Origin of the sequence: Paenibacillus sp. FSL H8-0537 (genome assembly GCF_038051995.1) — a bacterium.
In the GTDB taxonomy this organism is placed as follows: Bacteria; Bacillota; Bacilli; order Paenibacillales; family Paenibacillaceae; genus Pristimantibacillus.
Genome location: NZ_CP150290.1, coordinates 4522623 through 4637965, shown reverse-complemented (window position 1 = coordinate 4637965; position 115343 = coordinate 4522623). Strand labels below are relative to the sequence as shown.

The 115343-nt window shown below is 49.2% G+C and carries 110 protein-coding genes, 1 other RNA gene, 1 pseudogene and 1 other annotated feature (2 of these 113 cut by a window edge); of the genes and pseudogenes, 80 read left to right on the top strand and 32 right to left on the bottom strand.

Annotated features, from left to right (window positions below; genetic code table 11):
* The 3 genes in view from MHB80_RS19550 to MHB80_RS19540 are tightly spaced (at most 18 nt apart) and all read right to left on the bottom strand, a layout consistent with a single transcriptional unit that may run on beyond the window.
* Nucleotides 1–789: the 5' portion of a CotH kinase family protein gene (locus MHB80_RS19550; RefSeq protein WP_341278532.1), read on the bottom strand. 882 nt of this gene lie to the left of the window's left edge; only the first 789 of its 1671 coding nucleotides appear in the window; the start codon lies at nt 787–789; its stop codon lies off the left edge, out of view.
* Between the two features lie 18 nt (nt 790–807).
* Nucleotides 808–1536: a DUF4956 domain-containing protein gene (locus MHB80_RS19545; RefSeq protein WP_341278531.1), complete on the bottom strand. Its 729-nt coding sequence runs from the start codon at nt 1534–1536 to the stop codon at nt 808–810.
* A 3-nt stretch (nt 1537–1539) separates the two neighbouring features.
* On the bottom strand, nt 1540–2253 hold the full coding sequence (locus MHB80_RS19540) for a polyphosphate polymerase domain-containing protein (protein WP_341278530.1): 714 nt from the start codon (nt 2251–2253) through the stop codon (nt 1540–1542).
* Nucleotides 2254–2486: 233 nt separating this feature from the next.
* On the opposite strand from MHB80_RS19540, the gene MHB80_RS19535 reads away from it, so the two are divergent.
* Entirely contained in the window at nt 2487–3752 is a 1266-nt protein-coding gene (locus MHB80_RS19535; protein ID WP_341278529.1) for a metallophosphoesterase family protein, read from the top strand.
* A gap of 70 nt (nt 3753–3822) precedes the next feature.
* On the opposite strand, the gene MHB80_RS19530 is transcribed toward MHB80_RS19535, so the two are convergent.
* Nucleotides 3823–5325 carry an ATP-binding protein gene (locus MHB80_RS19530; RefSeq protein WP_341278528.1) on the bottom strand — a complete coding sequence of 501 codons (1503 nt, stop codon included), beginning with the start codon at nt 5323–5325 and terminating at the stop codon, nt 3823–3825.
* Complete coding sequence (locus MHB80_RS19525; protein WP_341278527.1) at nt 5322–6005, bottom strand: response regulator transcription factor; 684 nt, start codon at nt 6003–6005, stop codon at nt 5322–5324. The genes MHB80_RS19530 and MHB80_RS19525 overlap by 4 nt, the downstream gene beginning before the upstream one ends.
* A 180-nt stretch (nt 6006–6185) precedes the next feature.
* On the opposite strand from MHB80_RS19525, the gene MHB80_RS19520 reads away from it, so the two are divergent.
* Nucleotides 6186–8525, top strand: coding sequence for a glycosyltransferase family 39 protein (locus MHB80_RS19520; protein ID WP_341278526.1), 2340 nt, complete (start codon nt 6186–6188; stop codon nt 8523–8525).
* Between the two features lie 121 nt (nt 8526–8646).
* On the opposite strand, the gene MHB80_RS19515 is transcribed toward MHB80_RS19520, so the two are convergent.
* Complete coding sequence (locus tag MHB80_RS19515; RefSeq protein ID WP_341278525.1) at nt 8647–9510, bottom strand: VOC family protein; 864 nt, start codon at nt 9508–9510, stop codon at nt 8647–8649.
* A gap of 279 nt (nt 9511–9789) precedes the next feature.
* Here MHB80_RS19515 and MHB80_RS19510 point away from each other — a divergent pair, with 279 nt between their 5' ends.
* Nucleotides 9790–9954, top strand: a complete 165-nt coding sequence (locus MHB80_RS19510) for a hypothetical protein (RefSeq protein ID WP_341278524.1) — start codon at nt 9790–9792, stop codon at nt 9952–9954.
* A 273-nt stretch (nt 9955–10227) separates the two neighbouring features.
* Here the strand turns inward: MHB80_RS19510 and MHB80_RS19505 are convergent, their stop codons facing one another.
* On the bottom strand, nt 10228–11004 hold the full coding sequence (locus MHB80_RS19505; protein WP_341278523.1) for a Cof-type HAD-IIB family hydrolase: 777 nt from the start codon (nt 11002–11004) through the stop codon (nt 10228–10230).
* Between the two features lie 235 nt (nt 11005–11239).
* Between MHB80_RS19505 and MHB80_RS19500 the strand changes: the two genes are divergently transcribed.
* Nucleotides 11240–12169 (top strand): manganese-dependent inorganic pyrophosphatase, encoded by a 930-nt coding sequence (locus MHB80_RS19500; RefSeq protein ID WP_341278522.1) that lies wholly within the window; start codon nt 11240–11242, stop codon nt 12167–12169.
* Between the two features lie 204 nt (nt 12170–12373).
* Here the strand turns inward: MHB80_RS19500 and MHB80_RS19495 are convergent, their stop codons facing one another.
* A complete protein-coding gene (locus tag MHB80_RS19495; RefSeq protein WP_341278521.1) occupies nt 12374–12853 on the bottom strand; it encodes a C40 family peptidase in 480 nt (159 codons plus the stop codon).
* 971 nt (nt 12854–13824) lie between these two features.
* Here MHB80_RS19495 and MHB80_RS19490 point away from each other — a divergent pair.
* The 5 genes from MHB80_RS19490 to MHB80_RS19470 all read left to right on the top strand — a co-directional run bounded on the left by MHB80_RS19490 (nt 13825) and on the right by MHB80_RS19470 (nt 20028).
* A complete protein-coding gene (locus tag MHB80_RS19490) occupies nt 13825–14349 on the top strand; it encodes a MarR family transcriptional regulator (RefSeq protein WP_341278520.1) in 525 nt (174 codons plus the stop codon).
* Nucleotides 14343–16070, top strand: coding sequence for an ABC transporter ATP-binding protein (locus tag MHB80_RS19485; protein WP_341278519.1), 1728 nt, complete (start codon nt 14343–14345; stop codon nt 16068–16070). The genes MHB80_RS19490 and MHB80_RS19485 overlap by 7 nt, the downstream gene beginning before the upstream one ends.
* Entirely contained in the window at nt 16067–17950 is a 1884-nt protein-coding gene (locus tag MHB80_RS19480; RefSeq protein WP_341278518.1) for an ABC transporter ATP-binding protein, read from the top strand. Before MHB80_RS19485 ends, MHB80_RS19480 begins: the two co-directional genes overlap by 4 nt.
* 254 nt (nt 17951–18204) lie before the next feature.
* A complete protein-coding gene (locus MHB80_RS19475; RefSeq protein WP_341278517.1) occupies nt 18205–19695 on the top strand; it encodes an alpha-N-arabinofuranosidase in 1491 nt (496 codons plus the stop codon).
* Between the two features lie 36 nt (nt 19696–19731).
* Entirely contained in the window at nt 19732–20028 is a 297-nt protein-coding gene (locus MHB80_RS19470; RefSeq protein WP_341278516.1) for a hypothetical protein, read from the top strand.
* A gap of 331 nt (nt 20029–20359) precedes the next feature.
* Here MHB80_RS19470 and MHB80_RS19465 read toward each other — a convergent pair whose 3' ends face one another.
* The gene (locus MHB80_RS19465; protein WP_341278515.1) at nt 20360–22414 is read right to left on the bottom strand and encodes a beta-galactosidase; all 2055 of its coding nucleotides are present in this window, start codon (nt 22412–22414) and stop codon (nt 20360–20362) included.
* 145 nt (nt 22415–22559) lie between these two features.
* Here MHB80_RS19465 and MHB80_RS19460 point away from each other — a divergent pair, with 145 nt between their 5' ends.
* The 10 genes from MHB80_RS19460 to MHB80_RS19415 all read left to right on the top strand — a co-directional run bounded on the left by MHB80_RS19460 (nt 22560) and on the right by MHB80_RS19415 (nt 31630).
* Nucleotides 22560–23399, top strand: a complete 840-nt coding sequence (locus MHB80_RS19460; RefSeq protein WP_341278514.1) for an AraC family transcriptional regulator — start codon at nt 22560–22562, stop codon at nt 23397–23399.
* A 123-nt stretch (nt 23400–23522) separates the two neighbouring features.
* Nucleotides 23523–24632 carry an endospore germination permease gene (locus tag MHB80_RS19455; protein WP_341278513.1) on the top strand — a complete coding sequence of 370 codons (1110 nt, stop codon included), beginning with the start codon at nt 23523–23525 and terminating at the stop codon, nt 24630–24632.
* Between the two features lie 96 nt (nt 24633–24728).
* Entirely contained in the window at nt 24729–25862 is a 1134-nt protein-coding gene (locus MHB80_RS19450) for an endospore germination permease (protein ID WP_341278512.1), read from the top strand.
* A 77-nt stretch (nt 25863–25939) separates the two neighbouring features.
* On the top strand, nt 25940–27439 hold the full coding sequence (locus MHB80_RS19445; RefSeq protein ID WP_341278511.1) for a spore germination protein: 1500 nt from the start codon (nt 25940–25942) through the stop codon (nt 27437–27439).
* Between the two features lie 11 nt (nt 27440–27450).
* The gene (locus MHB80_RS19440; RefSeq protein WP_341278510.1) at nt 27451–28671 is read left to right on the top strand and encodes a Ger(x)C family spore germination protein; all 1221 of its coding nucleotides are present in this window, start codon (nt 27451–27453) and stop codon (nt 28669–28671) included.
* 10 nt (nt 28672–28681) lie between these two features.
* Nucleotides 28682–28909 carry a hypothetical protein gene (locus MHB80_RS19435; RefSeq protein WP_341278509.1) on the top strand — a complete coding sequence of 76 codons (228 nt, stop codon included), beginning with the start codon at nt 28682–28684 and terminating at the stop codon, nt 28907–28909.
* Between the two features lie 17 nt (nt 28910–28926).
* Nucleotides 28927–30027: an endospore germination permease gene (locus tag MHB80_RS19430; protein ID WP_341278508.1), complete on the top strand. Its 1101-nt coding sequence runs from the start codon at nt 28927–28929 to the stop codon at nt 30025–30027.
* 138 nt (nt 30028–30165) lie between these two features.
* Nucleotides 30166–30564, top strand: coding sequence for a phage holin family protein (locus MHB80_RS19425; protein WP_341278507.1), 399 nt, complete (start codon nt 30166–30168; stop codon nt 30562–30564).
* A gap of 88 nt (nt 30565–30652) precedes the next feature.
* Nucleotides 30653–31048 (top strand): hypothetical protein, encoded by a 396-nt coding sequence (locus MHB80_RS19420; protein WP_341278506.1) that lies wholly within the window; start codon nt 30653–30655, stop codon nt 31046–31048.
* A gap of 192 nt (nt 31049–31240) precedes the next feature.
* The gene (locus MHB80_RS19415; RefSeq protein WP_341278505.1) at nt 31241–31630 is read left to right on the top strand and encodes a cytochrome C oxidase subunit II; all 390 of its coding nucleotides are present in this window, start codon (nt 31241–31243) and stop codon (nt 31628–31630) included.
* A 197-nt stretch (nt 31631–31827) separates the two neighbouring features.
* On the opposite strand, the gene MHB80_RS19410 is transcribed toward MHB80_RS19415, so the two are convergent.
* Nucleotides 31828–32085 (bottom strand): hypothetical protein, encoded by a 258-nt coding sequence (locus tag MHB80_RS19410; protein ID WP_046230008.1) that lies wholly within the window; start codon nt 32083–32085, stop codon nt 31828–31830.
* Between the two features lie 111 nt (nt 32086–32196).
* Here MHB80_RS19410 and MHB80_RS19405 point away from each other — a divergent pair, with 111 nt between their 5' ends.
* The 7 genes from MHB80_RS19405 (at nt 32197) to MHB80_RS19375 (ending at nt 36769) form a co-directional block, all read left to right on the top strand.
* Complete coding sequence (locus MHB80_RS19405; protein ID WP_056029594.1) at nt 32197–32484, top strand: Dabb family protein; 288 nt, start codon at nt 32197–32199, stop codon at nt 32482–32484.
* Nucleotides 32485–32714: 230 nt separating this feature from the next.
* Complete coding sequence (locus tag MHB80_RS19400; protein ID WP_341278504.1) at nt 32715–33155, top strand: HepT-like ribonuclease domain-containing protein; 441 nt, start codon at nt 32715–32717, stop codon at nt 33153–33155.
* 72 nt (nt 33156–33227) lie between these two features.
* Complete coding sequence (locus tag MHB80_RS19395; RefSeq protein WP_341278503.1) at nt 33228–33899, top strand: metalloregulator ArsR/SmtB family transcription factor; 672 nt, start codon at nt 33228–33230, stop codon at nt 33897–33899.
* A gap of 84 nt (nt 33900–33983) precedes the next feature.
* Complete coding sequence (locus MHB80_RS19390) at nt 33984–34508, top strand: DUF948 domain-containing protein (RefSeq protein ID WP_341278502.1); 525 nt, start codon at nt 33984–33986, stop codon at nt 34506–34508.
* Nucleotides 34501–35073 (top strand): YtxH domain-containing protein, encoded by a 573-nt coding sequence (locus tag MHB80_RS19385; protein WP_341278501.1) that lies wholly within the window; start codon nt 34501–34503, stop codon nt 35071–35073. The genes MHB80_RS19390 and MHB80_RS19385 overlap by 8 nt, the downstream gene beginning before the upstream one ends.
* 376 nt (nt 35074–35449) lie before the next feature.
* On the top strand, nt 35450–36259 hold the full coding sequence (gene racE / locus MHB80_RS19380; RefSeq protein WP_341278500.1) for a glutamate racemase: 810 nt from the start codon (nt 35450–35452) through the stop codon (nt 36257–36259).
* Nucleotides 36260–36529: 270 nt separating this feature from the next.
* Nucleotides 36530–36769: a hypothetical protein gene (locus MHB80_RS19375; protein ID WP_341278499.1), complete on the top strand. Its 240-nt coding sequence runs from the start codon at nt 36530–36532 to the stop codon at nt 36767–36769.
* A 132-nt stretch (nt 36770–36901) separates the two neighbouring features.
* Here MHB80_RS19375 and MHB80_RS19370 read toward each other — a convergent pair.
* A pseudogene (locus MHB80_RS19370) lies at nt 36902–37323 on the bottom strand (transposase); the annotation flags it as partial.
* Between the two features lie 199 nt (nt 37324–37522).
* On the opposite strand from MHB80_RS19370, the gene MHB80_RS19365 reads away from it, so the two are divergent.
* From MHB80_RS19365 to MHB80_RS19345, 5 genes are all read left to right on the top strand, one after another.
* Nucleotides 37523–38497: a M14 family metallocarboxypeptidase gene (locus MHB80_RS19365; protein ID WP_341278498.1), complete on the top strand. Its 975-nt coding sequence runs from the start codon at nt 37523–37525 to the stop codon at nt 38495–38497.
* Nucleotides 38498–38695: 198 nt separating this feature from the next.
* Nucleotides 38696–38932, top strand: coding sequence for a hypothetical protein (locus tag MHB80_RS19360; RefSeq protein ID WP_341278497.1), 237 nt, complete (start codon nt 38696–38698; stop codon nt 38930–38932).
* Nucleotides 38933–38982: 50 nt separating this feature from the next.
* On the top strand, nt 38983–39285 hold the full coding sequence (locus tag MHB80_RS19355; protein ID WP_341283032.1) for an iron-sulfur cluster assembly accessory protein: 303 nt from the start codon (nt 38983–38985) through the stop codon (nt 39283–39285).
* Nucleotides 39286–39329: 44 nt separating this feature from the next.
* Nucleotides 39330–39554: a DUF1450 domain-containing protein gene (locus MHB80_RS19350; protein ID WP_341278496.1), complete on the top strand. Its 225-nt coding sequence runs from the start codon at nt 39330–39332 to the stop codon at nt 39552–39554.
* 120 nt (nt 39555–39674) lie between these two features.
* Nucleotides 39675–41117, top strand: a complete 1443-nt coding sequence (locus tag MHB80_RS19345) for a S16 family serine protease (RefSeq protein ID WP_341278495.1) — start codon at nt 39675–39677, stop codon at nt 41115–41117.
* A 110-nt stretch (nt 41118–41227) separates the two neighbouring features.
* On the opposite strand, the gene MHB80_RS19340 is transcribed toward MHB80_RS19345, so the two are convergent.
* Together MHB80_RS19340 and MHB80_RS19335 are read right to left on the bottom strand one after the other, a co-directional pair.
* On the bottom strand, nt 41228–43306 hold the full coding sequence (locus MHB80_RS19340) for an LTA synthase family protein (RefSeq protein ID WP_341278494.1): 2079 nt from the start codon (nt 43304–43306) through the stop codon (nt 41228–41230).
* Nucleotides 43307–43372: 66 nt separating this feature from the next.
* Nucleotides 43373–44539 (bottom strand): class I SAM-dependent RNA methyltransferase, encoded by a 1167-nt coding sequence (locus MHB80_RS19335; RefSeq protein ID WP_341278493.1) that lies wholly within the window; start codon nt 44537–44539, stop codon nt 43373–43375.
* A 115-nt stretch (nt 44540–44654) separates the two neighbouring features.
* Here MHB80_RS19335 and MHB80_RS19330 point away from each other — a divergent pair, with 115 nt between their 5' ends.
* From MHB80_RS19330 to MHB80_RS19310, 5 genes are all read left to right on the top strand, one after another.
* Nucleotides 44655–45287, top strand: coding sequence for an O-methyltransferase (locus MHB80_RS19330; RefSeq protein ID WP_341278492.1), 633 nt, complete (start codon nt 44655–44657; stop codon nt 45285–45287).
* Nucleotides 45288–45717: 430 nt separating this feature from the next.
* Entirely contained in the window at nt 45718–47490 is a 1773-nt protein-coding gene (locus MHB80_RS19325) for an ABC-F family ATP-binding cassette domain-containing protein (protein ID WP_341278491.1), read from the top strand.
* A 163-nt stretch (nt 47491–47653) separates the two neighbouring features.
* Complete coding sequence (locus MHB80_RS19320) at nt 47654–48553, top strand: DMT family transporter (RefSeq protein ID WP_341278490.1); 900 nt, start codon at nt 47654–47656, stop codon at nt 48551–48553.
* Between the two features lie 102 nt (nt 48554–48655).
* Nucleotides 48656–49438, top strand: a complete 783-nt coding sequence (locus tag MHB80_RS19315; protein ID WP_341278489.1) for an MOSC N-terminal beta barrel domain-containing protein — start codon at nt 48656–48658, stop codon at nt 49436–49438.
* A 1173-nt stretch (nt 49439–50611) separates the two neighbouring features.
* A complete protein-coding gene (locus MHB80_RS19310; protein ID WP_341278488.1) occupies nt 50612–51280 on the top strand; it encodes a hypothetical protein in 669 nt (222 codons plus the stop codon).
* A gap of 133 nt (nt 51281–51413) precedes the next feature.
* On the opposite strand, the gene MHB80_RS19305 is transcribed toward MHB80_RS19310, so the two are convergent.
* Both MHB80_RS19305 and MHB80_RS19300 read right to left on the bottom strand, forming a co-directional pair.
* Complete coding sequence (locus tag MHB80_RS19305; RefSeq protein ID WP_341278487.1) at nt 51414–51701, bottom strand: hypothetical protein; 288 nt, start codon at nt 51699–51701, stop codon at nt 51414–51416.
* Between the two features lie 413 nt (nt 51702–52114).
* Entirely contained in the window at nt 52115–53326 is a 1212-nt protein-coding gene (locus MHB80_RS19300; RefSeq protein ID WP_341278486.1) for an MFS transporter, read from the bottom strand.
* A 221-nt stretch (nt 53327–53547) separates the two neighbouring features.
* Here MHB80_RS19300 and hemE point away from each other — a divergent pair, with 221 nt between their 5' ends.
* The 6 genes from hemE (at nt 53548) to MHB80_RS19270 (ending at nt 60215) form a co-directional block, all read left to right on the top strand.
* Nucleotides 53548–54624: a uroporphyrinogen decarboxylase gene (gene hemE, locus MHB80_RS19295; protein ID WP_341278485.1), complete on the top strand. Its 1077-nt coding sequence runs from the start codon at nt 53548–53550 to the stop codon at nt 54622–54624.
* Nucleotides 54611–55552, top strand: a complete 942-nt coding sequence (hemH, locus tag MHB80_RS19290; protein WP_341278484.1) for a ferrochelatase — start codon at nt 54611–54613, stop codon at nt 55550–55552. The genes hemE and hemH overlap by 14 nt, the downstream gene beginning before the upstream one ends.
* Before the next feature lie 26 nt (nt 55553–55578).
* Nucleotides 55579–57066, top strand: a complete 1488-nt coding sequence (hemG, locus tag MHB80_RS19285) for a protoporphyrinogen oxidase (protein WP_341278483.1) — start codon at nt 55579–55581, stop codon at nt 57064–57066.
* 70 nt (nt 57067–57136) lie between these two features.
* On the top strand, nt 57137–58525 hold the full coding sequence (locus MHB80_RS19280) for a CapA family protein (RefSeq protein ID WP_341278482.1): 1389 nt from the start codon (nt 57137–57139) through the stop codon (nt 58523–58525).
* A 20-nt stretch (nt 58526–58545) separates the two neighbouring features.
* Complete coding sequence (locus tag MHB80_RS19275; protein WP_341278481.1) at nt 58546–59322, top strand: glycerophosphodiester phosphodiesterase family protein; 777 nt, start codon at nt 58546–58548, stop codon at nt 59320–59322.
* The gene (locus MHB80_RS19270) at nt 59316–60215 is read left to right on the top strand and encodes a DUF92 domain-containing protein (protein ID WP_341278480.1); all 900 of its coding nucleotides are present in this window, start codon (nt 59316–59318) and stop codon (nt 60213–60215) included. The genes MHB80_RS19275 and MHB80_RS19270 overlap by 7 nt, the downstream gene beginning before the upstream one ends.
* Before the next feature lie 122 nt (nt 60216–60337).
* On the opposite strand, the gene pepF is transcribed toward MHB80_RS19270, so the two are convergent.
* The 3 genes from pepF to MHB80_RS19255 form a co-directional block, all read right to left on the bottom strand.
* Nucleotides 60338–62128 (bottom strand): oligoendopeptidase F, encoded by a 1791-nt coding sequence (pepF, locus tag MHB80_RS19265; RefSeq protein WP_341278479.1) that lies wholly within the window; start codon nt 62126–62128, stop codon nt 60338–60340.
* Between the two features lie 277 nt (nt 62129–62405).
* Nucleotides 62406–62588: a hypothetical protein gene (locus tag MHB80_RS19260; protein ID WP_099519659.1), complete on the bottom strand. Its 183-nt coding sequence runs from the start codon at nt 62586–62588 to the stop codon at nt 62406–62408.
* A gap of 78 nt (nt 62589–62666) precedes the next feature.
* Nucleotides 62667–62900 carry a hypothetical protein gene (locus tag MHB80_RS19255; protein WP_341278478.1) on the bottom strand — a complete coding sequence of 78 codons (234 nt, stop codon included), beginning with the start codon at nt 62898–62900 and terminating at the stop codon, nt 62667–62669.
* Between the two features lie 199 nt (nt 62901–63099).
* Here MHB80_RS19255 and MHB80_RS19250 point away from each other — a divergent pair, with 199 nt between their 5' ends.
* The 4 genes from MHB80_RS19250 (at nt 63100) to MHB80_RS19235 (ending at nt 66638) form a co-directional block, all read left to right on the top strand.
* Complete coding sequence (locus MHB80_RS19250; protein WP_341278477.1) at nt 63100–63801, top strand: methyltransferase domain-containing protein; 702 nt, start codon at nt 63100–63102, stop codon at nt 63799–63801.
* Nucleotides 63802–63883: 82 nt separating this feature from the next.
* The gene (locus MHB80_RS19245) at nt 63884–64081 is read left to right on the top strand and encodes a cold shock domain-containing protein (RefSeq protein ID WP_046229980.1); all 198 of its coding nucleotides are present in this window, start codon (nt 63884–63886) and stop codon (nt 64079–64081) included.
* A gap of 166 nt (nt 64082–64247) precedes the next feature.
* Nucleotides 64248–65804 (top strand): hypothetical protein, encoded by a 1557-nt coding sequence (locus MHB80_RS19240; RefSeq protein ID WP_341278476.1) that lies wholly within the window; start codon nt 64248–64250, stop codon nt 65802–65804.
* Nucleotides 65805–65921: 117 nt separating this feature from the next.
* Nucleotides 65922–66638, top strand: coding sequence for a YebC/PmpR family DNA-binding transcriptional regulator (locus MHB80_RS19235; RefSeq protein ID WP_341278475.1), 717 nt, complete (start codon nt 65922–65924; stop codon nt 66636–66638).
* A 131-nt stretch (nt 66639–66769) separates the two neighbouring features.
* On the opposite strand, the gene MHB80_RS19230 is transcribed toward MHB80_RS19235, so the two are convergent.
* Complete coding sequence (locus tag MHB80_RS19230) at nt 66770–67948, bottom strand: MFS transporter (RefSeq protein ID WP_341278474.1); 1179 nt, start codon at nt 67946–67948, stop codon at nt 66770–66772.
* Nucleotides 67949–68208: 260 nt separating this feature from the next.
* Between MHB80_RS19230 and MHB80_RS19225 the strand changes: the two genes are divergently transcribed.
* Together MHB80_RS19225 and pfkA are read left to right on the top strand one after the other, a co-directional pair.
* The gene (locus MHB80_RS19225) at nt 68209–69237 is read left to right on the top strand and encodes a tetraprenyl-beta-curcumene synthase family protein (RefSeq protein ID WP_341283031.1); all 1029 of its coding nucleotides are present in this window, start codon (nt 68209–68211) and stop codon (nt 69235–69237) included.
* Nucleotides 69238–69268: 31 nt separating this feature from the next.
* On the top strand, nt 69269–70237 hold the full coding sequence (gene pfkA / locus MHB80_RS19220; RefSeq protein ID WP_341278473.1) for a 6-phosphofructokinase: 969 nt from the start codon (nt 69269–69271) through the stop codon (nt 70235–70237).
* A 242-nt stretch (nt 70238–70479) separates the two neighbouring features.
* On the opposite strand, the gene MHB80_RS19215 is transcribed toward pfkA, so the two are convergent.
* On the bottom strand, nt 70480–71667 hold the full coding sequence (locus MHB80_RS19215) for a putative glycoside hydrolase (protein ID WP_341278472.1): 1188 nt from the start codon (nt 71665–71667) through the stop codon (nt 70480–70482).
* 209 nt (nt 71668–71876) lie between these two features.
* On the bottom strand, nt 71877–72071 hold the full coding sequence (locus tag MHB80_RS19210) for a hypothetical protein (protein WP_046229973.1): 195 nt from the start codon (nt 72069–72071) through the stop codon (nt 71877–71879).
* 272 nt (nt 72072–72343) lie between these two features.
* On the opposite strand from MHB80_RS19210, the gene MHB80_RS19205 reads away from it, so the two are divergent.
* The 4 genes from MHB80_RS19205 to MHB80_RS19190 all read left to right on the top strand — a co-directional run bounded on the left by MHB80_RS19205 (nt 72344) and on the right by MHB80_RS19190 (nt 75666).
* Nucleotides 72344–73945: a DEAD/DEAH box helicase gene (locus MHB80_RS19205; RefSeq protein ID WP_341278471.1), complete on the top strand. Its 1602-nt coding sequence runs from the start codon at nt 72344–72346 to the stop codon at nt 73943–73945.
* Nucleotides 73946–74140: 195 nt separating this feature from the next.
* Nucleotides 74141–74929 (top strand): DUF624 domain-containing protein, encoded by a 789-nt coding sequence (locus tag MHB80_RS19200; protein ID WP_341278470.1) that lies wholly within the window; start codon nt 74141–74143, stop codon nt 74927–74929.
* Between the two features lie 45 nt (nt 74930–74974).
* Nucleotides 74975–75159: non-coding RNA, 6S RNA (gene ssrS, locus MHB80_RS19195), on the top strand.
* Nucleotides 75160–75270: 111 nt separating this feature from the next.
* Complete coding sequence (locus tag MHB80_RS19190) at nt 75271–75666, top strand: DUF1499 domain-containing protein (protein ID WP_341278469.1); 396 nt, start codon at nt 75271–75273, stop codon at nt 75664–75666.
* A gap of 70 nt (nt 75667–75736) precedes the next feature.
* Here the strand turns inward: MHB80_RS19190 and tpx are convergent, their stop codons facing one another.
* A complete protein-coding gene (gene tpx / locus MHB80_RS19185; RefSeq protein WP_341278468.1) occupies nt 75737–76255 on the bottom strand; it encodes a thiol peroxidase in 519 nt (172 codons plus the stop codon).
* 94 nt (nt 76256–76349) lie between these two features.
* Here tpx and MHB80_RS19180 point away from each other — a divergent pair, with 94 nt between their 5' ends.
* Both MHB80_RS19180 and MHB80_RS19175 read left to right on the top strand, forming a co-directional pair.
* On the top strand, nt 76350–77006 hold the full coding sequence (locus tag MHB80_RS19180) for a rhomboid family intramembrane serine protease (protein ID WP_341278467.1): 657 nt from the start codon (nt 76350–76352) through the stop codon (nt 77004–77006).
* A gap of 25 nt (nt 77007–77031) precedes the next feature.
* Nucleotides 77032–77934 carry a LysR family transcriptional regulator gene (locus MHB80_RS19175; protein WP_341278466.1) on the top strand — a complete coding sequence of 301 codons (903 nt, stop codon included), beginning with the start codon at nt 77032–77034 and terminating at the stop codon, nt 77932–77934.
* Nucleotides 77935–78096: 162 nt separating this feature from the next.
* On the opposite strand, the gene MHB80_RS19170 is transcribed toward MHB80_RS19175, so the two are convergent.
* Together MHB80_RS19170 and MHB80_RS19165 are read right to left on the bottom strand one after the other, a co-directional pair.
* A complete protein-coding gene (locus tag MHB80_RS19170; protein ID WP_341278465.1) occupies nt 78097–78780 on the bottom strand; it encodes a zinc metallopeptidase in 684 nt (227 codons plus the stop codon).
* A gap of 65 nt (nt 78781–78845) precedes the next feature.
* Nucleotides 78846–79286 carry a MerR family transcriptional regulator gene (locus MHB80_RS19165; RefSeq protein ID WP_341283030.1) on the bottom strand — a complete coding sequence of 147 codons (441 nt, stop codon included), beginning with the start codon at nt 79284–79286 and terminating at the stop codon, nt 78846–78848.
* Between the two features lie 354 nt (nt 79287–79640).
* On the opposite strand from MHB80_RS19165, the gene MHB80_RS19160 reads away from it, so the two are divergent.
* From MHB80_RS19160 to MHB80_RS19150, 3 genes are read left to right on the top strand one after another with little or no spacing between them, the layout of a single operon-like run.
* On the top strand, nt 79641–81011 hold the full coding sequence (locus MHB80_RS19160; RefSeq protein ID WP_341278464.1) for an ammonium transporter: 1371 nt from the start codon (nt 79641–79643) through the stop codon (nt 81009–81011).
* 34 nt (nt 81012–81045) lie between these two features.
* Nucleotides 81046–82113, top strand: coding sequence for a DUF294 nucleotidyltransferase-like domain-containing protein (locus tag MHB80_RS19155; protein WP_341278463.1), 1068 nt, complete (start codon nt 81046–81048; stop codon nt 82111–82113).
* A 17-nt stretch (nt 82114–82130) separates the two neighbouring features.
* Nucleotides 82131–82865: a 3'-5' exonuclease gene (locus MHB80_RS19150; protein ID WP_341278462.1), complete on the top strand. Its 735-nt coding sequence runs from the start codon at nt 82131–82133 to the stop codon at nt 82863–82865.
* Here MHB80_RS19150 and MHB80_RS19145 read toward each other — a convergent pair.
* The gene (locus MHB80_RS19145) at nt 82852–83280 is read right to left on the bottom strand and encodes a M67 family metallopeptidase (RefSeq protein WP_341278461.1); all 429 of its coding nucleotides are present in this window, start codon (nt 83278–83280) and stop codon (nt 82852–82854) included. The two genes, MHB80_RS19150 and MHB80_RS19145, sit on opposite strands and share 14 nt — an antisense overlap.
* 196 nt (nt 83281–83476) lie before the next feature.
* Here MHB80_RS19145 and MHB80_RS19140 point away from each other — a divergent pair, with 196 nt between their 5' ends.
* Together MHB80_RS19140 and MHB80_RS19135 are read left to right on the top strand one after the other, a co-directional pair.
* Complete coding sequence (locus tag MHB80_RS19140; RefSeq protein WP_341278460.1) at nt 83477–84007, top strand: TlpA disulfide reductase family protein; 531 nt, start codon at nt 83477–83479, stop codon at nt 84005–84007.
* 25 nt (nt 84008–84032) lie between these two features.
* On the top strand, nt 84033–84944 hold the full coding sequence (locus MHB80_RS19135) for a DMT family transporter (RefSeq protein WP_341278459.1): 912 nt from the start codon (nt 84033–84035) through the stop codon (nt 84942–84944).
* 244 nt (nt 84945–85188) lie between these two features.
* Here the strand turns inward: MHB80_RS19135 and cimA are convergent, their stop codons facing one another.
* Nucleotides 85189–86802 carry a citramalate synthase gene (cimA, locus tag MHB80_RS19130; protein WP_341278458.1) on the bottom strand — a complete coding sequence of 538 codons (1614 nt, stop codon included), beginning with the start codon at nt 86800–86802 and terminating at the stop codon, nt 85189–85191.
* Nucleotides 86803–87081: 279 nt separating this feature from the next.
* Here cimA and MHB80_RS19125 point away from each other — a divergent pair, with 279 nt between their 5' ends.
* The 3 genes from MHB80_RS19125 (at nt 87082) to MHB80_RS19115 (ending at nt 90402) form a co-directional block, all read left to right on the top strand.
* Nucleotides 87082–88350: a DNA polymerase IV gene (locus MHB80_RS19125; RefSeq protein WP_341278457.1), complete on the top strand. Its 1269-nt coding sequence runs from the start codon at nt 87082–87084 to the stop codon at nt 88348–88350.
* 131 nt (nt 88351–88481) lie between these two features.
* Nucleotides 88482–88715 (top strand): ferredoxin, encoded by a 234-nt coding sequence (locus MHB80_RS19120; protein WP_341278456.1) that lies wholly within the window; start codon nt 88482–88484, stop codon nt 88713–88715.
* A 271-nt stretch (nt 88716–88986) separates the two neighbouring features.
* The gene (locus MHB80_RS19115) at nt 88987–90402 is read left to right on the top strand and encodes a L,D-transpeptidase family protein (protein WP_341278455.1); all 1416 of its coding nucleotides are present in this window, start codon (nt 88987–88989) and stop codon (nt 90400–90402) included.
* Here MHB80_RS19115 and MHB80_RS19110 read toward each other — a convergent pair whose 3' ends face one another.
* Nucleotides 90403–90543, bottom strand: coding sequence for a hypothetical protein (locus MHB80_RS19110; RefSeq protein ID WP_177217906.1), 141 nt, complete (start codon nt 90541–90543; stop codon nt 90403–90405).
* Nucleotides 90544–90702: 159 nt separating this feature from the next.
* Between MHB80_RS19110 and MHB80_RS19105 the strand changes: the two genes are divergently transcribed.
* The 4 genes from MHB80_RS19105 to MHB80_RS19090 all read left to right on the top strand — a co-directional run bounded on the left by MHB80_RS19105 (nt 90703) and on the right by MHB80_RS19090 (nt 93778).
* Entirely contained in the window at nt 90703–91800 is a 1098-nt protein-coding gene (locus tag MHB80_RS19105) for a quinone-dependent dihydroorotate dehydrogenase (protein ID WP_341278454.1), read from the top strand.
* Between the two features lie 18 nt (nt 91801–91818).
* Nucleotides 91819–92622, top strand: a complete 804-nt coding sequence (locus MHB80_RS19100) for a GTP pyrophosphokinase family protein (RefSeq protein ID WP_341278453.1) — start codon at nt 91819–91821, stop codon at nt 92620–92622.
* 86 nt (nt 92623–92708) lie between these two features.
* A complete protein-coding gene (locus MHB80_RS19095) occupies nt 92709–93464 on the top strand; it encodes a pseudouridine synthase (protein WP_341278452.1) in 756 nt (251 codons plus the stop codon).
* A gap of 101 nt (nt 93465–93565) precedes the next feature.
* Nucleotides 93566–93778, top strand: coding sequence for a hypothetical protein (locus MHB80_RS19090; protein WP_341278451.1), 213 nt, complete (start codon nt 93566–93568; stop codon nt 93776–93778).
* A gap of 95 nt (nt 93779–93873) precedes the next feature.
* Here MHB80_RS19090 and MHB80_RS19085 read toward each other — a convergent pair whose 3' ends face one another.
* Nucleotides 93874–93966: a sporulation protein YjcZ gene (locus tag MHB80_RS19085; protein ID WP_081418580.1), complete on the bottom strand. Its 93-nt coding sequence runs from the start codon at nt 93964–93966 to the stop codon at nt 93874–93876.
* A gap of 264 nt (nt 93967–94230) precedes the next feature.
* Nucleotides 94231–96060, bottom strand: a complete 1830-nt coding sequence (locus tag MHB80_RS19080) for a DEAD/DEAH box helicase (RefSeq protein ID WP_341278450.1) — start codon at nt 96058–96060, stop codon at nt 94231–94233.
* Nucleotides 96061–96443: 383 nt separating this feature from the next.
* On the opposite strand from MHB80_RS19080, the gene MHB80_RS19075 reads away from it, so the two are divergent.
* The 4 genes from MHB80_RS19075 to MHB80_RS19060 all read left to right on the top strand — a co-directional run bounded on the left by MHB80_RS19075 (nt 96444) and on the right by MHB80_RS19060 (nt 98866).
* Nucleotides 96444–96644 (top strand): YwbE family protein, encoded by a 201-nt coding sequence (locus tag MHB80_RS19075; RefSeq protein ID WP_046229949.1) that lies wholly within the window; start codon nt 96444–96446, stop codon nt 96642–96644.
* Between the two features lie 12 nt (nt 96645–96656).
* Nucleotides 96657–96959: a hypothetical protein gene (locus tag MHB80_RS19070; protein WP_341278449.1), complete on the top strand. Its 303-nt coding sequence runs from the start codon at nt 96657–96659 to the stop codon at nt 96957–96959.
* Between the two features lie 179 nt (nt 96960–97138).
* The gene (locus tag MHB80_RS19065) at nt 97139–98395 is read left to right on the top strand and encodes a GNAT family N-acetyltransferase (RefSeq protein ID WP_341278448.1); all 1257 of its coding nucleotides are present in this window, start codon (nt 97139–97141) and stop codon (nt 98393–98395) included.
* Nucleotides 98396–98422: 27 nt separating this feature from the next.
* Nucleotides 98423–98866 carry a VanZ family protein gene (locus MHB80_RS19060; protein ID WP_341278447.1) on the top strand — a complete coding sequence of 148 codons (444 nt, stop codon included), beginning with the start codon at nt 98423–98425 and terminating at the stop codon, nt 98864–98866.
* A 50-nt stretch (nt 98867–98916) separates the two neighbouring features.
* Here MHB80_RS19060 and MHB80_RS19055 read toward each other — a convergent pair whose 3' ends face one another.
* Complete coding sequence (locus MHB80_RS19055; protein ID WP_341283029.1) at nt 98917–99912, bottom strand: lipoate--protein ligase; 996 nt, start codon at nt 99910–99912, stop codon at nt 98917–98919.
* A gap of 274 nt (nt 99913–100186) precedes the next feature.
* Nucleotides 100187–100402, top strand: a binding site (T-box leader).
* A gap of 80 nt (nt 100403–100482) precedes the next feature.
* Here MHB80_RS19055 and leuS point away from each other — a divergent pair.
* Entirely contained in the window at nt 100483–102921 is a 2439-nt protein-coding gene (leuS, locus tag MHB80_RS19050; protein WP_341278446.1) for a leucine--tRNA ligase, read from the top strand.
* 46 nt (nt 102922–102967) lie between these two features.
* Here the strand turns inward: leuS and comER are convergent, their stop codons facing one another.
* A complete protein-coding gene (gene comER, locus MHB80_RS19045) occupies nt 102968–103807 on the bottom strand; it encodes a late competence protein ComER (RefSeq protein ID WP_341278445.1) in 840 nt (279 codons plus the stop codon).
* Nucleotides 103808–104038: 231 nt separating this feature from the next.
* Between comER and MHB80_RS19040 the strand changes: the two genes are divergently transcribed.
* The 7 genes from MHB80_RS19040 (at nt 104039) to holA (ending at nt 113108) form a co-directional block, all read left to right on the top strand.
* On the top strand, nt 104039–104833 hold the full coding sequence (locus MHB80_RS19040; RefSeq protein ID WP_341278444.1) for a ComEA family DNA-binding protein: 795 nt from the start codon (nt 104039–104041) through the stop codon (nt 104831–104833).
* A 118-nt stretch (nt 104834–104951) separates the two neighbouring features.
* Complete coding sequence (locus MHB80_RS19035; RefSeq protein WP_341278443.1) at nt 104952–105482, top strand: dCMP deaminase family protein; 531 nt, start codon at nt 104952–104954, stop codon at nt 105480–105482.
* A 541-nt stretch (nt 105483–106023) separates the two neighbouring features.
* Entirely contained in the window at nt 106024–108735 is a 2712-nt protein-coding gene (locus MHB80_RS19030) for a ComEC/Rec2 family competence protein (RefSeq protein WP_341278442.1), read from the top strand.
* Nucleotides 108736–109674: 939 nt separating this feature from the next.
* The gene (locus tag MHB80_RS19025; RefSeq protein ID WP_341278441.1) at nt 109675–110049 is read left to right on the top strand and encodes a hypothetical protein; all 375 of its coding nucleotides are present in this window, start codon (nt 109675–109677) and stop codon (nt 110047–110049) included.
* A gap of 202 nt (nt 110050–110251) precedes the next feature.
* On the top strand, nt 110252–110800 hold the full coding sequence (locus tag MHB80_RS19020) for a sigma-70 family RNA polymerase sigma factor (protein ID WP_056029404.1): 549 nt from the start codon (nt 110252–110254) through the stop codon (nt 110798–110800).
* Nucleotides 110797–111840: a zf-HC2 domain-containing protein gene (locus MHB80_RS19015; protein ID WP_341278440.1), complete on the top strand. Its 1044-nt coding sequence runs from the start codon at nt 110797–110799 to the stop codon at nt 111838–111840. The genes MHB80_RS19020 and MHB80_RS19015 overlap by 4 nt, the downstream gene beginning before the upstream one ends.
* Nucleotides 111841–112070: 230 nt before the next feature.
* Nucleotides 112071–113108: a DNA polymerase III subunit delta gene (gene holA, locus MHB80_RS19010; protein WP_341278439.1), complete on the top strand. Its 1038-nt coding sequence runs from the start codon at nt 112071–112073 to the stop codon at nt 113106–113108.
* Nucleotides 113109–113192: 84 nt separating this feature from the next.
* On the opposite strand, the gene rpsT is transcribed toward holA, so the two are convergent.
* Nucleotides 113193–113465 carry a 30S ribosomal protein S20 gene (rpsT, locus tag MHB80_RS19005; RefSeq protein WP_341278438.1) on the bottom strand — a complete coding sequence of 91 codons (273 nt, stop codon included), beginning with the start codon at nt 113463–113465 and terminating at the stop codon, nt 113193–113195.
* A gap of 182 nt (nt 113466–113647) precedes the next feature.
* On the opposite strand from rpsT, the gene gpr reads away from it, so the two are divergent.
* Together gpr and MHB80_RS18995 are read left to right on the top strand one after the other, a co-directional pair.
* Nucleotides 113648–114649 carry a GPR endopeptidase gene (gpr, locus tag MHB80_RS19000; RefSeq protein WP_341278437.1) on the top strand — a complete coding sequence of 334 codons (1002 nt, stop codon included), beginning with the start codon at nt 113648–113650 and terminating at the stop codon, nt 114647–114649.
* A gap of 200 nt (nt 114650–114849) precedes the next feature.
* Nucleotides 114850–115343 carry the 5' end (the start) of a stage II sporulation protein P gene (locus MHB80_RS18995; protein WP_341278436.1) on the top strand. Its footprint extends 733 nt past the window's final position, so only the first 494 of its 1227 coding nucleotides appear in the window; the start codon lies at nt 114850–114852; its stop codon lies off the right edge, out of view.

Sequence of the window (115343 nt, the reverse complement as noted above, 5' to 3'; positions counted from 1 at the left end):
CTTCAGCACTTCCTGTACATCCAAAACGCTGTCATAGTCCGTTCCATTATTTAATTCATCGAGCATTTTCATCAAAATATCATCATTGGACGAAGCCGATTTACGATCAAGCCCCGTATATGATTTTAACGTACCCAGCCAGTTCAGCTCGCTGCCGGTTCCGCCGTTTGCCTTATAAAGCGCACCGTAGCTGTTGCCAAAGTTACGCTCCAAATATTCCTCGCCAATTTGCTCAACGGCTAAGTAAAAGCCCCAAAACTCGCCATTTACATACACATTCACATAGGAATATTTAGGGGTTGGCAAGCCCATCGCTTCAGCAAGCTCATAGGTAAGGAACTCACGCAAATAGGAGGCGTCGCTGTAATTGTTGTTTAGATTGATTTTGCTAACGCCTTCAATCGTCTGATTAACATATTCGTCGAATGAGAGCTTTAAGCTGTAGCGGTCCGAATCTTTATTATTGACGACGCTGATCAAGCTTAGATTGCCCTTCGTGCGTAAGCCGACATTATTGAAAACTTGGCCGTTGTAATCGACGGTCGCTTCCTTAAATTCCTCGGAGCTGGCATTGTCCAGCATATTTTGAAAATCATCTTTGTCCACTGTAATTTTTACGTCAATAACCTTGTCCTTGGGAAATACCGTCTCATCCAGCGTCTGCTCCCCATCAGAAACAACACTTGCTTCCGTTGTAGTAGAGCCTGTACCATTGGTACAGGCTGTAAGGGTGAGAAGCAGAAGGAGGAAGCACAGACTTAGAAGCAAGGTTGAAGCTTTTGCCTTCATGCCGGAAACCTCCTTATATTAAGATACATAATCCCCGCTGTAGCTGATCAAGACGGCATTTTTGACACCTTCAAGCTCGGAAAGCTGGTTAACAAACGCGCCTTCCTGATCACGCAGCCTAATTTCGATCGTCATTTCCACATTGCCGCGCGTAACGGTTTTTTGCTTCACATTGTAACGCTTGACGAGCTTGTTTAGACGGCCGTGAATTTCCTTCTCAGTCGTTTCATTGTCACAGTTGACGACAAGCAGGTACGGCTGCTCAACCGAGCCGCCTTTGACGAAGAAGAAGAGCACGAGACCGACAATGACAGAGCCTATAGCAGCGAGCGTATAGAAGCCTGCACCCGAGACGATACCGGCAACGGCTGCCCAGAACAGGAAGATCAGGTCGGTTGGATCTTTAATTGGCGTTCTAAAGCGGACGATGGATAATGCGCCGACCATACCGAGCGAGAGCACCAGATTGGAGTTGATCGCTATAATGACCATAGCTGTAACCATCGTCATGCCGATGAGCGAGACGTTGAAGCTTTTGGAATAAAGCACGCCGCTGAATATTCGTTTGTACAGCGTATAAATGAAGAAACCAATCAGAAAAGCTACGCCCATTGTAATGAGTATTTTTGAAATGCTAATATCGGAGGTAAAGTTGCTCATCACCGAGTTTTTAATAATATCGGAAAAAGAGGTTGCCGTTTCCGCTGCTTCTGTCGTTGCTGCTGCTGCCGTAGTCGTTGTCTCCATTGTTTAAAAATCCTCCCAAGTGTTGAATTTAAGATATTTGCGGCAAATTACGTATTTGGATGCCGAGGTGCGGTTCAGCCCTTCGAGCTGAAGCGCGATTTTTATAGAGGCCGGAATGTATTCATCGAATTTCACTTCAAGAATCATCCGGTTATCTTCCAGGGCAATGACGGGATCAAGATTCGGGTCAAAAATGTCCAGCGCATGCAGGCCTGTTCGCAAATCTTTGTCGAATGTAATCCGCACATTGCCATTTTCGTAAACGTAAGGCTCGCGCACATAATCCACGATCACCTTCGGACGAAGCAGCCGGTACTTCATCTCATTGTAAATTTCCATAAGCAGCGGCTTATCGGGCCGATTGAACACCTCGTAGTCGCCAGCCATCATCTGGTCATACATAGCGCGCGTAAGTGGCTCCTTGACTTTGGCAATGTAATCCTTGAATTTGATTTTTTTCTCAAAATGGATGACCTTGTCCTGCGTATTGTAAATGCGAATCCGATATTTGCTTCGATCACGTATGCCGCCAAGCTTCTCATGCAGCGCTTTATTGTTCACATCGTCGAAATACAAGCTTCGAATGTGGTATTCGCCTGTATCGCCGACATTTGCGTCCTGCTGCATCATATTTTTGAGCCGCTGCCGAATAATGAAATATTGATGCTGGTTGATAATAAATTTCAGCTCATGCCGGAACTTCAAATTTTGCTGCATATTACTCCCTCCTTCTCTCTATCAATCGTTTAGCTGTCATCATGTCTTGGCTAAGCTGTTTGTAAAGCAATTGTAAATTCAGATACTGATGTGTTAATGAGTGCCCGCTGAAAGATTGCTGAATGTCAGCTGAAAGATTGCTGAATGCCAGGTGAAACGTTTGACGCGCCTTGTGCGGGAGCGTTATCGTAAAAGGCAGCATGGGTACGAACTTCATGGGGAAGGAGATTGTGATGAAAAAGGAATGGATATGGATGATTGCCCTTTGCCTCTTGCTCCTGCTCGTTGTTGCAGGAATAGAGTGGCTGAAATCAGATGGGAACACAGATAAGGCTGCTGGTAAGCCTTATGCGGTCGTTACGACCTTTAAGGAGGATGCGGCAACGAGCCGCGCATTCACTTGGTTCACTGATAATCCGCAGTCAGGAACGGTGGTGGAATGGATGGAAGGAATGGATGCGGGAATGTTGTCTGGCGAGGGCGAGGGGATACAGGTCAGTCGTATCGAGGGGAAGACAACAACGCTGAATACGGGCAATGGCGTAATAAGAGGGGTGCATAAGCTGGAGCTGACGGGGCTGTCGCCTGGCACAGCCTATACGTACCGTGTGGGCGATGGCAGCGAGAATGGCTGGAGTGAAGCGTTCCATTTTATGACGGAGGCGCAGGATGCAGATCATTTCACTTTTATTAATGTGACGGATTCGCAAGGCATAACGGAGCAGGATTTCGAGCTGTGGGGAAATACGCTGGATCAGGCGTTTAAGACCTTCCCTGGTGCGCAGTTTATTGTGCATAACGGCGATTTGACGGAAAATCCGGATGATGAAATCGCATGGCAAAACTTTTTTGGCAAGGCGCAGCAGTGGGTAACACGCTTTCCGTTAATGCCAGTTACAGGAAATCACGACGAGGTTGATGGCAACGCGGATGAATTTGTATCCCATTTCAATTTGCCAGAGAGTGGGGCGGACGGCTCGATCGCTGGAACGACGTATTCGTACGACTATGGCCCGGCGCACTTCATCATGCTGAACACGGAATCAAACAAAAAGGAGCAGACGAAGTGGCTGGAACAGGATTTGGCAGCTACAGATAAACGCTGGATTATCGTATCGGTGCATCGTGGTCCTTATGCCGGTAATCAATACGAGAAAATCGATGATTGGGTTAAGCTGTTTGACAAATATGGAGTTGATCTCGTGCTTCAGGGGCACAATCATGAATATGCAAGATCATATCCACTGAAGGATGGAAAGGTGACAGGGGATGGAGAGGGTGTCATCAGCACTTCAAGCGGCACCGTCTATGTCGTGACTAACGCGGCGGGGCAGAAGTTTAATGAGAAGAAAGAGGATCAATTTTATCATAAGGTTCATTTTCAAAATCATAAGCAACTGTTTGCCGGCATTACCATCGAAGGAGATAAGCTGACATACGAGGCTTATGATGTGGAAGGCAACAAGCTGGATACGTTCGTGCTGCAAAGTGAAAAATAAAACAGGGTGTCCCGGAGGCCAGTTCATGGCTGTGTGGGGCACCCTGTTTGCATATGCGCTCTTAAGCAAGCTAAGCATCCTCTAACGGCAGCTTGACGGTGAAAGTACTTCCCTCGCCGACAATGCTGGCCGCCTCAATCGTGCCGCCGTGCGCCTCAACGATGGACTGCGTTATCGATAGTCCAAGGCCTGCTCCGCCGCTCAAGCGGGTGCGTGAAAATTCACTGCGATAAAAACGCTCAAACAAATGGGGGAGATGCTCCGGCTTAATGCCCGTTCCATTATCGGTAATGGAGATGGCGGCATAGGCTCCGGCTTTAGCGAGCTTTAGCGATATTTTTCCCAGATCGGCATCGGTATGCTGGACAGCATTTGAAAATAAATTAAGCATCACCTGTTTTAGCTGATCGGGATTGCAGCGTCCGCATATGCTTACAGAAGCATCAATTCGCACCTCTCGCTCTCCGCCCAAAATATGCAGCTGCGGCTCCAACTCATGAATGAGTTTGCCAATGCTCGTATCCACTTTAACGAGCTCCGGCGCCTGATCAAGCTTGGCTAGCAGCAGCAAATCCTCGACGAGCTTGTTGATACGCGTCGATTCCAGCTTCATGCTCGTTAAGGCGTGGTGCAGCTGTTCAGGATTTGTAGCGGCACCGCGCAGCAGCACCTCCAGAAACCCATGGATAGAAGTGAGTGGTGTCCGCAGCTCATGCGAAGCGTCGGCAACAAAGCGCCGCATCCGCTCCGTCGTTTGCCGCTCCGTCTCGAAGGAGCTTTCCAGCCGGCCGAGCATGCCGTTGAATGCTTCCGAGAGCAGATCGATTTCCTGCTGACCTTGCGATATAGGAAGCCGTTCTGTGAGATTGACGGCATCGGTGCGCTGGGCTGCTTTCACGATACGCGACAGAGGTGAAAGCGTCTTGCGCAGTATCGGCAAATACAGTGATAGGCCTCCTGCCAAGGCAAGAATAGACAGCCCAGCGAAAATCGCGAGCTGATACGCAAGTACCGTTTGCAGCAAGTCCGTGTCGTTGCCCGCTTGAAAGAGTCCGTCAGGAGAATCTGGCGGTCCAGCCAGCCGAAAGACGACAAGCTGCTGTGCCCCTTCGCTGTTGCTGAGCAGCCGATAGCTGACCTCGCGATGTTTTTTCAAATCATTTAAAATTTTCATATATTCTTCTTGGCTCAGCTCTGGAGTCCAAGTTTCACTGCTAATCGTCAGTACCGTCCGTTTTCCTGTATTGCTAACATAGGCAAGAGATAACCTTGGCTGAGTAATGATAGGCATATTGCTTGGGTCCTCCGGCGATGCTGCATCACCTTTATAGGGTGATTTTTTTTGGTAAGCGCGTATGTTGTCCATATACCACAGGGGAGGCATCGCCTGTATTTGCGCTTCCAATGCCTCAGCGCGATTATTATAAATAAAATCCTTCATAAAAACGTATTGCAGCGTTCCAATTAACAGAAGCAGCCCTGCCAGTACGAACAGCGAGCGGCTGAGCAGTTGGTAGCGAAGCGATTCGGGCTTTAAGAGACGAAGCAGCAGCGGAGCTTTTCGGCCCATCATGGAAAATCCATGCGATAGCCAGAGCCGCGTAGTGTACGAATAAGTCTGTGCTCTTTGTCCTGCAGCTTCTCACGCAGCGAACGGATGTACACCTCCACAATGTTTTCCTCGCCGCGAAAATGATAACCCCATACTTTGTCCAAAATAAGCGCCTTGCTCAGTACAATGCCGTTATTCATCACAATATATTTCAGCAGCTCATATTCGGTAGGCGAAAGCTCCAGCATTTTATCCATGTAGGACAGCTCCTTGCGCAGATCGTCGATGCAAAACGGACCGTATACAACTTCCCCGAGCAAATTCGGAAACTGATTGCGAAGCCTCGCCTGAATGCGGGCAAGCAATTCCTCAAAGCTGAACGGCTTTATGATATAATCGTCAGCGCCAATGTTCAGCCCCTTCACGCGATCCTGCGTTTCGTCCTTGGCAGTCAGCATAATAATGGCGATATTATCGCCCGTTGCCTTAAGTGCCTGGCATACTTCAAAGCCATTCATGCCCGGCATCATCACATCCAAAATGACAACATGCGGTTTGAAGTCGCTAGCGACTATGATCGCTTCCTCGCCATTGCTGGCTGTCCTAATATCCGCGCCTTCATTCAGCAAGCCAAGCTCCAAAAACTGCACAATATGCGGCTCGTCATCAACAAGCAGCAGCTTAATTCCTTTAACCGACATTTTATCATCTCCAGTTTTGCAAACGCATGCTTCTTTCATTATTATCTGTTTCGCTGAAAGTTTCATCTGATTTTTATGGTTTTAAGCAAATTTTCAGCTTTGCTTCATTCGGGTTTCAGGGAAAAGGCGCACAATCTCACATAGTGAAGCAAGAGACGGAAGTGAAAGGGCGGCTGAACGATGGCACCAATAAAAAAACAGCGATTAGATGCAATATTAATGATAGGTATCCTCGTTTCGGCATTTTTGAATGGATTTTTAATTTGGACAGATGACCATGTCAATACGTATTACACGACTGCGGTCGCCAGCATGCTGCAAAGCTTCCACAATTTTTTCTTTGCAACGGTCGATTCTGGCGGCTTCGTAACCGTTGACAAGCCGCCGGTAACGTTCTGGATACAGACGGCTTTTGCCTATGTGCTGGGCCTGCATGGCTGGAGCGTGATTTTGCCCCAAGCGTTAGCGGGTATGGGCTCGACGATTTTGCTGTATGTGCTGCTCAAACCGTCCTTTGGACTTGCGGCGGCGCGCATTGGAGCTGCGGCGATGGCAACGATGCCGGTTGCGGTTGCAGTGAGCCGGACGAATAATATCGACAGCATGCTCGTGTTTACGCTGCTGCTTGCGGTTTGGCTGTTATTTCGCGGAACGAAGCAGGGCAAGGCGCTTTGGCTGATTGGCGCTTTTGCCGTCATAGGCGTCAGCTTTAATATGAAAATGATGGAGGCCTACATGGTGCTTCCGGCGTTTTATTTATTTGCTTTAATGGCGTGGAAGGGCAAGTGGTTTAAGAAAATCAGCCTGCTGGCAGGAGCGACCGCTATTATGCTGGTTGTTTCCTTGTCCTGGGCGGTGACAGTTGATTCTATATCGACAGATAATCGGCCCTATGTGGGCAGCAGCCAGACAAACTCCGTGTTGGAGCTGGCATTCGGATATAACGGGCTTTCAAGGCTGACCGGAAATCGCGGAGGCAGTACCGGCTCGATGATGGGGCCGCAGCAGCTTCCAGCGATTGGAAACACAGCCTTTGCCCAGACGAATGTGGTCAATAGCTGGTTCAGCGGCGATGTGCCAGGCGGCAACCGCAGCATTGCAGCTGTAGAGCAGGATGGGCAGGGGCTGGATGGTGATGCTGGCGGCCATCGCGATGGAAACAGTCAGGGCGCGGACCGCAATAATGGCGGAGGAGCCGGAGGAGGCGCTGGAGCTGGTGGCTTTAACGGTTGGCCTGGCATCGGTATGGACGGCATGAGCACTCGCGGCGGCTTTGTAGGCGGTGGATCAGGCGGCATGTTTGGAACAGGTACGGCAGGGCCGCTTCGATTGTTCCAAGCGGAGCTGTCGGGTCAAGCGAGTTGGTTCCTGCCTTTTGTATTTGTCGCCTGCGTGGGCATGCTGGCGAGCATTCGCAGACGCAACTTGACGATGAAGCATAAGGAAACGTTATTTTGGCTGGCGTGGCTGCTGCCGGTTATGGCGTTTTTCAGCGTCGCCGGCTTTTTCCATCCCTATTATTTAATTATGATGGGACCTCCAATTGCCGCGCTGCTTGGAGCAGGCTGGGGTGAGCTGTGGGGCCAATATCGCAGCAGAGCTGGCTGGCCAGGCTGGCTGCTGCCACTCGGAATTGCCACAACAGCTGGGTTTGAATGGTATATTATGCAGCCATTTGACGCTACAATTGGCAGCGGGTGGTCGCTTGCCGTGCTAATTGGCGGATTGGCAGCAAGCCTGCTGCTTATTGCATGGCGGCTAAAGAAGCAGAAGCAAGCGAAGTCATTTATCCGAAATAGCAGTAAAGGTAGTGAAGGCATAGAAGGCTATGAAGCAGAGGCGAATGCTGGTGCAGATACCGAGCCGTATGGGCAAGGTGGATATTTGAAAGCCGGCGCTTGCGTTCAAAACGGAGTACATGTGGTGAGCCGCCGCAAAGTCTGGCAGCAGCCTGCCGTGAATCTGATTGCGCTGCTCGGGCTGCTTGTTCTTTTCATTGGTCCAGCTTACTGGGCGGCGACACCTATCGTATACGGCCAGAGCAGCCAGCTGCCAGAGGCAGGACCTGATCAGACGAATGCCTCTTCTCGCGATGAGCCGCTTAATGAAGCAGCGCTTGTTTTTTTGAAGGCGCACCATACAGGCGAGAAGTACCTGTTTGCGACGAACAGCTATTCGACCGCAGCGCCATATATCATTGATTCCGGTGAAAATGTGATTATACTCGGCGGTTATTCCGGTTCCGATCCCGTCCTGTCGGTAGACCGGCTGAAGGCGCTCGTGGCCGCTGGGGAGCTGAAATATTTCCTTGTTTCACAAGGGGGCCGTGGAGGCGGCAATAATAATGAGCTGACGAAGTGGATTACTTCGTATGGTCAGCAGGTCGCAGCCAGCGAATGGCTAACGACAAGTGGAAACAGCAATGCGGAAGACAGCAGCTACCGAGGCATCGGCGGAGGCGGCAGCAATATAACTATATATGAGGTGACGCCGCAAGCTGCGTTGTTGAGCGGCAGCTAAAAAGTGCGGTTCTTTAATGGAACTGGAGCAAATCTTTCAGTAAAAAATGCATAAAAGCCGCGCAAAACCACATGCCAGTGGTTTTGCGCGGCTTTTGCTGTAGCTGCTGCTTGCTGGTTTATTATTTTGCTACTGCAAGCTCAATCCGAATGCTGGAAGGATCGGTTGCAAAAATAACGCCATCTGACTCGTCAAGAGCTGCTCCCGCCTCACGCAGCCTGCTTATGGCTGTATCCCTTTCCGCAAGATTCGGATAGATGATGGTGAAGTAGTCCAGCCCGGTACTGCTGGCGGCAGGTGCAGGAGCGCCAATGCCAGCCCAAATGTTAAGCCCGATATGATGGTGATAGCCTCCAGCTGAGACGAACAATGCTTTGAAATCGGTGTAGTCGCCTACGATATCAAAGCCAAGCAGCCCATTGTAAAAGGCGCGGGCAGCCGGAATGCCATTAATATGAAGATGAATATGGCCGATTATTGTGCCAGCCGGCAGCAGTGTGGCGGCAGCCGGATCAGCAGCGGCAAGGAGGCCGTCCCAATCGATGGGATTGCTCGCCATAATGTAATCGCCGTTCTCTTCTTTTTTCCACTCCGAGCGCGGCCTGTCCGCATAAATTTCAATGCCATTGTTGTCAGGGTCTGTAATATACAGCGCTTCACTGACCAGATGATCGGCTTGGCCGATGTGAATGCCGGAGGCGATTAATCTGGCAAGTGCGGCGCCAAGCGCCTCGCGATTAGGCAGCAGCAGAGCGTAGTGGTATAGGCCGGTCGTTGTTCTGCGCTCAGAGACGATGGCATTCGGAATTTCCTCCAGCTCAATGAGTACATTGACGCCATCAGCCGTAAGGCTGGCTGTACTGCCTTGGCGCTCCAATACCTGCAAGCCAACGACCTCCTGATAAAATGGCAGCGAACGCTCCATATCGCTAATGTTAAGCTTTACTTTTCCGAGTACGGTATCGGTATTTATACTGTAGGTCATTTATAATTCCTCCTGTGCTAAGTTGATTACTATTTGTAACTAACTATATTTTATGAACTAACTTTTGTCAAGTTTAAAATCCAGCTTGCAGCTTATTGACAAATATGACGTATTCGTGACTAATTGTTGGTTAACTGTGGTTCTTATGTCATATATATGTTAGAGTATTGATAAGAGCTCTTGAATAAAGAGGGCTTAATAATTAAGAGGAGGAAGTAAGCATGGCAACATGGCTTGGCTTAGAGCTTCATAAAACGCATACGGGAGGCGAAGTTTATTATGAACCTTAGTGGTGGAGATCAGAGAAGAACACGTTCCAGCGATCCTTTTTTGTACTTGTTTTTTAAATGGATTTCTTTAACCTCATCGGCGGTTATTGTGCTGCTGTCCTTGTGGTGGCTCATTCAATTTTTGTTTCAAAGCACCGTCGTAGAAGAGCAATAAGTGGGACAAAGGCCAGTACGTTTTGCCAGGCTGACCTGCGTGAGCATGTCTAACATTAGGAAAGTAATTGGCTGAACGTAAACGGCGGCTAATTTCAAATATATGAAAAGAGGTACAGCTAACGCTTCGAACCGTTAGCTGTACCTCTTTATTTTTTAAAATATAGGAAAGTATAGCATGACGCGATACCTTCACTATCTTTCTCGGAATGAAACGCGCCGCGCTGCCAAAGGACAGAGAGACGTTTCACCTTGTTGAGATCGTTATGGAGTACTACTTCAACAAGCCGGCGTGACGCAAGCCACCCCGAATGCCATTTTCACTAACATGGGTCGTTACGTAATCGGCGAATGGCAGCAGCTCCGGATGGGAGTTGCCCATGGCAATGCCCAGTCCAACGATTTCGAGCATTTCCTTGTCATTAAGTCCGTCACCGAAGGCAAGTGCTTCCTCCGCCGTCAGTCCCAAATGCTTCAGCAGCGCGGCAATGCCAAGCGCCTTGGAGCCATCATTCGTAAGCACGTCCATTGCAAACGGGTGCCAGCGAATATAGCGCAAGCCCGGGATGACGTCTGTATAAAGATGCTCGTCCTGCGGCTCACAGTGCAGGAAGATTTGATAAATGTCTGCTTTTTCCCAAAAGCTTGGATCAAAGCCCGGCTGTGCCACGCGCAGCGACGTTACGGAGTCGAACACCTGCGGATGCGCCTTCGCATTGGAGAAAAACGCGTCATGGCCTTCAAAGACGAGCGAATGGTTATGAAGTCCGGCATGCTCAACAAGCGCCTTGACATCTGTGCGCGGAATAGGATTATGGTATACGGGAATACCGTTGTAAACGACATAAGCTCCGTTAAGGCTGACGAAGGAGTTGATCGCAAGCTTCTCGGCAATATCCTTGAAAAAATAAGGCGCGCGTCCCGTCGCAATGACAGCCTCGACGCCCTGCTCCTGAATTTCACGAATCGCATCAATCGTATCTTGGGGAATTTGTTTATCTTCATCTAATAATGTGCCATCAATATCAAAAAAAGCAATTTTATAACTCATTTTTGTAGGTCTCCTGTTCTATCTGGATGATGTAGTTACTTGGAAGCCGAATGTTCTATACCCCTTATACCATTCGCTTCCGCCTTTAAGCAAGCTTATTTGAGAATTGTTTGCAAAAATCTCTGTAAGGGCATAGGAGTATACTTCATTATATTATATAATCAAATGTGGGAAAAACTTATTGGGAAATGCGGGCAGCCGCAATCCCAAATACAAGAACTAAGGAGACAGTAAAATGGCAAAAACATTTATTTTCGGGCATAAAAATCCGGATACGGATACAATCTGTTCTGCGATCGCATATGCTGATTTGAAGGCTAAGCTGGGCTTTGAGGTTGAAGCCGTTCGTCTGGGTGAAGTTAGTGGTGAAACGCAATACGCGCTGACCCATTTCAAAGTAGAAGCTCCTCGTCTTGTAGAAACGGTAGCTAATGAAGTAGAGACGGTTATTCTCGTTGACCACAATGAGCGTCAGCAAAGCGCGGCAGATATCGATCAGGTTCGCGTGCTGGAAGTTATTGACCACCACCGTATTGCGAATTTTGAGACAAGCCACCCACTATACTATCGCGCTGAGCCTGTAGGCTGCACAGCTACGATTTTGAATAAATTGTATAAAGAAAACGGCGTAGCTATTGAGCCGCAAATTGCGGGTCTGATGCTGTCCGCTATCATTTCCGATTCCTTGCTGTTCAAATCGCCAACCTGCACAGAGCAGGATGTAGCGGCTGCTAAGGAGCTTGCAGCTATTGCGGGCGTTGATACAGAAGCATACGGCCTGGAAATGCTGAAAGCAGGAGCAGACGTACGCGATAAATCGATTGCTCAGCTGCTTTCGCTTGATGCGAAAGAATTCCAAATGGGCGGCAGCAAAGTAGAAATCGCGCAAGTAAACGCGGTTGACACCAACGATGTACTGGTTCGCCAAGCGGATCTAGAAACAGCGATTAACGCTATCGTTTCAGAAAAAGGCTTGGATCTGTTCCTGTTCGTCGTAACGGACATTTTGAACAGCGATTCCGTAGCGCTTGCTATCGGCAGCGCAGCAGGCGCAGTTGAGAAAGCCTATAATGTCAAGCTGGCTGACAACAAAGCTGTTCTGAAGGGCGTAGTGTCCCGCAAATCGCAAATTGTCCCTGTATTGACAGATACGCTTAGCAAATAAGTGTGAATGAAAGGACGCCGTCCACTTCATCAGGCTGGTGCTGGAGAAGAGGGCGGCATTTTTTTATTTGGAGGAGCACTGGAAATACAATCATAAGCAAAAACGTCCTGAACGGGTTGGCGTTCGGGACGTTTTTATATTTAAGGGTATGATTGCAGAGCTTAATAGATACGGTGTAAAACGTTGGAAGCCTCCGCTTTGTTTTTACAATACGCGGCGTGCTGTCACGTAGCGCTTGTGCCAGTAGGATTCGCCAAGGCTGCTGATCGTTACGCCTGTGCTAGTAGCGCTGTGCAAGATTTTGTTATTGCCCGCATAAATAGCTACATGGCTAATGCCTCTGCCGCTTGTATTAAAGAAGACAAGATCGCCAACGCTAAGGTTTTCCTTCGTTACTTTGGTTCCAATGGAAGCTTGGGAGGATGAGCTGCGTGGCAGGGAAACACCCATGGCATCGAATATGTATTGTGTAAAGGAAGAGCAGTCAAAAGCGTATGTAATGCCTGCTGGGGCTCCATATTTATAGGGGGTTCCAATAAACTCCTTGCCGGAGTCAATTAATTGTAGGGAAGTTTCAGTTGCGGCATGCGCCTGGTTGCCGGAAGCGAAGGTGAAGGCTGTCAAACCAATACTTGCGCATAAGCTCAATTTGATGACGGAGCGAAAAAAGTTTCTCTTAATCATTATGGTGTGATTCCTTTCGTTGTACGATTCGTTTTTGGCTAAAAACACTATACCACACCAAAAAATGAGCCTTTTCTCATGATGAGAGCGCAAATGGAGGGGAATTCGTGTTGTTTGGTGTTTATGAGAAGTTAATGAGAATTTATTCATTTATGTTTGAAACGTAAATGGGGGTGATAGGGGCGCTGCGCTGCGTGAAGGGGTAGGGGCTCGATCGCCATTAGCACCCCGATTTCTATGCATTGATTTCCACCCTATAGGTAGAAATCAGGGCGCTAAAAGCGAACGCTCCGCTTCTCACTCCCCACCCCTTCACTCCTCTCCACTTCCCCACCCCCCACTTAAAATTTCAAACCCTAAACCGAATGGCAAAGATGAGAAAAACCGAGAGCCAAGAACCACAAACCACAAACCACAAACCACAAGCCAAAAGCAATCTTTCTCCTCCAGAGAATGCTTCCCCTTTTTCAACTTGGCGGACACAGAAACAGCTATTTCAATCGAATGACGGGTTATGGCACAGGCTGCGGACTCAGGAGCCGCTAAAACGTTCCCCCCACCCATTTTGACGGGGTTTTGATAGCGATAACGGATCTCGTGTCCTCTTAGAGCCTGAAATCGGATGAAAGGCCAGAATAGCGGAACCTCAGTCCTTCAAACACGGAGAGAGTGTCCGAGCTATGGAGTTTCAGCTACAATCGCAGTCTGCCGTTCATCAGCCTTGAATCGTTAGATGAGATTGCTCCCGAATTAGTGCTAAACAAGCAGCAGTAGCAGAGCACCCCAGCTCTGGATTGTTTACATACTTAAAAACCTTGGAAGTGGGTTATTGACAGCCGTTTGATTAGCGCTTTATAATTAGGTTGCCTATTATTTTAGTTATAAGATAATTATAGGGAAAATAATTAACAGGAAAATAATTGGTAGCCTACATGAAAGGCAAAGAGATATAAATGAAAGGAGGACTCTCATTGGAACATAACCAGAATGACACAAGCAAAGAAAGCAAGGCAACGGAACATAGCGAGCAAATTACGAATGAATTGATTCGTGTGTTTCGCAGCTTTCATCGGCTCAATTGGCGGCAGAAGCCTAATCCGGACGGCAAGTTTAGCGAGATGCAGGTGCTGATGTGCATTAAGCGGGGATCTATGAAGACGCAGGACAAGCCGGGGATGAAAATTTCGGTCATCAGTCGTTTGCTGCGTGTCACCTCTCCCACCGTCACCCAACTGGTCAACGGCATGGAAGCGAATGGACTCGTGCAGAGAAACGCTGATCCTGATGATCGGCGTGCTGTTCGCATCTCGCTGACAGAGGAAGGGGAACGCATCGCGGAGAAGGTCATTGCCGATTTTATGAATCGAATGGCAGGACTGGCGCAATACTTGGGAGAGCGGGATTCGCATGAGCTGATTCGGATTTTATCCAAAGCCTTTGAGTATTTTGATGAGCTGAATGAGTCTGAACAAACGGGAGATGAACAGCAATGTTAAAGTTATTTCGCTTTTTAAAGCCGTTTCGCTGGCTCATAGCCGCGGTGCTTGTGCTTGTTTTTATTCAGTCGTTGTCTGATTTATATCTCCCCACGCTAATGGCGGACATCGTAGATGATGGTGTAGCTAAAGGAGACACTCCGCTTATTTGGAAAATCGGTTCCTTTATGCTGCTCATAGCGGCGGTAGGGGGCATCAGCTCTATCGGCGCCAGCTATTTTTCGGCAAAAGCCTCAGCGAGCTTCGGGCGCCTCGTGCGGGAGAAGGTATTTGGGCATGTGCAAAACTTCTCGCTGCAGGAGTTTGACAAAATCGGCACGGCCTCGCTCATTACGCGGACGACGAATGATATTACGCAGGTACAGCAAGTATTGATGATGATTTTGCGCATGATGGTGATGGCGCCGATGATGTGCATCGGGGGCATTATTATGGCCGTTTCGAAGGATGCGAAGCTGTCGCTTGTGCTTGTTGTCGCACTGCCTGTTCTCGCTGGCACGATTTTGCTCGTCGTCCGCAAAGGGATTCCACTGTTTAAAATGATGCAGGTTCGGATCGATAAGCTGAACTTGGTGCTGCGCGAAGGACTGACAGGCATTCGGGTTATTCGCTCATTCGATCGGACCCATTATGAAAATAAGAAATTTGATGCTGCCAACAGCGATCTGACCGAAACAGCGATTAAAGTGAACAAAATTATGGCCGTGATGATGCCGCTTATGATGCTCGTCATGAATTTATCTACAGTGGCGATTATTGCCATCGGTGGACTGCGCATCGAGAATGGCGATATGGAAGTCGGCTCATTAATGGCTTTTATCCAATATGCGATGCAAATTATGTTCTCGCTTCTAATGTTATCGATGATGCTCGTTATGGTTCCGCGTGCGTCGGCATCGGCGGTGCGTATTAATGAAGTGCTGGACATGGTGCCTGATATTGCTGACAGCGCCAGCGTTAAGAACACAGGCTCGCGTAAGGGTTATATCGAGTTTCGTGATGTGACGTTCAGCTATCCTGGAGCCGAGCAGCCCGCTTTATCGAATATTTCGTTCAAGGCGGCGCCTGGCGAGGTGACGGCTATTATTGGAGGAACGGGATCAGGGAAGTCAACGCTCGTTAATTTGATCCCGCGTTTTTATGATACGGCGGGAGGCAGCATTATTATTGATGATGTGGATATAACAGAGCTATCTCAGGAAACGCTGCGTGAAAAAATCGGCTTTGTCCCGCAAAAAGCCGTATTGTTCACAGGCACGATCGCCGAAAATATCCGCTATGGCAAAGAAAATGCAACCGATGAGGAAATGGAGCACGCGGCAGAGGTGGCGCAGGCAGCAGAGTTCATTGGCACGATGAAGGAAGGGTTTGGCGCAAACGTATCTCAGGGAGGCAGCAACCTTTCCGGCGGGCAAAAGCAGCGGCTGTCCATTGCCAGGGCGCTTGTGCGTCAGCCAGAAATTTATGTGTTCGACGACAGCTTCTCGGCGCTCGACTTTAAGACGGATGCGAAGCTGCGTGCCGCCTTGCGTGAGGAAACGGTAGATTCGACGGTGCTGCTCGTTGCTCAGCGGGTAAGTACAGTGCTTGATGCCGATCGCATCATTGTGCTTGATGAAGGCCAGCTAGCTGGAATCGGGACGCATCAGGAGCTTATGGAGTCTTGTGATGTGTATCGGGAAATCGTATATTCACAGCTTTCGGAGGAGGAAATCGCATGAGTGAGCAAAAGCAGAATTCCCCGCAAAGGCCGAAAGGGATCGGCATGGGCCCGCCCGGAATGGGCATGATGATGCCTCCTCAGAAGGCGAAGGATTTTAAGGGGACCTTAAAAAGGCTGGCTGCCTACTTGAAGCCGCATCGCACGAAGCTTGCGCTTGTGCTGCTGACCGCGATTTTAAGTACCGTATTCAGCATCGTCACCCCGAAAATGATGGGGCATGCGACAACGAAGCTGTACGAGGGTGTAATAGCAATAGCCCAAGGCGTGCCAGGTGCACGTATTGATTTTGATGCCATTAACACGATTCTGCTGACGCTAGTCGTGCTGTATTTGATCAGCGCCGCATTTGGCTTCATTCAGCAGTATTTAATGGCTGGCGTCGCCCAGAAAACCGTCTACGACCTGCGCAAGGATGTAAATAATAAATTTGCGCGCTTGCCGCTGAAGTTTTTCGATTCGCGCTCCAATGGCGAGGTGCTGAGCCGGGTCGTCAACGATGTGGACAATATTAGCAATACGCTTCAGCAAAGCTTGACGCAGCTCATCACGTCATTCATTACCCTAGTCGGCGTCATCGTTATGATGCTGACCATCAGCCCACTTCTAACGCTGATCGTTTTCTTAACGATTCCAGCGAGCCTACTTGCAACGAAGGCGATCGCCACGCGTTCGCAGAAATATTTTGCCGGTCAGCAGGCGGAGCTCGGACGCTTGAACGGACATGTCGAGGAAATGTACACGGGGCACAAAATCATCAAAGCATTCGGCCATGAGCGCAAATCGCTGGATGAATTTAATGAAATGAATGAAAAGCTGTATGATTCCGGCTGGCGCGCACAATTTGTGTCGGGCATCATTATGCCGATTATGAGCTTCATTAGTAATATTGGCTATGTGCTTGTATGCGTCATCGGTGGTTTGCTAGTTACGAGAAATGCGATAAAAATCGGTGATATTTTGGCATTTATCCAATACACAAGACAGTTCACAATGCCGATTACGCAGCTTGCCAATATTGCGAATATTATTCAATCTACAATCGCCTCCGCAGAGCGGGTATTCGAGCTGCTTGATGAAGAGGATGAGGTGCCCGAGGCGAAAAATGCCAAGGCAATTAGCAAGCCGACCGGCGCCGTTCGCTTCGAGCAGGTGGATTTCGGCTACAAATCGGATGAGCCGCTCATTAGCGGGATGAATATTGATGTTAAGCCAGGCCAGACCGTCGCCATAGTCGGTCCGACCGGAGCGGGCAAGACGACGATGATTAATTTGCTGATGCGCTTCTATGAACTGAATGGCGGCCGCATAACGATTGACGGCGAGGACATTACAGCGCTTCAGCGCAGAAGCTTGCGCCGGGTGTTCGGCATGGTGCTGCAGGATACGTGGCTGTTCAATGGCAGCATTCGAGAAAACATCGCTTATGGGCGTGAGGATGCTACGGAGGAAGAGGTCTATCAAGCGGCAAGGGCGGCGCATGCCGATCATTTCATTCGGACGCTTCCAGAAGGCTATGACACGATCCTGAACGAGGAAGCGTCGAATATTTCTCAAGGGCAGAAGCAGCTGCTGACCATAGCCCGGGCAATTTTAGCAGATCCATCGATTCTAATCCTTGATGAAGCGACGAGCAGCGTCGATACGCGTACGGAAATTATTATCCAGCGGGCGATGGGCGAGCTGATGAAAAATCGCACCAGCTTTGTCATTGCCCACCGCCTGTCGACGATTCGCGGCGCTGATCTGATTTTGGTCATGAACAACGGCTCTATTATTGAGCAAGGTAGACATGAGGAGCTGCTGGAGCAGGGCGGATTTTATGCCGATCTGTATAACAGCCAGTTCACGGGCAAGCGCATAACCAGCGAAGTTGTATAAGGTTTGAAGCAGAAAGCTTCTCTATCCGAGTGAGGATGGAGAAGCTTTTTTTTGGTGTCACGCTGCAGTCCGAATAGTAGGGTAGACGACATATTTAGGTTTGTAGCGAGCAATGAAAGTAAGCGTTTACGTTTATCCGATTTATTTTTCAAAAGAGGGTTGATAATTGTGGTTGGATTGTTTATGATGAATCTAAATTAATGTTATCAATAAATGATTTATATTTTTATTAATCCATTTGGGAGGCTATAACGATGAGCAATCAAATTACAATTAACGCAGACATTGCTAAAGGTACAATTAACCGCAACATTTATGGACATTTCTCCGAGCATTTGGGGCGCTGTATTTATGAAGGCTTCTGGGTTGGCGAGGATTCGGTTATTCCAAACACGAAAGGCATTCGCAACGATGTTGTGGAAGCGCTCAAAAAATTGAATATTCCGGTGCTGCGCTGGCCGGGCGGCTGTTTTGCCGATGAATATCATTGGAAGGACGGCATTGGCCCAAGCGAAGAGCGCAAGCGCATGATCAATACCCATTGGGGCGGCGTAGTTGAAAATAACCATTTTGGCACACATGAGTTTTTGCTGCTTTGCGAACAGCTCGGCTGCGAGCCTTATATTTCCGGCAATGTAGGCAGCGGAACGGTGCAGGAGATGTCTGAGTGGGTTGAATATATGACCTTCGATGGCGTATCGCCGATGGCGGAGCTGCGTGAGAAAAACGGCCGCGAGAAGCCGTGGAAGCTGAAATATTTTGGCGTCGGCAATGAAAACTGGGGCTGCGGCGGCAATATGCGTCCGGAATATTATGCAGATTTGTACCGCCGTTACCAGACTTACGTTCGCAATTATGGCGACAATGAAATTTACCGCATTGCCTGCGGCCCGAACGTCGACGATTACAAGTGGATGGAAGTGCTGATGCGGGAAGCTGCGGGCAAAATGGACGGCATCAGCCTCCACTACTACACCGTTCCGAAGGATTGGCAGGACAAGGGAGCAGCTACTGGCTTCCCAGAGGACGAGTGGGCTCTTACGCTTAGAAAAGCGCTGTGGATGGAGGAGCTTATTACGAAGCATTCGGCGATTATGGATCAATATGATCCAGAGAAGCGCGTTGGCTTGATCGTCGATGAGTGGGGCACATGGTTCAATACAGAGCCGGGAACAAACCCAGGTTTCCTGTACCAGCAAAATTCGATTCGCGATGCGCTCGTAGCCGGCCTTACGCTGCATATTTTCCACGATCATTGCGACCGTGTACAAATGGCAAACATTGCGCAAATCGTCAACGTGCTGCAATCGGTTATTTTGACAGAAGGGGAAAAAATGCTGCTGACGCCAACCTATCATATTTTTGATATGTTTAAGGTGCATCAGGATGCAGAACTTCTGGACACGCATACGACTAGCGCCCGTTACGAGCATGGCGACGAGTTGCTGCCGCAAATTTCTGTATCGGCTTCCAAAGCGGCAGATGGCAAAATCCACATCAGCTTGTGTAATCTGGATCATAGTGCCGAAGCGGATGTATCCATTGCGCTGCGCGGTTTGACGCAAGGCTTGAAAACAATTAAAGGTACGGTGCTGTCGGGCGCGGCCATTGACTCGCATAATACGTTTGAGCAGCCAAATGCAGTAGAGCCAGCCGCTTTCACAAGCTTTACATGGGATGGCGCACAGGTATCGGCTAAGCTTCCAGCGATGTCGGTTACGGTGCTTGAGCTGATCGAGCAATAATAAAGTTAGAATTAGAATGAAATGGAGGCGGACGGCATGAAGCCAGGCATGGACAGGAGTGCGAGAAACTGCAAAGGCTGTGATGACAGCTATACCGTCACAGAAGCGCAGATCCAGCGAATTTTGGCTGCGCCGATGTTTCAGTCGTCCGAACGCTGCGTGGATGATGAAGTGTACGCAGCGCGCCTTCGGGAATGCGGCAGCTGTCCAAAACTCATGAGCGGGACAACCTGCATCGTTTGCGGATGTATTGTGCAAATCTCCGCTAAATATAAGGAAAAAAGCTGTCCGAATCCAAATGATGTCAGGTGGCGCTCTGTTGCAAGCCATTAACCATTGACACCATTGACAGCAGCTGTTTATGTTAGCATAATGACAGAGCTTGCCGGGAGGAATAAGCAGATGAAGGCGCCATTATTCAGAGATCCAATCTTTGACGGAGCGGCGGATCCGGTCGTAATTTATAATCGCGAGTAGCAGGAATGGTGGATTATTTATACGAATCGCCGTGCTACGGTGGAAGGTCCAGGCTTTGCATGGGTGCATGGCACGGAAAATTAGGCAGAAATAACAGCACCCCGAATCCTCCTCAGCTGATGAGGCGGATTTGGGGTGCTGTTTGCTTTCGGTTATATTTTTTGAACGCAGCCTAGCCTAAGGTCATTTAGGTCAATATAAGCACGCCATAAGGCTCCAGCATGACTGCCCCTTGAAGCGTATCGCCGCTTATAAGGTCGGTGCGCGGCTCGCTGAGAGTAAGCTCGGCAGCCTCTTCCGCATAGTTGAGGAGGAAGTAGAGCGGCCCGGCCTCGCCCTCGCGAATAGTCAGCTCCACCTGCTCTGGCAGGGAAAGCCAATTGGCAACAGGCGATGACAAGCCAAGCAGGCCAATCATATTACGAGCCGCTGCCTCATTGAATACAGCTCCGTAATACCAAGCTGAGCCTGCCCCAACGGCATTGCGCGTAACAGCGGGCTTGCCTGCATAATAATCGGAGGCATATTCGCCAATGATTTCGACGGTATCGCTTTCGACTGCGAGTACATCATTGAACAGATCCGCCGTAGTTGCTTCACCGCCTCCTTGCTTCCACTCGATCATTGCCGGCTTGCGCGTACCTTTAATTTGCGTAAACTCCTCGACGGAAATGCCGACAAGGCTTGCAGCGGCGCCAGGGAATGGTCGCATGTAGCAGTGACCGCGCTCATCCTTGTAGCCCGTGCGGCAGCCGAATATAATAGTGCCGCCGCTCTCGGCATATTGCTCCAGCAAAGCAGCTGTTTCATCCCGCATAATGGCCGGGTGCGGATAGACGAGCACGCGGTAGCGCTGCAGGTCAGCAAGCGTTGTGCCGCTTCGCATGTAAAGAACATCACTTGGAATATGCTGGTGCTGCAGCGCCTTGAACCATTCCTTGCTGCTTTTCCAGGAGAAAGGGCCGTGCCAAATATCGTATTCGCCATCCCACTCATTGTCATAATCGCGTACGAGGGCAACCTCCGCCCGGTTGCGCGTACCGACAATGTGCGGACCGGCCTTGGCAAGCTCAGCACCGATTTGCGCTGCTTCACGAAGGCGGCGGTTCGGTCCATTATGGTAGTCATTCAGGCCATGCCAATAGATTTCATTGCCGAAGGCTGCCGTGCGCCAGCGGAAATAAACGACCATATCTGCGCCATGGGCAATGGATTGGTACGTCCACAAGCGCATTTGACCCGGCTTCGGCGAAGGCATATCCATGCGGTTCACCCAGCCGCCTGGTCCAGCCTGCTGCTCCATAATGCAGAAATTCGGCGAAATGGAGCGGGTTGTAGACAGCGTCAGGCTCCAGCCGCGATCGAGCAGCGGGTTTTCTTCATTTTTGTCAAAGTTAATGGTGGAAAACTGCGGGTAGGAATCGTAGCTGAAAAAGTCCAGCAGTTCGTCCGTCATCCGGTGGCTGTCGAGATGGCCGAACAAGCCGTTCGTCGTTACCCATTGCTTGGGAGCTGCCTCGCGCAGCACCTTGGCCTGCACCTCGGCGTAAGAAATGGTGCTGTCGGATATAAACCGCTTCTCATCCAGCGCTTGATGCGGATTCGGCTGTCTTGGCGCCGCAGTTGGACGCGGAAGAAAGACTTGCTCCCAAGCGGAATACGTCTGATTCCAAAAGACCGCGCCCCAAGCCTCATTCAGCTTATCCAGCGTAATGTATTTGCGCTGCAGCCATTCACGAAAAGCCAGATGATCCGCTTCCGAATAAAATTCAGAAATTTCACAATTGAATTCATTGTCGATTTGCCAGCCAACAACTGCCGGATGATCACAATAATGCTCCGCCATTTGACGAGCAATGCGGGCGCTCAGCTCCCGATATTTGGGACTGTTATAGTTGGTGTGGCGGCGCAGCCCATGCTGAAGCGTTACCCCATCAAAGGTTACGTTAAGCACCTCGGGATACTTAAAAGTCAGCCATGCGGGCGGCGTTGCTGTAGGGGTGCCGATAATGACCTTCAGACCATGCTTATGGGCCAGGTCAATAACCTTGTCGAACAGATCGAACTGGAAGACACCTTCCTCGGGCTCGAACACCGACCAGGCAAATTCGGCTATCCGAATGATCGACAGCCCCATTTCCTTCATTCGGCGAAGATCATCATCCCACAGCTCCTCCGGCCATTGCTCGGGGTAATAGCAGACGCCAAGGGCAAACTCATTTATTGGATTTACGTGTGTCATAAGGGGGATACCTCCATCGAAATAATAATAAATTGCTATCTATCGGTTATTTTATTATTGTAGAATCAGTATTTCAGTGCGTATATACTATTATGTTGTGATCGATATGAAAATATTGCGATCTTTAGCGGAAAGGAGCTAATCCATGCGTTCCTACTATCAATTGCCCGAGCCAGCTGCTCCACATTATGTCTGCTATCCGGATGCAGTTGGCCGATATAATGATTTTCCCCAGCATAACGAGCAGCGGGCGGCAGGGGTTATAGCTGCCTATAATTTGCATGTGATCTGCTCTGGAAGCGGATTTGTTATGAAGGAGGGCCAGCGTATTGCTCTGAAAGCAGGGGATGGCTTTCTGTATCCGCGAGGGGCGTTCCAGCATTATGGAACCGATCCCGGGCAGCCATGGGATGTGCGCTGGATTCATTTTATGGTGCCGATGGAGCTGTTGCTGCTGCGGGCAGCGGATACTTCCAGCGTGTGGATGTTTGCTGTATCGGAAGCCTCGCTTGCGCGTTTTATCGAGATTACAGAGGAGATGTACGAGTTGTGTGGCAGCTTCGAGACGCGGCATGAGCCGCGGATGTCAGCGCTTCTATATGAGCTGCTGGCGGAGCTTGCCCATAATTCAGAGCGCCTGGAGCACGATGCGCTGCCGCTTATTACCAAAAATGCGATCCGTGAAGCAGCAGATCTTATACGCGGCACGAGTGGACAAGCGTGGACGCTGCCGGAGATGGCAGCGCTGTGCGGCTACAGCCCCTATTATTTTTTACGGCTATTTCGGCAGGTAATGGGGCGTACGCCGCAGCAATATTTGACCAGCTGCCGTATTGCCGCCGCCAAAAGCCTGCTAGTTGCGACTAGGCTTCCGGTCAGCGAAATTGCCAGCCGAACGGGGTTTTCGCAATCCAGCTATTTCATTCGCGTTTTTCGCAAAGCCGAAAATGCCTCCCCGAAAGCATACCGTGAAATGTACAGCTAGCCTCCCAAGCTGAGCTTGCCCAGCTTGGCTTCCCCCGTGCATGCTGGATAATTATTCATTCCTGTGGACAAAATGGATAACGGCAGCAAGTCAACATTTTAAGCGCAAAGCGGGTGAAGCAGCATGCAGCAGGGACAGCCATCGATAAACGCCAGACAGCTAGCTATTCTCGTTATTTATTTTATTATGGGCGATATGCAGTTGTTTTTACCTTCTCTTACGGCCGAATTCGCAGAAGAAGCAGCCTGGATATCCGGGTTAATAGGTCTGCCCATCGGGCTTGGCATGGCTTGGTTTATATATAGCCTAAGCAAATACTTCCCCAATATGACACTCATTGAAATCAATAATCAGGCTTTTGGCAAATTAGCCGGAAGCCTTGTTTCGCTGCTGTTTCTGGCGATGATGTTCAACACCTCGATTATCCAAATTCGGGAAATCGGTGATTTTGTCTCCACACAAATATTGATCGAGACGCCGATTATTATGATCTGCCTCCTGATGATTTTTCCATTAGCGATCGCGATACATGGGGGGATTCTAGCCATCGGCAGAGTGGGTGAAACCATATTCCCCCTATTTGTAGCGGTATTTGTATTGCTGCTGCTGCTGCTTCTGCCGAGTTTGACTGCCACTGAACTTTTGCCTATCTGGGGTGCGGGCGCTGCCGGCATCATGAAGGGCTCCTTCTTTTTTGTTGGCTTTCCTTTTTGCGAGCTGTTCGCTTTTTTGATGATTTTTCCGAATGTTGCTCAAAGCAAATATCTTGCCCGTGACTATATGCTTGGGGTTTTAATAGGTGGGCTGGCGATATGGATTATGGTGCTGCTGTGCTTGCTCGTGCTCGGTACTTACATTACCCAACATTCCTTCTATTCCCCGTACATCATGTCGAAAAAAATCAACATCGGCAACTTCGTTCAGCGGATGGAGGCGATTTTTGCCATCAGCTTCATCATTACCGCCTATTTTCGCAGTTTGATCTACGGCTATGCCTTCGTTCTTGGCGTTTCTAGGCTGTTCAAGCTTAGAGATTTTCGAATATTGACGGTCCCCTTCGCTTTTATGGCGTTAGGTTATTCTTATATGGCGACGCCGGGGATTGTGTTTCTTAACACGCTTGCCGTACCTTGGGTGCTCTGGATTTTGACATATTCACCGGGATTGCTGCTGCTCGGGTGGGGATTTGCTAAACTACGTGGCAAGCTGCCGAAGAAGGAGACGGCAGAATAGCCAATCGCTGCCGTAATTCCAATTATGGATAATTCAACATTTTGCTGGACAAAATGGATTACGGTTATATTTCAAACGCAAAGCGGGTGATAGGAAGTGCAGCAGCAACGACAAACGATTAGCGCGAGGCAGCTAGCCATCCTCGTTATATTATTCGTTATCGGCGATATGCAGCTATATTTGCCTCCATTAACAGCTGCTTTTGCAAAACAATCAGCCTGGATGTCGGGAGTTATTGGTATTCCGTTTGGGGTTGGAGCTGCTTGGTTTATTTTCAGCTTCAGTAAACGTTTCCCAGGGAAAACATTAATTGATATCAATAATCAGGCATTTGGAAAAATAGCAGGTGGACTTCTATCCCTCGTGTTTCTCGTGATGATGTTTAATCAATCGATTACCCAGGTTCGGGAAATCGCAGATTTTGTATCGACGCAAATGATGACGGAGACACCACAGCTAGTTATTTGCCTGCTGCTGGTTTTGCCGATTACTCTTGCCATCCGCGGTGGGATCACGACGATTGGTCGGCTGGGCGAGGTGATTTTTCCGCTCTTTTCCGTTTTGTTTATTTTGCTTATCATTTTGCTTATCCCGAAAATAGATCTTACGCAACTGCTGCCGATTGAGGTGACGGGGTTATCGGGCGTCGTGAAAGGGGCGCTTTTTTTTATAGTGTTTCCTTTTTGCGAAATGTTCGCATTTTTGATGATTTTCGAGAGTGTGGAGGAAAGCGAGCACGCTGCCCGTGATTATTTGCTGGCTGCTCTAGCTGCAGGTATAGCCATTTGGAGCGTTATCGTGCTGTGTATATGCGTTCTAGGGGTATACACTACGGAACATACTATATATTCGCCCTATGTGATGGCTAAAAAAATCAATATCGGCGACTTTGTGCAGCGACTGGAAGCGGTGCTGGCGATTGACTATATCATTTCCGCTTATTTTCGATCCATCATATTTGGCTATACTTTTATACGGGGGCTGCAGCAGCTATTTAAGCTTCAGGACCATCGGTTTATAATGCGTCCATTTGGGTTTCTTATTGTTGGCTATGCGTATTTTTTGGCACCGGGCGTCGTTGCTTTTGTACAATTCGATGTGGTGTGGCTGTTCTGGGTATTTAGCTACTCGCCGGGGCTGCTGCTGCTAAGTTATATAGCTGCCCGGTTGAGACAGGGCTGGAGCAAGAAGGGGGAGGACTGGCGTGAAGCAGGAGAAACAGGCGATTAGTAACACCCAATTACATAATTAGCAGTCCGGTTGCACAATATATACAATTATGTGCATCTTTGAGAGGTGGTTTGTAGATGAACGCTTCTGTGGATAAGCGGCTGGACCTTAAATTATTGAACAATCTCGCGTTCATCAGAGTCAGCCTAGGCAATAGCCAGGATCTCGTGATTAAAGAATTGAATAATGGCAATGGCCTGCAGGCGGCGCTTGTTTATATGGATGGCTTAACGGATTCCACGATCATTAACCATTTGATCCTGGATTATTTTATGTCTGAGGAGCAAACGGCGAGCCATAAGAGCGGAAATAGGCTGTTATATTTGAAAAATGCGGTGCTCGCGGTCGGTGAAACCGTTACGATCAATGAATGGGACCCATTGTTTTATCAACTGCTGTCCGGTTGGGCCATTCTGTTATTGGCAGATAGTTCAGAAGCCATATGTATAGCAGCCGAGGGCTGGAAGGATCGCAATGTCAGTGAGCCTACCTCCCAGGTTGTCGTTAGGGGCCCAATGGAAGCTTTTACTGAAAATATTGGTACCAATAGAGCGCTCATTCGGCGCAAGATTAAGGACCCGCAGCTTTGGACAGAAGGCATGGACATTGGCAAGATTACGAAAACCGCTATATCGGTTATGTATCTGCGCAATGTAGCGGATGAGAAGATCGTGCAGGAAGTGAGAAAGCGGCTCGGTGAAATCAATATCGACGGTATTCTGGAGAGCGGCTATATTGAGGAGCTGATTCAGGATACCGCATGGACACCCTTTGCTACGATTTACAATACGGAACGGCCAGATACAATTGCTGCTGGTCTGCTTGAAGGCCGAGTTGCGATTTTGGTAGATGGTACGCCCTTTGTGCTGCTGGTGCCAGCGCTGTTTATTCAATTTTTTCAATCGGCGGAAGATTATTATCAGCGGGCGGATATCAGCACCTTGCTGAGGATGCTGCGGTTTGTTGCTTTTATGATCACGCTGCTTGCTCCATCGCTTTATATCGCCATAACGACCTTTCATCAAGAAATGCTTCCAACAAGCCTGCTTATTAATTTGGCGGCTCAGCGTGAGGGCGTGCCATTTCCGGCTTTTATTGAAGCGCTTGCGATGGAGCTCACCTTCGAAATATTGCGGGAAGCTGGCGTGCGAATGCCGAAAACCGTTGGACAAGCAGTTTCGATCGTCGGAACGCTCGTTATTGGGCAGGCCGCTGTAGACGCAGGCATCGTCTCGGCGGCGATGGTTATTATCGTGTCCATTACGGCGATATCAAGCTTTGTCATTCCGGCTACGAGCATGTCCATATCGGTACGGATGATTCGATTCGTCTTAATGGGGCTTGCCGCATCCTTTGGTTTGTTTGGTATTTTGCTGGGCTATATTTTGCTCGTCCTGCATTTGAATAGTCTGCAATCGTTTGGCATTCCCTATATGCAGTCGTTCTCCCCATTCGTATGGAGCAATCAGAAGGATACGCTGTTCCGGCTGCCCTGGACGAAAATGCGCACCCGCGCTGTGGCAAGCGCAGAGAAAAATTTGGTTCGGCAAAGACCAAGTAGCAAATCGAAAATTTAGGAGGATAAAGCATGAGCAGATTTACCAGGCGAGCAGGCAAGCTGCTCTTGCTAGTGCTGATAGGGTCGCTTGCCGCTTCTGTGGTCAGCGGCTGCTGGAATCGGCGGGAGCTGGATACGCTTGGCATTCAGCTGGGAACAGCCATTGACAAGGTTGGCAATCAATACCGCGTATCGGTGCAGGTTGTTATTCCTAGCGAGCTGTCGGCCAAGGCAGGCGGGGGAGGGCGCTCGCCGGTAGCCATGTATGAGGCGACTGCTCCAACCGTATTTGAAGCGTTCCGCAAATTGACGGAAACCAGCTCGCGAAAAATATATTCCGCGCATATCCGTGTGCTGATTATTGGGGAATCGCTGGCGAGGGAGGGTATTGCCAACGTACTTGATCTGCTGTCACGAAATCCGGAAGCCCGGACGGATTTTTACTTAATGATTGCGCATAAGGCGCCGGCCAATCAAATTTTGAGAATTTTGACGTCGCTGGAGAAAATCCCGGCGGAAAATTTATTTTACGCGCTGGATACGTCTGCCAAGACGTGGGCTCCTACGACAACGGTTACGATAGAACGTTTGATTGAACAGCTAGTAACAGACGGTATTAGCCCGGTGCTAACCGGTGTACAGCTGGAAGGCAATGCCCGTGAAGGGGAAAATATTTCAAATATCCAGCAGGCAGATTCGCGAACGCGTACCCGAATTACGGGGCTTGCTGTTTTTCATTCTGACAAGCTTGTCGGCTGGCTTAGTGAAGTTCACAGCAAAGGCTACAATTATATAATGAATAACGTGACAAGCACGGTAGGCCATCAGAAATGTCCGGATGGAGGCTATATTGTCATGGAGGTTATACGCAATAAAACAAAGCTTACACCAAAGGTCGTTGACGGGAAGCCAGTCATTAAGGTGAAGATGAAGCAGGTCGCATCGGTGGCCGATGTGGAATGCAAAATCGATTTAACGAAACCGGAAACGATTGAAATGCTTGAAAAAAACGGGGAGAAAAGGCTGCAAGAGTTTATTCAGGGAGTAGTTGAGCATGTACAGAAAACGTATAATACCGACATATTTGGCTTTGGCAATACGTTTCATGAATACATGCCCGCGCAGTGGGAAAAGTGGAAGGACGATTGGGATGAGCTTTTTCCGCAGGTCAAGCTGGAATTTGATATTGAGGTTCAGGTTCCAAAGATTGGCACGACAAATGATGCGTTTCAAAACTATATGAAGAAATGAGTGAGGCCAAGTGGCTGGAATTTTATTCATATCGGCTCTGGCCATAACGCTTGCATGTCTTGAACTGCCGAAGCTGGCGAAAAAGGGCTGGAAGAAAGAAATCGTTGTTTATTTGATTATGCTGCTGGGTGGGGCTTTTCTGAGCATATGTGCAATCAACCAAATCAGACTGCCCAGTCCATTAAATATTATTGTGTACATTTATAAGCCGATGGAAAATTGGTTCAATGCATTATAATTGGAGGGGGCGAGGGCATGCTGAAGCGGGAAAGCATAAGCACAAGACAAATGGCAGTACTCGTGCTATTTTTCATCGTGGGCGACATGTTTTGGTTTATTCCAACCTTGCTCGCATCCATTCTGGACTCCGATGCATGGATTCCCTCTTTGCTGAGCATGTTCTCAGGACTCGTCGTCGTCTGGTTTATAGATAAGTGCCACCGCCTTTTTCCTGGACTTACGTTGATCGAGATTTATCGAACTGCACTAGGAAAATGGCTGGGCGGCCTATGCAGCCTGTTTTTTTTATATCTGCTTTTCAATGCTATAGGTGTTCAATTGAGGGTCGTTGGCGACTTTGTTACGACTCAAATGTTGCCGGAAACACCAGCTCAGGTAACCGTCCTAATGGTTACACTTATAGTTGTCATTACCTTAAGGGCTGGTCTGGCTGTTTTTGCAAAATCGGCCGAGATTTTTATCATGGGCGTGGTGCTGATGTTCATCATGTTTATTGTTATGCTGCTTCCGGAAGCATCCCTCTCCAACCTGCTGCCTGTATTTCACCATAAAGCAGTGGACTATGGCAAAGGTGTATTGTATGCGACCTCATTTCCCTATTTTCAAATGGTTACCTTGCTTATGTTCTTTCCTTTCATGAAGCAGACGGACAGCTGGACCAGAGATTTTATGCTGGCTTCTCTAGTAGCAAGCTTTTCTTTATTTCTGATCGTTATTATGTCGCTGCTCGTACTGGGCGAGTACATGACGGAGCATCAAATTTATGCTGCCTACGCTATGGCCAAAAGAATTAGCATCGGCCGATTTATAGAACGGGTAGAGGCTGTGTTGGTCATCAGCTATATCGTTTCGACCTATGTGAAAATGACAATTAATGCTTTTGCCTTTATATATGGCATAACTCAGTTTCTGGGTCTGCGAGAACAACGTGCAATGATATTCCCCTTAGGATTACTAATATTTGGAATTTCTTATGCAATTAGTTCCAATATTCCGTATATTAATGGATATTCATCCATTTGGCCCTTTTGGGATTTGACCAATATTCTGCTTTTGGTCCTGGCAGCGGTCATCATGGTAGTGTTTAAGAAAGGGAGGACAAGCAATCTGGGGTAAAATTAGAAAGAAGCTATTAGATCTGGACAGCAGATGAAAGAGTTCTACATAGTTATATGCATATTTAATAGAATGAACAGGCCATCCCTAATCTCTCGGCATACGATAGTGTATAGATTGAGAAGAGGAGGATACCTGATGCCAGGGTTTGTATATCTTTGCTCCATTTGTGCGTTTTTAGGCTCTATTGTGACTTTTGCTTTTGGCGTATGGATGGAATCGCTTACACTGCTCATCGTTGTCATGGCTATAGACTATGTGACCGGGGTGTCTGCATCATTAAAGGAAGGACGGGGCCTTAATAGTTCATTTGGAGCGTGGGGGATTGCTCGCAAAGGGCTTATGCTGCTCGTCATACTCATCGCACACCGTGTAGATCTGCTATTGGATGCCAACAATATGACGATGGGAGCAGCCATTTATTTTTATATTGCCAATGAATTAATCTCCATCACTGAAAATTACGGAAGATTGGGTTTGCCGCTTCCAGATAAGATTCGCCAAATGATTGAAGTTTTAAAAGATAAAAATAAATAATGTTCATCGTGCAGCACTTGTATATAGCAGCTCGCTTTGTATATAATAGGAACAAATGTTCTTATTGCGAAGGGGGCTGTTTATTTCGATGAAGCCATTGGAGAAACCGACTGCGCGAGTACTGGTTATGAAGCGAGAGCCGATACAGAGAGAGGAGGAGCTTGTGCTTGCAAGGCGTTATGTGCTGCTGGGCATCATTGTGAGGATTTTGGATCATGATATTCGTGTGCTTCATTCAAGCGAAGCAAAGCTGCCTAAGCTTTATGAGACGATGCTGCTTGGCTTACAGGACCGTGTGCTGCTGGAGCTGGCTGCTCTTCGCAAGCAGCTTCGAAGCAAGGGTATTGAGATGCTTGAGGAGATACGAAGTGAGGATGGGCTGGAGGCCCAGTATATTTGCCGAGGCTATCGCCACCGCTTCATTTTATTATGGGGGTATATTCGATCGGAATCTGAGCAGCTGCTTCGGACGTATTGTCGATAATAATAAGTTCTGCTTTACAATTGAAAAGTCAAGCTTCACTCCTGCTGCTTTTAGTGAGGAATGAGAAAAGTTCATCATTTTGTCATAATCTCCAAAAAAGTTTTCCCCTTAGTCAGTTTAAGCTTGAGTACATACGACAATCTTATGTAATATAAGAAGTAAACATTAGATAGTAAAGGGGAGTACGTTGTAATGTATAAGTGGATTATGTTTGTATTAATGACAGCGGCATCACTGCTAGGTGTTTATTTGCTAACAGTAGGTTTGCCTGCAAAGCCAGTGGATGAATCTGCTGCATTGCCTGAAGGAACGGTGCTAGTTAACGTACAAGCCAACGCAGATTTCACTTTTGATCAAACAGAATATAAAGTGAAGGTTGGAGACAAGGTCATTCTTCGTCTGAAAAACAAAAGCGGTATTCATGGTTTGAAAATTGATGAGCTGAATGTTGATCTTGAAGGCGAGCAACTGGAAACAAATATTGAGTTCGACAAGCCAGGCGAATATGTGATGCATTGCTCTATCCCATGTGGTACAGGGCATACGGAGATGAAGACGAAGCTTATTGTAGAAGCGGCTTAATAAACGAATTTTTCATTAAAAAGAGAAGGTGCTCTGGGGCGCTTTCTGTCACATAGGTTTTATAAACAAGAAGAGGAGCCGGCTGGCTCCTCTTTTTAAAAATATAAGCAAGTATAAGTTACCCCCTTATAATGGGCTCATATTTCACCTGCGAAATGGTAGCTTTGCCGCCAGAGGACGGCTTTCGGCCGTTTACGCTAGGCGCGATAACGCGTTCTGGATGAGGTGCGGTACACGATGGTGTCGGCAATTAATCCGAGCAGCGCCCATGTTGCGACTGTAAGTACATACATGAGCATTACACTTACCTCATGAACATCAATAAACAAATCAACAAACCAGGCTGGGACGCTGAACATAAAAAACACCATGTTATGCGGATCGTAACCGGTGGAATTATACAGGCATAAGGCGAGTCCAATCAAGGCGGCGATGGCCGTGAATTTATAACGCATGTTAAATCAGTCCTCTCTCATCGGTTTGACGTTGCCGGAATACGGCTGCTTGGGTTATTATGTGACAAAAGGGTTTAAGCAATTCCACTAGTTGAAGGGAGTAATACAATAATGATTACGCATATTGTTTTGTTTAAACTAAAGGATAACAGTGCCGAGAGCGTGGAAACGACCGCACAGGTGCTTCGCAATATGGAAGGTAAAATTGACGAATTAAAATCGATTACGGTTGGTTTGGACGTCCTGCATTCCGAGCGTTCTTATGATATTGGCCTAATCACAACTTTCGAATCGCTTGATGCGTTGGCAGCTTATCAGGTTCATCCGGTGCACCAGAAAGTAATTGAGCATATGACCCAGGTTCGCGAAGCGTCTGTCAGCATCGATTTTGAAAGCTAGGGAGCTGCGAGGAAATTAGTACCGCTTTTGTAAACAAATTAGCGGTGCTTTATTTCGTCGCAATCTCCAAGACACGCCAGCCTTAAGAGAGGACGTTAGTGGCAATGGGAGAAGACGTATATCAAATAATGACGTATTTAATCGTCATTATTGCCAGCAGTATTATTATGGTCGCTGTGCTAAAGCGCAAGGCCAAAAAAAAGAAGTAACGATAAAGGTGGCGTAGCGGTATGTATTACGTGAATCGCGAACAAATTGCGGTGAGGCTTGATGCCATTCCTGACATAGCTGAGGCGCTGAACTTAATTGCAGCACAGTGGGATGGCAGCATGCTGCAAGGACTGGCACAGGAGCGGGCGCTGCATCTTGCAGTTGAAACGGTTACTGATGTCGGCAGCTATCTTATTGACGGATTTATGATGCGTGATGCGAGCAGTTACGAGGATATTGTTGATGTGACGGGAGCCGAAGGCGTATTTTCCGCAGAGCTGCTGCCGACATTCAAACAATTGGTACAGCTGCGCAGGCCGCTCGTTCAGCAATATTATGAATGGCAGCGGGCCGAGCTGCATCCGCTAACAAGGCAGCTCGCTCCGCAATTGCTGCGCTTCAAACAGGAAGTGGAGCTTTATCTGGAGCGCGAGCTGGTTGATTTTGAGGGGAAAGTTTAATCCGAATCGTACACACCATACTTTGAGAATATGTTACAATACCTGTAACAAGCGTTCGAAGGTGGCGATAGGATGAAGCAGCAAAATCAACGAAGCTCCGGTCCTGCGCCGGATAAGAGAACGTCTCCAGGCTTTACGCGTCAGCGCATTTTGCATTTGCTCAAGATGAATGGCTCCATGAATGCCGCGCAGCTTGCAAGCGAGCTTTCGCTGACTGAAATGGCCGTAAGGCGGCATATGTACGCACTGGAAGAGGAGCAGACCATTCAGATTGTTACGGTCAAGCAGGCTATGGGAAGACCGATGCATCGTTATGAGCTCACCGCTCACGCGGATGACCGTTTTCCGAAAAACTACCATACGCTGGCGCTCGATTTACTTGGCGAGCTGGCAGATGAGGCCAATACGGCAGGTCTCATTACTCGTATGTTTGAAGGGCGCAAGCAGAAGCTGCTGGAGCGTTACGCGCCTCGAATGGCGGGAAAAGCGCTGGAGCAGAAGGTGCTTGAGCTTGCAGCTATTCAAAATGCTGGAGGCTATATGGTTGAGGTCGAGCCGGCAGGCGAAGGGCATTTTGTATTAAATGAGTATAATTGCCCAATTGCTCAGGTAGCGAATCAATATCAGCAAGCTTGCAGCTGTGAGCTGACGTTATTTCAGTCGCTGCTTCATGCTGAGGTAGAGCGGACCGAATGTCTCGCTAAAGGCGGGAACAAATGCACATACAAGATAAGTGCCGTATAGGTATCATATATGTTAATGGGATAAACCGATGGATAGGCAGGTCATAAGACCTTGCTCTAGCCATCGGTTTTTTTGCATGCAGTTGTGTCAAGCCAAGCCCATGCTGCTTATAATGGCATTACGAAATGGGCAGATGCCCTGCTCTGGTCAACAGCGGGAGGTGAACGGGCGATGGACGTTATAGCGGGATGCGCGATAGCAGCGACGTTAGCATTTATTGGGTTGGTGGCGGGCCTATTGCTTGGCTTGCGCAAAGGGCTGGTTCAGCTCGAAAGGCTGCAAACAAGTGCTGATGAGCTGCGGGGACAGCTGCAGCATACAGCGACCGAGATAGTCGCTTTAATAGAACCAGCGAAGCAATCCCTCCTGCTGGTGCACCAGCAGCTGCAAAATGTCCAGTCCTTGTTTACAGCGGCAGGACAAATAGGCGAGACGATTGAGCAAACGACAGAAACCGTTAGCAAGGTCTCCTCGCTGTTGTCCGAATCCGCTGCTGAGCATATAGCGAAGGCTGAAACGAGAAATAAGGCAAAAGAAGCGATGGAATGGGCAGAGCTAGGTATGCTGGCGTGGCAGCTTTGGCAAACTAAGCGCAAGCATAATGGCTGACAGCAACAACGGCGCGAAAATGGCGGAATGCGCCGCAATTATGAAGGGAGCGAATCGTATGGCAAAGCAGAAGCAAACGAAAGGATTTTTGTTGGGGGCATTGGCGGGGACGGTCGCCGGGACGGTTACAGCGCTGCTGCTCGCTCCAAAAGCAGGCAAGGAGCTGCGTCAGGATATTGCAGGCGGCGTTCACGATCTGAGCGAAAAAACGGCTAGAGCAGTGGAACAGGCCAGCGAGAAAACGACTAGAACGGCTAGACAGCTGGGCGATAAAGCGGTTCACATCGCAGATCGTGCCAAGGATGGAGCAGAGGCATTGATCAGCAGTGCGCGTACATGGAGGAAAGGTGAGCCCCAATTTACGACGGAGGCTGCCGGCGAAGTGGGGCAAACTGGCTTGGTGGAAGCGGCAAGCCGCTCAGAGGAGCTGGAACTGGAACTGGAAACGGAGGAAACGGTGGAAACGGTGGAACTGGAAACGGAGGAAACGGTGGAAACGGTGGAAACGGTGGAAACGGTGGAAGTTGAAACGGAAGTGGAAGCCACTGAAACGATTGAAAAATAGGGCGTCGACCGCTCTGTGAAGCTGCATTAATATCAGGAATTGAGCAGCAGCAATGCATGGAGCCTGCCTTAAATAGGGAGCAGGCTCTTTCCTTTTGTCTAAATAGAAGCATGTATAAGTTACAATTATAATGGGCTTCTATTTCACCCGTGAAACGGAAGCTTTGCCGCCAAAGGACGGCGACAGCCGTTTCGCCTTGGCAGCTTCTGACCATATTTTCCAGGGCATGTATCGCGCCGTATCTTAAGCGTATTTCTTGATGGCCGTACATAATTGAGATAAGATGTAGGTACGTTTTGATAGCAGAAAACATATGCTGTTGATGAATTATTCTCCTTATGAGCGACTACATTACGTTTAAGAAAGCGGTGTGTTTGTGCAGCAACCGATAGCCATACTAGACTCAGGAGTGGGCGGGCTTACCGTCGCCAAGGAAGTTATGCGCCAACTGCCGCGTGAAAAAATTATTTATTTTGGAGATACGGCTCGAACGCCGTATGGACCGCGCCCTTCTCAGGAAGTCGTTCAATTTACACGGGAAATTGTCGATTATTTAATCCAGTTTCGGCCGAAAATGATTATTATAGCTTGCAATACCGCTACGGCAGTTGCGCTTGAGGATATACGTTCTAGAGTAGACATACCTGTCATTGGTGTTATCAATCCCGGGGCAAGAGCAGCCATCAAGCGCACCCAGACGGGCTGTATAGGTGTCATCGGTACAGAAGGCACGATAAGCAGCGGCGCTTATGAGCTGGCTCTCAAGGAGCTGTCACCAAGCGTGCGTGTTATAAGCGAGGCTTGTCCGTTATTTGTTCCGCTTGTAGAGCGGGGCAATTTTCGTTCCAGCGAAACGTATGAGACGATTCGCCGATCTATCGGTCACTTAAGCCAATATCCGATGGATTGCCTCATTTTAGGCTGTACGCATTATCCTTTTTTGACAGAAGCGATCGCTGAGGTTATTGGCTCCCGCATTGAACTCATCAGCTCGGCAGACGAGACGGCTCGTGATATTAGTACGATCCTTCATGATAAGGGCCAGCTTTCCCGAGGCGAAGTGCTGCCTATTCATCAGTTTTTCTCCAGCGGCGACCCAATAATGTTCAAAGCCATTGCCCAGCAATGGCTTGGCGAGCAAATTGAGCTGACGCCTGTCGTATGGCAGGTGCCGACGATCGGATAACGGCTCTAGCCGTCTCTGCCATCCTTCGAAAAAGCTTTCCAAGCCGCTGGCAAGTGGCAGAGGCCACTGAAAAACTTGTGATTTTAGAGGAGAGCAATCAAGCACAAAATAAAAGACGACCCAAATTCCCGTTTTAAGGAATATCGGTCGTTTTTTCGCTTTCTAGACAGGCCATTATGGCTGTAAATGAAAATATAAATTCAATAACGACAAGTTTTCAAGCAGTTATCCAAATAATTCCGCCTAAAATAGAATAGGATGGTGATTTTCTTGGACGAGAACATCCGTAAATTTATAGAATGGTCTGTAAATGAGAGACGTTTTGTGCTAATTGGCGTAAAAGAGAAAAACGATTTCGTACGAGGTTTTTGTGAAGATATGGACGAAGAATTTTTAACACTTCATTCATTGGAAGGGGAAGTTATAAAAATCCCTACAACCGAGATAATTGATTGCGCCAGTCCGGTAGATCAAAGCATCGAGGCATTGACCCGTAAATTAGAAAATTAACACGCGTTATAATTCACAGCGGCAGCCTAGAAAATTTCGGCTGCCGCTTGACGTTGAAGACATAATACGAATTGCGACATAAGGAAGGAGCCTAACCTATACGAATCGAAAGAGAATGGGGAATGTACTAAAGTTCTTGTCATCCGACATTTCCCGTGGGGACTTCTGATTGTACCGAGCTTTTGTATGGGGCGCGTCGACGATGATCACTTTACTCTGGATTACACCTTTCTCGATTGCAATGGCTACCGTTTTGTTGATCAGCAGGTCCAACAGATTCATATCTTTAGCCGCAACTTGCGGAACTTGGTTAACGAACGGGAGTCAATCACCGACTCTTCTGGGGCCATATCCAGAAAGTACTTAAACGACATGTCGTATGTAGATCGCTCGACAAGATCACCGTCAGACCATTCAAAAAGGGCTTTAAGCAGCAAGTACTTAAACATCCGGATCAGTTTGATAGCATTTCTACCCTTGTTCAGGCAATCGTTTACTTTCAGTTCTTCATATACAAAAGAAAAGTAAACGAGCTCATTGATTTGCCGCAGCATATTATCCTTGGGTATAACCAGTTTGTAAAGTTAAATATATGGACTGACAACCAGCGTTTGCTGCATTTGAATCATTAGCTCACCTGCTTTCCTGTATTCCTTTCATTAATACAAGAAAAAAGGTACATTCTCCTCATTTTTCATGAGTGAATGTACCTTTCTTGCTTCAAAAGGACTTTTTCAGTGGCCTCCAAGTGGCATGGGAGGCTTTTTTGCCGAATATACTCGGAGGGAGAAGCAATTTTGGAGCGAGGTGAGGCATACGGATAATGAAGTAGGGGGAGGAAAATACGGCTATCAGGAGCTGCTGGCGGACTGCCGCGAGCTGACGGGGGCGTACCCATTTGTCACCGTTCATACCATTGGGCATAGCGTGCTGGGCAAGCCCATCGTTGCGCTGCGCTGCGGAACGGGTGCAAGAAGCATTCATATGAATGGGGCGTTCCATGCGAATGAATGGATTACGTCAGCTTTGCTTATGCGATTTGTAGCGGATTATGCTGCGTCTTGCGCTGAGGGCCGCTCCATCTGCGGGGAGATGGCAGCACGTCTGCATGAGGAGACGACGCTGTGGGCGGTGCCCATGGTCAATCCCGATGGCGTGGAGCTTGCGCAGCAAGGAGCGCTGCCCGCCCACCCTTTCTATTCCCAGCTCATGGCATGGAATGAAGGCCGGGAGTCATTTGCCGATTGGAAGGCGAATGCGCGCGGCGTTGATTTGAATGACCAGTTTCCGGCGCATTGGGAGGAAGAGTGTCAGCGGCGCGAAGTTCAGGGGCCAGGTCCACGCGATTATCCGGGACCTTATCCTTTAAGTGAGCCAGAAGCGATGGCGATGGCGAATTTAACGACAGCACAGCGCTTTGATTTGACCGTCGCGCTGCACACGCAGGGCGAGGAAATTTACTGGAACTACCGGGGCTATGAGCCAAAGGAATCGGAGCAGCTGGCGGAGCGGCTAGGGCTCGTCAGTGGCTATAAGCCCGTGAAGCTGACAGGCAGCGATGCTGGCTATAAAGATTGGTTTATTCAGCGTTTTAGAAGGCCGGGCTTTACGATTGAAGCGGGAAGGGGAGAAAATCCGCTGCCGCCTCAGCAACTGCCCGCCATCTATGAGTCGGTGAAGCCGCTTCTTGTGGAGGCATTGTCGCTTCATCGGGCACGGGAGCTTTAGCCATTTTCAAATGCAAGCACTGTACGTAAAGCGGGGAGCGAATAGCCGCAGGAAATGAAGCGAAAGCTTCGATTTCCTGCGGCTATTGCCGGATGTATGGGGTAGAGTAGCGGGAATGCCCGCCTTTAGTCCAGCTTTGCAGCGGATATGGTTATGCTATAATGAAGGCGAAAATAACAAAGAAAGGCGGCGAAAGACATGCGTAAATTTTTATCGCTCCGGCATTGGCAGCGCACGTTCGGCCGAATTTTTCAGCTGCTTCGCTCCAAGGAGGTTTCCTGGAAAGACAAGCTGCTGTTCCTTGTTCCGGTGCTGCTGTATTGGGTTTTGCCTGACGCATTGCCCTATTTGCCGTTTGATGATATAGCCGTGACGATGATTGTTGCAGAATGGTTTGCCCGTAGAACCGAGAACAAGTATAATAGGATAAGCTAAAATTTTTTTCTAATTGCTGGTTAGACAAATGAAGGAGTGTTTAAGTGATGATGACAGTCAAAATTTCGCGCAATGCGGCAAAGATATTGAAGCTTGAGCTGGACAAGCCTGAGAATGAAGGAAAGAAGCTTCGCGTACATGTGACGCATTCTCACGGCGACCATGCGCATTATGGTATGGGCATTGATGATCCGACGGATAAAGATATTGTCGTATCCACAGATAAAGATATCGAAGTTATTTTGGAGAAGGACAACAAATTCCTTGATGGCATTCGCATTGACTACTTCTATGTGCCTGAAGAAGGCTTTGCCATTACGAACCCTTCCCAAGGCAATCACGGCGACCACTAACAGGCTGTGATACCGAAGACAATACGGAAGTAGGACTAACAATAATGGCTAATGATATAATGGTATGTGACAAATGCAGGTATTATCAGGTTAAGACTTTGGTGCCAAAGCTGCAAAAGCTTGTGCCCGATGCGGAAATTCGGGTTGGCTGCAAATCTTATTGCGGGCCTTGCGCTAGGTCGCCATTTATTTTTATTAATGGGCGTTATATTAAAGGCGCTACAGAAGATGAAGCGATTGAGAAGGCCAAACGTTACATTAAAGGATAGTCAAGATAGGGCAGCAGTGAAGGGACTCAACATCTGTTGAGTCTTTTTTGCATCAGCTTTTCCATTGTGAAAAAATCAAGCGACCTTCCTCGAAAGGTCGTCATGAGAGGTTGAGTGAGCATGCGTCGTTTCCGCTATTATATCGCTGGATTGGTTCTGGTCTTGCTGTACATTGTGGCTGTCGAACTGATCTGGCTCCCCGCACCGCTGAAGCTGGCCGCTTCCGGCATGCTTTGGATTGATATGATCAACTGGCTGCTTTATTTGCTTGCTGTCATTCCTTTGCTTTGGCTGGTGGGCGTCTGCCGAGGCATTGTGGAGCGCGTGAATCGAAGCGGCGGTTTTGCGCCTGTTGCCACTATTCGTTTCGAGCGGCTGCTTGCCGTTGTTCAATACGGCATCGCTATAATCGGTGTGTCTGCTATTTTTTGCATTGCTATTTTCCCGCAAAGGTTAATGCTGTCGCTGCCGCTCATCGGCGGCATGCTGCTGATCGTATGCATTGAAATGGTCTGGAGCGAGCTGCTTGCAAGGCGAAGTCATTCGAATCGCGGAGGGCGCTGGCCTAAAACCTTTATTTGGATGCTGGGCTCTGCGCTGGCCGCTGCTTTTGTACTCGTGTACCCGACAAATTATATCGTCACTTATCCGGGGCTTACGATGAACATGAACCGCTACGCCCATGTCGAAGGAGGAGCCGCTGGAGGCAGCATTAGCGGCGTGCTGGTGTTTGATCGGCCTGCGGTGCCTGCAGACTGGCTCTACAGCCTGGTGCTGCCGGAATATACGTTTGAGCGCAAGCCTGAGAATGAGCCCTCCTTGTCAGAATCCTATACGCTCGTTTCCACGATGAAAACCGATGCGAACAGTGTAGCCGCGGCGATTGCCGAAGGCAAGGCGGGCATAGGAAATGGCGTAACAACGACGGGGGTCCGCATTGTTGGCATGACGAAGGATTCTATTGCACAGGGCGTACTCGTTCCTGGTGATTTAATCGTCAGCTTAAATGGCAAGGCGGTGGATAATGTGATGGAACTCACCTCCTTTATGGCAGATCCAGCCTTTGTTATACCGGGAAAATCGGTTCAAGTCGGTGTTCAAAGAGGGACGCTGGCAGAAAAATTAACGCTTGAGGTGAAGACAGCTGCCGCAGCAGCTACCGATCAATTGCCTGTGCGCGCCGTATTCGGCATATCGGTGCAAAATGAACTGAAGCTGGATGCCCCAAGGCCTGTCAGCTATTATTCGTATATTGCCCATATCGGCGGTCCGTCCCATGGCGCCATGCTGACGCTTGCGCTTTTGGATCAGCTTACGCCAGGCGGGGTGACGCATGGGCTGAATGTTGCCGGCACAGGCACGATAGAGCCGGACGGCTCGGTAGGCCTTGTAGGCGGTGTGCCGCAGAAGGCTTATGCGGTGAGCCGGACCGATGCGGATGTTTTTTTCGTACCGGAGGAGCTTGCGCCGGAGGCGAAGAGCGCAGCGCCGGCGCTGCTCGTCGTGCCGGTAAGGACAATCGACGATATTTTGCTCTGGCTGCAAACCCATGGGAAATCCTGACCAAAGGGTGAAAATAAACCGGAGGGGCTGGCTGCTTGTTTATAAGCGAGCCCCATAAAAATCCCCCATGACACGCCGCGATACAAGCGGTGTGTCATGGGGGATTTGCTTTATTTTTGAACGGCCATTTGATGGCTGCCCGCCCGAACCATGCTTGCAGCATGAAGCTCCGGGATCAAATTATGAATGACCAGAAGGTCCGACATGGACAGCTCGGCTTGCGCGGCAGCACGCAGGCTGAGACAAGGAGCCAGCTCTCCAGGTGATTGCTGTGCTACGTTCCAGCATATGCCATGCTCGGCAAGCCCATCTGCAGAAGGGATATAATAAACGTCGCCATTCGTAAATGCGCCATTGCGCAGCACAACGAGCTTGCGGTTCTGATTTTGCAGCTGCGGCTGACTCATGCTTTCCGTAATAAGCGGTGTTCCTATCATAGCAAGCTCGCTGGAGGATATTCCGAGCAAATGCAGCAGCGTTGGCGTGACATCCAGCTGTCCGCTCGGAGAGGGATATGTACCTGCATAACGATTGTCTGGCAAATGAACGAGAAACGGCACCTGCTTCACGATCTGTTCCCGCTCCAGCTCATTGAGCGGTTCGCCCAGAAACGTTTCAAACAAGCTCCAATCGCTGATCGAATTATCATGATCGCCATACATGGCAAATATCGTATGCTCCCAAAGTTCTTCCTGCTGAAGCCGTTCAACGAGTTCGCCAAGCGCTTCATCCACGTAATGGATTGCTTGCAAATAATCGCCCATCATCGTGCCTTCAAGCTCGCCGAGCGAAAGCTTCTGGTCAGCTTCTGGCATTTGGTAAGGATGATGGCTGGACAGCGTAATGAGAAAAGAATGAAACGGCTGCGGCTGCTCGGCAATTCGGTCAAGCGATTGGCGGAAAAAGGATTTATCTCCAAGCGACCAGCCGATTGGCTCGTCCAGCTCGTATTGTTTTTTGCTAACAAAAGCATCGTATTTCATATTCGCGTACATCGTATTGCGGTTCCAGAAGCTTCCTTCATAGGCGTGGAAAACACTAGTGTAGTAGCCGTTATTATGCAGTGTCTGCGGCAAGCATTGAAATGCATTCCCGGCATATTGAATAAATACCGAGCCGCTGGCGAGCGGTTGAAGCGAGCAATTGCTGGCAAAATCAGCGTCCGACGTTCGGCCTTGCGCGGTTTGGTGGAAAAAGGAGCTGAAATAAGCGCTGCTCTTCACCAGCTTATTGACGTTCGGTGTTATTTCCTGGCCGTTGAACGACCTGTTAATCATGAAGTTTTGGAAAGCTTCCGCCTGTACCAAAATAATATTGCTGCCTTTATACGCTCCAAAGCTCAAGTCCTGCTCCAGATTGGATCGCGATTGCCCGGATTCCTCCGTCCAGGCGCGCACCTGAGAAGTCGTCTCGGCAGAGACGGCTTCTGCATTAAGCCAATTCAGCGAGGCATAACGGTACAAATCATAGCCGTGAAAGCCCAGAGCACCTGTCACATTGTACAGCGATAAATTCCACCAGTTGCTTTCGAACAATCCTTTTGCCCATGTGCGCTTGGCATCATTAATGCCGCCAAAGGTAAGCATCAAGCCCATCACCAGCAGGACGGAGCTTAGGAGTAAACGCCGTGCGATTGTTCCCCAAGGCGACTGCTTGAAGATCGGGAATAAAGCGGCCTCAGCGTTTGTGGCAGCTGGCAGGGCGACTGCCTTAGCAGCGCGCCGCTTCCATGCGAGCAGACAGATATAGCCAAGCAGCAGCGGGATATCCGCCAGCAATATAAAATCCTTCGCCTCCAGCAGCGTAGCGATGCTGCCCCCTAGTGCCTCTACCTGCCTTGCCTGCAGCAGGACAGGTACGGAAATCAAATCCTCGAAGTAGCGATAATAAATTAAATCGGCATACAAAATAGCCGAAAACAGGGCATTCATCGCGATGAGCGTGATGAATCGGCCCCGCAGCGGCAGCAGCAGCGTCCAGAAGCTGCAAAGTGCAAGGGTGCCAATAGCGATTTTGACATCGTAGACGTTCATTTTCATATTAGGCACCGCTATAAATAAATCAAAGGCATACAGCTTAAGCAGCAGTACTCCGAAAAAGAGCAGGAGCTCCGCGCCATAGGGACGCCGTCCCCAGCGGGCTGCCGCTTGCAAGCTGTAAGCTAGAGCTTTGCGAATTTTTTGACGCATGAATTGAAAGTTCCTCTCTAAAAGTCCCTTTCCTCTCCTGATTGGTGAGTCTATTTCTCTCTATTATTATTTTTCCGATGATTGGGATTTGCGGTTCGCATACAGGCCGCCTGGTCCGAAAAATTGATAATAGTTGCATTCAATCCGACCGTTAAACAGCTTGCGTTTCTTGTCGGCAGGACGGCCCATATAATGCTCGATAGCGGCAACAGGCGTAAAAGCGAAAAATGACCAAGTCGGCAAATGGAGCGCCGACATGCCGAACTGGCGCAGCGCCGCTTCCGCCTCGCGATCATCGCCAAGACGCTCTCCATAAGGCGGATTCGTCACGATGACACCGTATTCGCCCTCGGGCTTAATCTTTGCTGCTGGCATGACGCTCAGCTTGATGTCTTTGCCGAAGCCGGCTTTTTTGATGTTGGCTGTTGCGATTTCGATGGCGCTCGGGTCAATATCCGATCCGGCAATTTGCAGCGCCACATCATCCTTCACCGCATCAAAAGCTTCTTCGCGCGCCGTTTCCCACAGCTGGTCCGGCACAAGCGGCCAGCCCTCGCTGTTGAAGGAGCGGCGCAGCCCTGGAGCGACGTTCCAAGCCAGCATAGCGGCCTCGATCAGAATAGTACCCGACCCGCAGAACGGATCGTACAGAGGACGCTCGGGCTGCCAGCGGCTAATTTGCAGCAGCGCGGCTGCCATCGTCTCGCGCAGCGGCGCTTCCGTCGCCACATTGCGATAGCCCCGCTTGTGCAGGCCAGCTCCCGTCGTATCGAGCGTCAGCTGCGCGCGATCATTAAGCAGCGTCACTTCGATGACGTAGCGGCCCTCATTTTCCGGAAACCATTCAGTTCCGTAGCGCTCTTTCATTTTTTCTACGACGGCCTTCTTCACGACGCTCTGGCAGGCAGGGACGCTGGACAGCTGCGACTTGTGGGAACGTCCGTCCACTGGGAACTCGCCATCTCCGGGAATCCAGTCAGGCCAGTTTAGCGCCTTCGTGCCTTCAAACAGCTCCTCGAAGGTGGTCGCCTGAAATTCGCCCATCTTGACCAAAATCCGTCCGGCCGAGCGCAGCCATAAATTCGTGCGGCAAATATCGATTGGCTCGGCTGGGAAGGTAATGCGTCCATTTTCTACTGTCAGATCGGTATAGCCGAGGTCCTTAAGCTCGCGTGCGACAATCGCCTCAAGGCCCATCGGCGTCGTTGCGATCAATTCAATTTTCGTTGTCATTCGTGTCACTCTCTCCTTCGTATGTAAAGCGGCAGTTGAATCCTCACGGTCAAAATCATACAATCAAGTATAGTAAACGCAGCTTGTTTTGACAAATGAAAGGATGAGTTAAAAAATGACGAACGAAAATGAACAATATGCAGATAGCTTATATAAGGAAGATTTAGACCTGATTCGGGTGCGCGAAACCCTTGCGGCAAGCGGCATGCCGGACATTTCCGTTGCTGACGGCTATGGCCGGCTGCTGACGATGCTCGTCACCATGTCAGGCGCGAAGCAGCTGCTCGAAGTCGGTGCCCTTGGCGGCTACAGCGGTATTTGCCTGCTGCGGGGAGCGGGAGAAGGCGGACGGCTGACGTCGCTGGAGCTGAAGGCGGAATACGCGGAGGTCGCGCGCGGCAATGTGGAGGCAGCGGGCTACGGACAGGCTGTCACGTTCAAAATTGGCGATGGCAAAGCGAGCTTGGAGCAGCTTAAAGCAGAGGGTCAGCAGTTTGATTTTTTCTTTATTGATGCGGATAAGGAAGGTTATCCCGCGTATTTGGAATATGCGCTCGCTTTAGCAACGCCAGGAGCCGTTATTGTAGGAGACAATGTATTTTTGCGTGGACGGACTATGAATGCGGCCAGAGTTGGTCCGGCTATACAAGCGGTAAGAGCGTTTAATGAGCGGATTGCAAATGATGAGCGGCTGCTGAGCACGGTGCTTCCCGGCTATGATGGACTGGCTATTGCGATTGTTAAATAACAGGTGAATGGCGATGGCAGGGCAAAGGATTGTCTGTCTGATTAGCGCGGGGCGAAGGTTGACGCTCGCAAGCTCATTATTTTATAATGAGGGGGAATTAAAATCAGCGCCCCGCGAGAGAGGGAACGGTGTCCGAGGAACATGAGAAAATAACCTATTCGTTCAGAAGCTTGTAAATGACAACTTGTGATTCATTAAAAGTTCATTTTCTGAAGATAGGATTATTGCGCCCATTTCCGGACATGCCCCGTACATTTCACCCTCGATACGGTAGGCTTTGCCGCCAAAGGACAGAGACAGACGTTTCACCTTGGCGTGCTTGTTTGCTGCTATACGTGAACAGGGGTAACTGCATGCTTTTTCGGAATGGCTATAATTGGCGAATAATCCTCTTCAGATCGATACTTATTCGAGCTGGGGAGGTTTTTTTATGGGAAAATTAGAGGTTAGACATATAGAAATAGCAGTACAGGATCGATTGTTAGGCAAGCTGGACGGTGTCTGGGAGCTGGGTGACCGCGATCGCATTGGCATCATTGGCGTCAATGGTGCGGGCAAATCGACGCTGCTGGCTGTGCTGGCAGGCAGGCTGGAGCCGGATAAAGGCACATTGACCCGCAGCGGCTCTATTGCCGAGCTGCGCCAGGCAGCGGGCTATCGGGGCGAGGCAGCGGCGGATGAACAAGCAGCGCAGCTGCCCTCGGATGTGCTCAGCGATAAGCATGAGCTGCAAGAGGACGTGATTTGCCGCTCCCGCAGCCATAGCGAAGGGGAAAATGCCAGCCGCTGGCAGGCGCTGGCTGCGGAGGAGGCGAAAGGCTTTGGCAGCGGAGGCGAAAAGACGAGAACGGCGATAGCTGAGCTGTTCGCAAGCGGAGCGGAAATATTAATTGCGGATGAGCCGACGAGCCATTTGGATGCGGCAGGCATTCGCCAGCTGGAAGAAGCCTTCGCGGCGTATCCGGGAGCCGTCATTTTCGTCTCCCATGACCGCGAGCTGCTGGACCTTGTATGTACCTCGATTATTGAGCTGGAGGATGGGGAACTCCTTATTTTCAAAGGCAATTATTCGGCTTATAAGCGGGAAAAGGAGGCGAAGCGGGCCCGCGAAGCTTTTGAATACGAGCAGTACGCCAAGGAAAAGAGCCGTCTGCTGGGTTCGCTCGCCAAAGTGCGCCAAGCGGCAAAGGGCATCAGCCACAAGCCGAAGCGAATGAGCTATAAGGAGGCGAATCTAGGGCTGGAAGGCATGCGCAGCTCGCAGGCGAAGCTGAACAAGGCGGCGGATGCGCTGGAAAGCCGTTTGGAGCGGCTGGAGGTGAAGCAGAAGCCGGCAGAGCTGGAAATGCCCTTGTTCGATACGCAGGTGCATGAGCCTTGCCGCAGCAAGCATGTGCTCAGACTGGATCAGCTGGAGGCAAAGCTGTCAGATGGCCGCAGGCTGTTCCACGAGCTGTCCGTTCAAATCAAGCCAGGCATGCGCATTGCGCTGGTAGGCGGCAATGGGGCGGGCAAAACGACGCTGCTTCGGAGCATATATGAGTTAGCGGAAGGGGTTGTAGTGGCCCCATCCTGCCGTATGGGCTATTTTCGCCAGGATTTATCGCTGCTGGATGAATCCAAAAGTGTCCTGCAAAACGTGTTGGCATCAGCCGTCTATCCCGATGCACATGTGCGAACCGTATTGGCAAGGACGCTGTTCAAAGGCGAGGATGTGTTTAAGCAGGTGGCGCTGCTGAGCGGCGGCGAACGGGTGAAGGCAGCGCTTGCGAAGCTGCTGCTGGGGCGGCATAATACGCTGCTGCTCGATGAACCGTCCAATTATTTGGATATTTACGCCCGTGAGCAGCTGGAAGAAACGCTTCGGGCGTATCCCGGAACGATTATATTTGCTTCGCATGATCGGCGCTTGGTTAGAGGGGCGGCGACACATATCCTGCAACTGCTCGGTGACGGGGAATGGCGCTTCAGCGAGAATGAAGCGGTTGACGATGGCGGCGCTGCTGCAAGCAACTCGGCAGCAGCAGGAACGGAAGCGGCGAAGGCGAGCGTGGAGCAGGAGGAGCTGCGGCTGAAGCTGGAGCAAGAGTTCGCTGAGACGTTGGCGCTGCTGTCGCTGCCCCAGCGTTCAGCCGAAGACAAGGCGGCGCTGGAGCTGAAATTCAGCGAGCTGGTCGCTAAGCGTAGGGAGCTGGAGCTTTAAAACGCAGCTAATCGCGCAAGTGCAAGTCGCGCAAGCTTTATTTTTCATGGCGGAAGCGTCTTGGAAAATAAAGCTTTTTTGCTGCTGCGTGTAACATTTATTTTATTTATGCTGAAAACTAATGTATCATTCGGTAAAACGACCACACAAGGAGCTGTTCAAAGTGCCTGGTATTTCCCGATCAGCGGCAACGATATATTTAATTTTTCTCGTGTTTATATGGGGCATTAATTGGCCGCTCACCAAATATGCGCTGGACTTTTCTCCACCCTTATTATTTGCAGGCATTCGCACGCTGATTGGCGGTATTTTGCTTGTAGGCTTTGCGATTTGGAAGCGGGGGCCGCTGCGCCTAAAGCAGAATTGGCATATTTATCTCATTGCTTCGATACTGAACATCATCTTGTATTACAGCTTTCAGACGATAGGGCTCCAATATATGCCGGCTGGACTGTTCACGGCGATTGTCTTTTTGCAGCCTGTGCTTCTCGGTGTGTTTGCATGGCTTTGGCTTGGCGAGGCGATGTATCCGCTAAAAATTTTCGGTCTGCTGCTAGGCTTCGCCGGCGTTGCGGCGATTACGACGGGCGGCATCTCCGGCCATATTTCCGTGTGGGGCGTGCTGCTTGCGATTGCATCGGCCATATGCTGGGCGGGAGGAACGATCTATACGAAAAAAATGGCGCCGCGGGTCGATTCCCTTTGGATGACCGCGATGCAGGTGGTCATTGGCGGTATTGCCATTTTGGGCGCAGGGTCGGTGACCGAAAGCTGGTCCGATATTGTATGGAATATGCCATTCATATTCGATACGCTGTTCATCTCTGTTTTTGTTATTGCGGTCGGCTGGCTTATCTACTTCAAGCTAATTCGCAATGGCGATTCAGCGAAGGTCGGCTCGTTCATGTTTCTGATTCCGCTTATAGCGATCGTGTTCAGCGTATTGTTTTTGAATGAGCATGTAACGATTAATTTGGCGGTGGGCCTCGCGCTTGTAGCATCCAGCATAGTCGTAGTAAATCGGAAGCCCCGACGCTTGAAGAAAGAGCTTCCTGTGCTATGATAGCAAATAGAATCGTCGTATAAATATAAACGGGCGCTGCCGCTCTATGGGGGCAGCGCCCGTTTTATGCAGTTATTTTGCAGGAGACAGGAGAAGAGGGCATTGGCAGAAAAACCGGCAGTTGGACTTGTAAAAACACGGATTGGGACGATTAAGGAAATGAACCGTTACCCGATTAAATCGTTTGCGGGTGAGCGGCTCACATCCAGCAGGGTGGAGACGTATGGGCTGTACGGCGACCGCAGCCATGCTTTTATAGATGAAACGAAGCAAGGCTGGGACAGCTTTATTACGGCGCGGCAAATTCCGGCGATGCTTGGCTACAGGGCGAAGCTCCAAGGCAATGCTGATTGTGAAAAGGGTACGGCAGCGGCTTCCGAGTTTCCCGAAGTGACGGTCACGTCGCCTGACAATCGCGAGCTCGCCTGGAGCGAGCAGCTGCTCGCCGAAATACAGGCGCACACCCGCACGACCATTACCATGCGGCGTTATGCGCCGCAAACACTGGATTTGCTAGGCGCGGATGCCAGCAGCGTGCTCATTGTGACGGATGCGCTGCTAAGCAGGCTGGAGGCGATGTGGGGCAAGCCGCTCGATGCGCGGCGGTTCAGGGCAAACCTGATTGTGGCGCTTGCGGGCGATGCGCCGGATGAAGACAGCTGGATCGGCAAGCGGCTCCAGCTTGGCAGCGCGGAGCTGCGAGTAGATGAGCATTGCGAGCGCTGCTCCATGATTGCGCTAGACCCCGATACGCAAGAGCGGGATATGTCGCTGCTCAAAAAAGTAAATCAGGAGCTTAATCTGCATGTCGGCTTGTACGCCTCGGTTACGAAAATGGGGCTTGTGCATGTTGGTGACGAGCTATTCCTGCTGTCTGACGATTGAGTAGGCAACAGGAATGGGACAACAAAAAGTGGATAACAGGATAAGCGATGTCCTTTATCTGGGGAATTAGTAGAGGATACACTAAGTGCACAACCAAGCGTAAACGACAGACGCCTTACTCTGGCGGCAAAGCTACCGTTTCGCGGCTTATATTTTGAAAAAGCAGCCCCGGCGTAAATGCCGAGGCTGCTTTATCTCCTTTTTCCCTGTGAAGTTTACGTTACAGTTTTGCTGTCAGAGGAAATGTGACCACCACAAATGGCTCGTCAATGACTAGCCCGTCTTCGATCTCCCTTATTGGCAGCCCGAGCATATTGACAAATCGCTTCACCTTTCCGGTGAAACTATTAAAAACAACGAGCATTCCAGCTCCTCCGTATCATGCATTACACCAATGCAACGGTAAGTTTTATTTAGAATAGAAAGAATATTGAATCTATTTACAATAATAAAACCCCAACATCTTGAGTGTTGGGGTTGTGGTTAAAATTCCTCTACGTGTTCGTGTTACCGATTCTCTGCCGGCCAGTCGGGCTTGCGTTGGCTTGCATTGCATCAAGTGTGACTAAGCTGGATTTTTTTAGAGCAGCGGTTACCCCCAGATGCTCAATAATTGTTTGATTGTTTCGAACAACGAGTGGGGCTTGTGGTGAAGGTTCGCTGATGATCTTGTTGAGCAAAGAAAATAAAGTTTTAGACTGAAATGGCTGACCCACCCGACCAACCGTGTTGAATCAACCTCGTCAGTCTAAAACTTTATTTTCTTTTTACAGTCAGCCGATTATTCAGGCTATGTTGCAAAATCTCTTCTATAGACAATTCAAAATATAATCTCCATTATTCTATTAAACTTAGGTAGATGCTTTATTATATTCAGAATTTTGAGTACATCCCTCCTACGACCTGTCTATGTTCGAATGGTTTTTGATGAGTAACATATAAGCATATAGAAGCAATGTGATTAGGAAAAGTCTATCGCTGCTGCTTGCAATTATTTTAACTGATCATCCCTTCAAAAATTCACTCCATCTCGATGTAAAAAAATGTTAACAAAATTGATGCAATGTGGTATGTTGTTAGCGAGGAGGTAAATTATCCAAAAGAGCCACATTTTTACATGTTTATTTCATAGAATTTGTAGATTCATTAAACAAAAAAATTTTGGAGGTTGTTATGAAAAAGTTTGCTGCTATTTTAATTTCCTTAATGTTTCTTTTTTCGACTGTTTCTGTTGTAAGTGCAAATGAAGAAGCTAACTCGGAGCAAGATCTGATTAATCTTCTTAATAAGTATGGTTTTGAAGCCACTCAAGATAGTTCGATTCTTTCAAATGCGAATGAAACTATTGAAATTAGCAGTCTGTATGATTTGGAGATCCAACTTAAGGAATTTAAGAAATCAATTTTGAATGAAAAGTCACATTTTCAAGATGAAATCCTTATTCCAGCTAGCGAACAAAGTAAACTAAATTCATTCAGTAATTTGGCTGCTACCACTTATAATGCATCATATGTTAACGAATGGTGGTGTCCAGGTAATCCGGGATGGGGTGGTACTGCAATTACTATTACTTGTAATATTTCATATGATTATAGTTATTCTCACGCTAATGGGAAACCCTACTTCACAAGTGCATCCAATTTCTCATCTTACTTAGGTGGCATACACATTTATTCATGGGTTGGGACTAATCACTCGTATAACTTTGCAACAACTGTAACCTCGGGAGATACAATAAAGGTTACAGCAAAAGGATATTATATTTTAGGTATTACATGGAACAACATACCTATTGGTGCAACCTTGAACGATACATGGAATGCAAGTTTGCGTCTTTATTAGTGAATAACTTAAAACGAGCACTCCTCTATTACAGAGGCCACTGAAAACTTATGTTTTTCATTATTTAGATGTTGGACTTTTTCAGCGGCTTCCAATTACGAAGAGTGCTCTTTTTTATTGTATTCATTCTAATTCATATGGTGGGACGTTTGATTCGGCCCAACATTTTTATTATAAACTTCAGAACAAAATAGGTGATAACTACACTTGCTACATAAATATCTACTCTGAAAGATGTTGAAAATGGGAAGTGTTTGAAAATGAGGAAATTGTAAGCAGGCGCTTCAGCTCCATGATACGTAATGAAATTAAGCGGGAAGCCTAATTTAAACACTTTATACCCGTCCTGATAAAGTTGGCTCCAAAAAATAGAAGAAAGCGGAATAATACAACTCCAAATGAATAACTTAGTTTTTGTCAATTACTATCCCCTCCTCACGTTATTACAAAATTATAACAGAAAAGTGGTAGTAATGGAATGTTGTGAACGATATTTGGACGGAGCGCTCATGCCGTTTCTGCTTCCATTAAGAATGTCTTCATAGTCTTTACCTCACATTGCCACTTCAGTAAAGTCGAAACTCACAAGCTGATTGGCAAGACCGATTATGAAGCCGGGCTGATGATCAACTCCAGTTCGGAAAGAAATGTTAAGAGTGCCTCATTGACTTGCCCCATGGTTCACTATCCCCTTTGTTTGCTTCTTCTTGATAGCAGCTCACAAGGCATTTGTTTGCGATCTCCACTTCCAAATGTCTCATCCAAGCTCCATTATTGCCCGGCGGAGACTTACTGCTCGGTTCTTTCACGTTAAATCCGCAGAGCTATCTCTAGCTAACTTTGTGCAGCTCTCCGTTTGCCCCGCAGCAGCGACCGATGCACCCACAGTGCATTCAGCAGCATCATAACTGCGGACACAATGAACAGCCCCCGGATGCCAATCCAGCCGGATAGCGCGCCGCCGGTAATCGGGCCGACCATATTGCCAAGGCCGAGCGTGCTGCTGTTAAAGCTATAGGCACGGGATTCCATGCCGTCCGGCGTATATTTGCGAATGAGCGAGTTGACCGTTGGCACAAGTCCGCCGAGGAAAATACCCAGCACAAACCGGGAAATGAGCAGCTGCGGTACGCTGTCGGCGAGTGCCTGCGGGATAAAGGTGAGTCCCGCGCCAATAAGTGAATAGCCGAGAATGCGCTCCGACCCGATGCGATCGCTGAGCTTACCTAGCACGGGCGACGCAATGAGATTGGAGATGCCAGCAGCCGAGCCGACGAAGCCCGCCCAAAAAGCCAAATTGGCTGTCGGGCCGTGCAGGCTTTGCACATGCAGCGGCAGCAATGTCATCGAGCTCATCATTGCGAATTGGATGAGGAAGGTGACCGCATACAGCGATGTCAGCTCATGAATGCCGCGCAGCCGCTTGAAGCCCTCGATGACGGAAATTTGCACTTTAGCTGCTGCCTTTTGCAAATCGAACGTCTCCTTCACGACGAACAATGCCAGCATAGATGCGGCGAACAAGAGGGAGCCTGTTAAATAAAATATCGGACGGTAGCCGACAGCGTCAGCCAGCAGCCCGCCGATAAAAGGGCCTAATATCGTTCCGGCTATGCCGCCTGATTGGAGCGTTCCCATCGCATAGCCCATTCGATCCTTAGGCGTGCTGGCGGATATTAATGCCACCGCTGCGGGGTTAAAGCCGGAAATCGTGCCGTTCAGCATGCGCAGCAGCAGCAGATGCCACGGCGTCGTCGCAAAGCCCATCAGCACAATGACAATCGCCATGCCAATGCCGGAGCGAAGCAGCATCATCTTGCGTCCGTAGCGATCGGCGTATTTTCCCCATATCGGCTGAAAAATAAATTGCGTGACGAAGTTGCCGGCGAAAATAAGGCCAGCCCATACGGCAATTTCATGCGGATCGGTTAGACCCAGCTCAAATTGCAAATAAAACGCCATAAAAGGAATGATCATGGTCATTCCAGCCATTACGAGAAATTGCCCGAACCAAAGTACGATGAGATTTTTTTTCCACTGTTCCATGTTTTTTAGTATAGCACAAGCTGCAGGGCAGACAGAAATGCGAAGAACAATATGTCAGAAAAGCACGAAATTCGCCTTGGATCAGGTTATAATAAAGTGAATGCGTTAAGAGAGTGTCATAACATTGTCATAGGAAGTCCGGTGCTGGCGGTTGTTAGCCCCTGCAAAAACGGGCATAATGGAGTTAATAGAAAATTATATAGAAAAGAGGAACGGCGAACATGAGCTATAATGACCGTTTCATTCGGGCCTGCCGCAAAGAACAGCTGGATCAGGTACCCGTCTGGTATATGCGCCAAGCTGGAAGATACGACCCTGAATATCGAAAAATAAAAGAGAAATATTCACTGCTGGAAATTTGCAAGCAGCCGGAGCTGGCTGCGGAAGTGACGATGATGCCGGTGCGCAAGCTCGGCGTGGATGCCGCTATTTTATATTCGGATATTATGAATCCGGTTGCTTCAATCGGTATTGATTTTGATATTGTGGCGAATGTTGGACCCGTAATCGATAACCCGATCCGCAGCGCGGCGGATGTAGATCGTCTAAAGCCAATCGATGTAGAAGGCGATCTCGGCCATGTGCTGGAAACGATCCGGATTTTAGACCGGGAGCTTGATGTCCCGCTTATTACATTTGCCGGAGCGCCGTTTACGATTGCCAGCTATTTGATTGAAGGCAGACCGTCCAAAAATTATTTGCGCACGAAGGCTATGATGTACAGTGAGCCAGAAGTATGGAACAAGCTGATGGACAAGCTGGGCGATATGGTTATCGCTTATTTGCGTGCGCACATCGCTAGTGGCGGCAAGGCTTTTCAATTGTTTGATAGCTGGGTAGGCGCGCTTGCGCCAGCAGATTTCCGCAAGTTTGTACTGCCGACGATCGAGCGGATTTTCAGCGAGCTGTCGGATTTGCCGCAGCCGAAAATTTATTTCCCAGGCGTAAGCTCGGGCGAGCTGCTGCCGGAGCTCCACAAGCTGCAGGCTGATGTGATTGGCCTTGACTGGAGAGTATCGATTCCAGAGGGACGCCGCCGTTTGAATCACGGCTTTGCGGTACAGGGCAATCTGGATCCTGTCCTGCTGACAGCTCCAATGAGCGTACTTGAATCGTATGCGGCGGAAATTATTGAACAGGGATTGGAAGAGCCAGGATTTATTTTTAATTTGGGGCATGGATTATTTCCTGAGGCCTCGCTTGAGAAGCTTCAAGAGCTGACGGCTTACATACATTCGTATTCAAAAAAATACATTGCAGCGCGCGAAGGGAAGGAAACGAGCCATGTCGGAAGCTGAAAACAGCAAAATCGGAGTTCTCGTTATGTCATATGGAACACCGGAAAGCCTTGATGATGTAGAAGCGTATTATACGCATATTCGTCGTGGACATCCGCCTACTCCAGAGCAGTTAACGGATTTATATGGCCGGTATGAGGCGATTGTCGGCGGCGTATTCCCGCTGCGTGAGAATACGAACGGGCAGGTGGCTGGCCTTCAGGATAAGCTGGAGCAGCTCGCTCCAGGCCGTTATGCCTGTTATCAGGGGCTTAAGCATGCCCGTCCTTTTATCGAAGACGGTGTGGAGCAAATGGCTCGTGACGGAATTAAGCAGGCAGTAGGCATTGTACTGGCCCCGCATTATTCGACGATGAGCGTTGGCAGCTACATCAAGCGTGCGCAGGAGAAGGCAAGCGAGCTTGGCCTGGAGATGACGTTTGTCAAGCAATACCATCTGCATCCGAAGCTGCTCAAGGCATTGACGGAGCGGGTGACGGACGGGCTTGCACGATTAAGCGCATCATCTGGCGGAGAGACGAATGTAAAAGTGCTGTTCAGCGCGCACAGCTTGCCGGAAAAAATTCGCGAGCTAGGCGATCCTTATGAGGAGCAGCTGCTGGAGACGTCGCGAGCGATTGCGAAGCAGGCTGGCATTGCGGACGATAAATGGCAGTTTACTTGGCAAAGCGCAGGCCGGACGAGAGAGCCTTGGCTGGGACCGGACATTTTGGAGACACTTGCCGAGCTTGCTGAACAGGGTGTTAAGGCTGTACTGGCCGCGCCAATCGGCTTTGTGTCGGATCATCTTGAGGTATTGTTTGACCTCGATATAGAAGCGAAGACAACAGCGAAAAATATGGGCATTACCCTTGAGCGTATTAAAATGTTAAATCGCGACCCGCTGTATATGGAGACGCTGGCGGAGTCTGTAATAGAAGCAACGTAGAGTTTGGTAATGAAAGGATGAATGAGATGCGGAGAATCGGAGAAGCTGATCGAATTGTCATTATTGGCGGGGGGATCAGCGGGCTGAGCTCCGCTTTTTATTTGCAGCGGGAAGCGGAGCGGCAAGGTAAAGCGATTCATATTACGCTTGTCGATAGCGCCGAGGTATTGGGCGGCAAAATTAATACGCTGCAGCGTGACGGCTTCGTCATCGAACGCGGCCCTGATTCTTTTCTTAGCCGCAAGCTGGCGATTATAGAGCTGGCTAAAGAGCTCGGCATAGAGTCCGAGCTGACGGGTACGAACCCAAAGGGCAAGCAATCCTATATTTTGTTCAAAAATAAGCTTCATGCGATGCCGCAGGGACTCGTGCTCGGCATTCCGACGGAAATTATGCCTTTCGCCCGGACGGGCTTGCTTTCTTGGGGCGGCAAGCTGCGGGCGCTGCTTGACTTCATCAAGCCTTCGCGGAGTGATGCTGGCGACGAATCGCTGGGAGGCTTCCTTGGCCGGCGGCTGGGGACTCAGGTTGTGCAGCGCATTGCAGAGCCGCTGCTGGCGGGCATTTACGCTGGCGACCTTAACAAGCTGAGCATTCAAGCGACGTTCCCACAGTTCGCAGCTGCAGAGCGCAAGCATGGCAGCTTGATTCGCGGGATGCGCAGCAACAAAAAGCTCGCTAAGGCTCCCGATATGAGCATGCTGCCGGAAGGGGCAAGAAGCAGCGTGTTTCTTACATTTAAAGGCGGGCTGTCTACTTTGGTAGATGCGCTTGACCGAGCTTTACCGAGCATGGAGCGTAAGTTAGGCCAGGCGGTGACTGCGATTCATGATAAAGCTGCGGGCGATGAAGCAGCAGCAGGTTTTACTGGCATGACGGCTGGAGAACAGTCTGGGTCCCGTTATACGATTGAGCTGGCAAACGGGGAGCAGCTGCCTGCCGACAAAGTCATTGTGACTGCACCAGCTTTTCAGGCAGCGGAGCTGCTGGAGCCGCTGGTCGATTGCGCGGAGCTGCGGGCAGTTGATTATGTATCGGTCGCAAACGTCGTAATGGCATTTGACAAGGCGAGCTTGGGTATAACCTTCAAAGGTTCGGGGTTTGTTATTCCGCGTTCGGAAGGCTTGCGAATTACGGCATGCACATGGACCTCGACGAAATGGCTGCATACAAGTCCGGGAGACAAAGTGCTGCTTCGTTGTTATGTAGGCAGGGCAGGCGATCAAATCACGCCTTTTTTGCCGGATGATCAGCTAATGGCTGCCGTAAGAGAAGATGTGAAGAAGACGATGAATATTACCGCGGCGCCTTTATTTACGGAAATTACACGGCTGCCGCGCTCTATGCCGCAATATCCGGTTGGCCATTTGTCCCATACGAAGCGTCTGCGCAAGCGTTTGGCCCAGCAGGTGCCAGGCATTCATATTACAGGAGCGGCTTTCGACGGCGTAGGTTTGCCGGACTGTATTCGGCAGGGCAAGGAAATTGCGGCTGCTGCGCTCTCCTCTTCCTAGTTATTTCGCATATTTATAGCAAGCTTGCTATAATAGACAGGAAACTTTATTCATAAAGGAGCATCCTGTCATGAATAGATCTAGAACAGAATCGCGACAGCAGCAAAAAATCAGGCGTAAAAGAAGACTAAGACGCCTCATCATTTTCAACGGCTTTATGTTAGGTCTTATTGCAGTCGTTATTGGCTTATGGCTTAATACGCAAAACTGGTTTGATGCTGGGTCCTTATTTAATAGGGAAAATAAGCCTCAGGCAGCCGATGCCGCTTCCGCGGGCATGAGCGATGGTCAGAAGCCGCAAAACGCGGAAACGGACACAGGTAGCAGCTCGCCTTCTCCATCTGATGAAGCGGCAGCAACGAAGGAACCTGCTCCTACAGCCGATGAGGCTAACGGCGCAGGCGAGCCAGCGGCAACCCCGGAGAAGCAGCCGGAAGAGGTTGGCAATGAAGCGGTCGATGGCACAGGTGGCAATGACGTTTCTGGCGAGCAGCCGTCGTTTCAGGCTGGGGACGAGGATACGGTGAAGCTGAGCTTTGTTGGCGATATTTTGCTGGCAGCTTCGGTTGGCGACATGATGAAGCTGAATGGGTACGACTATCCATATAAGCAATCGCTGCTTTATTTGAGCGAGCCGGATATTATGGCCGCTAATTTGGAGTATCCGGTGACGGATAGCGGTGTTCCGGCGCTAGATAAGACGTATGTGTTCAAAGGTTCTCCAGAAGCGCTTCCTGCTTTTCGGGATGCCGGCTTTGATATCGTTAGCTTGGCGAACAACCATACGCTTGACCAAGGCGTCGAAGGTTTATTTAATACGATGAAGCATCTCGATGAGACGGGCATTTCCCATATGGGAGCCGGCAAAAATGATACGGATGCGTTTGCGCCTGTCATTAAAGACGTGCGCGGCATTAAAGTAGCCTACATTGGACTGAGCAGAGTTGTACCGGAAGTATCGTGGAAAGCAGACAAAAATGTTGCAGGCGTAGCGGAAACCTACGATACGACGAGAGCGAAGGCAGCAATTAAGAAAGCGAAGGAGCAGGCCGATCTGGTTGTCGTGATGGTTCACTGGGGAGAAGAGCGCAAAGATACGCCGCTGCAATATCAGCGGGATTTTGCACGTGAATACATAGATTCGGGAGCCGATCTCATTATCGGCAGCCATCCGCATGTGCTGCAAGGTTTTGAGACGTATAAAGGCAAGTGGATTGCATACAGTTTAGGGAACTTTATTTTTAGCGCTTACCCGAAGGGGCCGACTGCAGAGACAGGTGTGCTGGATGCGATTTGCACGAAAAAAGGGAACTGTGACCTGAAGTTTTACCCGATGTCCTCGGACAAAGCGCAGCCAGTGCTCATGGAACCTGAAAATGCGGCAGCGCTGCTTAAGCGCCTGACGAGCCTGTCCTTTGGCGTGAAGCTCCGTGAGGATGGCGCTCTCGTCTCTAAATAAAGAGCAGCGAGGAGGAGCGCATGGCTGAGCCAAGAAATGTATGCGTTGCCCACCGCGGGTGGTCAGGACGCGCACCGGAGAACACGCTTGCAGCGGTAAAGCTGGCGATGGAAGAGCCTGATGTGTTTTGGATTGAAATTGATGTGCAGCTATCGAAGGATCATATTCCGGTCGTTATTCATGATTATAAGCTAAGGCGTACAACGAATGGCAAAGGGGATGTCCGCAACTGGACGGCTGCCGAGCTTGGCGCGCTTGATGCGGGCAGCTGGTTTTCGCCCTTGTTCAAAGATGAGGGAGTACCGACACTTGATCAAGTGCTGGCATTAACAGCCGGGCGCTGCAATGTAAACATTGAGCTCAAGACGAATGGCATTCGCTATCCTGCGCTTGAGGAGCAAGTTCTTGCAAGCGTGCTCCGATTCGGCGTGGAAAATGAAGTAGTGCTGACCTCTTTCTATGCCGGAGCGCTGAATAAGCTGTTTAAGCTGGCGGAAGGACGTATTCGTACCGGCTTAATTATTGACGGCTGGCGTCAGACGCTGCCTCTGGAGCTGAGTCAGACGGGGTCGACCTTGCTTTCGATTGATTATTCGAGGCTGAATAAGGAGCGAGTGAAGCTGCTTAAGGAAGCTGGCATTCAGGTAATGGCCTGGACGATAAACGAGGAACGGGCTATTCGCAAAATCGCGGAGCTGGACCGGGAGCTAATGATTTGCACGAATTTCCCGAATCGCTGGCGTCAGGCAATGGCAGGACTGAGAGATAGAACTGGAGAGGAGCGAGAAGAATGGTAGGCTGGATCGATGAATGGTGGCTCAGGCTGCTTGGCGGTCTTGTTGGAAGCGGCTTAATTGCTTTCGTCGCCTATCGTTTCCGCTCTCTTTCGTTATCGGGTGCTTTATCGGCAATGGCAATGGGCACGGGCTTTGTGACATGGGGCGAACCGGTATGGTTCGCCTGTCTTATTGCGTTTTTCGTTACCTCAACCCTATGGTCGAAATGGAAAAAGCACTCCCGAGCGAAAGCGAAGGCGGAAGCGGGATATGAAAAAACAGGACGTCGCGACGCTGGACAAGTGTGGGCGAATGGCGGAGTAGGTCTGCTGCTGTGCTTCGGCCATGCGCTGTTTCCAGCAGCTGGCGATGGCTGGCTACTCGCTTATATTGGAGTTATGGCGGCCGTAAATGCCGACACATGGGCGACGGAGATCGGTGCGCTGAGCAAGCGCCCACCTCGATCGGTGACGAGCGGCAAAATAGTTGCTCCCGGCACGAGCGGTGCTGTGACGCGGCTCGGCTCACTCGCGGCGCTCGCTGGAGCAGCCTGCATTGGCGCCATCGCCGCCGTTATGCTGGCCTGGTTTCATCCAGCGTCTGCAGCCGATCTGCAGGCTGGAACAGTGGGGCTTACAGGTGGCGGCCTTAGCCTTACATCAGCTATAGCTCTTATTGCTGCTGCGGCAATGGCTGGATTTGCCGGCTGCTTTGCCGACTCATGGCTTGGCGCCACTTGGCAGGCGATGTACCGCTGCGCAAGCTGCGGCAGCGAAACGGAGCGTCGTACGCACTGCGGCGTGCCGACCGAGCGGATACGCGGGTTTGATTTTATGAACAATGACCGGGTTAATATGCTGTCATCCTTGCTTGCAGGTGTAGTTGGCTTGACACTGGGCCTTTGGTGGCTTTAATTGCAAAATAAAATAACACCTTCTCTCCTTGATATAGGAGTGGAAGGTGTTATTTTTGTTTTTAAAGCTTATCCCCTTAGCTCAGAAAGCAAGCCAGGAGGCAGAGAGCGTGCACAAATTTATTATTTTGTCAGCTCTTCCATTTGGCCGATGAGACTTTCAAATACGCTCATCGCTTGCTCAATCGGCTCTGGCGAGGACATGTCGACGCCCGCTTTTTTCAAAATGTTGATTGAGAAGTCGCTGCCGCCGCTCTTCAGGAAGCCGAGATAACGCTCGACTGCTGGCGCGCCTTCCTCCAAAATTTGCTTGGAGAAGCTCGTTGCGGCCGAGAAGCCAGTTGCGTATTTGTACACATAAAAGCTGTTGTAGAAATGGGGAATACGTGCCCATTCCATCGCAATATCTTCATCTACGGCCATATCGTCGCCATAATATTGAACATTGAGGTCGTAGTAGATTTTGCTCAAATCCTGTGGTGTCAGCGATTCGCCTTGCTCGCTTCTTTCGTGAATGATTTTCTCGAATTCGGCAAACATCGTTTGACGGAACACCGTGGTCCGGAATTGATCCGCATAGTAGGTGAGCAGGTACATTTTTTCCTTCGGATCGGTAGACTTGTCAAGCAAGTAGTCCATCAGCAGCGCTTCGTTCAGCGTGGAAGCCACTTCCGCGAGGAAAATCGTATATTGCGCATCACGGTAGTTCTGGGTCGTGTCGGAATAATACGAATGCAGGGCGTGGCCCATTTCATGCGTCAGCGTAAACATGCTGTTCAAGTTGTCCTTGTGATTGAGCAGCACGTAAGGATGTGTGCCAAACGCTCCCCAGCTGTAAGCGCCGCTGCGCTTGCCTTCATTCTCATACACGTCAATCCAGCCATCGTCAAAGCCATGCTGCAGCACGTTCAAATAATCGTCGCCGAGCGGCTTCAAGCTTTCTTTGACCGTTTTTTTCGCATCCTCATACGTAATGTTCATATCGAATTCCTCTACAAGCGGAGCGAACAAATCATACATATGAAGCTTGTCAACGCCGAGCAGCTTTTTGCGCAGGTTCATATAGCGATGCATCAGCGGCAAATGCTTATGAATCGTGTCAACCAAGTTTGTATAAACCGTCTCGGGGATGTTATCTCCATAGAGCGACATGGCGAGAACGGAATCGTGCTTGCGGGCACGGGAGTAAAAAATATTTTTCGTTACATTGGCATTCAGCGTTGCACCGATTGTATTTTTGAGCTTTCCGTATGTATTGTACATCGCTTGGAAAGCTTCTTTGCGCACCTCGCGGTTTTTGCTCTCAAGAAACTGAATGTAACGGCCCTGCGTCAGTTCAACCTCTTCGCCGTTCTCGTCCTTGACCTTCGGGAACTTCAAATCGGCATTGTTCAGCAGATTGAAAATCGTGCCGGGAGCAGAGCTCATATTGCCCACTTGCGCAAGCAGCGCCTCTTCATTTTTCGAGAGAACATGGGCCTTCTGGCGGCGCATTTCTTCGAGCGTATGACGGAACGCTGCCAGCTCCGGATTCGCGATCAATTGATCCAGCGCCTCATCACTTAAGGAAAGCACCTCTGGTGTAATGAAAGAGAGGGCTTCGCCTGTTTCCACGCTCAGCTTCTTGGATTTGTCGGACAAAGCCTGATAGGTCGGCTCAGCCGTATCCTCATGATGCTTCATATTGGCGTACACGTATAGACGCTCCACATGCAGCGACAATTCATCCTCCTGCTCGAAGCAGGCTTTCAGCTGGGCCGGGTCAGCCAATGTGCCTTGAAAAGCGCTGATTTTGCCAATCAGGCTTTTGGCAGCGGCAAACTCCTTATCCCATGCGGCTTGATCTGCAAACAGGTCTTCGAGCTTCCAACGGGCTTCTACTTTCGTTTCGGAACGCTTAGGTACGTGATTCATCGAATTCCTCCTTGGTATAATGGTAGATGAAGTAGCATATGGTGCCGTTTTGGAATAGGCGGGCTGAATCATTCCCTCAGCGCCACTAATCCCGGCTGTCAGGCTTAAAGAAACAAGGACGGGTAGCCATTTCATAGTTGCAATCGCCTCCGGGCATAAATTTGTACCTAGTATGTACCGGAGGCGGTCTTGTTATGTTGAAATACAAGAATTTACCTTGTATTTCATGCGTTGGCGGCTGCTCCTTGGTGTATGGCTTGTCAGCTGCCGCCAGCGTTTATGAGCTTCCCATCTGAAACAGACTGAATACAATAAGGAAAAACGAGAATGCAATTAAAACAATCGAAGCAAGTGCCAGCCCGCGGCGCAAATTGGGAGCGAGAGTATCGCGTTTTGCAAGGACAATCCACCCCAGTGCAAAGGAAGCGACAATAAAGATGATATTAGTCATTAAATCCATCTGGAAACGTACACCCCCTGTAGCCGCAAGCATAACACTGTCTCGTTAGTCTTCGCTCTAAAGGCTAATTTTTCCTGCTTATACTTCCTTGAAAGCACGGATGATGTTCTCCCGTTCTTCCTCGCGGCCAACATACTGGTCAGCACGGAAGCGATTTTCGGCCCAATGCATCATTTCAGGACGGCTTACGAACGTAAAGCATTCTTCGCCCCATTGATCAGAAATATCACGTACGACGAGGGTTTTCCCCTGTACTTCTACCGTCAGCATATTGTATTTGTCGGTTTTGAATATCTCGTGTTTCTTGAACATGTATAGGTCACCTTACCTTTCATTACGGCTTACACCGTATTCTTACTATTTTAGCTATCCAAGGGGTGGAAAGCAATAAGGGATGGTGTTATAATATCAGCTATAATGCGGGAAAGAGGCATTTGTGAGGCGAAGCTTCTATAGAGATAGGAGCGTATTCGCGAGGAAGAGTGTAGCTGAGACGAGGAGAGCTGAGAAGATGAAGCAATTGAAGTATGAGCAGGTAGGCGTTGCCATCACCTGCCGGGGTTTTGATGAGTATGTACACATGTTCGGATTAGAAGCAGACGATTTGGGTGCGGGGCCTCTACTCGACATTGCTGCTGGAGGCGCTTCATTTACCGCTGAGGCATGTGCCCGAGGGTATGATGCCCATGCTGTTGATCCACGTTATGCCGGAGATGTGGAGTCGTGGATTGCACAATCTGCAGAAGAAATTGAAGTTTCCACAAACAAGCTGATCGCTTTGCAGGAGGCATTCGACTGGAGCTATTATAAGGACGCTGCGAATCATCGCGCGGGAAGAGAGCGTTCTCTTGAGCTGTTTGCAAGTCATTTGCGATCTGTTGCTGGGAAAGCCCATTATCGTTTTGGGCAGCTGCCGGAGCTCCCTTTTGAACAAGGAACCTTCTCGCTTGTGTTATGCAGCCATTTTTTGTTTTTGTATGCGGAGCAGTTTGATTTCAATTTCCATAAGCAGGCTGTTTTGGAAATGATGCGACTGTGCAAGCCGGGCGGACAGGTGCGGATTTACCCGCTGTTGTCGCTAAGCTGGAAGGCTTACCCGCACATGGAGGAGCTGCTAAAGGCTGTCGCAGAGCGGGGCGGTCAAGCTGAGCTTATGCCAGCAAAGCTTCCTTTTATTCCTGGATCAGATTATTTTTTGAAAATAAGGGTTTAATTGCATTTTCCAGTTTAAGACTGTATAATATAGGGTATACGCTGATTAAACAGCGGTTTATTTTTTCTAGGAGGTTGTTCATTTGAAAGGAACAGTTAAATGGTTTAACGCAGAGAAAGGCTATGGCTTTATCTCAGTAGAAGGCGGCGAGGATGTATTTGTTCATTTCTCCGCTATCCAAAGCGAAGGCTTTAAATCGCTTGACGAAGGCCAAGAGGTAGAGTTCGACATCACTGAAGGCAATCGCGGTGCACAAGCGGCTAACGTCGTTAAGTTATAAGATTCGAAGTTTCTTATAATACTTGATTGCAGCATGTACAGGAGCTTCCGGTTAATTCGGGGGCTCCTTTTCGCATTTTAACAGGCTATTAGGATAGTGGTCAGTGGATGGTGCTGTATAATAGAGCGAGATAAGCCTCGTTTTGAACTATTTTTAAAGGGGGACAATGATGATGGAAGCCGGTGCCGAGTTTCAGCGGATGCGCTTTAACGAAATCAAGCTGAAATTGCCTCGCGAGAGCTGGTATTACTTGCGCCATGAACAAAATGATGGCGAATTTGAAGAAGAGGAAGTTTGGTATTATAAAGGGGATTTGCGGCTTAGCGAGCTTTTACTCGACCTGGATGCTATGCTCATTCTCGTTGAAGGAAATTTAATTTTGGATCGTTATGTTGGCAATACAGATACAGACGGTGCTACCGGCCTGATCGTTCTTGGCAATATGCGCGCTAGCCATATGGTTGTTGGCGGACAGGAGATCCATGTTGCAGGCAATTTGCAGGTGGATGAAATGTTCTGGGGAGATTATAATCACGGTGATCTCATCGTTGAGGGCAATATGCAGGCAAAGCTGATGATGACAAGCGATCAATATAGAGTGCGTATTCAAGGGACATCAGCTTTTGAACGATACATAGAGGAATGGGACGACTTCGGTGTATGGCAGGGCTTCGACATGACCGAGCTTTTTGTTCCAGACATTATTTTAGATGAGGATGAGGAGCCATCCGTCTGGCGAGAGGAAATGCTGCGTCTTCTGAAGGAAGACAAGCCAATTTTATATGAAGCTCTAATTAAGCCGATTCATGAGCAGCCGCAAATTCCTTTTTTATTCGAAGATACACAGCTCCGGCCGCTATATATGCAGCAGGTGACTGCTGATTCTCTCTGCTTCCTAGGCGAGCCTGAAGCTGCTAGCTCAAGCTATGAGTTTTGGCTGGGGGATCAGTTTTTCCGTGCAACCGCATATGGCAATGAAGCGGTTTCTGGACATTTTCGAAGCGTCTATTTTCAGGATGGGGAAGCGTATGGAGCGTTGCTTAAAATAGAACCTATTGCTGCACAATCGGGCTCTGTAGATCAGTCACGCACGATGCAATGGCAGTTATCAGGCAAATATCGCAGCGTCACGGGCGAGCATACGGATTGGTCGGAGATCGATGATGATTCACCAGCCGCTATCCAGCAGCTTTGCCAGCAAAACTGGATTCATTTGCTGCAAGCTGTATCGACCTATGAATACGCTCGTCATCTCATTGATCCGCAGCAGGTGCGCGAGCTGTTGGCTCTCCCGCTTGTCGAGCCTTATAACGATTATGATGATGAAGAGCGGAACGGGCTATGGATCGGCGATGTATATTTTTCATTTCGGCAAGAGGGAGAACTTGACAATGATGCTCCGCGATTGGCATTGGTGCGCATGGCCAGAGACTATACCGATGAACAGGGCGATGCTAAGGTCGAATATTTCTCTTACCGTATCCAGAAGCATATGGACGGCTCTGAATGTATTTCCGTTCAGTATTCAGAAGATGAAGATGATGACGATTATACGATGGTCAATTACGAAGGCGGAGCTAAATTGCTGGAGGCGGTCAAATTTTTTGAAAAAGGCCGAAAGCTGCTTACACGCTGCAACCAAGTTATGCTGGATGGAACGAAACCTTTTTTTGGCGAAGATTTTGCGATGGATTATTGGAGGGAGAAAGGCTATATTTCTTAAGGATATGTAACAGGAGTTCGTAATTTTGCCATGCGCTTTTCGCATTTTAGACTTTGACCGGATTAGGCGGGAAATGATACACTGTTAGGTGGAATCTTTGTCGGAGGAGCGAGTGGCATGAAGTTTAAATTGTTTAAGGATCGCAAAGGGAAGGCCGATCAGGCTAAAAATAATAAGTTTGTAAAGCTGTCGCGTGAGATTTATGTGCAGGCACGTAAAGGCGGAGCGAATCCCGAAGCGAATTTTGGCCTGAAGACGGCCATTGCCAATGCACGTGCGGAGCAAATGCCCAATGATAACGTTGAGCGGGCAATCAAGAAGGCGACGGGCGGCGACGCAGTCGATTATGAAGAAATTATGTATGAAGGTTACGGCCCAGGAGGCGTAGCGATTATGGTTCGTTGTTTGACGGATAATCGCAATCGTACGGCGGCTGATGTACGTTCGTCTTTTAATAAGCGTGGCGGCAATATGGGAGAAAGCGGCTGTGTAGCCTATATGTTTGATCATAAAGGCTTGCTTGTTGTAGACCGTGAGGATTTAGAAATTGATGAGGACTCCATGATGATGGTGACGCTGGAAGCTGGAGCAGAGGATCTTGTCGTAAACGACGACAGCTTCGAGATTTTGACGCATCCGCATGAGTTCGAGCAAGTGAAAGGCGCACTTGAAGCGGAAGGCTATACGTTCGTGAGCGCAGGTGTACGCTGGCTGCCGCAAAACATGGTTGCCGTAGAAGGTGAAAATGCGGACAAGCTGTCCAAAATGATGGACTCCTTCGACGATAATGACGATGTACAGGACGTGTATACAAACTTCGAGCTTGAGGACTAAATTGGGGATTAACGTCTACATAGTCAGGCTGGAACAAAAAACAGCTTCAGGAGCCACTTGATCGTGTGGAGCCGAAGCTGTTTTTTTGATTTATGGCATGAGCTATAGTGGGACGCTCAGTTAGCGTAAGTTCAAGCGCTGCGCCTCGTATAATGTTTGTAAATAAAACCTGCGGCTGCAATTAAAGCAAGCGTAGTACCTAAGTTAAAGAAGACGGTGCGTCCAAAGCTTTCATATACATAGCCGCCAATGGTTCCACTGAGCAGACCGGCAAGGCCTGTCCATACAACGGCATATACCGCTTGGCCAGATGCACGAAATTCATCGGGAATGATCTGCGAAATATAACGCAAAGCAGTCGAGAAATAGATGCCGAATGTAATGCTGTGCATGAGCTGTGTCGCCACGACGAGATAAGGGCTGCTCAAATGTCCAATGAGCCACATTCGCAGGGCATATAATACGCATGCAATAAACAGCAGCGGAAGCTCCTTGAATTTATGGCCGTACTTTCCAAGCAGATACAGCACGGGAATTTCGCTGCAGGCCGAAAGTGTCCAGGCGAGGCCAATAAGTGAATCGCTAGCTCCCATTTGATGCAGCGTTACAGCAAGAAAGCCTTCATACATGCGATGCGCGATCGATACGATCAAAATGAGGACGAAAAAGGAAACGACCTCTCTTTTGCCCAGCAGCTTGAAAAAACCGCTGAAATCCACTTTGCGGGCACTCCCGCGATAATCACGCAGCAGAAAGGAGAGCGCTAGCGTTATCGTTATCGTACAGACTGCGAGCGGCAGCGTCCAATTGGAGCCCATCTCCTTCAATAAAATGCCGAACAAGTAGGCCGATATGGCAAACCCGAGCGAGCCGAAAATGCGAATGAGCGCATAAGGAACACCTGTATATTGACTGGATAATAAAATCAAGCTGTCATTCAAAGGGTTAATAGGCGTCTGAAAAAAATAAAAGATCGTCATCACCAGACAGATTATCGTAAAATCTTGAATGGGGAACAGCAGCGAGATCATGACTAGCTGCCCGAATAATAAAAATACAAACAATTTTTTTATCGTCTGAAACCGGTCGCTTGCCCAGCCTAGCAGTAAATTCGCAAAGACAGATATGAAGGGCCCAGTTGCATATATAATGCCGATTTGATGCTCGGAGTAGCCTCGCGCCAGAAAGTATAATGGCAGGTAGGAGACGAGCAGTGCCTGTGTTGAGTAGGCAGAAAAGCTGAAGGCGCGGAGGCGCAGCGTTTCTTGGGATGTGTTAGGCTTCGCCTTGTCAAGGCCAAGTTGTGTCATTGCTGTATTCACTCCATAACTGTAAAAAACCTTGATTATACAGGTGTTATAGCTAATTATTAATAGATTGTAAACCAGTATAACATGAACTGCTGGATTATTGTTTATTGAAATGGTACATTTATGAGTGGAGGTTTCATTCATCGTGTAATAATGGGCTGGTAGCCGGCGGTTATTCAGCATTTTTTAAGAGGAGGAGGTGCATCGTGAGATTGACGACATTTTCAGGCAGCCGTGCGCCCCGAGGGCCTTTAAAACTTATGCATCGCGTATATAAATATGTGCTGCCGGAAGTTGAAGCGCAGCTTGGGAAGCTGCGGGTGATGGCAGAGCAAATTCCTGACAGGGAGCTGCGGACGCAAGCGCTGAGCAGCATAGCGAGCAAGAAATTCCATTGTCAGGGCGGCGGCGTGTATGCAGCGGCTAACTTGGAACAGCGGCATATTCTGATACCGCTTATTGTTGCGCTGCAAACGATTAGCGACTACCTGGACAATTTGTGCGATCGCAGCACTTCTCTTGATGCGGATGATTTCCGCCTATTGCACCAGTCCATGCTTGATGCGGTTAATCCGGCAGCGCCGCTCCGGGATTATTATGCCCACCGGAAGGAGCGGGACGACGGTGGATATTTGCACCACCTCGTTGCCGTGTGCCAGCACCAAATAGCGCTGCTTCCTTCCTATGCCAGCGTTCAGCGTGATGTAACCGAGCTGGTCAGCCTATATGGCGATTTGCAGGTGTACAAGCACATTCGCCATGACTTGCGTGAGCCGAAGCTGCTCGCTTGGTGGGAGAAGCATGCACAGCGCTACCCGCACTTGCAATGGAATGAATTCGCAGCTGCCAGCGGATCGACGCTCGGCATGTTTATGCTATTTTTAGCGGCCAGCGGTGATGGTCTGTCTTCGCCGGATGCGGCGGCGATTAAAGAAGTTTATTTCCCCCACGTATGCGGCCTGCATATCATGCTTGATTATTTGATTGATCAGGCGGAGGATCAGGAAGGTGGAGATTTGAATTTCTGCAATTATTACGACAGCTTCCATTTGATGGCGGAACGGATCGGTACAATAGTGGAGTGGGCAAGGGAGGATGTGCGGCATTTGCCGGCTTCCCGGTTTCATCGCCTTATCATTGAAGGGCTGCTTGCCCTGTATTTATCCGATCCGAAGGTGCGTGCGCAGAAAGAAGTGCGCAGCGTAACGCGCAAGCTGATGAAGAACAGTCCGCTTACCCGCCTGTTTTTCCTGATTAACAGCGTGTGGATCAGGAAACAGCAGGCTTAGCAATATATTACATCATTTTGGAGGAATGACTATGTCTTCAGTAAAATCAATCGCAGTATTAACCAGTGGTGGTGACTCCCAAGGGATGAACGCAGCCGTTCGTGCTGTAGTGCGGAGCGCTTTGTATAACGGGCTGGAAGTATACGGTGTACAACGCGGTTATCAGGGTCTTCTGAATGACGATTTGCGCCAAATGGATCTTCGCAGCGTAGGCGATATTATACAGCGCGGGGGAACCATTTTGCAGACGGCGCGCTGCAAAGAATTTATGACAGCTGAAGGCCAGGAGAAAGGCGCTGAAGTTTTGCGTGGGCGTGGCATCGACGGTTTGGTCGTTATTGGCGGCGACGGCTCTTATCAAGGGGCTAACAAGCTGAGCAAGCTCGGCATCAAGACGATGGCATTGCCAGGAACAATCGATAACGATATTCCTTTCACGGATTACACAATCGGTTTTGATACAGCTGTGGGCATCGTTGTTGATGCCATCAACAAAATCCGCGACACGATGTCATCTCATGAGCGTTCGTCTGTCGTTGAGGTTATGGGCCGTCATTGCGGAGATATTGCGCTTTATGCTGGACTTGCAAGCGGCGCCGAGACCATTCTTGTACCAGAAGTGCCGTTCAATTTAACGGAGGTTTCGCAGCGGATGGAAGCCAACTTTGCCAAAGGCAAACGTCACAGTATCGTTGTTGTTGCTGAAGGAGCAGGTAATGGGCATGATGTATCCAGCGAAATTACGCGTGGTTGCGGACTTGAGCCGCGGGTGACCGTCCTTGGACATATTCAACGCGGCGGAACACCGACCGCTGTTGACCGTATTCTTGCAAGCCGTCTGGGCGATTATGCTGTGCATCAGCTGATGGCGGGCGATTCGGGCAAGGCTTGCGGTATCGTGCGCGGGGAGTTTCTTTCCACGGATATCGACACGGTTGTCAATACGAAAAAGCCATTCAATCTGGATTTGTATGAGCTTGCGCTGCGTCTTTCGCAATAATGCTTACAGGCCCGTCTGGGCAATTGCAAGGGTTCGTATTAAAAAACAAACAAATAACCTCCGGCAACGCTTAAAAGCAGCGTACCGGAGGTTATTTGTTTGAAATATAGAAAAAGATATCCTAATGCTATCCTTTCTCTATATTTCTCGGAATGAAACGCGCCGCGCGGCCAAAGGATGGCGACAGCCGTTTCACCTTGTAGCGAGAAGCGGGATTATACGCAGCTCGACTTATCAAATCGCTATTCGTAATTAACGCCTTCTGAATATTTATTGCCTGCATTCCATAAGAGAAATTCATGAATGTCGGTGTCGGAGAGCGCCTTAATTTGTGCCTCGACTTCTTTCTTGCCATATTTCATATAATTGCCCTGTCCAAGCCAGCTGGCTGTAAAATCCTGAATCCAAGGGCGGATAATTGGCTTAGCATCACCGATCGGGTCCAGCTTGGCATGCGTATCCTCCATAGCGCCTACGATGGTTTCATAAGGGCTTTTGTCCGGTACCTTCTGCTTAAACCAGCCAGTGCTGTAATGGCTCGGATAAACCATGGGAGATATGACGTGCACATCGTTGGAAATTTTCACAAAGTCCTGGCCAATGCCTTCGGCTGCAGGCACCGATGCGGCGTAGCCGAAAATATCGACCGATACACGCACGCCAAGCGGCTCAAGCTGCTCACGGGCATATTTTACGAATCCCGCAACGGCATCGACTCGGCTCTGCTCTGTTTTCTTATACTTCAGCGAATCGGCTTTCTTATCAAAGCCTTCAGGAAAACGAACATAATCAAACTGGATTTCTTTAAAGCCCAGCTTAGCAGCTTCCTTGGCAACGGCTACATTGTAACTCCAGACTTCCTTCATATAAGGATTAACAAAGCTTTCACCGCGGCCATTTTTCCAAATCGTTCCGTCGGAATGGCGGAACGACAGCTCCGGATGCTGGCGTGCCAGCACAGTGTCCTTAAAGACGACAATTCTGGCAATCGGGTAAACCTCATGCTGCTTTAATTTCTTCATCAAGTCGCCAATGTCGCGAATGTACTTCTGGGTAGTTCCCAGTTCGAGCAGCTCCGGCGTCTCGGTCGGATAAGTAATATAGCCGTTGTCGTCTTTGACATCGATGACCATGCTGTTAAGCTTCGTATCATCAACAAGCTTAAGCAAGCTATCCATACGCGCTCCACCTGCACTGTGAGCCGTCACGTAGATGCCCTTCACAACGGGAGCATCTTTCTGCGGATCGCGCTTAGCGCCCGTCTCAGACGTCCCCTGGCCTTCTCCACCCGTTGGGCTTGCCTGCACGATATTTGTTCCTAGTGAAGCGTTTAGTACCGAGGCTGCGAGCTCCCGGGCGGCTGCATGATCCTCTCCGCTTCCCGTCAACAAGCTGTATAACAGCATGACAGTTGAAAAGATGATGTCCATTTCCTTCTCTCCCCGCTAGCTCTTCTTTCCAAATTATAAAGCAGAATTAGGCTGCGTGACACTTATTTTTTTCTAAAAGCGTAATTTTACACAGAGAAATGTTGCTTAATGCACCATTTTTGGGCGGGAATTTCCGGAGAAAAAAAGCATGCAAAAAACCTGCTGACGCATGCGTCAGCAGGTTCACTATCAATCGGTATATCCCCTTGTCATTGCAGTAAGGCTTCTCTTTGGTGCTCGCAAATGCTGTGCTGAACAATCTCCATTGCATCCGCCGGTTCAAGTACAGCCAGTCCGTCCCTCAATACGATATTGATCGAGAGTTCCCGATCCGTAAGAAAAGGACTGAGCTCGGGTGCTAGCTTCTCTACAATTTGTGACAGTGTTACGGTTTCGATATCCACCTGGCATCACCCTTTCATCATAGGTTCAGGGCAAAACATATGGCATGAAAACGTTAAAACAGCGGGATAACCACATTATAGCAGGATCAACTTTAAAAAAACAGGGTTAACTGCCATGTGCGCTGCGGGCAGGGGCTATACAATAAAGCAACCGCTTTCTCGTACGACTTTTGATTTGTTTTTAAGCTTCGCTGGTAAACGTGTATGATTGTATGCTATAATAGCTTGGATATTTTTCAAGTAGGCTGAAGATAAAAGGAGTATGAGAAAGTTTGAAAACATTTGCTGAATTTGGCTTGGAACCTAAAGTGTTGCAAGCAATCACGGAGCTGGGGTTTGAGGAGTCAACTCCGATCCAGTCCAAAGCTATTCCAATTGCAATGGCTGGTCAAGATTTAATTGGTCAGGCACAAACAGGAACAGGAAAAACAGCGGCATTCGGAATTCCGCTCATTAATAAAATTCCGACAAGCGAGGAGCGCATTGTCGCCTTAATTATGACGCCTACCCGTGAACTCGCTATTCAGGTAGCTGAAGAAATCGGGAAGTTGACTCGATACAAAGGTTTACGCTCATTGCCAATTTACGGCGGACAAGAAATTGGACGTCAAATTCGCGCTTTGAAGAAGAAGCCGCAAATTATTATTGGTACACCAGGACGTTTGCTTGACCACATCAACCGTAAGACGATCCGTCTTGAAGATGTACAAACGGTCATTCTTGATGAAGCAGATGAAATGCTGGACATGGGTTTTATGGAAGACATTCAGTCGATCCTGAAGCAAGTTCCAGACGAGCGTCACACCATGCTGTTCTCGGCTACAATGCCGGCGAACATTCAGAAGCTTGCACAGCAATTTCTGAAAAATCCAGAGCATGTGTCGGTTATTCCTAAGCAAGTTACGGCGCCGCTTATCGATCAAGCGTATATTGAGGTTCATGAGCGTCAGAAGTTTGAAGCGCTGAGCCGTTTGCTTGATATGGAATCCCCAGAGCTTGCCATCATCTTCGGTCGCACGAAGCGCCGGGTTGATGAGCTGAGCGAAGCTTTGCAAAAACGTGGTTACACGGCAGACGGCCTTCACGGCGACTTGTCCCAAAACCAACGCGACAGCGTAATGCGCAAATTCCGCGATGGCAGCATTGATGTGCTGGTTGCAACGGATGTAGCTGCTCGTGGCCTCGACGTTTCGGGCGTAACGCATGTTATCAACTTTGACCTTCCGCAAGATCCGGAGAGCTATGTTCACCGTATCGGCCGTACTGGCCGCGCAGGCAAAGAAGGTACGGCATGGTCGTTCGTAACGCCTCGTGAACTGGATCACCTGCATTTCATCGAGAAAATTACACGTCAAAAAATCAGTAAAAAACCTTTGCCTAGCATTGCGGAAGCGATTGAAGGCAAACAGCGCTTGACAGCTGAGCGTTTGCTCGAAGTTGTTCAAGAAGAAGAGTTCACGGAATACAAAGCAATTGCCATTCAATTGCTTGAGCAATATGATTCCGTTCACTTGCTTGCAGCAGCCGTTAAATTGCTGACAGGCGAGAAGAAGGAAGTCAATATTGAATTGACACCGGAAGAGCCGCTTCGCGCGAAAAAACGCAAGCCGGACATTCGTTCGAATGGTCGTCGTTATTCTGGTTCCTCGTCCTTTAGCGGTGGCAGCAGCCGCAGCTCCAGTGGCGGTGGTGGCGGCTATCGTGGCCGTGATGACAGACGTGGCGGTGGCAGCAGCAGTTCGAGCTCCAGCTCGCGCAGCAGCAGCAGCAGCAGCTATGACCGTAACCGTGATGGTGGCAGCAGCAGACCTCGCACTAGCGAGAACCGCCGTCCAAAACCATCGTCCGAAAGCTTCAACAATAACAACAACTAGGGTCATATCATCTTGATAAGCCCGAATAACAAAGCTTAAGAAACCGGGGAAGTCCGTGATGCCTTACGGGCGTCCTGACTTCCCCTTTTTTATTGTTCATTTGATTAAGCCAGCCTGCTTGATTGAATAATATGCTTTGGTGCATGTCACAACCAAAATAGTAACGAACAAGACGGAATAGTGGGGGCAGATCACATGGAGCCAAGGGGTTTAATGGGAGGTTTTTACCGCATCTCCGAATGGATTATGCGATTATCGGTAATCAATGTATTATGGCTAATATGTTCAATTCCTTTTGTATTATTGGCGTTTGTGGGCGTATTTCCAGGAAATGCTTCAGCATTAGATGAGGCGGCTTATCTGGACCATGTTAAAACAACATTGATTTTCATGGCGATTGTTGCTCCGTTCACCTTATTTCCAGCTACAGCTGCGATGTTTGCGGTAGCTCGCAAATGGGTGATGGGTGAAACGGATGTCCCGCTATTCAAAACTTACTTTAGAGGATATAAGGAAAATTATCTTCAAAGTATGATTGGCGGGTTTTTCTACGCTATTCTGTTTGCCATTATGATTGTCGATTTTATTGTGTATCGCGACCAGTACAGCCTGATTTCTTATATCTTTATTGCGTTGCTGCTTCTGCTGGTAATTTCTTTGTTCAACTTTTTCTCGATGCTTGTCCATTATCATATGAAAACGTTTCAATTGTTGAAAAATGCTATTCTGATTACGATTGGCCGTCCAATACGCTCATTCTCTTCTGCGGTAATGAGTGGTGCGGTCATCTATATCAGTACGCGCTTCACCTTTTTGATTCCGTTTTTTATGGGCAGCATTATCGCTTATCTGTCGTTCTGGAATTTCTACATGATTTACCAGAAGCTGCAGGAGCAGGCGGAGAAAGCTAGGCTTGCCCAGGAGGCAGAAGAGGTCGAATTTGCAGAGCTTACAGATGGCGATTCGAGCTCGTCCAATAAATAAACGTTTAGACATTTACAATTGTAAAGGTAACGTTTATAATAACAATACATCCTGCGATGTTCGTTTCGGCTTTACGTTGTTTTGAACCAATGGCTGTTTCTCGGGAGACCTAAATTGTTACGTTGCTGACATGCCCTCTAAAGGGGACTTCAAATTCGTTTCTGCGGACACCCACCTTGCGAAAGCGAGGTTCAGAAACATGTAAGTCGGACGGCATAGGCGGGTTTTTATCTACACTCAAGAGACTCTGCTGCGCTAACACGCTCAGGGTTCTTTTTTTGTGTAACAAAACATGTTAATATAGATATTACATACAAAGATGCTGGAGGGGGAGATCGTTTTTGTTGAAGCGGACCGTAATCGGGCTGCTGCGCAGTCATGAACAAACAGGCGATAAAGCCAAAGACCCGATGCTCAAATCCCATTTTTACAAGTTGTCCAAGGAAAAGGCTTGGGAAGAAGTAGTTTCTACGCTGAAGAAAATGCAGGGCTACAAGGTGTTGCATGAAGTTCAATCGGTTGGGGAGATTGTGCTCGAGAAACGCACGGCTTTCGGCCGGACGATGGACATTACGGTGTCGGTCATCAGTGTGAATCCAGTAAATGCAGCCGTTGATATTTATTCGGCTTCCAGAGGCTCTTTTGGCGACCTTGGTTCGAACTACCGGGTTATTCTTGAGCTTTATCGAACGCTGGACAAGAAGCTCTCTGCTTATAAAACGACCGGAAACTCATAAAACGTACAAAAAGCGAGGAAGGTTTCCCTTCACTCGCTTTGTTTGTGCACATAAAAGATTGTATACTGGATTATACGAGCGCTTTAGCCGCGTTAATCGCCGCTTCATAGTTCGGGTGCTCAGTCATTTCTGCCAAGTACTCGACATATTGGATCGTATCATTGGCATCAATGACAAAGATCGAGCGCATATCCAGGCCGAATTCTTTAATGTAAACACCATATGCTTCGCCGAAGCTTTTAAGTTTGTAGTCCGACAGCAGCTCGACTTTATCGATGCCTGCGGCACCACACCAGCGAGCCTGAGCGAAAGGCAAATCTACACTGATTGTAAGTACAGCGACGTTGTCGCCAAGCGAAGCAGCAGCTTCATTGAAACGGCGAGTTTGAGCGTCGCATACGCCTGTATCAATAGAAGGAACTACGCTGATTAATTTGATTTTACCAGCATAATCTTTCAAGGATACGCTATCAACGAGTGTTTTGTTCACTTGAAAATCAGGAGCTTTATCGCCGACTTTCAATTCTGGTCCGATTAATGTAAGTGGATTGCCCTTAAATGCGGCAGCTCCAGCACGTTCTTGAGACATGTATAACGTCCTCCTCAAAGTTAAATGGTCAATACCCATTAATTATAATCGGAGCGCGGCAATATTGTCCAATTCTAGAGCGGGGGAATTACTGATGATTTTTTTAAGATACGAAAGCTTTCGCGTTTATTTAAGATCTTATCCCATAACTTCTGCGATAATCGCGTTAAATACGCTCTTTTTTATATTTGTTGCTTTAAATGGTGGAACGACTGGCGGAGAAAACTTGTACCGCTGGGGTGCCTTTTTAACGTTTCATGGAGATCCGTACGGACTGGAAGAGCCATGGCGCTATTTAACGTCCATCTTTATGCATGGAGGCTTTCAGCACTTGCTTTTTAATATGTTTGCCCTGCTCGTGTTTGCGCCGCCCTTGGAGCGTCTGCTGCGCTCTGTGAAGTATGTTGTTTTTTATCTGCTTTGCGGGCTGCTCGGCAATTTGTTCAGTGCAGTTATTACGGTTATGACAGAGGGTGGCAATGGGGAATTTGTCCATTTGTCAGTGGGAGCATCCGGTGCGATTTATGGCATTTACGGAGCGTATCTATACTTGTCGCTGTTCCGTAAAGCTTGGCTGGATGATGGATCACGCAAAACCGTATATATGATTTTGGGAGCAGGCATCATTTATTCCATTATTTTGCCGACAATAGATTTATGGGCGCATGTTGGGGGTGGCCTTGCCGGCTTCCTCATGTACGGTTTATTCGATCGGGCAATGGTACGCAGGCAGCGGATCGTCCGGAGATAATGTTTGGATAAGATAAGGAGAGATCATGGAACTTCGTCAGCTTTATTATTTCGTCAAAGTAGCGAGAAAAGAGCATGTGACACAGGCGGCGGAAGAATTGCATGTTGCTCAATCAGCTGTGAGCCGTCAAATTCATCAATTGGAGGAAGAGCTTGGCGTAAAGCTTTTTTTACAAAAGGGCAGAAATCTGCAATTGACACCTGTAGGTCATTTGTTTTTGAAGCGGGCTGAGGTCATATTGGCTGATCTGGACCGGGCTGTTGTGGAAATACATGAATTTCTTGACCCGGAAAAAGGAGAAATTCGGCTAGGCTTTCCGCATAGCCTCGGCGTATCCTTAATCCCGCAGGTTGTGGCCGCTTTTCGCAAGCATCATCCGAATGTGCAGTTTCGTTTTAGGCAAGGGATGTATCCGTCGCTCATACGAGATATGGTGAAGGGTGATATTGATCTTGCTTTCATTTCTCCTTTTCCGGATGAGCATGAGCATGTATGCGGGCAGGTGCTGCTGACAGAGGAGCTTTATGCGATATTGCCGCCGTCACATCCACTTGCTGGAGAGAGCTCGATTCAATTAAATCAGCTTAAGGACGAGACATTTGTCTTGTTCAGCGAAGGTTATTCGTTAAGGCCCATCGTATGGGAAGCGTGCCAGGAGGCAGGGTTTACACCGAAAATCGGATTCGAGGGCGAGGAGACGGAGACGATCCGCGGGCTGGTCGCCGCTGGGATGGGTGTCAGCTTGCTGCCGGAAATGGCGCTTCATCATACGGGCATTTTACAGCCAGCGAAGGTGCGCGTGGAGCAGCCTCATGTAACTCGCAATATCGGCATCATTCATCGTTCCAATGAGAAGCTGTCGCTCGTTGCGAAGGTGTTCCATGGCTTTCTGCTGCATTATTTCAATGAGAAGAAGCATGAGGATTAAAGCAAGAACAGTTATAGGTTATAGGAGAAAGAACCGCTGCAGGCGCCAATTTTATTCTGGCTGCTGCAGCGGTTCTTTTTTTTGCGTGAAAAGAAGAGTGGACCTGCCTATTACTTAGGCGGGCCCACTCTTCTGAGTTGATCATGTTAGTCTGTAAGCTAGTCATTCCCGGTTTGATGATGTGAAGATCATAATATATTTGACGAGCTCCAGCAGGGAGATGAGCGCGGCTGCTACGTAAGTGAGAGCGGCAGCGTTCAGAACTTTGGCGACACCGCGTTCTTCTTCATTCGTTATAAAGCCTTCGGCAATCATAATATGGCGGGCACGGTTGCTTGCATTAAATTCAACGGGCAGTGTAATAACCTGAAAGGCTACTGCTACAGAGAAGAAGATGATGCCAAGACCAATCAGATTAGCCTGTTGCAGCAAAAATCCGGCGATCAGCATGAATGGAGCAATGCCGGATGCGATGTTAACGACCGGGAAAATGCGATGGCGCAGCGCCAGCATCGGATAATTCGCCTTATGCTGAATCGCATGGCCGACCTCATGGCAGGCAACGGACAAGGCGGATATGGAGTTTTCATAATAAACATGCTCGGAAAGTCGTACTTTACGTGATATTGGATCATAATGATCGCTTAGGGTGCCTCGTACAGGTTCAATCTGTACATGCTGCAGCCCATTAGCATCGAGCATTTTGCGTGCGGCCTGGTAGCCGGTTAGTCCGCTCATGGAGCGAACGGTAGACCAGGTTTTGAACGTTCCTTTAACCCTAAATTGCGCCCAAATCGATAAAGCGAAAGCGATTAGGATGAGAATGTCCATTTTGTGAAAAAACATAACGTCATTCCTCCAAATGATAATTTTGACTTACCAATCAAGGGGAGAAGCTATGATTGTACAACTTACATAAAATTTCCCTTGTTTAGCAGCAGCATTAGCGCTTCTATACAAGCTGCCGTTTGTGGCATGAGACGAGTGTAGAGCTTGTTAGCCTGGCGTGGCTTCATTTGCTTGATTACAGGCTCCAAGTCTTTAACCTCGCGTTCCAGCTCGCTTAGACGAAGCTGTAGGTCGGTTAGCTTGCGCGATACCTGCTCTTCAGCAGTTACGCTATCCCACTGCGCTAATGAATGTTTAATTTCTTCAAGCGTGTGCTTGTTTTGCTTCATTTGATCAATACGTTTCAAACGGATCAATGTTTCAGAATTATACAAGCGGTAGTTCGTAGAAGAGCGTTCCGCCGGTTCAATAAGTCCCATTGAAGTATAATAGTCAATTGTTCGCGGACTGATGTTGGCCAGTTTAGCGAGTTCTCCAATTTTATAACGTTCAGCAGATTCCAATCCGTTCACCTTCTTTCCTCTATCTATATATGTCTATATTTAATGATAATCGGAAAGTAACCATACAGTCAAACGTATGACATGGATATGTGAGTGCAGGAGAATTATGCCTAGGAAGATGCTTCCTATAATAGAAGGTGAAAAGCACAAAGGTTAAACTTCAGCGCGACAAAAGCTGCCAAGATCAGGCAGGGACTGTGAAAAAACTTAACATTAATCGCTTTCTTGAGGCGGAATGTTAGATTTTTTTTGAAAATAGAATAAAACGTATTGTCAAATGCGACTATACTGACTATAATGACATTAAGTCTTTCCTGAAATGTTAGGAAACATAACGCATAGGGAGTGGTCGTAATGATTAGAAAGATGTTATTCACACTAGGGGCAATGTGCTTAGTATTCCCGGCAATGGCTTTTGCGAATGACCCATCCAATGCAACATTGAACATGGGCGTCAACTCCTTGTGGGTCATGGTAGCATTCGTATTAGTTTTGCTCATGCAAGGCGGGTTTATTCTTTTGGAAACAGGTTCGACCAGAATGAAAAATGCTGGCCACGTTGCTGGCAAAACGATTTTCACAGCTGGTCTTGCAGGTTTGATTTACTGGGCTGTCGGTTACGGTATTGCTTTCGGAACGGCTAATGCCGATGGCGGTACGAGCAGCCTTATTGGCTGGGGTGATTTCTTCTTTAATCCAGCCATTACAAGTGTGGACGACGGACTTCCAACAACAATTTTCTTCCTGTTCCAACTAGCTTTCGCAGCAGTATCGCTTTCCATCGCATGGGGCGGCTTTGCGGAACGTGCTAAATTGTCCTCATACCTTATTTTCACCGTTATCTACATTGCTGCGATCTATCCGGTAGTTGCTCACTGGATCTGGGGCGGCGGTTGGCTGGCGGAAGATGGTGCACAAGACTTTGCCGGTTCGACGGTCGTCCATTTATCCGGCGCCTTGGCAGCTTTGGCAGCAACCATTTTACTTAAGCCTCGTATTGGCAAGTTCAATAAAGATGGCTCTGCCAATGAAATTGCTGGTCATAACCAAGTGTACACAGCTCTATCGGTATTGCTACTGTGGGTTGGCTGGTTCGGCTTTAACGCAGGCAGTACGTTAGCAATCGGCGATGGATTCTTTGGTTACGTAGCATTTACAACGATGCTGGGCGCCGGTGCCGGTGCGGTTTCCTCACTGCTCATTTCGTGGGCTGTAACAGGCAAGGCTGATATTACAACGACATTGAACGGTACACTAGCTGGTCTTGTTGCGATTACAGCTTCCTGTGCATTCGTTGATCCATGGGCAGCAGTTGTTATTGGTCTAGTAGCTGGCGTGCTTGTATTCTACAGCGCAAAGTTTTTCGAAAAAATGAAAATCGACGATCCGATCTATGCAATGTCGGTTCACGGTGCAGCTGGTATTTGGGGTACGCTGGCTAACGGTATTTTTGCAACACAATTACTGGCAGATAAAGTTGGCGTAGGCCAAGGTGGTCTTATCGATACTGGCAGCTGGAAACAATTGTGGGTCCAATTCGAGAGCGTTGTTGTATGCGGCGCATTCGTTCTTGCAGCATCGTTTCTGGTACTTGGCGTTATGAAGCTGGTTATGGGCTTCCGTGTAACAGAGGAGCAAGAAATTGTAGGTCTTGACCTTAGTGAGCATGGCGCTTATGGTTATCCTGAGCAAATGAAAAAAGCAGGACAAAACCTGCACGGTTAATATTATAAGGGCGATTTAAAGGGGAGAGACTCAGATGACAGACCCTGTGCATGTGGAGCTGCTGGAGCAGATCGGCTCAGCCGGAGAGGTGGGCACGCTGCGCAGCTTGCGGGATCAGGTACATGATCGGATGAAGGAAGCTCTCCTTGCAAGCCCTGTCGAACAGTTTAATGAACAATTGAATGAGATGCATGATTCGGTGATCAGCCGGGCAATTGCACTCGCAGAAGCGGAAATGGCACGGATGGGGAAGGGTTCTCCTCCCGTGCCTTACGCCTATTTATTATTCGGCAGCGGAGGCAGGGAAGAGCAAACCTTGTCCAGCGATCAGGACAGCGGCATTGTTTATGAGAATACAGTTGGTGATGAGCCGTATGTGCAGCGTTATTTTAATGAATTATCAGCGTTAATTGTCAGCTACCTCCAAACAGCTGGATATCCTCCATGTGAGGGAGAGGTAATCAGCAGCAACCCCGAGTGGTGCAAATCACTATCAGCATGGGAGGAGCAAATTAACCTGTGGTTTAAGGAGCCGAGCTGGGAGGCTGTTCGTTATTTGCTAATTATAGCGGATGCACGCTGTATTTTTGGAAGCGAGCTGCTCATGCGGAAATTTAAGGATATTTTTTTCACCGACATGCTGGCAACGCCGATTATTATTAGACGCATGCTGGAAAATACGATGAGGCACAAAATGCTGCTTGGCGTATTCGGCCATTTGCTCAAGGAGCAATATGGAGAGGATGCAGGCAGTCTGGACATTAAATATGGGGCCTACATTCCTATGGTCAACGCGATTCGTTTGTTATCGATACAGCGAGGCATTCGCGAGTCTTCTACGATGGATCGCATGCGGAGGCTTTTGGAAGAAAAGGAGCTTTCGGAGCAGGAAGCAAAGCAATGTGAGCAGGCTTTTCTCTTTATTCTTAAGCTTCGGCTGTTATCAATTGAAAGCTCGGAAAACGGCTGGTATGGCAACAATGGCAAAGTAGCTTCTCGCAAGCTGACTAAAGAGATGAAAGATCAATTAAAGAAAAGCTTGCGGCTGGGCAAGAAGCTGCAGCGCAAAGTGTATAAAACCACGACGGGAAGGCTTGTGTAAGGCGGTGGATGGAGATTATGAAGGAACCTAAAGGCGTGGGACGGATGTGGAGCTTATATAAAATGGGCGGCTTTACGCCGGCCATAGCCTCAATGCTGGGATCGCAAAACGCCCAGCAAATGGCTTTTATTCGCTCTGTCAACAAAGAGCAGCGCAAGCAATCTCCGCTTGACATGCTGCTTAGAGAAATGGAGTTTATCGTGTTCGACTTGGAGACAACGGGATTTTACCCGTCGAATGGAGATGAAATTATTTCCTTTGGCGCCGTATTAATGCGGGGGAGCGAAATTTATTCCTCGGAGACGTTCTACAGCCTCGTTAATCCAAAGCGCCGCATTCCGCGGGCTATTGTGGAGCTAACGGGCATTACGAATGAAATGGTAGAGGATGCCCCTGATTTAATGCAGGTACTGCATGACTTCATGGAGTTTGTCGGCAAGCGGCCGCTCGTTGCCCATGCTTCCGGACATGATAAGCAATTTCTCAACGCTGCGCTATGGCGAACGTCGAAGGTTAACTTAAACCACCGTGTATTAGATACGATGATGGTTGCCAAGTGGCTGGAGCCGAAGCGTGATAGCTACGCGCTTGATGATTTGCTGGAGGACAGCGGCATTACAATTACACAGCGGCATCACGCGCTGGAGGATTCTTTAATGACGGCGGAATTGTGGCAGGCGTATCTGCGGCGTATTTTTGAGCGGAATATAAATACGCTGGGTGACCTGTATGCTTATCTCAGTCAGCGATAGCCCATTGCAATGACTGGAAGCATCCGTTCATGTAGCAATAAGCCTTTATTTCAGGCTGCAAAGGCTGCTGCAAAGAAATAATCCAATACGACAATAATAAATCATCCGAATGGAGGCCCAGCCCATCAGCAGTTGAAGGATGGGGATGCGACGTTGGGTGAGAGTGAAAGAAGCCGAGCAGAGATTGCCGGCTTTTTTGCATGCGGTAATAAGCCTTTACCCAATCGTCTGGAGCGAAAGCGAAGGCGGTGGCAGGGGAAGAATGGACGTTGGCAATAGCGGTCACGTCCACTATTTTGCCGATATCTCTTTCACCTGTCAAAATCCCACAGGCTTCCATGGGCAATGCTTCCCGGCATGAGGCAATGAGCCGATCATAAGCCTGTGTTGTTATATGTAGTAGCTGCAACTGCACGCAAATTTCCTCCCGTCAATTGTATATTCTATATCGAATAGGTATGATTTGATTTATTTTAACCTAAAATAAAAGGGGAAAACATGGCGGATATGACGGTTTAATGAAGGAAAGCTGTTTTTCTTGAGCTTGTCTTGCCGGACATGTTACGATAGAAGCAGATAAAAGCATGAATTTGGCAGGAGGATTTGGGAAAATGAAGAAGGCGTCCGCATGGTTTATAGTAGCTTTTGTGCTGGCAGGCTTGGCCATTTCGCAATATATGGAGAAAGACAGCGCAATTATTGCTGCTTCCGGAGATTTTAAGCCGAAAGCGGGATATTCTGCCCAGCAATTTGAGCTTCAGGCGCTTGATGAGCAGATGTACAAAATCGGTGGCGAGCAGGGCAAGCTTAGCTTCGTGAATTTTTGGGCGTCATGGTGTGGCCCTTGTGAGCTGGAGGCGCCTGATTTGCAGGAGCTTCATGAGAAGTACGGGGATAAAATCGCAATGTATGGCGTTAATTCAACTAAGTTTGACAAAGAGCGCGCGGCTAGGCAATTTGTGGCGGATCATGAATTCACGTTTACCATTCTGATGGATCGTGAGGGAGATGTCACGAAGGAATACAAGGTAAATACTTTTCCGACGACGTTTCTAATTGACTCCAAAGGTGTCATTCGCGAAAGAATCAATGGAGTCATTCCGCTTTCGGAATGGGATCGTCTCATTGAAAAATATTCATAAGCAGATAAGGGAGCCTGCACGAACAATGAATACAGAAAAGAAGAAATTATGGCTCCACCCTTATGTATGGCTGTTTATTGCCGTTTTGGCTGTTGCGGTATCGTCGATTATTATCAAGTTTTCAAGTGCCCCTTCCTCGGTGGCAGGGATGTACCGGTTATTAATTACCGTCGTTATTATGCTGCCGCTTGTACCGTGGAAGGTGCTGCGAACGATTCGGCTAACCGGCAAAGAGTGGATGGTTTTAAGTTGTGCAGGCTTTTTTCTCGGCCTGCATTTTTTGTTGTGGATGGAATCGCTGAAATATACGTCTGTTGCAAGCTCCATGGTATTTATAACGCTGCAGCCATTTTTTGTGATGCTTGGCTCGTTTCTTCTATTTAAAGAGCGCCAGACGATAGCCGGCAGCCTTTGTATGGCGATGGCGGTATTGGGCTCCTTCGTTATCGCTTGGGGCGATATCGGAATTTCGCGTGAGGCATTATTTGGCGATTTATTGTCCTTGCTCGGAACGATGGCGGTTGCCGTGTATATGATAGCTGGGCAAAAGGTCAGCAGCAGCCTGCCCTCGAATCTTTATAGCTTAATGGTTTTTTTGATTGCAGGAACAGTCATGTTCATTTACAATCTCGTCAATCAAATTGCATTGACGGGGTATGCTGCGGAGGAATGGATGTATTTCGTCTTGCTTGCGATTATTCCGACGATCTTCGGACATTTGGTGTTTAATATGCTGCTGAAGCACATTGGGGCGACGAACGTTTCGATGGCGATTATCGGCGAGCCGGTGCTGGCCATGATTTTGGCTTATTTTCTGCTTAATGAATATTTAAATACTGCGCAGCTTATTGGAAGCTTTTTGACGATTGCCAGCATGGGCATGTTTTTTCGACTAAGGGCCCGGTACAGAGCAGTTGCTGCGGAGACAGCCGCTTAAGAAGGGAGCATCATTGGAGCTGCCTGCAAAAATAGCGTTCGACCATTTTATCAAAACACAACCGTAAATGTCTGTCGCCGTCCTCTGGCGGCAAAGCTACCGTTTCGAGGTTGGAATATAGAGAAAGGATAGAAAAATCATATACTTTCCTATATTAAAAAAAGGGCATTCCTGCAAGCCAGTTATTACTTATGGCTTGCGGAATGCCCTTTATTATCGTTACAGCTGCCTCTTATGCGCTAAATTAATGGTTTACTAGTCCATGCTGCTCGGTTACAGGGGCATCAATAGCATCGGGTTTGCCCATGTTAAGCAGAGCGTAGCGAATGCCGTCAACCAATGCTTCCCAGCTTGCTTCGATTACATTGTTAGAAACTCCTACGGTGCTCCATGTGTTGTCGATGCTAGTAGACTCTACAAGTACGCGCACTTTAGCGGCTGTAGCGTCTTTCTCGTCGATTACACGAACTTTGTAGTCGGACAAATGGATCTGCTTGATTTTTGGATAAAACTGCACGAGAGCCTTTCTTAAGGCGTTATCAAGCGCGTTGACAGGGCCGTTGCCTTCCGCAGCGGTGTAAACCTGCTCGCCGCCAACGTTCAGCTTGACGATCGCCTCGGTGCGGAGCGCGCCTTGCGAGTTTTCCACCAGCATTTTAAAGGACTCGACCGTGAAAATTTCTTCGACCTCGCCAAAAGCTTCTCTAAGCAGCAGCTCAAGCGATGCATCAGCACCTTCAAATTGATAGCCTTGATGCTCCAAGTCTTTAATCCGCTCCATAATTTGCTTCGTTTTCTCGTTGTTGGCATTCACATCGAGGCCAAGCTCCTGGGCCTTGGATATGATGTTGCTTTGGCCTGCCAGCTCGGAGACGAGTATGCGCTGTTTGTTGCCAACGAGTTCCGGCGCGATATGCTCATAGGTTTTGGAATCCTTCATAATCGCTGACACGTGAATGCCGCCTTTATGGGCGAAAGCTGCATTGCCGACATAAGGCTGTCCTACAGGCATATGAACGTTGGCAATTTCACTGACAAAACGTGCGGTTCCTGTTAGCGTGCTCAGCTTGTCATCCGGCAAACAGTTATAGCCCATTTTAAGCTGCAAATTGGGAATAATCGAACAAAGGTTGGCATTGCCGCAGCGTTCGCCATACCCATTGATCGTACCTTGTATTTGACGAGCTCCGGCTTGCACGGCAGCAAGCGAGTTGGCAACGGCGAGCTCACAGTCGTTGTGCGTATGAATACCGATAGGAGCATTCAGCTCGGCGCGAACACGCGACACGATTTCGTGAATTTCGCCCGGCAGCGTGCCGCCATTCGTATCGCAAAGCACGAGCCAATCCGTTCCCGCTTCCTGCGCCTTGCGCAGCACAGCCAGCGCGTATTCCGGGTTATGCTTGTACCCGTCGAAGAAATGCTCCGCGTCAAACATCGCTTCAATACCGTTATGCTTGAGGAAAGCAAGCGAGTCGTAGACCATAGCTATGTTTTCTTCAAGCGTCGTTTGCAGAGCGGTGTGTACGTGGAAATCCCAAGATTTTCCAACTAACGTCGCTGCAGGAACGCCGGATTCTTTAATTCTAAGCAAATTAGCATCCTGGTGAGCCAGACTGAACTTGCGTCTAGTACTGCCGAATGCCGTAATCTTCGCTCGCAAATTATACGCTTTAATGCGCTCGAAAAACTCAATATCCTTGCTATTGCTTCCCGGGTTGCCGCCCTCAATATAATGAACGCCTAGTGCATCAAGCTTTAAAGCGATCTTCAGCTTGTCCTCCGCTGATAGGCTGATGCCTTCTCCTTGCGTACCATCACGCAGCGTCGTGTCAAAAATAGATAAATTCATTGTCATGGCCAGAAGGCCTCCTTCTTCACTGATAGCCTTTACAATTATAATGAATTATTATAACACTAGTTGACTGGAATGTAGAGGGGAGCCATTACTTTTTTTAATCGAAACGGTTGCATTGCCGCCAGAGGACGGAGACAGCCGTTTTCGCTTGTGACTTTTGCAGTTCGCTGTTGTTCAATTGACTTGCTACATTGGCAGCGGTATGCTGATAAGTACAAATAAACAACGGTGGAGACTAAGTGTTCAAGCGGATCTCCTCGCAGGTGGTGGAACCATACAATGACGAATACGAATGAGCATTATCCAGCGAAGGGCCGCGTCATTTTGCATCTGGATATGAATGCCTTCTACTGCTCTGTCCATGAGGCGGAGGAGCCGGATAAATATAAAGATAAACCAACGGCCGTTGCCGGCAGCGTGGAGCTGCGCAAAGGGATTATCGTCACCTGCTCATATACAGCCAGAAGGCTAGGGGTCAAGACGGGCATGACGGTGCGCGAGGGGCTTAGACGTTGTCCTGATCTCATCCTTATTCAGCCGGACTTCCATTTATACCGCAAATATTCACGAGGTTTTATGACGATTGCCAGAAGCTATACAGATATGGTAGAAGCTGTTTCAATAGATGAATGTTATATGGATATAACCGGTTCGAAAATATTTGGAACACCGCTGGAAATTGCCAGCGCTTTGCAGGAGCGTATCCGTACAGAGTGGCAGCTGCCCAGCTCTATTGGCATTGCTCCGAATAAGCTGCTGGCGAAGATGGCCTCGGATATGAAAAAACCGAATGGGATGACGGTGCTGCGGCTGCGTGATGTGCCAGAGCTGCTATGGGACAAGCCGTGCGGCGTGCTATTCGGCATTGGGAAAAAGACGGCGGACAAGCTGGCTCGGCTCAATATTCGCACAATTGGACAGCTTGCACAGACGGATGAACGGCTGCTCATTAAGCAGTTTGGCGTCGTTGGAGCATGGATGAAAGGGGCAGCAAGTGGCATTGACCACGCTCCTGTGAATGGAGAGCGGGAAGTGAATAAGTCGATCGGTCATACGACGACGCTGCCGAAGGATTTTATCGTCAGGGAAGATATTCACCGTGTTCTGCTTAACTTATCGGATCAGACCGCACGGCGGCTTAGAAGGCAGAAGCTGATGGCTCTTACGGTACAAATTACGGTTCGCAGACCAGACATGTCGACCATTACCCGTTCGAATACGTTTCGCTCGCCAACGCATGCAATGGAAGATATTTTTCAGGAAGCCTGCCGCTTGTTCGATAAGCATTGGCCGGAGGGAGAGCCGGTGAGGCTGCTAGGAGTTACGCTGCAAAATTTGTCGCCTGAGATGAATACAGCGGTTCAGCTGGATCTGTTCAATTATGAGGAGCAGCCGCGGAAGGAAGCGCTGACAAAGACGATGGACTTGCTGCGGGACAAGTTTGGCGAGGATGCGGTGTTAACGGCGGGGATGCTCAGCGATGATCCTTCCGCACTGATTCGCAATAAGCGGCTGCGGGGCACTTCGCTGCAAAAGGAAGATTTTTAAACGCGGTGTCAGGTTGCCAAAGGCCGAATGATGGTATATATTGATGAATGAAGCTTTATTATTATGATGTCATTAACGGAAGACAAGCTATATAGCGGCATTATTCCGTCACTTTATGGGAGGTATTTTGAATGGCTAAGTACACTTGGGTAGAAAAGGATACTTGTATTGCATGCGGCGCATGCGGCGCAACGGCTCCTGACATTTATGATTACGATGATGAAGGTCTGGCAGAGGTGATTTTCGGCAACGACGGCAATAAAGGCTGTGTTGCAATCTCGGAAGATCTTTATGACGATATGCAAGATGCAGTAGACGGCTGCCCGACTGATTCGATTAAAATCGCGGACGCGCCTTTTAGCTAAACCCAGCTTAAACCTAAGCTCCTCAACTATGCAGAAGTTGCACTGCGTAGATGGGGAGCTTTTTTGTGTGCGAAGTGGGCTTCAAATAGAAGGATGGCAAAGCCGTGTACACTTTAAATAGAAGAATGAATAAGGCTGCGACTTATCATTACGCTTCTATTTCTACGCGAAACGAGCTTTTGCCACCGTCGGTTGGCAAAGCCGTTTACGCTAGAGTCAAAAAAAAGGTAAATGCTGCCGATATAGTGGTATTGGACTTTGAGGGGGGTTAATGATGGAGCAATTAGAGGATAACCTCTATCTGAAGCAATATGTTAGAAATCATCCTGACAATAAAATGGCCTGGTATTTGCTCGGCAAGCAATATTTGCAGTTGGATAAAACGGCGAAAGCAAATTATTGCTTCATTCAAGCAGGGGAAATTTACGAGGCATTTGAGCGCAAGCCTCATCCGCTAGCGGAAAGCCCACAGGAAATGCTGGAGGATTGGAATCGCCAGCAGCGTAAAAAACGGAGAATTCGCCGCGCAATAATGGGAGCGATTTCGATTGCGCTGCTGCTAATGTTCATGCCTTCGAACGCAAGCAAGCTAGCTGATCCTGCAGCAGCAGGAATGGCAGCTGTCATTGACGCGCCTATTGATCCAACCTTCGGCGTCGTGCTGACCGACAAGGGTGAGCGCAATCCGATCGGAAGCGCGTGGGAAGAGCTGCTTTCCTGGACTAAGCGGCCGTCTGTAGCGGCAGTAGTTAAACTTGAGGAGCAGGAGGGCTGGCGCAAATGGACAGGCAGTCGCAAGCTGCTGATGTCGGTGGAGCAGCAGTCCGATTATGTACCGATGGAAGTGAAAATGCTCGATGGCGGAGTATGCAGCTGCAAGCCGGCTGATGCATCCACGGTGAAAACGAAGTTCAAGGCGTGGAGCGAGCAGCAGGAGGTTCGTTGGACGCTTGCCAGCGCGATCTATCAGTACAAGCGGATGCAAGAGAAGTGGCCAGAAAAGCTGGATGATCTCATTAAGCCATACCCCAACAATGTTTTGGCTGGTGAAGCATCTGGAATGAAGGAGATGTTTAAACCGCTTGTTGCCGCAATGAAAACGGATCAGTCAGGGGCGAAACAGCCTGCGCAGCAGCATAATGAAGCAGAAGGCAACAAGCCAAAGACGGATTCAGGGCAACGTCAATCGCAGTTTATGCAGAGTAATTCAGATGAATTAGTAGGCGGAGTGGACCAAACCTGGCGCAAGCCGCTTGAAATCGTCGTCGATAAATCCACTTACAGACTAGCAGTTGTTAGTGGCGACATTATCGTTCGCAGCTTCAAGGTTGGGCTAGGTGGCGACAAAACGCCGGAAGGCAGCTTTTATATTAGCGAGAAGGTGAAAAATCCGAATGGGCGCGATAATGGCCAGTTCGGCAGCAGGGGGATGACGCTTTCCAGTACGCTTTATGCCATCCATGGCACAGATGAGCCGGATAGCCTCGAACAGGATGAATCGCTCGGATGCATTCGTATGGGGAAACAGGATGTGGAGGAGTTGTTTGATCTGGTGCCGATGGGTACGATCGTCAAAATTAAAAACGGGACTCTGCCGTCCGAAATTTCGGAATCCAAGGAGCGCTTCAAGCTGAATCCGAGTCAGGACGAGACGAATCCCGGTAAAGTATATCACTGGCTGGGCTGATTAACCGCTAACCAACAACAAAACGGTGACGGCGACAATGACAACTCCAATAGCGGCGCCTATCCAGACAAGTGCTTTCTTATTGACTTCCTCGGGCGCTTTTGCTTTAACTGTGGGTGGTTTGCGTTTGGGTGAACTCATGGCCATCAACCTCTTTCTAATAAATAAGGAATATAGTCATATTGTAATCGTTTTCGGAAAGAGCCGCAATAACAAAGGAGCAGTATTGCCCTTTTCTTTTCTGGGCAAAAACGCTACACTATTGGGTAGGACATTTATTGTAGATCGGAGTGAGTATAATTGCTTTATTCTTCATTAGGTAAGCCGATATTTTTTCGCATGGATCCGGAGAAAGCTCACCATTTGGTTATAGATGGATTGCATGCTGCTGGGCGCGTTCCGGGCATGACGGGCATCATGCATGCGATGTATGGGGTAAATGAGACGCCGGAGCTTGCTGTGGATTTATTCGGCATTCATTTTCCGCATCCGATAGGGCTTGCGGCAGGGCTGGATAAGAACGCAAAGGCAGCCGATGGCTTTTCCAGCATAGGCTTTGGCTTTATGGAAGTAGGAACGGTAACTCCGAAGAGCCAGCCAGGCAATGAGCAGCCGAGACTGTTCCGGCTTCCGCCTGACGAAGCGCTGATTAACCGAATGGGCTTCAATAATGATGGCGTTGATGCGATGGCAGAGCGGCTGAACAAGCGCAAAATACACCGCATCCCGCTTGCTGTCAATATCGGAAAAAACAAAGTGACGCCCAATGAGCTTGCTCATGAGGATTATCGCTTATGCATTCAGGCGCTGTATGGACAGGGCGATTTTTTTGTCGTCAACATTAGCTCGCCCAATACACCGGATTTGCGTGCGTTGCAGCATGGGGATGAGCTGAGGCTGCTCCTTGATACCGTTTTGGAGGAAATCAGGCAGCAGGCGTCGAAATCTGGTAAAAGCGCGAAGCCAGTATTGGTCAAAATTGCTCCGGACATGACGGATGAGCAGCTTAAGCTGACGGTAGCGACAATTAAGGACAGCGGCGTTTCCGGCATTATTGCGACGAATACGACCGTTTCACGCACGGGCCTTACCCATTCGAATGCTGGGGAAATGGGCGGCCTCAGTGGCGTTCCGGTGCGCGAGCGTTCAACAGAGGTTATTCGTGCGGTTTACCGTCAAACGGAGGGTAAGCTGCCGATCATTGGCTCGGGTGGCATTTTCACCGCAGCTGATGCATACGATAAAATCCGCGCTGGGGCCTCATTGGTTGAAGTATATACGGCTCTAATCTACAAGGGCCCAGGCTTGCTGCGTGAATTGACCAGCGGCTTGAAAGAGCGCCTGCGCAAAGATGGCTACCGCAGCATAACGGAGGCTATCGGCGCAGACCATAGATAGGATAAGGAGGCGGCCCTGATGGATGGACGAGACTGGAATCTATTTTTACAGCCTTACGAGCAAACGGTTGAAGAACTCAAAGTTAAATTTAAAACGCTGCGCGTAGAGCTGAAAAGGCGTGAATCCTATTCGCCAATTGAATTTGTCACAGGCCGAGTGAAGAAGGTTTCGAGCGTTTTGGAGAAGGCAAGGCGGCTTCATGTGCCAGCTGACCAGCTGGAGCAAGGGATTGAGGATATTGCGGGCATTCGCATTATGTGCCAGTTCGTTGATGATATTCACCGGGTTGCCGGATTAATTCGTTCGCGCAAAGATTTGAAGCTTGTGAATGAGAAGGATTATATTACGAATTACAAGGATAGCGGTTATCGCAGCTATCATATGATCGTGGAATATCCTGTCCAAACAGCGCTCGGTCAGAAAAAAGTATTGGCAGAAATTCAGATTCGCACACTCGCGATGAATTTCTGGGCGACGATCGAGCACTCGCTGAACTATAAATATAAGGAAAGCCTGCCTGAGGATGTGCGTCTGCGTCTCAAAAAGGCGGCGGAGGCGGCCTCCTCCCTTGATGAGGAGATGTCGAGCATTCGCCATGAAATTTTGGATGCGCAGCGCGGCTTCGAGGAAAGCTCGAATGTTGTCAGCAAGGTGCTTAGCACGATACAGGATCTTTATTTTTACCACCGCGTTCGGGAAGCTGCTCAATTTCAGCTGAAATTTAATGAAATGTGGGAGCAGGAGGATTTGTTCGGGCTCCAGCAGCTTGCTCTTGACGTTGAAGCGGCGGTTTTGCGGGCGAAGAAGGGTACGCAAAGCTAATAACAGACCTCCAGTGGCGCACAAGCGAACGCCTTTGGAGGTTTGTTGCATAAATAGGGAAGCAGATATTTGGAGGAGAGATCGTTTTGGCAGCAAAAATAAGGCTGGACAAGCTATTGTCCCATACGGGCAACGGCACGAGAAGTGAAATTAAAAAATTCGTCAAGCAGGGGCTCGTTACAGTTAACGGAGCTGTTGTGAAAGATAGCGGCATGATCATTAATCCTGAACTGCATGAGGTCAGGTTCGAAGGACGGCAGGTCAATTACCGGGAATTCGCTTATTTTATGATGAACAAGCCAGCAGGCGTTGTATCGGCTACGGAGGATCGTAAAGATGAGACAGTCGTCGATTTGCTCGAAAATGAGGATCAAGCGATCCAGCCGTTTCCGGTAGGGCGTCTAGACAAGGATACGGTTGGTCTGCTGCTGCTGACCAATGATGGGCAGTTGGCCCACGAGCTGCTGTCGCCGCGCAAGCATGTGCCCAAAACGTATGAGGCTGTAGTGCGAGGGAAGGTAGGACGTGCAGATCAAGATCAGTTCACTGCGGGCGTTGAGCTGGATGATGGGTATGTGACGATGCCTGCCCGTCTAAATGTACGGAGCCAAGAACAGACGGATGAAGGCGTTATGTCGATGATTACGCTAACGATTATGGAAGGGAAATTCCACCAGGTCAAGCGGATGTTTGAGGCAGTAGGCAAACAGGTTGTCCATTTAAAGCGGGTGGCCATGGGCCCTCTGGCGCTGGACCCTGAGCTTGAAGAGGGAAGCTATCGTGAGCTGACTGAAGGCGAGCTGGAGCTGCTTCGTACTTATCGACGGACAGATTTGCAATAATGACGGGATAGAAAGCAGCAGCATTCGAAGCAAAAGGAATGAGACAATCTGTCAGCATCATAGGGTAGGTTAATAAATACCATTCCTGAGGTGATTGCTGCTTGCGCGTCCAAACCTTTAAAGTATACGTCATTACATCTGCAGATATCAGGCGTTTCATTATAATTGAAATCGTAATCGGCACGCTGACGTACAATGTGGGGCTTAAGCTGCTGCACAACGCCATTTTGGCAGGAACGCTGAGCTTTGCGGGAACCGAGAGCATTAAACGGAGCTTGCAGCTGATCAGGCGTAAGGGTGAAAATAAAAAATGAGTCTTACTCCCTTGTACATCAGGAGCAATAAAGCACAGAAAAACCGCCAGGAGCGCGAATCCCGGCGGTTTTTTGCATGCAGTGTGAGGTTAGGATTAGTACAAAAATCCTTTAGTTATGATGACCAGAAGAATAAACAGGACCAGGATGGCACCCGTCGATGTGAAGCCTCCATGTACACCAGACATGCTAATTCCTCCTGTACAGTTAATTTCCGGCTTAGGGTGCTGCTTTATTGAAATGTTCTTTTCCCTGCCGCTCGGTATACAGTATTGTATGTATTTCGCCCTGTTTGGAATGGACTCCTGTCATGGGTCATTTATAATTGGGCTCTTGTAAGGCCGCTAATTTCAGCAGCTTATGATGGATGTTACTATGGCGAATGCCCGGGAGGGATGAAAAAAGCAGCCTTCGTCGATAGGTATCGACGGAAAGCTGCTTGAAAAGTTCATTTATCTTTTGCGACCGCGACTGCTTCCAGCTCCGCCGCCACGGGAAGGGCTGGATCCGCGGCTGGAACCGCCGGAATTGCGACCGCCGCTGCCAGAACCGGAGCTGCGTCCACCGGAACTGCGTGTTCCAGAGCTGCGCGGTGCACCGGAGGAGGAACGTTCGCTGCGCTCGCCGCTACCGAAGCTGCGAGGACCGGAAGGCCGTTCGCTGCGTTCGCCGCCGCCGAAGCTGCGAGGACCGGAAGGCCGTTCGCTGCGTTCGCCGCCACCGAAGCTGCGAGGACCGGAAGGCCGTTCGCTGCGCTCGCCGCCGCCGAAGCTGCGAGGACCGGAAGGCCGTTCACTGCGTTCGCCGCCACCGAAGCTGCGAGAACCAGAGGAACGTTCGCTGCGCTCGCCACCACTGAAGCTACGCTCTCCATTGCCGCCACGCTTGTTTCCAGTATTGCCGCCGCTTGCTGCTTCCCATGGGCTGCCGCCGCCCGATTTGCTTGGAGCTGATGACCGTTCAGCCTGCTGCCCACGGCCTCTGCCGCCAGCTTGCTGACGTCCGCGACCACCAGAGGATTCGCCGCCTCGGCGTCCTTGCTGGCCGGAACGTCCCGAATCGCGTCCACCGCGTGTTCTTCCGCCACGCTCTGACGAGGAGGAATCTCTGCCATATGCCTTGGCTGGAGCTGCTGAGCGCTTCGTATTGTCAGCTGTTAATTGGCCTTCTTCGTCAATCGTAAAGCGCTGCAGGGAAGCATCAATGCTGCGCTCGATATGAGCAACTGCGCCGCGATCATGCGGTGAAGAGAGAGTTACTGCTGTACCTTGATGACCTGCACGGCCTGTACGGCCGATACGGTGAATATAAATTTCCGAATCCTGCGGCACATCAAAGTTGTACACATGAGTAACGCCTTCTACATCAAGTCCGCGCGCAGCGACATCCGTTGCGACGAGAATTTGCAGCTTGGCATCGCGGAAACGCTTCATGACCTGCTCGCGCTTCGCTTGCGTCAAATCGCCATGCAGCTCGTCCGAAGGAATGCCATTATCCTGCAAAGCAGCATTCAGTTTTTTGGCCCGCACCTTCGTCCGGCAGAAAATAACGGCCAAATATGGGTTATGCTGCTCAATGAGCTGCATAACGGCACGTTCACGTCCGCGATCCGTTGTTTCGATGACGAATTGCTTAATGTTGTCGAGCGTCACATGCGTGCTTTGAATACGAATATCGACTGGCGTATTCATATAGTTCGCAGCAAGGCGCTTAATCGCTTCCGGCATCGTAGCCGAAAACAGCATCGTCTGGCGGGCTCTAGGCATATGCGCGATAATGTTCTCGACTTCCGGCAGGAAGCCCATATGCAGCATTTGGTCAGCCTCATCCAGCACGAGCATTTTCAGCTTGCCCAGGTTGATCGTCTCCCGGCGAATATGGTCAAGCAAACGACCAGGTGTTGCAACAACGATATGGGGAGCGTTGTTCAGCTTGCGAATTTGTGCGACAACATCTTGTCCGCCGTAAGCGGCTAGCACCGTAGCGCCAACAGTCGGAGCAAGCTTCGTAAGCTCGCTCGTAATTTGAATGGCGAGCTCGCGGGTTGGAGTCAAAATAAGCGCCTGCACCTGTTCCTTGTGCACTTGAATGCGCTGCAATATAGGCAAGGCAAAGGCAAGCGTTTTGCCTGTTCCGGTTTGAGCTTGGGCAATGACGTCTTGTCCCGCAAGCAGCACGGGAATTGATTTTTTTTGAACCGGTGTTGGCTCGGTAATTCCGTTCTCATGGAGACGCGAGGCCAGCTCCGGCATGACGCCCATTGCAGTAAAATCAGTTGACATTAGACAATTTCCTCATTTCATAAAACATCGTTTGGTGTTAAGTATAACAGGTTGTACCCATCATGTGCATCTTTCCTGTACATATGCTATGCTATTTTGAAAGAAAAGTATAGCATATGGCAAGGTGAACCGGCTGTCGCCATCTTTTGGCGGCGCAGCGCGTTTCAATCCGAGAAATATAGAGAAAGAAAAACGTTAGGATATTCTTTCCTATATTTCAAGGTGAAACGGCTGTCGCCATCTTTTGGCGGCGGAGCGCGTTTCAATCCGAGAAATATAAGTCCATTATAAGGGTTAAACTTGTAACTGCTTATATTTTGAAAAAGTCTTAATCAAGTGCACACTTTGGTTCACCACGCTTTTTTGAAAAGGAAGGGTAACGCATGAACGGAACGAATCGCGCGGCGGTCAAGCCGGGCCAGCAGGTCGATATTGTGCTAAAGCAGGATCAGCGTACGGGCAAGCTGACGAGAGGCATCGTCAAGGATTTGCTGACGAATTCCGGTACGCATCCGCACGGCATTAAAGTTCGGCTGACGGATGGGCAAGTGGGCCGTGTTAAGCATATTTTACCAGGGGAATAAGGAGATGGACGAGTGGCATTCGGCATATCCAGAACCGAAATGAATGTTTGGAAGGAACGGGTGCAGAGCGGCGAAATCGCTTTTTTGACGCATTATTGGCTGGACCCGCGCTTTCCGGCTATGAAGACAGTAACGAAGGTAGGCTGCTCGAATATAGACAAGCTGGCACAGTGGTGTATGTCTTATGGGCTCGATCCCCGGTATATTCACTACCGCGACAGCTATCCGCATTTTGATTTGTTTGGGCCGAAGCAGCGTCCGATTTTAATGGCGGAGCAGCAGCTTGACCAAATAACCCGCTTTAAATTGCTTTAATGGATATATGATTAATGGAATGGCATGTGCCGCCGTCAGGGCGGCTGTTTGGCTTCGATTAGAGGGCAAAACCTATCATATATCATGCCGAATATGAGATTTCGATTTTACGAGTTTAATGGAATGAATTATAAAAGTAAGCTCACATATGGGGAAAGCGAAGCGAGGGAGAGCGGTACATGGAGCAGGAGCAGGGAAAACAGCAGTTGCTTAAGTATTTTCAGGAATGGATTACATTTGTGGAGACGTTGGAGCAGCAGGAGGAAGCAGTATGGGAGCTAAGCTTGGCTCCGGGAAAATGGTCTGTTCGCGAAGTCGTCGCTCATATTGCGCTTTGGGATCGTTATTTTCTCACGACAGCAATTGAGAGATTGGGTCAGCAGCAGGTGCTGACGCTCAAGCATTTGGATTATAATGCTTTTAATGAAAATGCCCGTTTATATGGTCGCTATACTTCAATTGCCAAGCTGATCAGGCAGACGATTCAGGATCGTGAAGCGATTGTGGGGCTCATTCAAGCTTTGCCGGAGCAGCAATATGCGGCTGAATACATAGATAGCGAGGGGCATCCCTTCCGCCTGCAGGCGTATTTGACCGATTTTATCGCGCATGACCGGCATCATATGGCACAGATTAAGCAGCTTCTGGACAGCGCTGCAATAGATTCATCCTCGGAGGAGCGGCTTCAGCTCAAGCTGGAGGAGCTATCGATGAATGCTTGGCCTGCGCTGCAGGTGCTCATGTATGAGGGGTGGCAGCTCCGTCTGGCGAACGGCTATACAAAACGGTCAAACTCCATTGTGCCAGCAGCCTGCAGTGGGGAAGAGCTGTCGCGTAAAATCGCCTATGGCGAAGCTTTTTATACGGCGCATGGACTGGATACGGCCTATAAAATCACGCCTTTCTCCCAGCCGCCGGAGCTGGATAAGACGCTCGCGCTGCGCGGCTATGACAAGATAGACCCAGTTTACGTCAAGACGGCTTCCCTTAATCAAATGCGCAAACCGGCTGGCGGGCTGGACGTTCGCATAGATCCTTTTTTAAGCGAAGCTTGGCTGGAAGCTTATACGTCGATGGCGAAGCACACGGCTGATGAGCGGGAGACGCTGAAAAATATGTTTGCATCACCGCCGTTCCAGACGGCCTTTGCTGTGCTTTATGTAGAGGGAGCGCCGGCGGCTTGCGGTATTGGCGTTATGGAGCGGGGATATATCGGTTTGTATGCCGTCGTGACCTCACCAGATTTTCGCAGGCGTGGATTTGGCGAGCAGCTTCTGCTGCATATTTTGCAGTGGGGCAAGGAAAGTGGGGCGGAGCACAGTTATCTGCTCGTTACGCATGCCAATGAGGCGGCTAATCGCTTGTATGACAAGCTGGGTTTTACGCTGCAATACAACTACTGGTATCGGGTGAAAAAATTAGCGGCGTCCCATTAACCCGGGCGAAGTGGAGGGGCGATAACGTTGAAGCAGGCAGGCGGAAATTCCGGTTCCTTTGCACAAAAAGTGACAGCCGCTCTTATCGTTGTGTATACGATGGGGCTCATTTATGCGATGTTTTTTGGCTTTGGCCGGCAGGCGGGCAGCAGTGCGGAGCTTCGATATAATATCATTCCGTTTTCGACTATCAAGCTGTATGTAACGAACTTTTATCATATAAACCTTGGCGATTGGATCATTAATATGGGCGGCAACATTGTCGTGTTCGTACCTTTTGGCCTCGCGCTTCCAATTGTTTTTCGCTTGCGGCTGGGCAAGACACTGCTGTCGTTTCTGCTGTTTATTACGCTGCTGGAAGTGCTGCAAATGCTCACGAGGCGCGGCAGCTTCGACATCGATGATATACTCATGAACAGCGTCGCTGTTGTGCTTGGTTACGGCATTGTTGTCTGGTTTAGGAAGCAATAAAAGGCGCCCTAGGCTCTCTTACTTAGAGAAAGCCGGGGCGCCTTTTGCTTTTATTCGAAAATCAGGCCCATTAAGTCGTCCTTCGTCACTTTGCCGAAATAATAGCCTAAATCGATCTCGCCAAGCAGCTTGCCAAGCGCAGCAGCTTCGTAACGCTGGCCAATAAGCTGCTTTGCAAATTCGCTGCTCTCGCCACGGCCGAAGAAATCGCCATATACAGCGGCATCCACAATCAGGCCTTCCTCAACTTGGAGACGCACATCGAATGTGCCAGCTCCTTCTATCCGCTTCGTCTGGCGCATATTGAATGCTGGCGACCGGCCATAATTCCAATCCCAGTTGCGATATCGCGTCTGTGCCAGCTCGCGGATATCTGCCCATTGTTCCTCAGTCAGCTCGTAAAAAGGAATTTCCTCACTGCCTTCAAAAATGGAAGCAAGCACGCTTTGGCGGAAGTCTTCAATTGTAATAGGTGCTGCAAGAAACTCGGAAATGTTGGCCACGCGGCTGCGAATCGATTTTGTCGCTTTCGACACATATTTTTCGGGATTCGCTTTTAAAGCCGATACGACATTTTCAATTTCGGAATCAAACAGCAAGGTGCCATGGCTGAACATTCTGCCCCGTGCCGAAAACTGCGCGTTGCCGGAAATTTTTCGTTCGCCTACTTGAATATCGTTGCGACCCGTAAGCTCGGCCTGAACGCCAAGCGCGGCTAGTGCCTTTACGACAGGCTCGGTGAATTTTTTGAAATTATGGAACGATTGGCCATCGTCGCTCATGATGAAGCTGAAATTTAAATTACCTTCGTCATGATACACGGCCCCGCCGCCGGACAGCCGGCGCACGACATGGATATTATTTTCCTCTACATAGCGCGGGTTGATTTCTTCCATTGTATTTTGGTTTTTGCCAATAATAATGGAAGGCTCATTAATATAAAACAGTAAATAATCGTCCTCTGGCGGCAGCGACCGTAAAATATATTCTTCCAGCGCCAAATTAAGCGCAGGGTCTGTTATATGTTTGTTGCTTACAAAACGCATCATAACGATTCCTCCGAAAATAGTAATAGGTTGCAAAAGCTTGCTGCTCCTATTATACCCCTCCTTGGGGCAAATGCCATGGATAAATGAGAGCGGATTTTCAACCCGCAAGGAGAAATGCTTTTTCTCGCAAAAAAGGACTGTCGTTCACGCATCGTTCATTTTAGTGTAAAATAAATGGACTTTTTGGAATAAAAAGGGAAGTAGCGGAGGGGCTATCTCTTGACATCGCGCGAAAGCTTCATTATAATCGGAACTAATTCTTAAAATGTCACATTTGGCGTTGATGAGGAGCAGTAGTATCGCGGGGCATGGCTTAGAGAGCCGGCGGATGGTGCAAGCCGGACCTGCAGCGATATGAATCTCACCTTGGAGCTGTGCGCGCAAGCGTACCGTATGGCCTGCGTTAAAGGCAACAAGTGAGCACTCGGCAAAGCATGTCCGGGGGCTAACTAGGGTGGTACCACGGGAGACAGCTCTCGTCCCTAGCGATCATACGCTAGGGGCGGGAGCTTTTTTGTTTGGAAGCCGCTGAAATTTTGCTTTACCAAGCTTAAGGAGGAAACATTCATGAGTCAAGATCAGCAACCGCAAGGCTATAATCCACTGATGGTAGAGCCGAAATGGCAAAAATATTGGGATGAGAACAAGACGTTCGCAACGAAGGAAGAAGCGGGCAAACCGAAATTTTATGCACTCGATATGTTCCCTTATCCATCCGGTTCTGGCCTGCACGTCGGTCATCCGGAAGGCTATACGGCAACGGATATCGTGTCGCGTTACAAGCGTCTGCGCGGCTTTAACGTCCTGCACCCGATGGGCTGGGATGCATTTGGCCTTCCTGCAGAGCAGCATGCACTGGATACAGGGCAGCATCCGCGTGAGATTACATTTAAAAATATCGACAATTTCCGTCGTCAAATCAAGTCGCTCGGCTTTTCCTACGACTGGGATCGCGAGTTCAGTACGACTGACCCGGATTATTATAAATGGACGCAGTGGATTTTCATCCAACTGTATAACAAAGGCCTTGCTTATGTAGCTGAAGTTCCGGTTAACTGGTGCGAAGCGCTGGGAACCGTGCTTGCCAATGAGGAAGTGATTGATGGACTAAGCGAACGCGGCAACCATCCAGTTGTACGCAAGCCAATGCGCCAATGGGTATTGAAAATTACCGAATATGCGGAGCGCCTGCTGGAGGATCTGGAGGAGCTTGATTGGACGGAAAGCATCAAGGATATGCAGCGCAACTGGATCGGCAAGTCTACAGGCGCCGAAGTGACGTTTGCTATTGAGGGCCATGATGCGAACCTTGTTGTGTTCACGACGCGTCCGGATACTTTGTTCGGTGCTACTTATTGCGTGCTGGCGCCTGAGCATGAGCTGGTTGCCCAAATTACGACAGCGGATCAAAAGGCAGCTATTGAGGCTTATCAGCTGACAGCTTCCCGCAAGAGCGATTTGGAGCGTACTGATTTGGCGAAGGAAAAATCCGGCGTGTTCACGGGTGCTTATGCGATTAATCCGGTCAATGGCGAGAAAACGCCAATCTGGATTGCCGATTATGTATTGGCTGGCTATGGCACAGGTGCGATTATGGCTGTTCCAGGCCATGATACGCGCGACTGGGAATTTGCAACGCAGTTCGGACTGCCCATTGTGGAAGTCGTGCAAGGCGGAGATATTTCCAAAGAAGCTTACACTGGCGACGGTGCGCATGTAAATTCCGATTTGCTGAATGGGCTTAACAATGAAGAGGCGATTGCAAAAATGATTAGCTTCCTCGAAGAAAAAGGCAGCGGTCATGGCAAAGTGACCTACCGTCTGCGCGATTGGCTGTTCAGCCGCCAGCGTTATTGGGGAGAGCCGATTCCAATTTTGCATCTGGAAGATGGCACAATGAAGCCTGTTCCAGAGGACCAGCTTCCGCTGCTGCTGCCGGATGTAGATGCGATTAAGCCTTCGGGTACAGGGGAATCGCCGCTTGCGAATGTAACGGAATGGGTCAATACGATTGATCCGGAAACGGGCATGAAAGCACGCCGCGAAACGAACACGATGCCGCAATGGGCGGGCAGCTGCTGGTACTACCTGCGCTTTATCGATCCGAAAAACGACAAGGAAATTTGTTCGCTGGAGAAGCAGCGCGAATGGCTTCCGGTTGACCTGTATATCGGCGGAGCGGAGCATGCTGTGCTTCATCTGCTGTATGCGCGCTTCTGGCATAAAGTATTGTATGATCTTGGCGTAGTTGAGACGAAGGAGCCTTTCCATAAGCTCGTTAACCAAGGGATGATTTTGGGCACGAACAATGAGAAAATGTCCAAATCCCGTGGCAACGTCATTAACCCCGATGAAATTGTATCGGAATTCGGCGGAGACACGCTGCGTTTGTATGAAATGTTCATGGGGCCGCTGGAAGCAACGAAGCCTTGGAACACGAACGGCGTAGAAGGATCTTTCCGTTTCCTAAGCCGTGTATGGCGCCTGTTCATCGGTGATGATGGCAGCTTGAGTTCGAAAGTTTCGGACGCTGAAACGACGGAGGCATTCAAGCGCACATGGCACCGTACGATCAAAAAAGTAACCGATGACTTTGAGCATCTGCGTTTTAACACGGCAATCAGCCAGTTGATGATTTTTGTCAATGAAGCTTATAAAACCGAAGTGCTGCCGCGCGAAGCAATGGCTGATTTTGTGAAAATGCTGTCCCCGCTTGCGCCGCATATTGCGGAAGAGCTGTGGGAGAAGCTGGGCGGAACAGGGACGATTACTTATGAGTCCTGGCCGGTATGGGAAGAGGCTTGGACGGTTGACCAAGAGGTTGAAATCGTCGTTCAAGTTAATGGAAAAATCATTGAGCGCCTGTCGATAGCGGCAGACACGGATGAAGCCGAAATGGAACGTCTTGCGAAGGAGCTAGGTAAGGTGCAGGAGCTTATCACAGGCAAAACCATCCGCAAGGTCGTAGCTGTAAAAGGTAAAATCGTCAATATCGTTGCCAATTAAACGGTAGCCACATGAAGAGGTGAACGGTCAGTTAGCTGAAGAACAGCTATTGACCGTTCACCTCTTCTCCGTAGAAAGATATGGAAACTTTGGCGACATCGTCATGGAATTTGGCATGAGTCGTACGGATAAGCCGGTTGAATACATCATCGGTCTCACAGCGAAGCAATTTCAGAGCTTGTGCGGTTATGCCTCCGGGGACGGCTACTCGCGCCTGCACATCAGCTGGCGTAAGTCCTCCTTCAGTCAGGAGCAATCCTGTTCCGAGCAGCATGGCGCTGGCCACCTTGAGCGCTTCCTCGCGGTCAATGCCCGTCTCTTCAACCGCTGCGTCCACGAACTGCTCCAGCAGACAGGAAATAAACGCTGGACCGCAGCTTGACAGATCCGATACGACTCGCGTATAGGATTCATCAATTTGCAGCGGCTCGCTGATAAAGGCGAGCAGCGATTCGAGTCGTTCCTTGTCTTCGCTGTGGATGCGGGAGCCATAAATACATAAGGAAGCGCCGCTCCATACATGATTTGTAATGCTCGGAATGACTTTGGCCACTTTGCAGGGCACTACTTCCTCAAGGTGCGAGAGCAGAACCGGGCTTGTAATCGAAACTAGCAGCTGCTCAGGCCTTACGACAGACGATATGTCGTCGATGACCTTTTTAAATTCATGCGGCTTAATGCAAAGAAACACAATATCCTTGCCAAATGCGGCACGTGCATTGCTCGCTTCTGCTTGAAGCCCGGCATAGCGGTCAGCGAGTGCCTGTGCTTTGGCGAAAGTGCGGTTGCTGACGGAAATTTGATCGGATTCCAGCGCTCCCGAAGCGATTAATGCTTCAATGAGCAGACTGCCCATCGTTCCCGTTCCAATAAATCCAACTTTCATAGGGTGACCTCCTTCGTTGTGAGGTTGTGAAATGGAAGCGGCCTTGTGGGGGCCTGATTGAATTGCTGTGTAAGCTGTGATGATTTTCCAAAGTGGAACAGGCTTTAAGGCGAAGTAAGCCTATTCGCAGTTTACCTGTTCTTCTACCGTATTCCTGACAACTTGGCAGTTATGTCAACAATTTTCATCTTTTTTGGAGCGGTTATTCATAGCGAAAGGTGTGGGTAAAGGATGAGGCAACGAGCGAAGGGGAAGCAATATGGGAAAGGTTCGGATGCTAAGCGGACGATTATGGCGGTTTGTTTGCTGCTCGCCTGTGGGCTGCTTGGAGCTGCTATATTTATGCCGAAGGAGCAGGCTCCAAGTGGCTGGACGACGCTAAATGAGGCTGTGGAAGCGGCATTGCCGCCAGAGCAAGGCAGTGAATCCGGTTCTGCTGGGGTGAAGCGCGAGGCTGGAGAGGGTATCGGCTTAGGGAAGCAGGCGGATGCAGAAGGACAGCAGGTGAATGCAGCGGCAAATGGCAGTAGTGGAAAACAGACCTCAAGCGGTGGCGGAGATGGGGGAAACGGAAGTGGGAAGCTGTCTGCTGCTGGGGGAATAGCAGAGGGAACGAGCTCATCTGGGGCAGAAAGTGCCGAGAAGATGATACAAGATGGAGAAAGTGTCGACGCTGGAGGAGCTGCAGAAGCTGGGGCTGGAACTAGCAATGGAATTAGCGGTCAGAATAGCAATGAGAATGGAAATGTAGCAGGCAACGGAAGCGGCGCTGTTGGGGCGGGGCAAAGCGAGACGGGTGAAGGGATAGCGACGTCGTCGACGGATTCGGGCAAGCTGGATATTAACCGAGCGACAGCTGAGGAGCTTGATGACCTGAAAGGGATCGGACCAGCCAAAGCTAAAGCGATTGTTGAAGATCGGGATAAAAATGGGCGCTTTACATCGGTCGATGACTTGCGGCGAGTGAAGGGAATCGGTCCTAAGCTGCTTCAGGGCATGAAAGACAGCATTGTCGCCAATCCTTAAGTATGAGAAAATAACAGGCAGCAGCCGGATTTTATGAAAAAACGAATATATCGCGCATTTTAGACACAATTGTGGCTGACGATTATTTTGAACGAGCATCAAGGAGGAAGCTGAAACAATGGCAATAGTAGGGCAAGACGCCGAACGTAAAGACTGGGATACGTATTTTATGGACATTGCTTATATGGTATCGACGCGCTCACGCTGCCCGAGGCGGCATGTGGGAGCTGTACTGGTGCAGGGCAAAAAACTGCTTGGCACCGCATATAATGGAGCGCCAATGGGCGTTCAGGATTGCTCGGAAGCGGGCTGTATGATTGCGGAAGAATGGGAAATCAAGCAGGAGAATGGCGCAGAGCAAATGGTTAAAAAGCAGCGCTGCATTCGCACGATCCACGCGGAGCAAAATTTGCTGCTGTTTACCGATCGCGCCGACCGTGAGGGCTCGACGGTATATGTAACAGACCAGCCATGCTGGACTTGCGCGAATATGCTTGCGAACAGCGGGATTAAAGAGGTTGTTTACCACCGCGGTTACCCGAAAGACAGCGAGAAGGTTGTGACGCTGATGGGGCACTTAGGCATTGTTTTTCGTTTGCTGGAAGGCTATGAACCGCCGCCGCAGGCGGGAATGTCGGTTATTTCTTGATTTTGTATGTGGGTAGAGACGGTTAGAGCTATGGATTATAGTGGATAAGAACTAGGCTAAGAAGAGAGAGTGCAACAGCCAAAGAAGCAGCGTTGATAAAAATGATTGGTGATAGAACATAAACAGTGACAGAACATAAACAGTGATAGAACAAAAAATAATGATAAAAAATGAACGGCTTTTAAAAGTTAAACAGTAACAGAAATAGAATATTGCAAGAGCAAGAGCAAGAGCAAGAGCAAGAGCAAGAGCAAGAGCAAGAGCAAGAGCAAGAGCAAGAGCAAGAGCAAGAGCAAAGAAGATAAAATAATTGTTTATTTAGAGAGGAAGCACCTCTTATCGCATGCGCATCTGCATGTGATAAGAGGTGCTTTTTTGCAAATATAGGTATTTAAAAGTTTGAGCCTATTAATGATTTGTATTTCACCGCGTAACGAGCTTTAGCCGCCAGAGGATGGCGCCAGCCGTTTACGCTGGGCTGTCTCAGTTGCTTACATGAAAATGAAGTCAATTTCAAGTCAGAATGGAGAGGTGATTGAAAATGAATAGAAGACCGCTGCTTTGGTTCGCGGTATGTTTTGTGGCAGGCTGTGCAAGCGGTGCGAAGTTGAGCGGCGCAGGAGCCGCACTGGCGGCGGGCGGCGTGGCGGTAGCCGCCCTGGCGCTGGTTTTGTCGGGACGGCTGACGCGGAAGCTGGCAGCCGTATGTGCAGTTGGCTTCGTCCTTGCAGCTGGGGAACGGATGTGGGCGGATGCCCGCAATGTGACTGGCCTGCTGGACGTGCTGCGCGCCGCAGAGGCGCAGGGGTCGGACGCTGCGATAGCGGTTGAAGCGTCCGGGACGATTGTGTCGGTCGTCGAAATCGACGGCGACCGGGCAATCTTTGAGCTGGCGGTCGATGCCGCCAGCGTAGCGGGGTTTGGCTCGCCGCGCCAGCTCGGCGGCGAGCGGATGCTTGTGCAGCTGCGGCTCGAGGAGCAGCCGCAGCAGGAGGTCGCCGCTGCTTGGCGGCGCGGCGACGTCGTTGACGTTAAGGGCCAGCTGGCGCAGCCCGCTGGCCCGGCAAATCGCGGCGGCTTCGACTACCGCCGCTACTTGAGCAGCCAGAATATCCACTGGCTGCTTCAAGCTACGGGCACGGGCGCGATCGACATCGCGCCCGGCCCGCCCTGGACTGCGGCCGCGCTGCTCGGCCGCGTCGACACCGTGCGCGCCTGGCTTGGCGCACGACTAACAGGCATGTACCCGGGCGTGCAAGCCGGCTACATGCAAGGCCTCGTCCTCGGGATTACGGATAACCTTGATCCCTCCCTCATGCAGCAATTCGCTCGTCTCGGCTTAACGCATATACTCGCCATATCAGGCCTGCACGTTGCGGTGTTCCTCTACGCGCTGGGCCTGATTTTACGGCTTTGCCGCATGACGCGGGAGCGCTTGCTGCTGACGCTCGTTTTTGCCGTGCCCTTCTATGTGCTGCTCAGCGGCGCTTCGCCTTCGGTTGTGAGGGCCGGCGTAATGGGCATGCTCGGTTTGTTGGCTGCGCGCATGCACAAGCTGAAGGATGGCCTGCATATATTGGCGGCCGCAGCCGTAATTATGCTGGCGATCAATCCTTTTTATTTGGAAAATGTCAGTTTCCAGCTTTCGTTTATCGTGACGCTCGGCCTTATTCTTGGTGTCCCTCCTGTAAGGCGTGCTATGCCTGACTGGAAGCGGGGCAAAGCGCTGCTCGATTTGACCGCCGTCAGCGTCGTAGCGCAAGCTGTATCGTTTCCAGTTTCCATTTATTATTTCAACCAATTCCATTTGCTGTCGCTTCCGGCTAATTTACTGCTTGTGCCATTTATCAGCTTTATTATTATGCCGTTAGGCGGAGCTGCGCTGTTCATTCATATGGCTTGGCCATCAGGCGGCAAGCTGCTCGCATGGGCGAGTGTCTACGCTAATGACTGGACATTTTGGCTTGTGGACTGGCTCGCCAAGGCCGATTTATTTCGTACGATTTGGGCGACTCCACCGCTATGGTGGATTGCGGCTTGGTATGGCGCCTTAGCGCTGCTATTCCGTGCACTTCCAGTGCGTCAGCCATCAGTCGCCCCTGAGCTGGGGCCAGAATCAGAGCATGGCGACTCGGCAGCTGGTCACGAAAACGGCGAGTTAGAGACGCAGCCGCTCCACGAGCTTCCATCCATACATAGAACGGGCGGCATCATTGCTGCCCACAAATCATCTCGAGGATTTAAAGGCCTTCCGAGTACAACCTCTGCGATGGCGCTTCTTTATCCCAGCAGCCTGTTTTCATCCTTCCTCCTGCTGCTAGCACTGCTATTTTTCGCCTATTATCCTGACCTATATGATCGCGACGGCCGCGTTCATGTGCTGGATATTGGACAGGGAGACTCTATTTATATCAGGACACCGGAAGGGAAGCATCTTTTGATCGACGGTGGGGGAACGGTTTCTTTCCGTAAGGAGGGCGAGGAGTGGCGAGCGCGCAAGGACCCTTTTGAAGTGGGCAAAAAAGTCATTGCCCCGCTGCTTATGAAGCGCGGTGTCCATCAGCTTGATCTACTCATCGTCTCCCATTTGGATAGTGATCATATTAAGGGGCTTAAGGCGGTTATGGATTCGATCCCAGTCAAAGGGCTGTTATGGAACGGCAGTATGAAGCATTCTCCTGATGCAGAGGAATTGCTTGCTTTTGCGGTTCAGCATGAGATTCCAATGTACCGGGCTGAGGCGGGGCAGGAGTGGGAAATGGGCAAGCAAACAAAGCTGACCGTTCTATGGCCCTCTGCCGTTGTCCACACGGAAAAGAGCAGCATTCCCAGCATACAAATCAAGGAGGTCGAGGAGCAGAACGAAGCGAGTGTTGTCCTTTATTTGACGATGAAAAATTATACTTTTCTAATGACGGGAGACATCGGTTTTGAGACGGAGGAGCGTTTGATGGCCGATATGGATGAAAATCCAGACTTTTATGCGGCCTGCTGCACCAAAATCGATGTGCTTAAAGTAGCGCATCATGGAAGCCGCTATTCGACGGCAGCCAATTGGCTGGAACGCTGGCAGCCGCTGAGTGCGGCGATTTCCGCAGGTGCGACAAACAGCTACGGCCACCCTCATGGCGATGTATTGGGACGCTTGAAGGCAGCGGGAGCTGAGGTGCGCCGAACGGATCAGGACGGTGAAATTGAATATCGGGCGGCATCGGAGAGGCTATTGGTCAGAACGATGGATAAAGGGAATTGATATGCAATGACAATAAACACAATCATCAAAAGGAGAATTTTTAATAAAATTGCATATAGTTTAGGCGTGCATGAAGCCGTAAGCAAGCTATACCCAGATCCAAATCCAAATCCAGATTCAGATTCAGATCAAATATAAAGTCACAAGTATTCCCACTATTGATGGAAATATCACCGCTTATAAATGTGGACTTACGTACCGAAAGGCAACTGGGTGTTCTGCGTTCAAGTGGCTTACTCCCTGTACAAAGCTGGACTAGGCGGACACAGATGCAGCTAATGCAACAGAATCAAGGGTATAGCACAAGCGGCGGACTCAGGAGCCGCTAATGTGCTGCAAATGGCCATTTTGTCGCGATAAAGAGGGCATTAACGGATTTCCTGTCCGCTTAAGGTCTAAAATCGGATCAAAACCCAAAATAGCGGAATTTCAGTCCGCCAAAAAAGGAGCGCACGTCTCGAGCCGCGGATTCTCAACCGCAGTGTTTTCAACTACAATGATCTAAGTTACAGTATTTTCAACCATATTGATCTCGGCTACAGTGATCTCTACCGCAGTGATCTAACCACATTGATCTAACCGCAGTGATCTAACCATAATGATTTCAGCTATAGTGATCTCAACCATAATGATCTCAGCAACAATCGCAGCATGTGCTTCCCCAGCCTCGAATCGACAGATGACATTTGCCTCTAGTAAACGCTAAGCAAGGAGCAGCGAGCCCGCTCCAATTGTCATATGCACCCTGAAAAAGCGGTATGTCTCAGCAGCTTTCTGCTCATTTTTAGCGCATGCATCAACCTATACGCATCTATCATATTATATGTTTAAACAAAGAAAAGCGGAGTGGAGTGAACGACGGAGTAGGTTTCTTCGAAATGATCCTGTAAAATGAGCATAAGCAGCGGCAGGAGATTAAGGCAAGGAAGTGTGAATTCGATGATAAAAATAAACAGAGCCGGAAAATATGCCATTGATATCCGATTCGATATAAATGGTGCAAGCGAGCTTTGTGAAGCCCTCTGCCTAATGTTTACAGGGGAGGAAGCGACAATTGCTCTAAGCGAAGCTGCGCAAATTAACAGTAAAAAGGTAAATGAGCTAAGGCTTGTACAGGTTAGAGAAGACGAAAGTCTCCATTACGCGCAATCGGGCCTAATTCTGAAGCTCGATAAGGACAGCATCAATAACATTTTGGACAAGCTCAAGGCATGCGTGGGTGGAAAGGATTTCTTTCCGGCTGAATGCTGTGAAGTGCGCTTTGGCAAAATAAATCTTAACTTATATGCTTTTCTGGAGAAGTCCTCTGTGTAAAAGAGAAAATCGGCTAACTCCACGCAGTCATGAACTTGCTATATACGGTGCTTGCTTTTTTTGATATTCTTGAGTGTGGAGTACGCTTGTTTAAATCGGAATATGGGCCTTGTGGCTAAAATAAAAAATGTATTTGTACGAAGATTTGCAACATTTTACGTAACCTGCTCGTCAGAGAGGTTGCAAGAGAGGGGGATCCTTCGTGGTGGAGCCTGGCCTTATTAGAGCCGCTCAGTCGGGAGATCGCGATGCATTGATTACTCTATTGCGAGAGATTGAAACACATGTTTATCGGACAGCCTACTATATAGTAAACAACGAGCAGGATGCAATGGATGCGGCGCAGGAGGCACTCATTCGCATTTATACCAAAATCGGCTCATACGAAGAAAAAGCCCAATTTAAAACATGGATTCAACGCATTGTAACGAATATCTGTATTGACAAGTTTAGAAGAAACAAGCCGACAGTGTCCATTGATGAGCATGATATGGTGTTTCACGAGAAGCAAAATGTAGAGGATGAAGTTTTGTCCGCTTACGCAGCTCAAGACATCCGTAACGCTATTGATAAGCTACCCGATCATCACCGCGCTGTTGTCGTGCTTCGATACTTGCAGGATTTTTCCTACAATGAAATAGCTGAGTCTCTGGATTTGCCCCTAAACACAGTAAAATCCTATTTATTCAGAGCCAGACAGCAGCTTCAAACGTTACTACATGATTATCAGAAAGGTGGTGTCCGGGGATGAACTGTCAAGAGGTGATGGAATATATGCAAAGGGAGCTTGACGGCGACCTTGATGAATACGAGAAAGCAACCATGACAAACCATTTCAAGCAATGTCCGGACTGCGCAGCAATGTTTGAGCGGCTGAAAAATTTGTCTGTGGAATTGGAAAATCTGCCTCATGTAACGCCAAGCTACAGCCTTGTGGATGCTATTATGCCTCAATTGGAGCAGCTTTCTTTCGAAGCGGCTGGCTCTGTTGTGGAGCCACAAGAGACGGCAACGCCCAAGCGGAGGAAAATGCCGAATCGCGTCGCTTCATCAAAGCTTCGGCAGCTTACAGGCGTCGTTGCGGCGTGCCTTGTAGCGGGTACATTTATCGTTTCCTATAACGCAGGCTGGTTTAATGGGTCGCAATCAAACAATGACTTGGGCCGGACGGAAGCAAGCGCTACTGCTGCTGACAGCCCTATAGCCAATTACGACACGTCGGCGGTCAGGCAATTTGTGGCTACTGATCCACAAACTTCGGGTGAAGTGAAATCAGAATCGCTTGATACGGGCATGAGTCTTAAGAAGAATGTAACAGGACAAGACGGCGACGGATCAAATCAAGATGGCGGAAGCGCTAATGGCAATAACAGCAGTGAATTTGGAACTTCTGATGTTGGTTCGGCTTCTGGCCTTACTGCTCCGGATTTCAATGATGCAAAGTCTGACACGGGTACAGACACCAGCACTTCTCAAGCTCCTGCTGAGGAGGATGGCAAACCATTGGAAGGCCTTTCAGGCGAACCGGAGAAAGCTCCTCTCGCATCTGTCGCAGTGGTTTCTGCTGACGGCGTTTATTCGGCTGAGGTTGTTGGCTACGTCATTAAGATTTATGAGGTAAGCGACCATAAGCTATTGTTGGAAACGGCGCGCAAAAACGGCCAGATCGCCAATTTAAGCTGGTCGGAGGACAATAAGATTTTGAATTATGAAATTCATCTGGAGTCAGGCGGCATTGAAAAATATGCAGTTGATCTGAATACGCTCAAGGATGACAAAGCAGCACATTAATTTTATGAAGGTCTACAGATGTATGCACACTTTCCGCTTTAACTGCGTATGGTAAAGAGTGGAGAGAAGATGCGACGTGTTAGCCTTGATCGTCGTATGACCATCAGCAGAAGGAGAAGCCATGGATCTTTCTGCTGATGTTTATATAGATGTTCAGGGACAAAGGGATGAAGCCGATCGGGCTCATCCCTTTGTTGCCGTTCACAGGAGAAGGTAGGGAGGAATAACCTTTGGATGGGAAAGAAGCATTGAAGGAAATTAAGGGCAAGCGATTTCGCCCTGTATACGTCGTTTTCGGCAAAGACCGTTACCGAATTCAGCAGTTTGCCGATACGCTTGCGGACGCGATGTTCACCGCTGATGAGCGGGAGCTGGGCATCGTCAAATTCGATACAGCAGAAAGTGTGCTGGATGAGGCTGTACTGGAAGCGGAGACGCTGCCCTTCTTTGTTGAACGCAAGCTGGTCATCGTAAGGGATGCCGTCGTATTTGCGGCTGGCGGGAAAGAGGGGGGCAAGCTGGACCATCGCACCGACCGCTTGCAGCAATATATAGAGAATCCTTCAGAAACAACGGTCATTCTGTTTTTGATTCACGCGGAGAAGCTGGATGAACGGCGCAAGCTCGTCAAGCAGCTGAAGGATCGCAATGCGCTCATTGCTTTTCAAGAGCTGGATGCAGCTGAGTTGAAGGGCTGGGCCATCCGCCGGGCGGCTGAGCAGAAACGCACGCTGGATACTGAGGCGGCTGAGCTGCTTCTGTCACGGGTAGGAGCTCATATGCAGCAGCTGGCACTAGAAGTGGACAAGCTCTGTCTGCACGCAGGTGTTGGCGGTCAGATTGGACGTGAGGAAGTGGAGCTGCTGACGGTGTCCACTGTGGAAGAGGATGTATTCGCATTGGTGGATGCAATTGCGGAATTGCAGGTGGACAGGTCGCTGCGATTGTATAGACAATTGCTTATCAGACGCGAGGAGCCGATAAAAATCGCGGCGCTGATTGCACGGCAGCTGCGCATCATGCTGCAAATTAAAGAGCTGGAGCAGCATCGCTATTCGCCGCAGCAAATGGCCGGACAGCTCGGACTTCATCCTTATGCGGTCAAGCTGGCTGCGGAGAAGTGCCGGAAGTTTTCAACGTCGCGGCTAGGGGCATTGCTATCCGCTATTGCTGATCTGGATTATAAGATGAAGACGGGGCAATTGGATAAAAACTTTGGCCTTGAGCTTTATTTATTATCGCTTGGCGCCCCAAAGCGGATGGCATAGAGGCCAGCGACGACATCATATACACACAAAAAAGCTGTCAACCGGAAAACCGGAAGACAGCTTTTTTGTATGTTCAAGGACGGTTTAAGCTTGCGCCGAAATAGCGTTAAGCTTTTTAGCAAGACGAGATTTTTTGCGGGCAGCCGCATTTTTATGAATCAGGCCTTTAGTAACCGCCTTGTCCAATTTTTTCGTCGCAGCGATTAGAGCTGTTTTAGCAACAGCTACATCAGTGCCGGCGATAGCTTGGTCAGCAGATTTAACAGCCGTACGAAGCGCGGATTTTTGGGAAGCGTTCAAAGCGCGGCGTTTTTCGCTCGTTTTGACGCGTTTAATTGCGGATTTAATGTTTGGCATCGAGTTTCACCTCCTACGAAATATGCACAGGCAATCTTTAGCATACGCTATAATTCTGGATAACACAACTTAAAATATATTACCATGCGTATACCCAAAAAGCAATAGCACGCATGAAAACCAAATGCTTGCGAACACTAATGGCAGAAAGCATTTATTTTTTCAAGGAAGAAGGGTATGCGGTGGGACAACTTGATTTGCAAGCTTACAACGTTCGAACGGATTTGGCGCTGGAAGCAAAAGAAATGGCCGAGCAGTCGGGCGGCGTCATTCCGGGCATCCATTCCGAGCGCCAAGATGAGGATGGCATCGTCATTACAAGCCTTCATGTCCAAAATGAGCAAGGGGCCGCGGCAATTGGCAAAATGCAGGGCCACTACGTCACACTGGAGGTTCCAGGACTGCGTACACAGGATACGGAGCTGCAGAACCGGGTTGCGACGATGTTCGCCAAGCATTTTGAGATTTTTCTTGAACGCATCGGAGTTGGCAAGACAGCACGGGTGCTCATTGTCGGACTTGGCAACTGGAATGTGACGCCGGATGCACTAGGCCCGATTGTCGTGGAGAACGTAATGGTGACCCGCCACTTTTTTGAGCTGATGCCCGACCAGGTTGCGCCTGGCTATCGCGCGGTTAGTGCTATTGCGCCTGGTGTATTAGGCATTACCGGCATTGAGTCCAGCGACATTATTCAAGGCATTGCCGAGCGGACGAAGCCCGATGTCATCATTGCTATTGATGCTCTTGCTTCCAAAGCGGTGGAGAGGGTGAACACGACGATTCAAATTGCCGATACCGGCATTCATCCCGGCTCTGGCATCGGCAATAAGCGCAAAGGACTCACGAAGGAGATTTTAGGAATTCCGGTAATAGCCATCGGGGTCCCGACAGTCGTGTATGCATCTACAATTGTGAATAATACGCTGGAGCTAATGCGTCAGCACATTGAAACGAACAAGGGCGACAGCAATCAGGTATTTGGCATCATGAACCAGTTGGAGGAGCAGGAGCGGCTGCAGCTCGTCAAAGAGGTGCTTCACCCGCTCGGCCATGATTTGCTCGTAACACCGAAGGAGATTGACCAATTTATCGAGGACATCGCCAACATTATTGCGAGCGGGCTCAATGCTTCGCTGCATGATGCGGTTGATACCGACAATGTAGCTGCCTATACCCATTAAAAGTAAGCCGCCATATGATGCCTTTCAACACAGAGGCATGGTATGGCGGCTTTTTTTATATAAGCATGCCGCTATCACTCTAAAACTAGCAGATCAATATATTAAAAATGCGGGTGCAGTCGGTTCTACTAATGCCTACTCGTTCATAGATTAATAGCAGCAGGACAGCTCTAGCACAGAACCGGGAGGTAAGCGAAACGATGAGACGAAAAATCATGCTGCTCGATTTGGCGTATGGAAGCCGGAAAATTCGGCAATTGCTGGTCACAGGAAGAACATTCGCTGTTCTTTCTTTATGTTCAATGATTTTTTTCGTCATTATAGGCATTGCGGCAGTTGCCCATCGTCAAGCATCGGCTGCGCCGGTGTCTTCGATGAAAGGTTTTGCAGCGGCGGTATCTAGCGGTTTGTTCGGGGATATGCTGGAAATGGAGCTGCCTGCCTATCAGGGCAGCAACCAGTCTGGCGATCTGTCTGTACCGCAGGTGAGCGCTTTTCTAGTCAGGCTGATGACGGATATTAATCCTACCCAGCCCAAAAGCCTGCTAGCGGCAGGCATTCCCGGCATGAACGCCGGAGATTCCTTCCTCATTCGCAAAGGCAGCGGAACCGATACCGCCGTTGGGCCTGAGGATAATGAGCCGATTCCTTCGCATGCCGAAGAAGGACAAGCAGGCGAACAGCCGATTGTGGA

What these genes read in the sequence shown, in the direction of transcription:
- MHB80_RS19545 (WP_341278531.1), bottom strand. Translation starts at nt 1,536, where the DNA reads ATGGAGACAACGACTACGGCAGCAGCAGCAACGACAGAAGCAGCGGAA.
- MHB80_RS19540 (WP_341278530.1), bottom strand. Translation starts at nt 2,253, where the DNA reads ATGCAGCAAAATTTGAAGTTCCGGCATGAGCTGAAATTTATTATCAAC.
- MHB80_RS19535 (WP_341278529.1), top strand. Translation starts at nt 2,487, where the DNA reads ATGAAAAAGGAATGGATATGGATGATTGCCCTTTGCCTCTTGCTCCTG.
- MHB80_RS19530 (WP_341278528.1), bottom strand. Translation starts at nt 5,325, where the DNA reads ATGATGGGCCGAAAAGCTCCGCTGCTGCTTCGTCTCTTAAAGCCCGAA.
- MHB80_RS19525 (WP_341278527.1), bottom strand. Translation starts at nt 6,005, where the DNA reads ATGTCGGTTAAAGGAATTAAGCTGCTGCTTGTTGATGACGAGCCGCAT.
- MHB80_RS19520 (WP_341278526.1), top strand. Translation starts at nt 6,186, where the DNA reads ATGGCACCAATAAAAAAACAGCGATTAGATGCAATATTAATGATAGGT.
- MHB80_RS19515 (WP_341278525.1), bottom strand. Translation starts at nt 9,510, where the DNA reads ATGACCTACAGTATAAATACCGATACCGTACTCGGAAAAGTAAAGCTT.
- MHB80_RS19510 (WP_341278524.1), top strand. Translation starts at nt 9,790, where the DNA reads ATGAACCTTAGTGGTGGAGATCAGAGAAGAACACGTTCCAGCGATCCT.
- MHB80_RS19505 (WP_341278523.1), bottom strand. Translation starts at nt 11,004, where the DNA reads ATGAGTTATAAAATTGCTTTTTTTGATATTGATGGCACATTATTAGAT.
- MHB80_RS19500 (WP_341278522.1), top strand. Translation starts at nt 11,240, where the DNA reads ATGGCAAAAACATTTATTTTCGGGCATAAAAATCCGGATACGGATACA.
- MHB80_RS19495 (WP_341278521.1), bottom strand. Translation starts at nt 12,853, where the DNA reads ATGATTAAGAGAAACTTTTTTCGCTCCGTCATCAAATTGAGCTTATGC.
- MHB80_RS19485 (WP_341278519.1), top strand. Translation starts at nt 14,343, where the DNA reads ATGTTAAAGTTATTTCGCTTTTTAAAGCCGTTTCGCTGGCTCATAGCC.
- MHB80_RS19480 (WP_341278518.1), top strand. Translation starts at nt 16,067, where the DNA reads ATGAGTGAGCAAAAGCAGAATTCCCCGCAAAGGCCGAAAGGGATCGGC.
- MHB80_RS19475 (WP_341278517.1), top strand. Translation starts at nt 18,205, where the DNA reads ATGAGCAATCAAATTACAATTAACGCAGACATTGCTAAAGGTACAATT.
- MHB80_RS19470 (WP_341278516.1), top strand. Translation starts at nt 19,732, where the DNA reads ATGAAGCCAGGCATGGACAGGAGTGCGAGAAACTGCAAAGGCTGTGAT.
- MHB80_RS19465 (WP_341278515.1), bottom strand. Translation starts at nt 22,414, where the DNA reads ATGACACACGTAAATCCAATAAATGAGTTTGCCCTTGGCGTCTGCTAT.
- MHB80_RS19460 (WP_341278514.1), top strand. Translation starts at nt 22,560, where the DNA reads ATGCGTTCCTACTATCAATTGCCCGAGCCAGCTGCTCCACATTATGTC.
- MHB80_RS19455 (WP_341278513.1), top strand. Translation starts at nt 23,523, where the DNA reads ATGCAGCAGGGACAGCCATCGATAAACGCCAGACAGCTAGCTATTCTC.
- MHB80_RS19445 (WP_341278511.1), top strand. Translation starts at nt 25,940, where the DNA reads ATGAACGCTTCTGTGGATAAGCGGCTGGACCTTAAATTATTGAACAAT.
- MHB80_RS19440 (WP_341278510.1), top strand. Translation starts at nt 27,451, where the DNA reads ATGAGCAGATTTACCAGGCGAGCAGGCAAGCTGCTCTTGCTAGTGCTG.
- MHB80_RS19430 (WP_341278508.1), top strand. Translation starts at nt 28,927, where the DNA reads ATGCTGAAGCGGGAAAGCATAAGCACAAGACAAATGGCAGTACTCGTG.
- MHB80_RS19425 (WP_341278507.1), top strand. Translation starts at nt 30,166, where the DNA reads ATGCCAGGGTTTGTATATCTTTGCTCCATTTGTGCGTTTTTAGGCTCT.
- MHB80_RS19420 (WP_341278506.1), top strand. Translation starts at nt 30,653, where the DNA reads ATGAAGCCATTGGAGAAACCGACTGCGCGAGTACTGGTTATGAAGCGA.
- MHB80_RS19415 (WP_341278505.1), top strand. Translation starts at nt 31,241, where the DNA reads ATGTATAAGTGGATTATGTTTGTATTAATGACAGCGGCATCACTGCTA.
- MHB80_RS19410 (WP_046230008.1), bottom strand. Translation starts at nt 32,085, where the DNA reads ATGCGTTATAAATTCACGGCCATCGCCGCCTTGATTGGACTCGCCTTA.
- MHB80_RS19405 (WP_056029594.1), top strand. Translation starts at nt 32,197, where the DNA reads ATGATTACGCATATTGTTTTGTTTAAACTAAAGGATAACAGTGCCGAG.
- MHB80_RS19400 (WP_341278504.1), top strand. Translation starts at nt 32,715, where the DNA reads ATGTATTACGTGAATCGCGAACAAATTGCGGTGAGGCTTGATGCCATT.
- MHB80_RS19395 (WP_341278503.1), top strand. Translation starts at nt 33,228, where the DNA reads ATGAAGCAGCAAAATCAACGAAGCTCCGGTCCTGCGCCGGATAAGAGA.
- MHB80_RS19385 (WP_341278501.1), top strand. Translation starts at nt 34,501, where the DNA reads ATGGCTGACAGCAACAACGGCGCGAAAATGGCGGAATGCGCCGCAATT.
- MHB80_RS19365 (WP_341278498.1), top strand. Translation starts at nt 37,523, where the DNA reads ATGGGAGGCTTTTTTGCCGAATATACTCGGAGGGAGAAGCAATTTTGG.
- MHB80_RS19360 (WP_341278497.1), top strand. Translation starts at nt 38,696, where the DNA reads ATGCGTAAATTTTTATCGCTCCGGCATTGGCAGCGCACGTTCGGCCGA.
- MHB80_RS19355 (WP_341283032.1), top strand. Translation starts at nt 38,983, where the DNA reads ATGACAGTCAAAATTTCGCGCAATGCGGCAAAGATATTGAAGCTTGAG.
- MHB80_RS19350 (WP_341278496.1), top strand. Translation starts at nt 39,330, where the DNA reads ATGGCTAATGATATAATGGTATGTGACAAATGCAGGTATTATCAGGTT.
- MHB80_RS19345 (WP_341278495.1), top strand. Translation starts at nt 39,675, where the DNA reads ATGCGTCGTTTCCGCTATTATATCGCTGGATTGGTTCTGGTCTTGCTG.
- MHB80_RS19340 (WP_341278494.1), bottom strand. Translation starts at nt 43,306, where the DNA reads ATGCGTCAAAAAATTCGCAAAGCTCTAGCTTACAGCTTGCAAGCGGCA.
- MHB80_RS19335 (WP_341278493.1), bottom strand. Translation starts at nt 44,539, where the DNA reads ATGACAACGAAAATTGAATTGATCGCAACGACGCCGATGGGCCTTGAG.
- MHB80_RS19330 (WP_341278492.1), top strand. Translation starts at nt 44,655, where the DNA reads ATGACGAACGAAAATGAACAATATGCAGATAGCTTATATAAGGAAGAT.
- MHB80_RS19325 (WP_341278491.1), top strand. Translation starts at nt 45,718, where the DNA reads ATGGGAAAATTAGAGGTTAGACATATAGAAATAGCAGTACAGGATCGA.
- MHB80_RS19310 (WP_341278488.1), top strand. Translation starts at nt 50,612, where the DNA reads ATGAAAAAGTTTGCTGCTATTTTAATTTCCTTAATGTTTCTTTTTTCG.
- MHB80_RS19300 (WP_341278486.1), bottom strand. Translation starts at nt 53,326, where the DNA reads ATGGAACAGTGGAAAAAAAATCTCATCGTACTTTGGTTCGGGCAATTT.
- hemE (WP_341278485.1), top strand. Translation starts at nt 53,548, where the DNA reads ATGAGCTATAATGACCGTTTCATTCGGGCCTGCCGCAAAGAACAGCTG.
- hemH (WP_341278484.1), top strand. Translation starts at nt 54,611, where the DNA reads ATGTCGGAAGCTGAAAACAGCAAAATCGGAGTTCTCGTTATGTCATAT.
- hemG (WP_341278483.1), top strand. Translation starts at nt 55,579, where the DNA reads ATGCGGAGAATCGGAGAAGCTGATCGAATTGTCATTATTGGCGGGGGG.
- MHB80_RS19280 (WP_341278482.1), top strand. Translation starts at nt 57,137, where the DNA reads ATGAATAGATCTAGAACAGAATCGCGACAGCAGCAAAAAATCAGGCGT.
- MHB80_RS19275 (WP_341278481.1), top strand. Translation starts at nt 58,546, where the DNA reads ATGGCTGAGCCAAGAAATGTATGCGTTGCCCACCGCGGGTGGTCAGGA.
- MHB80_RS19270 (WP_341278480.1), top strand. Translation starts at nt 59,316, where the DNA reads ATGGTAGGCTGGATCGATGAATGGTGGCTCAGGCTGCTTGGCGGTCTT.
- pepF (WP_341278479.1), bottom strand. Translation starts at nt 62,128, where the DNA reads ATGAATCACGTACCTAAGCGTTCCGAAACGAAAGTAGAAGCCCGTTGG.
- MHB80_RS19260 (WP_099519659.1), bottom strand. Translation starts at nt 62,588, where the DNA reads ATGGATTTAATGACTAATATCATCTTTATTGTCGCTTCCTTTGCACTG.
- MHB80_RS19255 (WP_341278478.1), bottom strand. Translation starts at nt 62,900, where the DNA reads ATGTTCAAGAAACACGAGATATTCAAAACCGACAAATACAATATGCTG.
- MHB80_RS19250 (WP_341278477.1), top strand. Translation starts at nt 63,100, where the DNA reads ATGAAGCAATTGAAGTATGAGCAGGTAGGCGTTGCCATCACCTGCCGG.
- MHB80_RS19240 (WP_341278476.1), top strand. Translation starts at nt 64,248, where the DNA reads ATGATGATGGAAGCCGGTGCCGAGTTTCAGCGGATGCGCTTTAACGAA.
- MHB80_RS19235 (WP_341278475.1), top strand. Translation starts at nt 65,922, where the DNA reads ATGAAGTTTAAATTGTTTAAGGATCGCAAAGGGAAGGCCGATCAGGCT.
- MHB80_RS19230 (WP_341278474.1), bottom strand. Translation starts at nt 67,948, where the DNA reads ATGACACAACTTGGCCTTGACAAGGCGAAGCCTAACACATCCCAAGAA.
- MHB80_RS19225 (WP_341283031.1), top strand. Translation starts at nt 68,209, where the DNA reads ATGCATCGCGTATATAAATATGTGCTGCCGGAAGTTGAAGCGCAGCTT.
- pfkA (WP_341278473.1), top strand. Translation starts at nt 69,269, where the DNA reads ATGTCTTCAGTAAAATCAATCGCAGTATTAACCAGTGGTGGTGACTCC.
- MHB80_RS19215 (WP_341278472.1), bottom strand. Translation starts at nt 71,667, where the DNA reads ATGGACATCATCTTTTCAACTGTCATGCTGTTATACAGCTTGTTGACG.
- MHB80_RS19200 (WP_341278470.1), top strand. Translation starts at nt 74,141, where the DNA reads ATGGAGCCAAGGGGTTTAATGGGAGGTTTTTACCGCATCTCCGAATGG.
- tpx (WP_341278468.1), bottom strand. Translation starts at nt 76,255, where the DNA reads ATGTCTCAAGAACGTGCTGGAGCTGCCGCATTTAAGGGCAATCCACTT.
- MHB80_RS19180 (WP_341278467.1), top strand. Translation starts at nt 76,350, where the DNA reads ATGATTTTTTTAAGATACGAAAGCTTTCGCGTTTATTTAAGATCTTAT.
- MHB80_RS19175 (WP_341278466.1), top strand. Translation starts at nt 77,032, where the DNA reads ATGGAACTTCGTCAGCTTTATTATTTCGTCAAAGTAGCGAGAAAAGAG.
- MHB80_RS19170 (WP_341278465.1), bottom strand. Translation starts at nt 78,780, where the DNA reads ATGTTTTTTCACAAAATGGACATTCTCATCCTAATCGCTTTCGCTTTA.
- MHB80_RS19160 (WP_341278464.1), top strand. Translation starts at nt 79,641, where the DNA reads ATGATTAGAAAGATGTTATTCACACTAGGGGCAATGTGCTTAGTATTC.
- MHB80_RS19155 (WP_341278463.1), top strand. Translation starts at nt 81,046, where the DNA reads ATGACAGACCCTGTGCATGTGGAGCTGCTGGAGCAGATCGGCTCAGCC.
- MHB80_RS19150 (WP_341278462.1), top strand. Translation starts at nt 82,131, where the DNA reads ATGAAGGAACCTAAAGGCGTGGGACGGATGTGGAGCTTATATAAAATG.
- MHB80_RS19140 (WP_341278460.1), top strand. Translation starts at nt 83,477, where the DNA reads ATGAAGAAGGCGTCCGCATGGTTTATAGTAGCTTTTGTGCTGGCAGGC.
- MHB80_RS19135 (WP_341278459.1), top strand. Translation starts at nt 84,033, where the DNA reads ATGAATACAGAAAAGAAGAAATTATGGCTCCACCCTTATGTATGGCTG.
- cimA (WP_341278458.1), bottom strand. Translation starts at nt 86,802, where the DNA reads ATGACAATGAATTTATCTATTTTTGACACGACGCTGCGTGATGGTACG.
- MHB80_RS19125 (WP_341278457.1), top strand. Translation starts at nt 87,082, where the DNA reads ATGACGAATACGAATGAGCATTATCCAGCGAAGGGCCGCGTCATTTTG.
- MHB80_RS19120 (WP_341278456.1), top strand. Translation starts at nt 88,482, where the DNA reads ATGGCTAAGTACACTTGGGTAGAAAAGGATACTTGTATTGCATGCGGC.
- MHB80_RS19115 (WP_341278455.1), top strand. Translation starts at nt 88,987, where the DNA reads ATGATGGAGCAATTAGAGGATAACCTCTATCTGAAGCAATATGTTAGA.
- MHB80_RS19110 (WP_177217906.1), bottom strand. Translation starts at nt 90,543, where the DNA reads ATGAGTTCACCCAAACGCAAACCACCCACAGTTAAAGCAAAAGCGCCC.
- MHB80_RS19100 (WP_341278453.1), top strand. Translation starts at nt 91,819, where the DNA reads ATGGATGGACGAGACTGGAATCTATTTTTACAGCCTTACGAGCAAACG.
- MHB80_RS19085 (WP_081418580.1), bottom strand. Translation starts at nt 93,966, where the DNA reads ATGTCTGGTGTACATGGAGGCTTCACATCGACGGGTGCCATCCTGGTC.
- MHB80_RS19080 (WP_341278450.1), bottom strand. Translation starts at nt 96,060, where the DNA reads ATGTCAACTGATTTTACTGCAATGGGCGTCATGCCGGAGCTGGCCTCG.
- MHB80_RS19075 (WP_046229949.1), top strand. Translation starts at nt 96,444, where the DNA reads ATGAACGGAACGAATCGCGCGGCGGTCAAGCCGGGCCAGCAGGTCGAT.
- MHB80_RS19065 (WP_341278448.1), top strand. Translation starts at nt 97,139, where the DNA reads ATGGAGCAGGAGCAGGGAAAACAGCAGTTGCTTAAGTATTTTCAGGAA.
- MHB80_RS19055 (WP_341283029.1), bottom strand. Translation starts at nt 99,912, where the DNA reads ATGCGTTTTGTAAGCAACAAACATATAACAGACCCTGCGCTTAATTTG.
- leuS (WP_341278446.1), top strand. Translation starts at nt 100,483, where the DNA reads ATGAGTCAAGATCAGCAACCGCAAGGCTATAATCCACTGATGGTAGAG.
- comER (WP_341278445.1), bottom strand. Translation starts at nt 103,807, where the DNA reads ATGAAAGTTGGATTTATTGGAACGGGAACGATGGGCAGTCTGCTCATT.
- MHB80_RS19040 (WP_341278444.1), top strand. Translation starts at nt 104,039, where the DNA reads ATGAGGCAACGAGCGAAGGGGAAGCAATATGGGAAAGGTTCGGATGCT.
- MHB80_RS19035 (WP_341278443.1), top strand. Translation starts at nt 104,952, where the DNA reads ATGGCAATAGTAGGGCAAGACGCCGAACGTAAAGACTGGGATACGTAT.
- MHB80_RS19030 (WP_341278442.1), top strand. Translation starts at nt 106,024, where the DNA reads ATGAATAGAAGACCGCTGCTTTGGTTCGCGGTATGTTTTGTGGCAGGC.
- MHB80_RS19025 (WP_341278441.1), top strand. Translation starts at nt 109,675, where the DNA reads ATGATAAAAATAAACAGAGCCGGAAAATATGCCATTGATATCCGATTC.
- MHB80_RS19015 (WP_341278440.1), top strand. Translation starts at nt 110,797, where the DNA reads ATGAACTGTCAAGAGGTGATGGAATATATGCAAAGGGAGCTTGACGGC.
- rpsT (WP_341278438.1), bottom strand. Translation starts at nt 113,465, where the DNA reads ATGCCAAACATTAAATCCGCAATTAAACGCGTCAAAACGAGCGAAAAA.